82 protein-coding genes, 1 tRNA gene and 1 riboswitch are annotated in these 90,647 nt (G+C 44.3%); of the genes, 44 read left to right on the forward strand and 39 right to left on the reverse strand.

Translation table 11 applies throughout. The annotated features are described in order from the left end of the window. The first annotated feature begins 292 nt into the window (after positions 1-292). The 5 genes from ACE1CD_RS00985 (at position 293) to ACE1CD_RS01005 (ending at position 5,921) form a co-directional block, all read left to right on the forward strand. The gene (locus tag ACE1CD_RS00985; RefSeq protein WP_374820864.1) at positions 293-1,354 is read left to right on the forward strand and encodes an ABC transporter permease; all 1,062 of its coding nucleotides are present in this window, start codon (positions 293-295) and stop codon (positions 1,352-1,354) included. 115 nt (positions 1,355-1,469) lie between these two features. Next, positions 1,470-1,766 carry a hypothetical protein gene (locus ACE1CD_RS00990; RefSeq protein ID WP_374820867.1) on the forward strand — a complete coding sequence of 99 codons (297 nt, stop codon included), beginning with the start codon at positions 1,470-1,472 and terminating at the stop codon, positions 1,764-1,766. 264 nt (positions 1,767-2,030) lie between these two features. Further along, positions 2,031-2,393 carry a low temperature-induced protein gene (locus tag ACE1CD_RS00995; protein ID WP_374820870.1) on the forward strand — a complete coding sequence of 121 codons (363 nt, stop codon included), beginning with the start codon at positions 2,031-2,033 and terminating at the stop codon, positions 2,391-2,393. Positions 2,394-2,809: 416 nt separating this feature from the next. Next, the gene (locus ACE1CD_RS01000; RefSeq protein WP_374820872.1) at positions 2,810-5,143 is read left to right on the forward strand and encodes an NACHT domain-containing protein; all 2,334 of its coding nucleotides are present in this window, start codon (positions 2,810-2,812) and stop codon (positions 5,141-5,143) included. 1 nt (position 5,144) lies between these two features. Then, the gene (locus tag ACE1CD_RS01005) at positions 5,145-5,921 is read left to right on the forward strand and encodes a sterol desaturase family protein (protein ID WP_374820875.1); all 777 of its coding nucleotides are present in this window, start codon (positions 5,145-5,147) and stop codon (positions 5,919-5,921) included. Positions 5,922-5,985: 64 nt separating this feature from the next. On the opposite strand, the gene ACE1CD_RS01010 is transcribed toward ACE1CD_RS01005, so the two are convergent. Further along, entirely contained in the window at positions 5,986-7,095 is a 1,110-nt protein-coding gene (locus ACE1CD_RS01010; RefSeq protein WP_374820878.1) for a sensor histidine kinase, read from the reverse strand. A gap of 329 nt (positions 7,096-7,424) precedes the next feature. On the opposite strand from ACE1CD_RS01010, the gene ACE1CD_RS01015 reads away from it, so the two are divergent. The 4 genes from ACE1CD_RS01015 (at position 7,425) to ACE1CD_RS01030 (ending at position 10,292) form a co-directional block, all read left to right on the forward strand. Further along, the gene (locus tag ACE1CD_RS01015) at positions 7,425-7,907 is read left to right on the forward strand and encodes an allophycocyanin (RefSeq protein ID WP_374820881.1); all 483 of its coding nucleotides are present in this window, start codon (positions 7,425-7,427) and stop codon (positions 7,905-7,907) included. 853 nt (positions 7,908-8,760) lie between these two features. Beyond that, positions 8,761-9,105 carry a hypothetical protein gene (locus ACE1CD_RS01020; protein ID WP_374820884.1) on the forward strand — a complete coding sequence of 115 codons (345 nt, stop codon included), beginning with the start codon at positions 8,761-8,763 and terminating at the stop codon, positions 9,103-9,105. Between the two features lie 69 nt (positions 9,106-9,174). Continuing rightward, positions 9,175-9,504: a hypothetical protein gene (locus ACE1CD_RS01025; protein ID WP_374820887.1), complete on the forward strand. Its 330-nt coding sequence runs from the start codon at positions 9,175-9,177 to the stop codon at positions 9,502-9,504. Positions 9,505-9,755: 251 nt separating this feature from the next. Next, positions 9,756-10,292 (forward strand): two-component system response regulator, encoded by a 537-nt coding sequence (locus ACE1CD_RS01030; RefSeq protein WP_374820890.1) that lies wholly within the window; start codon positions 9,756-9,758, stop codon positions 10,290-10,292. Here ACE1CD_RS01030 and ACE1CD_RS01035 read toward each other — a convergent pair. Beyond that, on the reverse strand, positions 10,279-10,440 hold the full coding sequence (locus ACE1CD_RS01035) for a hypothetical protein (protein ID WP_374820893.1): 162 nt from the start codon (positions 10,438-10,440) through the stop codon (positions 10,279-10,281). The two genes, ACE1CD_RS01030 and ACE1CD_RS01035, sit on opposite strands and share 14 nt — an antisense overlap. Between ACE1CD_RS01035 and ACE1CD_RS01040 the strand changes: the two genes are divergently transcribed. The 10 genes from ACE1CD_RS01040 to ACE1CD_RS01085 all read left to right on the forward strand — a co-directional run bounded on the left by ACE1CD_RS01040 (position 10,439) and on the right by ACE1CD_RS01085 (position 17,998). Continuing rightward, entirely contained in the window at positions 10,439-11,197 is a 759-nt protein-coding gene (locus ACE1CD_RS01040; protein WP_374820896.1) for a sensor histidine kinase, read from the forward strand. The genes ACE1CD_RS01035 and ACE1CD_RS01040 overlap by 2 nt on opposite strands. A gap of 333 nt (positions 11,198-11,530) precedes the next feature. Next, a complete protein-coding gene (psb34, locus tag ACE1CD_RS01045) occupies positions 11,531-11,839 on the forward strand; it encodes a photosystem II assembly protein Psb34 (RefSeq protein ID WP_374820899.1) in 309 nt (102 codons plus the stop codon). A gap of 445 nt (positions 11,840-12,284) precedes the next feature. Then, on the forward strand, positions 12,285-12,839 hold the full coding sequence (locus ACE1CD_RS01050) for a pentapeptide repeat-containing protein (protein ID WP_374820901.1): 555 nt from the start codon (positions 12,285-12,287) through the stop codon (positions 12,837-12,839). Further along, a complete protein-coding gene (locus tag ACE1CD_RS01055; RefSeq protein ID WP_374820904.1) occupies positions 12,832-13,002 on the forward strand; it encodes an SRPBCC family protein in 171 nt (56 codons plus the stop codon). The genes ACE1CD_RS01050 and ACE1CD_RS01055 overlap by 8 nt, the downstream gene beginning before the upstream one ends. Before the next feature lie 586 nt (positions 13,003-13,588). Continuing rightward, entirely contained in the window at positions 13,589-13,792 is a 204-nt protein-coding gene (locus ACE1CD_RS01060; protein WP_374820906.1) for an NblA/ycf18 family protein, read from the forward strand. A gap of 69 nt (positions 13,793-13,861) precedes the next feature. Continuing rightward, positions 13,862-14,062 carry a high light inducible protein gene (locus ACE1CD_RS01065; protein ID WP_374820908.1) on the forward strand — a complete coding sequence of 67 codons (201 nt, stop codon included), beginning with the start codon at positions 13,862-13,864 and terminating at the stop codon, positions 14,060-14,062. 124 nt (positions 14,063-14,186) lie between these two features. After that, positions 14,187-14,513: a hypothetical protein gene (locus ACE1CD_RS01070; RefSeq protein ID WP_374820911.1), complete on the forward strand. Its 327-nt coding sequence runs from the start codon at positions 14,187-14,189 to the stop codon at positions 14,511-14,513. A gap of 175 nt (positions 14,514-14,688) precedes the next feature. Next, the gene (gene ftsH, locus ACE1CD_RS01075; RefSeq protein ID WP_374820915.1) at positions 14,689-16,551 is read left to right on the forward strand and encodes an ATP-dependent zinc metalloprotease FtsH; all 1,863 of its coding nucleotides are present in this window, start codon (positions 14,689-14,691) and stop codon (positions 16,549-16,551) included. 100 nt (positions 16,552-16,651) lie between these two features. After that, positions 16,652-16,951, forward strand: a complete 300-nt coding sequence (locus ACE1CD_RS01080; protein WP_374820919.1) for a DUF3240 family protein — start codon at positions 16,652-16,654, stop codon at positions 16,949-16,951. Positions 16,952-17,038: 87 nt separating this feature from the next. Next, positions 17,039-17,998 carry an orange carotenoid protein N-terminal domain-containing protein gene (locus ACE1CD_RS01085; RefSeq protein ID WP_374820922.1) on the forward strand — a complete coding sequence of 320 codons (960 nt, stop codon included), beginning with the start codon at positions 17,039-17,041 and terminating at the stop codon, positions 17,996-17,998. Between the two features lie 325 nt (positions 17,999-18,323). On the opposite strand, the gene ACE1CD_RS01090 is transcribed toward ACE1CD_RS01085, so the two are convergent. Both ACE1CD_RS01090 and ACE1CD_RS01095 read right to left on the reverse strand, forming a co-directional pair. Next, positions 18,324-18,394, reverse strand: a tRNA-Gly gene (locus ACE1CD_RS01090). A 98-nt stretch (positions 18,395-18,492) separates the two neighbouring features. Beyond that, positions 18,493-22,044 (reverse strand): response regulator, encoded by a 3,552-nt coding sequence (locus ACE1CD_RS01095; RefSeq protein WP_374820925.1) that lies wholly within the window; start codon positions 22,042-22,044, stop codon positions 18,493-18,495. Positions 22,045-22,972: 928 nt separating this feature from the next. On the opposite strand from ACE1CD_RS01095, the gene ACE1CD_RS01100 reads away from it, so the two are divergent. After that, positions 22,973-23,632 (forward strand): GNAT family N-acetyltransferase, encoded by a 660-nt coding sequence (locus tag ACE1CD_RS01100; RefSeq protein ID WP_374801128.1) that lies wholly within the window; start codon positions 22,973-22,975, stop codon positions 23,630-23,632. A gap of 90 nt (positions 23,633-23,722) precedes the next feature. Beyond that, complete coding sequence (locus ACE1CD_RS01105; RefSeq protein ID WP_374801130.1) at positions 23,723-24,166, forward strand: hypothetical protein; 444 nt, start codon at positions 23,723-23,725, stop codon at positions 24,164-24,166. Between the two features lie 112 nt (positions 24,167-24,278). Here the strand turns inward: ACE1CD_RS01105 and ACE1CD_RS01110 are convergent, their stop codons facing one another. From ACE1CD_RS01110 to ACE1CD_RS01125, 4 genes are all read right to left on the reverse strand, one after another. Beyond that, positions 24,279-25,442, reverse strand: coding sequence for a histidinol-phosphate transaminase (locus ACE1CD_RS01110; RefSeq protein WP_374801132.1), 1,164 nt, complete (start codon positions 25,440-25,442; stop codon positions 24,279-24,281). Positions 25,443-25,536: 94 nt separating this feature from the next. Further along, on the reverse strand, positions 25,537-26,178 hold the full coding sequence (locus ACE1CD_RS01115; protein WP_374801134.1) for a YqiA/YcfP family alpha/beta fold hydrolase: 642 nt from the start codon (positions 26,176-26,178) through the stop codon (positions 25,537-25,539). Positions 26,179-26,322: 144 nt separating this feature from the next. Beyond that, positions 26,323-26,820 (reverse strand): hypothetical protein, encoded by a 498-nt coding sequence (locus ACE1CD_RS01120; RefSeq protein WP_374820928.1) that lies wholly within the window; start codon positions 26,818-26,820, stop codon positions 26,323-26,325. Next, positions 26,817-27,392 (reverse strand): sigma-70 family RNA polymerase sigma factor, encoded by a 576-nt coding sequence (locus tag ACE1CD_RS01125; protein ID WP_374801138.1) that lies wholly within the window; start codon positions 27,390-27,392, stop codon positions 26,817-26,819. The genes ACE1CD_RS01120 and ACE1CD_RS01125 overlap by 4 nt, the downstream gene beginning before the upstream one ends. A 268-nt stretch (positions 27,393-27,660) precedes the next feature. On the opposite strand from ACE1CD_RS01125, the gene ACE1CD_RS01130 reads away from it, so the two are divergent. Then, on the forward strand, positions 27,661-28,878 hold the full coding sequence (locus ACE1CD_RS01130; RefSeq protein ID WP_374820931.1) for an FAD-dependent monooxygenase: 1,218 nt from the start codon (positions 27,661-27,663) through the stop codon (positions 28,876-28,878). 13 nt (positions 28,879-28,891) lie between these two features. On the opposite strand, the gene ACE1CD_RS01135 is transcribed toward ACE1CD_RS01130, so the two are convergent. After that, on the reverse strand, positions 28,892-29,140 hold the full coding sequence (locus ACE1CD_RS01135; RefSeq protein WP_374801142.1) for a DUF4058 family protein: 249 nt from the start codon (positions 29,138-29,140) through the stop codon (positions 28,892-28,894). Here ACE1CD_RS01135 and ACE1CD_RS01140 point away from each other — a divergent pair. The 6 genes from ACE1CD_RS01140 (at position 29,079) to ACE1CD_RS01165 (ending at position 31,693) form a co-directional block, all read left to right on the forward strand. Further along, entirely contained in the window at positions 29,079-29,402 is a 324-nt protein-coding gene (locus tag ACE1CD_RS01140) for a XisI protein (protein WP_374801285.1), read from the forward strand. The two genes, ACE1CD_RS01135 and ACE1CD_RS01140, sit on opposite strands and share 62 nt — an antisense overlap. 96 nt (positions 29,403-29,498) lie before the next feature. After that, positions 29,499-29,843, forward strand: coding sequence for a hypothetical protein (locus ACE1CD_RS01145; protein ID WP_374801144.1), 345 nt, complete (start codon positions 29,499-29,501; stop codon positions 29,841-29,843). Further along, on the forward strand, positions 29,840-30,037 hold the full coding sequence (locus ACE1CD_RS01150) for a hypothetical protein (RefSeq protein ID WP_374801146.1): 198 nt from the start codon (positions 29,840-29,842) through the stop codon (positions 30,035-30,037). The genes ACE1CD_RS01145 and ACE1CD_RS01150 overlap by 4 nt, the downstream gene beginning before the upstream one ends. Positions 30,038-30,325: 288 nt before the next feature. Continuing rightward, positions 30,326-30,778: a hypothetical protein gene (locus ACE1CD_RS01155; protein WP_374801148.1), complete on the forward strand. Its 453-nt coding sequence runs from the start codon at positions 30,326-30,328 to the stop codon at positions 30,776-30,778. After that, positions 30,775-31,290, forward strand: a complete 516-nt coding sequence (locus ACE1CD_RS01160; protein WP_374801150.1) for a DNA-binding protein — start codon at positions 30,775-30,777, stop codon at positions 31,288-31,290. The genes ACE1CD_RS01155 and ACE1CD_RS01160 overlap by 4 nt, the downstream gene beginning before the upstream one ends. 154 nt (positions 31,291-31,444) lie before the next feature. Continuing rightward, a complete protein-coding gene (locus ACE1CD_RS01165) occupies positions 31,445-31,693 on the forward strand; it encodes a hypothetical protein (protein WP_374820934.1) in 249 nt (82 codons plus the stop codon). Between the two features lie 132 nt (positions 31,694-31,825). Here ACE1CD_RS01165 and ACE1CD_RS01170 read toward each other — a convergent pair whose 3' ends face one another. Together ACE1CD_RS01170 and ACE1CD_RS01175 are read right to left on the reverse strand one after the other, a co-directional pair. Continuing rightward, entirely contained in the window at positions 31,826-32,218 is a 393-nt protein-coding gene (locus ACE1CD_RS01170) for a hypothetical protein (protein ID WP_374820937.1), read from the reverse strand. Between the two features lie 140 nt (positions 32,219-32,358). Beyond that, entirely contained in the window at positions 32,359-32,775 is a 417-nt protein-coding gene (locus tag ACE1CD_RS01175; protein ID WP_374820999.1) for a DUF6753 family protein, read from the reverse strand. A gap of 600 nt (positions 32,776-33,375) precedes the next feature. Here ACE1CD_RS01175 and ACE1CD_RS01180 point away from each other — a divergent pair. Beyond that, positions 33,376-33,723 carry a hypothetical protein gene (locus tag ACE1CD_RS01180; protein WP_374801154.1) on the forward strand — a complete coding sequence of 116 codons (348 nt, stop codon included), beginning with the start codon at positions 33,376-33,378 and terminating at the stop codon, positions 33,721-33,723. A gap of 69 nt (positions 33,724-33,792) precedes the next feature. Here ACE1CD_RS01180 and gor read toward each other — a convergent pair whose 3' ends face one another. Further along, on the reverse strand, positions 33,793-35,190 hold the full coding sequence (gene gor / locus ACE1CD_RS01185) for a glutathione-disulfide reductase (protein ID WP_374820940.1): 1,398 nt from the start codon (positions 35,188-35,190) through the stop codon (positions 33,793-33,795). Positions 35,191-35,263: 73 nt separating this feature from the next. Here gor and ACE1CD_RS01190 point away from each other — a divergent pair, with 73 nt between their 5' ends. Beyond that, positions 35,264-36,892, forward strand: a complete 1,629-nt coding sequence (locus ACE1CD_RS01190; RefSeq protein ID WP_374820943.1) for a mechanosensitive ion channel family protein — start codon at positions 35,264-35,266, stop codon at positions 36,890-36,892. Between the two features lie 109 nt (positions 36,893-37,001). On the opposite strand, the gene ACE1CD_RS01195 is transcribed toward ACE1CD_RS01190, so the two are convergent. The 4 genes from ACE1CD_RS01195 to ACE1CD_RS01210 all read right to left on the reverse strand — a co-directional run bounded on the left by ACE1CD_RS01195 (position 37,002) and on the right by ACE1CD_RS01210 (position 42,469). After that, a complete protein-coding gene (locus ACE1CD_RS01195; protein ID WP_374801160.1) occupies positions 37,002-37,952 on the reverse strand; it encodes a HEAT repeat domain-containing protein in 951 nt (316 codons plus the stop codon). Positions 37,953-38,045: 93 nt separating this feature from the next. Then, entirely contained in the window at positions 38,046-40,328 is a 2,283-nt protein-coding gene (locus ACE1CD_RS01200; protein WP_374820946.1) for a tetratricopeptide repeat protein, read from the reverse strand. Between the two features lie 6 nt (positions 40,329-40,334). After that, positions 40,335-41,600 carry a cation:proton antiporter gene (locus tag ACE1CD_RS01205; RefSeq protein WP_374801164.1) on the reverse strand — a complete coding sequence of 422 codons (1,266 nt, stop codon included), beginning with the start codon at positions 41,598-41,600 and terminating at the stop codon, positions 40,335-40,337. Positions 41,601-41,839: 239 nt separating this feature from the next. Next, on the reverse strand, positions 41,840-42,469 hold the full coding sequence (locus tag ACE1CD_RS01210) for a WG repeat-containing protein (protein ID WP_374801166.1): 630 nt from the start codon (positions 42,467-42,469) through the stop codon (positions 41,840-41,842). Between the two features lie 6 nt (positions 42,470-42,475). Here ACE1CD_RS01210 and ACE1CD_RS01215 point away from each other — a divergent pair, with 6 nt between their 5' ends. Then, positions 42,476-42,619, forward strand: coding sequence for a hypothetical protein (locus ACE1CD_RS01215; RefSeq protein ID WP_374801168.1), 144 nt, complete (start codon positions 42,476-42,478; stop codon positions 42,617-42,619). Positions 42,620-42,662: 43 nt separating this feature from the next. After that, complete coding sequence (locus tag ACE1CD_RS01220; RefSeq protein WP_374820950.1) at positions 42,663-42,917, forward strand: hypothetical protein; 255 nt, start codon at positions 42,663-42,665, stop codon at positions 42,915-42,917. A 64-nt stretch (positions 42,918-42,981) separates the two neighbouring features. On the opposite strand, the gene ACE1CD_RS01225 is transcribed toward ACE1CD_RS01220, so the two are convergent. The 11 genes from ACE1CD_RS01225 to ACE1CD_RS01275 form a co-directional block, all read right to left on the reverse strand. Continuing rightward, positions 42,982-43,488, reverse strand: coding sequence for a hypothetical protein (locus ACE1CD_RS01225; protein ID WP_374801172.1), 507 nt, complete (start codon positions 43,486-43,488; stop codon positions 42,982-42,984). Between the two features lie 3 nt (positions 43,489-43,491). Beyond that, positions 43,492-43,815 carry a hypothetical protein gene (locus tag ACE1CD_RS01230; protein ID WP_374801174.1) on the reverse strand — a complete coding sequence of 108 codons (324 nt, stop codon included), beginning with the start codon at positions 43,813-43,815 and terminating at the stop codon, positions 43,492-43,494. Positions 43,816-43,902: 87 nt separating this feature from the next. Next, on the reverse strand, positions 43,903-44,469 hold the full coding sequence (locus ACE1CD_RS01235) for a Uma2 family endonuclease (RefSeq protein ID WP_374820953.1): 567 nt from the start codon (positions 44,467-44,469) through the stop codon (positions 43,903-43,905). Between the two features lie 130 nt (positions 44,470-44,599). Then, complete coding sequence (locus ACE1CD_RS01240) at positions 44,600-45,523, reverse strand: Rpn family recombination-promoting nuclease/putative transposase (RefSeq protein WP_374820956.1); 924 nt, start codon at positions 45,521-45,523, stop codon at positions 44,600-44,602. A 151-nt stretch (positions 45,524-45,674) separates the two neighbouring features. After that, positions 45,675-45,887 carry a hypothetical protein gene (locus ACE1CD_RS01245; RefSeq protein WP_374820959.1) on the reverse strand — a complete coding sequence of 71 codons (213 nt, stop codon included), beginning with the start codon at positions 45,885-45,887 and terminating at the stop codon, positions 45,675-45,677. Between the two features lie 310 nt (positions 45,888-46,197). Further along, positions 46,198-47,559 (reverse strand): (Fe-S)-binding protein, encoded by a 1,362-nt coding sequence (locus tag ACE1CD_RS01250; protein ID WP_374820962.1) that lies wholly within the window; start codon positions 47,557-47,559, stop codon positions 46,198-46,200. Between the two features lie 127 nt (positions 47,560-47,686). After that, positions 47,687-49,012: an FAD-binding oxidoreductase gene (locus tag ACE1CD_RS01255; protein WP_374820965.1), complete on the reverse strand. Its 1,326-nt coding sequence runs from the start codon at positions 49,010-49,012 to the stop codon at positions 47,687-47,689. 2 nt (positions 49,013-49,014) lie between these two features. Continuing rightward, positions 49,015-49,674, reverse strand: a complete 660-nt coding sequence (locus ACE1CD_RS01260; RefSeq protein ID WP_374820968.1) for a hypothetical protein — start codon at positions 49,672-49,674, stop codon at positions 49,015-49,017. A gap of 14 nt (positions 49,675-49,688) precedes the next feature. Further along, on the reverse strand, positions 49,689-55,130 hold the full coding sequence (locus ACE1CD_RS01265; protein ID WP_374820971.1) for an AAA family ATPase: 5,442 nt from the start codon (positions 55,128-55,130) through the stop codon (positions 49,689-49,691). A 56-nt stretch (positions 55,131-55,186) separates the two neighbouring features. Then, positions 55,187-57,451 (reverse strand): filamentous hemagglutinin N-terminal domain-containing protein, encoded by a 2,265-nt coding sequence (locus ACE1CD_RS01270; protein WP_374820973.1) that lies wholly within the window; start codon positions 57,449-57,451, stop codon positions 55,187-55,189. A gap of 469 nt (positions 57,452-57,920) precedes the next feature. Then, positions 57,921-58,601, reverse strand: a complete 681-nt coding sequence (locus tag ACE1CD_RS01275; protein WP_374820976.1) for a tetratricopeptide repeat protein — start codon at positions 58,599-58,601, stop codon at positions 57,921-57,923. A gap of 348 nt (positions 58,602-58,949) precedes the next feature. On the opposite strand from ACE1CD_RS01275, the gene ACE1CD_RS01280 reads away from it, so the two are divergent. After that, complete coding sequence (locus ACE1CD_RS01280) at positions 58,950-59,282, forward strand: YnfA family protein (RefSeq protein WP_374820979.1); 333 nt, start codon at positions 58,950-58,952, stop codon at positions 59,280-59,282. 61 nt (positions 59,283-59,343) lie between these two features. Here ACE1CD_RS01280 and ACE1CD_RS01285 read toward each other — a convergent pair whose 3' ends face one another. Beyond that, positions 59,344-59,751 (reverse strand): ArsR/SmtB family transcription factor, encoded by a 408-nt coding sequence (locus ACE1CD_RS01285; RefSeq protein WP_374801200.1) that lies wholly within the window; start codon positions 59,749-59,751, stop codon positions 59,344-59,346. A 175-nt stretch (positions 59,752-59,926) separates the two neighbouring features. Between ACE1CD_RS01285 and ACE1CD_RS01290 the strand changes: the two genes are divergently transcribed. Then, on the forward strand, positions 59,927-62,083 hold the full coding sequence (locus ACE1CD_RS01290; RefSeq protein WP_374820982.1) for a heavy metal translocating P-type ATPase: 2,157 nt from the start codon (positions 59,927-59,929) through the stop codon (positions 62,081-62,083). Between the two features lie 162 nt (positions 62,084-62,245). On the opposite strand, the gene glcD is transcribed toward ACE1CD_RS01290, so the two are convergent. Together glcD and ACE1CD_RS01300 are read right to left on the reverse strand one after the other, a co-directional pair. After that, on the reverse strand, positions 62,246-63,718 hold the full coding sequence (gene glcD / locus ACE1CD_RS01295) for a glycolate oxidase subunit GlcD (RefSeq protein WP_374801204.1): 1,473 nt from the start codon (positions 63,716-63,718) through the stop codon (positions 62,246-62,248). 69 nt (positions 63,719-63,787) lie between these two features. Continuing rightward, positions 63,788-65,797: a tetratricopeptide repeat protein gene (locus ACE1CD_RS01300; protein WP_374820984.1), complete on the reverse strand. Its 2,010-nt coding sequence runs from the start codon at positions 65,795-65,797 to the stop codon at positions 63,788-63,790. 97 nt (positions 65,798-65,894) lie between these two features. Between ACE1CD_RS01300 and ACE1CD_RS01305 the strand changes: the two genes are divergently transcribed. Further along, positions 65,895-66,134: a hypothetical protein gene (locus tag ACE1CD_RS01305; protein ID WP_374801208.1), complete on the forward strand. Its 240-nt coding sequence runs from the start codon at positions 65,895-65,897 to the stop codon at positions 66,132-66,134. A gap of 184 nt (positions 66,135-66,318) precedes the next feature. On the opposite strand, the gene ACE1CD_RS01310 is transcribed toward ACE1CD_RS01305, so the two are convergent. From ACE1CD_RS01310 to ACE1CD_RS01320, 3 genes are all read right to left on the reverse strand, one after another. Further along, complete coding sequence (locus tag ACE1CD_RS01310) at positions 66,319-67,017, reverse strand: carbonic anhydrase (RefSeq protein ID WP_374801210.1); 699 nt, start codon at positions 67,015-67,017, stop codon at positions 66,319-66,321. Between the two features lie 171 nt (positions 67,018-67,188). After that, positions 67,189-69,432, reverse strand: a complete 2,244-nt coding sequence (locus tag ACE1CD_RS01315) for a tetratricopeptide repeat protein (protein ID WP_374820987.1) — start codon at positions 69,430-69,432, stop codon at positions 67,189-67,191. A 25-nt stretch (positions 69,433-69,457) separates the two neighbouring features. Continuing rightward, positions 69,458-69,673: a hypothetical protein gene (locus ACE1CD_RS01320; RefSeq protein ID WP_374801214.1), complete on the reverse strand. Its 216-nt coding sequence runs from the start codon at positions 69,671-69,673 to the stop codon at positions 69,458-69,460. A gap of 100 nt (positions 69,674-69,773) precedes the next feature. On the opposite strand from ACE1CD_RS01320, the gene ACE1CD_RS01325 reads away from it, so the two are divergent. Further along, positions 69,774-70,232 carry a hypothetical protein gene (locus tag ACE1CD_RS01325; RefSeq protein WP_374801216.1) on the forward strand — a complete coding sequence of 153 codons (459 nt, stop codon included), beginning with the start codon at positions 69,774-69,776 and terminating at the stop codon, positions 70,230-70,232. Between the two features lie 36 nt (positions 70,233-70,268). On the opposite strand, the gene miaA is transcribed toward ACE1CD_RS01325, so the two are convergent. Next, on the reverse strand, positions 70,269-71,216 hold the full coding sequence (gene miaA, locus ACE1CD_RS01330; protein ID WP_374801218.1) for a tRNA (adenosine(37)-N6)-dimethylallyltransferase MiaA: 948 nt from the start codon (positions 71,214-71,216) through the stop codon (positions 70,269-70,271). A gap of 171 nt (positions 71,217-71,387) precedes the next feature. On the opposite strand from miaA, the gene ACE1CD_RS01335 reads away from it, so the two are divergent. The 4 genes from ACE1CD_RS01335 (at position 71,388) to ACE1CD_RS01350 (ending at position 79,739) form a co-directional block, all read left to right on the forward strand. Further along, the gene (locus ACE1CD_RS01335) at positions 71,388-76,286 is read left to right on the forward strand and encodes an ATP-binding protein (RefSeq protein WP_374801220.1); all 4,899 of its coding nucleotides are present in this window, start codon (positions 71,388-71,390) and stop codon (positions 76,284-76,286) included. A 159-nt stretch (positions 76,287-76,445) separates the two neighbouring features. Further along, complete coding sequence (locus ACE1CD_RS01340) at positions 76,446-77,168, forward strand: heme oxygenase (biliverdin-producing) (protein ID WP_374801222.1); 723 nt, start codon at positions 76,446-76,448, stop codon at positions 77,166-77,168. Between the two features lie 338 nt (positions 77,169-77,506). Then, on the forward strand, positions 77,507-78,385 hold the full coding sequence (locus ACE1CD_RS01345) for a PEP-CTERM sorting domain-containing protein (protein WP_374801224.1): 879 nt from the start codon (positions 77,507-77,509) through the stop codon (positions 78,383-78,385). 511 nt (positions 78,386-78,896) lie between these two features. After that, positions 78,897-79,739, forward strand: a complete 843-nt coding sequence (locus tag ACE1CD_RS01350; RefSeq protein WP_374801226.1) for a lysophospholipid acyltransferase family protein — start codon at positions 78,897-78,899, stop codon at positions 79,737-79,739. An 83-nt stretch (positions 79,740-79,822) separates the two neighbouring features. Here ACE1CD_RS01350 and ACE1CD_RS01355 read toward each other — a convergent pair whose 3' ends face one another. The 3 genes from ACE1CD_RS01355 to ACE1CD_RS01365 form a co-directional block, all read right to left on the reverse strand. Beyond that, a complete protein-coding gene (locus tag ACE1CD_RS01355; protein ID WP_374801228.1) occupies positions 79,823-80,377 on the reverse strand; it encodes a GNAT family N-acetyltransferase in 555 nt (184 codons plus the stop codon). 110 nt (positions 80,378-80,487) lie between these two features. Then, complete coding sequence (locus tag ACE1CD_RS01360) at positions 80,488-81,543, reverse strand: alpha/beta hydrolase (RefSeq protein ID WP_374801230.1); 1,056 nt, start codon at positions 81,541-81,543, stop codon at positions 80,488-80,490. A gap of 360 nt (positions 81,544-81,903) precedes the next feature. Further along, entirely contained in the window at positions 81,904-83,097 is a 1,194-nt protein-coding gene (locus ACE1CD_RS01365) for a PP2C family protein-serine/threonine phosphatase (RefSeq protein ID WP_374801232.1), read from the reverse strand. A gap of 67 nt (positions 83,098-83,164) precedes the next feature. Between ACE1CD_RS01365 and ACE1CD_RS01370 the strand changes: the two genes are divergently transcribed. Further along, entirely contained in the window at positions 83,165-83,578 is a 414-nt protein-coding gene (locus ACE1CD_RS01370) for an ATP-binding protein (protein WP_374801234.1), read from the forward strand. Here ACE1CD_RS01370 and ACE1CD_RS01375 read toward each other — a convergent pair. Beyond that, positions 83,575-87,555 carry a response regulator gene (locus tag ACE1CD_RS01375; RefSeq protein WP_374820990.1) on the reverse strand — a complete coding sequence of 1,327 codons (3,981 nt, stop codon included), beginning with the start codon at positions 87,553-87,555 and terminating at the stop codon, positions 83,575-83,577. The genes ACE1CD_RS01370 and ACE1CD_RS01375 overlap by 4 nt on opposite strands. A 191-nt stretch (positions 87,556-87,746) precedes the next feature. After that, positions 87,747-87,891: riboswitch (guanidine-I (ykkC/yxkD leader) on the forward strand. 116 nt (positions 87,892-88,007) lie between these two features. On the opposite strand from ACE1CD_RS01375, the gene ACE1CD_RS01380 reads away from it, so the two are divergent. The 3 genes from ACE1CD_RS01380 (at position 88,008) to hypB (ending at position 90,462) form a co-directional block, all read left to right on the forward strand. Then, positions 88,008-89,201: an agmatinase family protein gene (locus tag ACE1CD_RS01380; protein ID WP_374801236.1), complete on the forward strand. Its 1,194-nt coding sequence runs from the start codon at positions 88,008-88,010 to the stop codon at positions 89,199-89,201. 189 nt (positions 89,202-89,390) lie between these two features. Then, complete coding sequence (gene hypA / locus ACE1CD_RS01385) at positions 89,391-89,771, forward strand: hydrogenase maturation nickel metallochaperone HypA (protein ID WP_374820993.1); 381 nt, start codon at positions 89,391-89,393, stop codon at positions 89,769-89,771. Continuing rightward, on the forward strand, positions 89,755-90,462 hold the full coding sequence (gene hypB, locus ACE1CD_RS01390) for a hydrogenase nickel incorporation protein HypB (RefSeq protein ID WP_374801240.1): 708 nt from the start codon (positions 89,755-89,757) through the stop codon (positions 90,460-90,462). Before hypA ends, hypB begins: the two co-directional genes overlap by 17 nt. Here hypB and ACE1CD_RS01395 read toward each other — a convergent pair. Then, the coding region (locus ACE1CD_RS01395) for a hypothetical protein (protein ID WP_374820996.1) at positions 90,445-90,647 on the reverse strand (203 nt) is incomplete at its 5' end. The genes hypB and ACE1CD_RS01395 overlap by 18 nt on opposite strands.

A 90,647-nucleotide genomic window follows, 5' to 3' on the forward strand; every position in this document is an offset into this window, starting at 1 on the left:
AATCAGTCACAAATACTGTAAATCTATTCACAAAAAGGACGGTTATTCGTATGTGGCATAGACCCTGCCCCCCGTTTCCTCCCGTCGCCAAGCTGGGTACAGCTATGGCGAGGGTCTCCACGGGGGAAGACAGATGAATAAATTCAGCCAATAATATCTTTTTTTTGATAGGGAATTCTTTTTTGCCGAGGGAGAGTCCCCTATCAATTTTAGTCAGAAAAATTTTAGGTTGAAGGATTTGGCAGCAATCCGAAATCTAAAATTGCAGTAAGCGAAATGGATTTGTATTTAGATGACTTCTACAAAAGATTCCTGGGATAACAGAAAATGGGAGTTTGCTTCGCATTGGCTGGCTCAGGTATTCACTAGCGAAACATTTGTATATGTGCTGAAGCGCTTATTGCAGGCACTCCTAACCCTGCTGTTGGCTTCGGCACTCTCGTTTTTCATTATTCAATTTGCTCCGGGGGATTACCTGGATACGCTCAGGCAAAATCCGAAAATTTCGCCGGAACGGATTGAGCAGCTCAGACAGCAGTTTGGTTTGGATAAATCTTGGCCAGAACAGTACGTGCTATGGTTGTGGCGGATTATCACGCAAGGTAATTTTGGCACGAGTTTTGTTTACGGGCGATCGGTGGGATCTTTGTTGTGGGAGCGCATTCCCAATACGCTGCTGTTGGCGATTTCTTCGCTGGTGATGACCTGGGCGATCGCCATCCCGTTAGGGATTGTCGCCGCAGTCAATCAAAATCGTTATGTCGATCGCTTCTTACAGTTAATCAGCTACACCGGGCAGGGATTTCCCAGCTTTATCACCGCCTTGCTGCTGCTAATCGTAGCCCAAAACACTTCTCCTTTGTTTCCAGTGGGAGGAATGACGAGCATCAATCACTCGGAACTAACGCTGTTCGGTCAGATATTAGATGTTGGCTGGCACATGATTTTACCCACTCTGGCGCTGAGCGTTACTAGCTTTGCCGGTTTGCAGCGAATTATGCGAGGAGAATTGTTAGATGTGCTGCGCCAAGATTACATCCAGACAGCTCGCGCCAAAGGTTTGCCAGAAAATCGGGTGATTTACGTTCACGCTCTCCGCAATGCCGTTAACCCTTTAATTACGCTACTGGGTTTTGAGTTTGCCGGTTTGTTGAGCGGTGCTTTTATTTCTGAGTACTTCTTTAACTGGCCCGGTTTGGGACGGTTGATTTTGGATGCTGTACGCGCTCAAGACCTCTACCTAGTGATGGCGAGTTTGATGATGGGTGCGGTGATGCTGATCTTGGGCAATTTATTGGCAGATTTGCTGCTCAAGGGAGTAGACCCGCGCATTCGTCTGGAAAACTTGAATTAGCTAATTGGGGAATTTCAAATTTCAGATTTCAGATTTCAAATTTGATTCTTCAATCTGCAATTTGAAATTTTCAATTTGAAATTCCCCTTTCCCATTCCCCATTCCCGATGTCATCATGTTTTCCCAAATTTATTATGTTGTTCGTTCTAGATCGGACGGTCGCTATTTAACAGCACATCCAGAAATCGCTTCAAAAGCAGCTAATTCTCCCAGCTTTCTACTTTTATTTAACGAAGATTTCGAGGCGCTGAGCTACCTCAATACCCACGGCGCGGATGTAGCCGATCGCTTTGCCGTTGAATCCGTCCCCGGCAGTCAACTGAAAAATCTGCTCAAACGTTGGGGTTTTGCTGGTGTGGGTATTATTCGCGACCCACTGTTACCCAGCATTGAATTTTTCTCCTTAGATTGAGGTTGCAACTCTATACGCCTTTTGATAGATGAAAGAAGCTTTTCAATTGCACAATACATATCTATCCACCAGAGGTAGTCAGCCATCTGATACGCCTTTTGATAGATGAAGAATGCTTTTGAAGCTATCAATACAGATCTATCCAGATACAGAGGCGACAAACTCAAAAATTTGAGCAAATAGAGGAAGGTCGCTGAAATAAAGGTTTGTTTAGCCTCTTAAAGACCAATAGCTACCAATTTCGATAAATAGGAGAATCTTTCAATGCGTTCTATTCGTTTTAACTTTTCTGCACTGTTGCGTCCGATTCGTGTTCTGCTCGCTGTTTGCGTTTGTGCTGTAATCCTGATGTCTTATGCTATGCCAGCTTACAGCGCCAGCACCAACACCAGTCGCCCTACTGACGGCGAAGCAAATCTATTAGATATTGAACGGAAGTCACAAGAAGCGGTTTTGTCAAATCCTTACGGAATGAAAAAGCAAATTAAGGAAACAAATCCCGGTTTGAATGAAGTTCAAGGAACCGCTGACATCGATAAAATGAAACGTCCTGAAAATACCAAAGGCGTTGAGTCGGTGGAAGAAATTATCGGCAAATCCCTGGAAAAAGCAGCGGGAAACAAATAGTTATACCTGGCTTTTTCTTACTTCAGCGACAGTCTGGCAAGATAATTAAGTTCGGATTGTCCCTATTTTTGAGGGTAGGCATAGATGTCTGCCCCGATTTTTTTATGATAACTAATAAGGTAATTATTTGCTGCACCCTATAGTTTGCTAAAGTTGTGTTTGATTTCTCGGATGAATTGGTGTAATCCGGTACAAAAAGTAAAAATAGGTTGACTGAATATCCTTATTTGCTTGTCATCTGAGTGCATAAATAGCGTTTGATTTGCTGTAATGGGGCAAGTGTGATATTCTCTATATTATTGGAATTGTATATCTTCAGTGGATGAAGCGAGTAAGGAGACGGCTCTAGAATAAGAGACAGACGTTCGGGTTTGAATTCTTAACACTTCGACATTTTCGACCAGGAAGTTTGTCTCATGGTCAAGCGATCGCTCCAGGCATCCCCTGCTGGAATTCAAAGGGCTAAACGAGCATTTGCCCTGAAAGGGTGGACTCAGGAAAATTTGGCAGGAGAAGTGAACTTAAAGACTCGTCAGCCAATCTGGCGGTTTTTCACGGGTCAACCTGTCGATCGTCACATTTTTTTAGCGGTTTGCTCGATTCTCGATTTAGATTGGCGAGACATTGCCGAAAATCCACCCGCAGAATTTCCTGAACTGGAAGAAATCATTGAGACTGCGCCCGTAGCTGTTGCCCCTACAGAAATTGATACGGTGGTGCAACAGGTGCGATCGCAGTATCGAAATACCATTCAAAACCAGTGCGGTATTTTGCAACTCCTCGACATCAGCCGTCCCGTCAGTATTGATGACATCTATGTCGATGTCAATATTTTGGAAGAGATTGTCAGCCAACAGTGGTTTGAAATTGCCAATTTGCAAAACCTAAACCCAACAGAGTTCGATCGAATTGGCTTAGGCACGGTTGAGCAACCGCAAATACCGGGAATGCAAGCCGTTGAAACTCACTCAAAACTGCGAGTTTTGGGGAAACCAGGGGTAGGCAAAACGACATTTCTCAAACATCTCGCCATCCAGTGTAATCGAGGTGAATTTGCCGCGCAGCAAGTCCCCATCTTTATTACGCTACGAGATTTTGCGGAAGAATTCAGAGATAGTGGCAAGTTCAGTCTTTTCAACTATATTCGTCAGGCATGGCTGATTGCCGGAGTTACCAATCCCTCTGTGCTAAAAACCTGCCTGCAAGAGGGTCGCATCTTACTGTTGTTAGATGGCATGGATGAAGTGCTGAACCAGGACAACACAAAGGTTTTGAGGGAGATTCGTAAATTCTCAGAAAAGTATCACAAAAATCAGTTCATTGTTTCCTGCCGCACAGCCGCCCAAAAGCTGCAACTGCCAGGGTTTACCGATGTTGAAATTGCCCCGTTTACCCAGGCTCAAATCACCACCTTTGCTCAAAAGTGGTTTGTCGCCCTTGCCAAACAAAATCCTCAAACCGGGCAGGCTCAATCCAGCCAATTTATGCAAAAGTTAGACTTGCCAGAAAACTGGCAGTTTCGCCAACTGGTGGTGACTCCTTTGTTTCTGCATTTGGCTTGCTGGATGTTTCAGGGTCAGGAGAAATTTCCGGCAAAACGATCGGAGTTTTATAAACAAGGGCTGGATTTGCTGCTGGGTAAATGGGATGAAGCCAAAGGGATCGATCGCGATGATGTGTATCGGGATTTTCGATTGCCCCAAAAGCTGAGGCTACTGAGCCAGCTTGCCGCCGTTACCTTTGAACAGGGACAGTACTTTTTTGAGCAACGCATCATTGAACAATACATTGAGGACTATTTACGGAATTTGCCCGGTGCCATGCTGGAACCAGAGGAAATCCAACTCGAGAGTGAAGCGATGCTAAAAGCGATCGAGGCACAACACGGCATTTTGATTGAACGAGCGCGAGGAATCTTTTCCTTTTCCTATCTCGCCTTTCAAGAATACTTTACGGCTCGTAAAATCGTCGCCAGTCACAATCTCCGGGCATTAGAGCAAGCCCTTGAGGGATTGGTCAGTCACATTACCGACCCTCACTGGCGGGAAGTTTTTCTGTTAACGGTGGCGATGTTACGCAGTGCAGATTCCTTGGTGCAGGTGATGAAGCAGGAAATTGATGCCTTGGTTGCTCACGATCCCTATCTACAAGAATTTTTGATGTGGGCAAATCAAAAATCTCAAACAATTCCATCCCAGCCTAAAGTAGCTACTACACGGGCGTTTTATCTCGCGCTTGGCCAACCCTCATCGACAGCCGCTCATTTCGCCCTAGCCAGCACCCTCGATCAAGGAATTGTTTTAGATGCGGCGTTGGAGAACTTGTTGTTAGAATTTGCTGCCGACCACAGCCCAGATTTTGTCTATGCCAATGCCTGTGGTGAGGCACTCAACAATATTCTGGTAATGGTTCTGGATGCTGGGTTTTACAAGTCTCTGCAACAATTGAAAGATCAATTACCCCCTCCCAGTCAAAGTCGGGAACGACTGCAAGACTGGTGGCAACAAAATTATGCTGCCTGGGTGGAGCAGGTCAGAGCCACGATCGCCCATTACCGCAATATTCGTCATCCCTGGCAATTTACACCTGAGCAGCAGCAAGTGTTACAACGTTACTATGATGCGAATCAACTCTTGGTCGATTGCCTGAATAGCAATTGCGAGGTGACAGCAGCCATTCGGCAAGAAATCGAAGCGACGTTGCTACTCCCTCAAAAAGAATTGGAAGATCGGGAATGGCAAGGAGATTAAATTGGTAGATCACTCATTTGGCTTTTATGGGATCGCTTTTTTTGGAATTATTCTGTTACGGTATTTTCTGGTGGCAGGGGGAATGTATTTGTGCTTCTATTCGCCAGTCAGCCAGTATTTTATTCATCCTCAGAAACCCTATCAATCACCTTCGTGGAAATTGATTCGACACGATATTAAACTTTCGTTTTTTTCTGCTGGAGTGTTTGCGTTGGCAGCGGCATTTATCCTGTCAGGATACAGTTGCGGGATTACTCGCTTATATAGCCATGCTCAACAGTACGATCTGTGGTATTTAGGAGTTAGTTATGTAATCGTGTTGGTGCTACAGGACGCTTATTTCTATTTCACCCATCGCTTGTTTCATCACCCGTTATTATTCCGTTGGGTACATCAAGGGCATCATCGATCGCGCTATCCAACTCCGTGGACCTCGTTTGCCTTTGACCCATTAGAAGCGATCGTTCAGGCGCTTTTTCTAGTTGGCATTGTTTTCGTCATTCCACTGCATTTCATCACGTTGATTGCAGTCCTCACAACAATGACCGTGTGGGCAGTGTTAAATCATTTGGGACTCGATCGCTTGCCCTCCTCCTTTCCTCACCATTGGCTGGGTCGCTGGTTTATTGGTCCGGCTCATCATTCCATTCATCACCGCAAATACACTGTGCATTACGGGTTGTATTTCACGTTTTGGGATAAACTGCTTGGCACTCAAGATCTTAATTACGATAAGCAGTTTGATGAGCGCCGGATGGGTAAGTTGGATGACGTTTAACTCATACATCTTTAATTAGGTTTTGTAACGTATTCAACCAATTCATTCAAGATGTCATTTTTGCTTAATTGGCAACGGCGGAAAAATTAGGCAACTTAACGATAAAACTGGTTCCTTCACCCTCTGCACTTTTAACTTCAATCGTTCCCCGGTGCGCCTCAACAATACTCTTGGCTAGAAATAATCCTAATCCCCATCCTGTTTGCTCTTCACTAGAGACAGTGCGACGAAATTGCTGAAATAGAATGGATTGAGCTTCGCGAGCGATCGGAGTGCCTTCATTGTGAATAGTCAGGCTAATCTGCGTTTCAGTCTGCTGTAGTGTGAGTGTAATCGGTGTATCAGGAGTACCATACTTCACAGCGTTAGTGGCTAAATTTTCAATCACCCGCCGCAGTTGTTTACGGCTGCAATTGCTTTTGATATCTGAATCAGCAGCTACAACAAAACGCTCTCCATAACTGAAGCTTAAATCCTCCACGACTTCTTGAAGCAACCGATCTAAATAGCAGTCTTGAAATTCAAACTTTAAGCTTTGTCCTGCTCGTAACCGACTGGCATCAAGCAAATTTTGAATCATCGAATCCATTCGCTCGATCGCGCCGATCATTCTTACCGCCACATCTAAGTGGGCATCTCCTCGCTCGAGCCGACGGAGAATGAGTTGAGTTCCTAGTTTCACCACATTAACGGAACCTCTAAGGTCGTGGGTTAATGTCAGCATAAATAGTTCTTGAATATCTCGCAGCGTCTGGGAAAATTGAGTCGCCGCATCATTAACGGCTTGCTCGATCGAATCAATGATGATGTCTCGTTCTCTCACATCTAAAGGGGTTTCTTCCTCTAAAACCTGAAAGATCACCTGACGCAGGATATGATACTCGAAGATCAGTTGAGTCATCGAGCAGTCAGCATACCCTGCCCGCTCATGTCCATGCTGCTTGCCGATGCGAGTTGTTTCTACCTGAGTAGCTGAGATTTTGGCAGGTGCCCTTTCAATCTGAGTTGAGAGTTCATCAACCAGTTGGTTTAAGTACAAAGGTAGAGAGTTTTGTAAGACAAGCGAGTCTTGATGCGTCGATGCACCCACTTCGTTCCGTGCCCGCACCTCCCACATTTGCACGATCTTTTCAGCATTTTGCTTAAGACGGTCTGAAACTGAGTTGGACACCATTTGCTTAGAAGTCGGGGGATAGAGCATGAGGAATACTGCCCGATTATAGGTGTTAACCCATCAAAGTTCAATCACAAAGTAATACTGCTTGAAATAGCAAAGCTATCCGATCGAGGGGTTTGGGGAGCTATAGGGCTCCGACTTTAACCCCGTAAGTCGGAGGTACATGGACTTCCCAGGGTAAGTTAATCAACTCACTCATGAAATCAAACATTAATGTGTCATGGTTGTTAGTACGTGCAAAGTGCCAGCTAAAGTCAAGCCGAGATGCTGATTTTCAATAAGTCAACTGCATTAATCCTTCATTCAAACCTTTAAGGAACTCGCTCATGAGTATTATCAAAAAATTAATTGTCAATGCCGATGCGGAATCTCGCTATCTCACTCCTGGAGAGATGGATCGGATCGAGGACTTTGTGATGAGTGCCGATCGCCGCTTGCGCCTGGTCAAAGCGTTAACCGATAGCCGCGATCGGATTGTGAAGCAAGCTGCAAGCCAATTGTTTCAACGACGACCAAGCTTGGTTTCTCCTGGTGGCAATGCCTATGGTGAGGAAATGACCGCGACCTGCCTGCGAGATATGGATTACTACCTGCGCTTGATTACCTACAGCGTAGCGGCAGGAGAAACAACACCCCTTGAGGAGATTGGACTGATTGGAGTGCGCCAAATGTATAACTCCCTGGGGACTCCCATTGATGCGGTTGCTGAAGGAGTGCGTGCGATGAAAAATCTAACCATGTCAATGATGTCAGGGGAAGATGCGAGCGAAGTAGGTGCTTATTTTGACTACTTGATTAACGCCCTTTAACACAATGTCGGCAGAAGTCCCCAACTAAAATCTCTGATTTTGTTGGGGATGAATGACGATCGACTAACTCCAGACGCGAAGCAACGACATTGCTAAGTCTATCAAAACTTGTTATTTTTATAGCTAGGGACTGGGGCGTCGGGTCAGAAGCGCGTCAAATTAAGGGTTTCAGGAATTAAGAATGTCCTAACCGACGAGAGCGGTTGCTATATTAGAGAATTTTCCTTGCTGCCATAGGTATAGCAAAAGTCAAAAGTCAAAAGTCAAAAGTGAAATCCTTACTGTGAATTGGTTCTGGCGTTTTAGGATGCCCTAACCGCCCTGGCGGTTGCTATAAATATCCATAAAGGATTTTATACATATCTAAGCTTTTTGTTAGCGCAAATTAATTTTTATATCGAAATCAATCAATTTATGCGGCAAATGAAGCGTTAACCACTCAGAGTGGCAAATAGAAAAACTATCTGTTCCATTCGGATTTAAAAATGGGCGATCGACTAGCTTCTCCAACCGCCTTACCAAAACAATTATCAGAAAACCTCTTCGCAACGAAGAGTGGGCAATTCAGCTCTATGCCTAGCAGACATCAATGCCCATGTTGTTCAACAGTTTTACCCCGTCATGTTTGTTCGGGTCGGCTTTACTGGTACTGTATGTACTGTCGTGAAGATATGCCTGCTTTATCAGTCAAAGATTAGTGTAGTCAGGCAAAATTCGGAAGGTAGAAGGTAAAAGGGAACCCATTGATGATTTCTGCCTTCTTTAATCAGCTCGAAGGTTATTTCTGGCCTGCTGGGCTAGTCGCTTTAAAGGTCGGTGCTTTAGTCATTAACAGTCTAAATTAGAGGTAAAAATGCCCTACGAATTGGTTAATCTTACCTTGCCAATAGTCATTCAAGAAATTGAAAATGTCTTAGAGGGCTATCCTGAATATCCTTATCAAGCAGCTTTTTCGATGCCTGAATTGCGCCAAACATTGATTGCCCACGTTCTTAGTCAGATTCCTAACTACTACGAAGTTAAAGGAGTACCGAAAGCATCTAACAACTCTAAAGTTCGTCACTTCTCCCTGCAACAGGAAAAGCTACGGGTGGAAATGGTCATCTGTGACAGTATTTCGTACATCCTGCGCGAAAATGCAAGTTGGCAGAGCCGCAATCTTTCTAATATTCAAGGGCAATTGGCACAGGAATTTTGAAATCATAATTTTTTCAATTTGCTGTGGCAATTTCAACCTTTAGCTACAAAAAGGAGTTTGATGATTGCTATGTTATCCACAGAAATGACCTTTGACGATATAATGCGACTAGAGCAGTTTCGTAATGAACGCTTGCGTAGCTTCTTTGCTCAAAATTTATTGCATTGCGTCTTCCGCCGTGGTCGCCACAAAACGTTGATCGTTCATTGTCCAGAGGCTTGGATGGTGGATAGTTTACTAACTGACTTAGAAGAATTATGCGATTACGCATGGCTGATCTTGGGAGTTGAGGCGATCGCACTCTATTTCGCTCAAGAGGAAATTTGTCGCGTCGAACATTATCGAGTTCATCGTGCTTCGTCCGGTATTCGTCACCGCATCCTCAAGAAGAGTAGGTAACCTCAGCAAGCTTACAGCAACCGTCAGTAGACCAAAAAGTTTTTCATAAGCTTTGCACCATAAGGAATTCAGTCTCCTAGCTTTGATTGACCAACCCCTTAAGGAAACAGCATTTCAGACTATGCCAAATGAATTTGCCATCGGTGCGATCGCTTGCTTTGGATGAGAGACATCGGCTGAAACACCTATTCTCTCGTAAATTTTCGGTCTACTGACCGTTTTTTCCACTTGAAATCCTCATAGGTATCAATATGTCGATCGCAAATGAATTCCTTTTGAATCCTAGAATACTCGAAGATGCTCAAATCCTTCTAGTAGACAACGATCGCGATACCAGAGATCTGTATGCTTTTCTGATGGAAGACCAGGGTGCAAGGGTGACAGCATCGAGATCTATCCAAGACGCATTAGATTTTCTGGATGGGTACATCCCCAATCTTTTGATTTGTGAAATGAGATTCCTGGGCGAAAGTGTTTTGCCACTGATTCAACGAGTCAGATCCCTGGCATTCAGCAGTGGCAGACCGATCCCCATTCTGGTCACTTCAACTTGCGATCCAATCAGTCTGGCTCAAGAGTTGAAGGTAAAAGTTGAAGAGTATTTACTCAAGCCCGTTGACATTGGCGATTTCGTCGATCGAGCCTGGAACCTGACAAGCTTGTCAAATACTATCTACCCACCTAGCATTCAAGCTTGGGCGATCGATCCGAATCCAGTCAAACCGTTACTTTGTGATGCTGGAGTGATATCAATCTATGCTGCAAGACCTCTCCTCATTTTGGCATGAGCGGTTCCAATCCTTGCCGATGGAGTTTCTTTCGGTGCTGGCAGCCATTGTCAAACTCTATATCCTTTTGGCAGAAACCGTTAAGCGATTGTTCTATCAACACATTCGGGCTTAACTCGATCGCACCCTCACACTCCAGCCATCTCATGGAAGAAATATCCGATCGCCAAATAGAAGAACTAGAACATCTCAACCAACTCAAAGATGATTTTTTGAGTACAGTGTCCCATGAGTTGCGATCGCCCATCACGAATATCAAGATGGCAATTCAGATGCTAAAGTTGCTGGTTCACAAAGATGAGAGCAGGGAGAAAGCGAAAGTCGATCGCTACCTGCTGATTCTGGAGGAGGAGTGCGATCGAGAAATCAATCTACTGAATAACCTCCTAAATCTACAGCAACTGGATGCCGGAAACTATTGTGTGAACCAAACACCAGTTCACCTGCAAGAGGCGATTCCGCAGATTATCAAGCCGTTTTTGCAACGTATAGCCAACCAGCAGCAAACGCTTCAGCTAGAAATTGCAGCAAACTTATCTGTCCTGACAGTAGACCGGATCGGCCTAGAGCGGATTTTGACTGAACTGCTCACCAATGCCTGTAAGTTCACTCCAATCGGAGGAACCATCGCAGTCATGCTTTCCTGGAACTTGCAATCTACTCAATCCCTAAAAATCTTCCAACTAAAAGTGACCAATTCAGGAGTAGACATTCCCGTGAGAGAATGGGATCGAATTTTCGATCGGTTCTATCGTATTGTCAATGGCGATCGCTGGAAATATGATGGAACTGGGTTAGGACTGACATTAGTCAAAAAGCTAACAGAGCATTTGGGGGGTTCTATTTGGGTAGAAAGTGGGACTGGGCAAACGTGTTTTACTGTTGAAATTCCTGTTAATGACTGAGTATTCATCAATGCCTGATGCTGGGTAAAAATTTAATACCTTTTATAGTTGACCCAACTGAATAAGTATGATAGGTTTTTTAAACTTTTATTCTCTATTTTCTGAGTTGACGATCGACTGACCGATTAAAAAGCATCTGAATGAGTAGCAAATTGCTCAATCTCTAAAAATACATTTTGTCGCTCTATCAACCTCAGCCGTTCAATTAATTTTATTTTGAATAACTACAACTCAAGGGGCGTAATACTTTCAGCGATTGTCAGCCTGCTTTGGCAACACATTCCTTGTTTAATAGACTATGATAGTAAGTATAAAGTCTAAATGAGGCATCCCATGAGCGACACCAAGACCCAAGGGAAAACCCTCAACCTTAATGAAAAGCATTACAGCGACGGTAGTGAACTCATCCCTGCTGAAGTTCAAGCGCATATCCGCTATGATGAAGCTCAGTTGGCTGATACTGCTTCTGGAGTTGGCTATACCATCGATGATGAAGGACTGATCAATAACTTTGCAGTTGAGCCTGATATGTACCCATCAGAGTATCCTTCACCACGACAACAGCGACAATATATTGTTCTAGGTGTAAGCGCCATCCTGTTTGTTGCCATGTTAATGCTGGTTGCATTTTCTGTTAGCTAAGCATTAGTTGGGCGGATGAGATGTTCTAGTCAATTGAGAGCAAGTTAGCTTCACTGTTTGCGATCGCGACACTCTAAGAATCAGCAATTAAGTTTTCCATTGATGTGACTGGATCTCTGGCGGAACAGTCGCATCATTTCATTATTCATGAGTAATTCAGCACATCAAAATTGTTCCGATCTGGCTCACTTTTTCGATCCTCGGTGTGCTAATGCTGTTCCAAAAATGTTATTTCAAAAATAATCGAACAATTCGATTCAATCAAAGCAAAAGCCCAATGGTTCTCTTGTAAAAGGATTCTAATGTTCGATCGTTACTTATCTATTTATAGTCAAATGGTTGGTTTATAGTCAACCACTTTACATCTCTTCAAATAGTGGAATGTGGAAAGAACATTATTCAATCCAATTTGTTTCAATAAAAACGTAAGTTGAAGGACAAAAATATGGATGCTCAAGAGATTTTGAAACTCTACGCAACAGGACACCGAGACTTTAGCCATGTCAGTCTAGTTCAAGTTTGTTTGATGAATGCAAAGCTAGTTGGTATCAACCTCATGGGTGCTGAATTGGTTGGAGCCGACTTACGGGGGGTGGATTTAACTGAAGCACACCTCAATCAAGCAAATCTGAACCAAACCAATTTAGCCCATGCAGCAATGATTCAAGCTTGTCTAACTCATGCAGATTTGAGTGGTGCAGACCTCAGTGGAGCCAATTTAACCCATGCAGATTTGAGCGGCGCAGACCTCAGCGGAGCTAAATTAGGGGGTAGCGACTTAAGGAAAGCGAACCTCAGCAAAGCAGATTTGACTGGTGCTGACTTGCGGGGAGCAGATTTGAGTGGAGCGAATTTGAAGGAAACTAATCTCAGTGATGCGGATTTGACTGGAGCAGATTTAGGTTATGCAGATTTGACTGGAGCAGATATTGAGGCAGCCAAGATTGATGAGTCAGGACTCCGTGGAACCATGATGCCTGATGGGGTTGTTCATGCCTAACTCAATAGAGCATTCTAAGCGGATGCTGCAACGTAGTGTCGAAGTGGAAGTGGACTGCTCTGTGCAGCAAGTTTACGATTTCTGGGAAGACTTGGAGAATGTACCGCGTTGGATGCCACTTGGGCTGTTATTGAATCTCATTTCTTTTCAATGGATGCGATAAGCAATGCTAAACAAAAAAAGATCCCAAAAGGCATGATGGAACCATCTCTGGGCTATTTGGGAATTCAAAGTAAGTTCACTTATTGCTGAGGTTGTTTAATTTTGCTCTTTTCCCACAAATTGAGATCGCTTCATCACTTTGAGTTCCCACCTCTTACTTTACCTTGAGCAGGTGGGAACTTTTTTAATCAACCAAATAACCCCTTATATGAAACATCGCATTGCCATAGTGGAAGGGTAACCTTCGATATTCGGAGGGCATCAGATATAAGAAGGCCAAACGTTTACTCTTATTTGCCAATCAATCGGCTGGTTTTAGTTGCTCGCGTTGATGCGATCGCTTTACATCTCTCCCTTCAGAAATACCTTGGACTGAATTGGAGATCTGATGTAATTTATCTAAATATTTTGTTATACTAATTTACATAACGCAACAAATTTCCTGATAGTACTCCCATTAATAACTGACACATCTGGAATTTGCATAGCAAGCGCAGCAGGTCGATCTGCTTTAGAGAAAGATTTCAAGACAGCTAGTTTACTATCAAACTCACGATTTTACCCCACTTAGGGGATAGGAGTCAGATATGGATATGGATCGGGCGATCGAACTTACTCTGGAGCAGGAATTTAGCCTCAGAAACTTTGCAGATATGGTTCAGCAAATGTCCCGCGAACAGGCGCAAGCGTTTCTAGTTGAGCAGCATCGACTCATGATGCTTCAGAAAACGATGTATCAAGAGATTTTGAAGCAGGAATGGAAATTAGACTCAAATTTTGCTGCTCGCTAATTTGGGAAGCAATTCTAATTTTTCATGTTTGAATCAGTTCTGACAATCACAAAATTTGGAGTAATTATCATGACAAATTCCACAAAAGTAACATCTTCTACAGGCATTGGCGGAACCTCTCTGAAAGAAAAGCGCAATGCTTGGCTTTGGGGATTTACACCTCAAGCTGAGAGTTGGAATGGTCGTCTGGCAATGATTGGATTTGTGTCTGCCCTTCTCATTGAAATGTTTTCCAGGCAGGGTGTTCTTCACTTCTGGAATTTAATGTAAGTTGGCACTTTGATTTATTGTTTGACCGATCTAATAACCAAATCAACCCAGAAATGAAACAGTTGTTTGGCAACTTATAACTTTGGCAAATCTATCTATAGTTTCATTTTGATGAGGGTGAAATATGAATTTACTGTTTGAATTTTCATTCAGCCATTGCATTGCAATTTGCGCCTTTTTAGTTCCAGCAAATTTGCTGTTAACCCTGTGGACAATATTACTGGTAGGACGGAAGGATTCTCCTGCCCAGATGTACCTGGCAATGCTTGCTGCTAGCCTTAGCGCTTTAATCCTGCTGCTGCACGATTTCACATGGTTTGCCATTGGCGTGGTCATGGCTCCAACCTATATCCTGCTGGTTCTCGCCTGTGTCTGTTTGAGTCTCAATCTGTGGGCGATCGCATATCCAAATAGCGTAAAGCAGCTATTGAACGGATTACCCACTCCTTAATTGGTCGATAGCTACCGATATAGCACTGTCTAAGCAACTCACACTCAGTAGAGAACGTCAGATGTTCAAATTTTTGAAGCAAGTTGGCAATTATGCCAAAGCAACGGTGCAAGCAGATCGGCACATCGGTCAGGGCTTCGTCCAGAAGAAATTTTAGAACAAATGGGTAATAGTAATGCCGATTAAAGATGAACCAACTCCTCCACGTTCCCGCCTATTCAGCAACATTTTTCTGATAGCAGGAGCCTTATTTCTGGTTGCCAATTTTATCTTGCCGGTTGTTTTAGGTCCCCAGATTCCCGGAGTGCCCTATAGCTTGTTTATCCATCAGGTGCAAGAAGGAGAAGTCCAGCGGGTGCAACTGGGACAAAATCAAATTCAATTTCAATTGAAAACGGGAGATGGGCAGGCTGTGCAAGTGTTCTCAACCACTCCTATCTTCGATTTAGGCTTACCCAACTTGCTGGAAGAGAAAGGTGTTGAATTTGCTGCCGCGCCGCCCCCCAAAAATGGCTGGATTGGCAACATTTTGGGCTGGGTGATTCCACCGCTCATCTTTGTGGGTATCTGGCAGTTTTTTGTTCGGCGCGGCGGGGGTGGTGCTCAGGGAATGCTCTCGATCGGTAAAAGCAAAGCCAAAGTATACGTTGAAGGCGAAGCTGCTAAGACGACCTTTGCTGACGTGGCAGGGGTTGAGGAAGCCAAGGCTGAGTTAGTCGAAATTGTCGATTTCCTCAAAACGCCCGAACGTTACAGCCAGATTGGGGCGCGAATTCCCAAGGGGGTGCTGCTGGTGGGGCCACCGGGCACGGGTAAAACGCTGCTAGCGAAAGCTGTGGCTGGGGAAGCAGGCGTGCCATTCTTCAGTATTTCTGGCTCTGAGTTTGTGGAAATGTTTGTTGGTGTGGGGTCTTCGCGAGTACGGGATTTGTTTGAACAGGCGAAGAAACAGGCTCCCTGCATTGTGTTTATCGATGAACTGGATGCGATCGGCAAGTCGCGCAGCAGCAACGGGTTCTATGGCGGCAATGATGAGCGAGAACAGACGCTAAACCAGTTGTTGTCTGAGATGGACGGATTTTCGGCAGAAGGTGCGACAGTGATTGTGTTAGCCGCCACCAATCGCCCTGAAATCCTCGATCCTGCCCTTTTGCGCCCCGGTCGGTTTGACCGTCAAGTGTTGGTCGATCGCCCTGCTTTAGCGGGACGAGAAGCCATTCTCAAGATCCATTCTCAGAAAGTGAAGTTGGGAGAGGATGTGGATCTAAGAGCGATCGCCACCCGTACTCCTGGTTTTGCAGGAGCAGACCTAGCTAACCTAGTAAATGAAGCCGCACTGTTAGCGGCTCGGAATGGACGGCAAGCCGTCGCACAGACAGACTTTGCCGAAGCGATCGAACGGATTGTCGCTGGACTGGAAAAGAAAAGTCGTGTCCTGAACGACAAAGAGAAGAAAATCGTTGCCTATCATGAAGTCGGTCATGCCCTGGTCGGTCAATTGATGCCGGGGAGTGGTCGGATTGAAAAAATCTCGATTGTCTCTCGCGGCATGGCAGCCCTGGGTTATACACTGCAACTGCCAACCGAAGATCGGTTCTTGATGGATGAAGCGGAACTGCGGGGGCAGATCGCGACCTTACTGGGTGGGCGATCGGCAGAAGAGATTGTGTTTAACAGCATCACGACTGGCGCATCCAATGATTTGCAACGGGCAACCGATTTAGCCGAGCAAATGGTGACCACCTTTGGGATGAGCAAAGTCCTGGGACCGCTGGCTTATCAGCAAGGTTCCCGACCGATGTTCCTGGATAATGGGATGCCCAATGCCCGCCGTTCCATGAGTGAAGAAACGGCTCAGGCGATCGATCGCGAGGTGAAAGAAATCGTCGAAACCGCTCATCAACAAGCTTTGGAAACGATTAAGCACAACCGCGATTTGCTGGAAACCATCACCATGCAACTTTTAGAAACAGAGGCGATCGAAGGTGAGAAACTGCATCAGTTGTTAAATCAAGTTCAACTTGCACCAGTCAACTGAGACATTTGTTTGAGACATTGGATGCTGGCAAAACTCTCTAGTCCAAGATCGAGAACCACAGATCTTTAAATTTCTCCACACAACCATTTTTGGAGGTTTTATGTCCTCTCCTCTAGCAAAAGGTATTCTCGTCACAATTATTGGTGAAGCTGTCCTACAGGATAGGTTGATCCAATTGCTAACAAAACTTGGGGTCTCTGGCTATACGATCGTTCCAGCCCAAGGCGCAGGCAGTCATGGGAGACGCATGGGAGATATGGCTGGCTATAACACCAATATTGAAATCAAAACGATCGTTACCTCGGAAGCATCCGATCAATTATTGGAAGACCTGAAACCCTTGCAATCTAAGCACGCTTTAATTGCTTTTCGACAAACTGTAGATGGTTTGTTTGATTAAACTTTCACTGTCTTCGATGTATTTCCAGTTTGATTTTTTGGGTAATGCCAATTTTCAAACTTTCTTGTCCTTTTTGAGGTTTTAATTATGTCTTTTACTATCGATTCAGCCCGTTCTATTTTCCCTAGCACTCAAGTTGCTGATGCTGTTCCAGCGATCGTTCAATCATTCAACCAGCTTAGTGCTGAGAATCAGTTAGCGTTACTTTGGTTTGCTTACACTGAAATGGGAATGACCATTATTCCCGCTGCAATGCAGGTCGTCAATATGGTATTTGCCGAAGCAACCCTGACTCAAATTAAGCAGATGTCAGCTGTGCAGCAAACGCAAGTGATGTGTGACCTGGTTAACCACACGGATACGCCTATTTGCCAGACCTATTCGTCGTTTGGCACTAATGTTAAGTTGGGCTTCTGGTATCAGTTAAGCGAGTGGATGAAGCAGAAAATTGTGGCTCCCATTCCCAAAGGCTATAGATTGTCTGCAAAGGCAACCGATTTGCTCCAAACCATCCGTCAACTGGAAGGAGGACAACAACTCACCGTATTCCAGGATATCGTTGTCAACATGGGGTATGCCCCAACGGGCGGTACTGCAAAGGTTCAAGAACCTGTAAGTGCCCCTAAAGAGTCTGCACCTCGAACCAAAGTCAGCATTAAGGGCATCAACAATGCCACTGTCCTCAGTTATATGGACAATATGAATGCCTTTGATTTTCAGGCGGCTGTGGCTTTATTTGCGGCAGAGGGTGCCCTGAAACCTCCTTTTCAGGAACCGATCGCAGGTCAAGAGAACATTCTCGCGTATATGCGAGAAGAATGCTACGGACTCAAGCTGTTGCCAGAACAAGGGGTTTCTGAGCCAGCCGAAGCAGGATTCACCCAGATTAAAGTGACGGGAAAAGTGCAAACTCCCTGGTTTGGCGACAAGGCCGGTATCAACCTGGCATGGCGGTTCTTGCTCAATCCTGAAGGTCAGATTTTCTTTGTGGGAATTGATGTGTTGGCATCGCCACAAGAATTGCTGAATTTAGGTTTAGTTCGATAGAAAAGCTAATACAGTCCGGCTATAATATCAAGCAGGGCAGGCGATCGCCGCCCTTTCTTTTAAGCAATTAGTTTACTCCTGCACAACTTACAAATATCTATTCAAGCAACAATTCAAACACGAACTTAAACATGGGAGTGTCATAGTAATCAGTGTTAACCAATCATCATTAACAAATGAGAAAGTTAACAGATGACACATACTAATAATTTATATATACAGATTAAACGCTATCGTTCAATTCGTAGCGATATCCAACCCAAAATCATACCCAAACACTTATGGCTCATAGCTCAAGGGCTTGGTATTACTTGGTTTTACTCAAAGCGGGTGGCGGGAATCGAACCCGCATTATTAGCTTGGAAGGCTAAAGTTTTACCACTAAACTACACCCGCAAGGTTTTGGGACGATGCGATCGACTAACTCTCAACATCACTCAAACTAGGATAACACAACTTTTTGCGATCGCACAACACTTCCCACCTTTCCTCCTTCATTCCTGGGACTTTTTGGTATTGGGGTTGACGATGAACGTCAGAACCGTTTCATCCACTCCTTTGAGCTGAAGGGGACTGCCTTTAGTAATTTCAGACTCATCCAGATAATCGGCGACAGCAGCCGAAACGAGGATACAGTCAGGTGTTGCGGCTTGTTGAAGTCGAGAAGCGATGTTGACCGTGGGGCCAATTGCTGTATAGTCAGCTCGTTCTGCACTGCCAAACATACCGACTACAGCCGTTCCCTGATGAATACCGCAGCGGAACTGAACGCGGGGAATGCCCTGATCTTGCCAGCGCAGGTTGAGGTCATCTAAATATTGACGCATTTGCCGAGCGGTTGCGATCGCTCGCCTGACTTGTTCGTTGGGAGTCAGTTCCTCCGGTGCGCCAAACATCGCCAGCACCGCATCTCCCATAAACTTATCCACCGTACCGCCGTTGTCGAACACCGCCCTAGTCATATACTCGAAATATTCATTCAACAATTCCGCCACCCGACGACTCCGCAAAGTGTTGGATAGTTGTGTAAAACCGACAATATCGCTAAACAGAATTGTTACTAAACGAGGTTCCGGCTTCAAATCCAGAGACAGCCCGCCAGTGGCTGCTTTTTGTACCATTGTCGGTGGTAGGAAGCGCTTCAGCACAGATTCTGTGAGATATTTATTCAGTTCCGTAACGCGGCGTTCGTTTTGCTTGAGTTCCAGCAGATTCCGCACAGCCGCCAGCAATTCGCGATCGTTAAATGGCTTAGCCAAATAGATATCCGCACCCAATTCCGTACCTTCAATGCGAGTATCCTCATCCACCTTAGCCGTGAGCAGGATAATCGGCGTACCCTTCAAATCCTGCTGTTCGCGGATCATACGAATCATTTCCAAACCGGACACCATCGGCATCATCAAATCCGTCACAATTAAGTCGGGATGGTTAGCTTTCGCCACGCCGAAACCCTCAGCTCCATCGCGGGCTGTCAAAACTTCAAAGCCAGATGCCTGTAAAACTCTAGATACATAAGAGCGCAGATCCGGGTTATCATCTACCACCAAAATCCGATTGCGAGCCTGTACCGAGTTTTCCGTTGGGGAATCTACTTTTAACTCAGTATTTTCTCCTACTGTGGCGATCAGTTCCAGATCTGCCAATTCCACGGCGGCGCGGTTAGGCTGTAGTTGCGTCGGCACTTCCAGCACCTGATCTAGCGGCAGATGAGATATCCCCGTTTGCAACCAAACGGTGAAAGTACTTCCCGCTTGATAAATCGACTCCACGGAGATTTGACCGCCGTGGAGTTCTACCAATTCTTTTACCAGCGCCAGACCCAAACCCGAACCTTCATAAGAGCGATTGACAGACCCTTCTGCTTGCCGGAAGCGCTGAAACAGATGGGGAATTTGTTCGGTACGAATACCGATGCCGGTGTCTTTGACTTGGATGCGAACGTGGTCTCCCGCTCTTTCCACCTTAACGGCTATGCTGCCACCGGAGTCGGTAAACTTCATGGCATTTGAGAGGAGATTGTATAGTACTTTGTCAAATTTTTCCGGATCTAGATAGACCATCGGACAGGAGTTGAGATCGGCGATCAGACGCAGACCCTTTTTTTCGCAGTAGGGTCGGAAGGCTTCCATAATTTGGCTGACCATAATCACTAAATCGCAAGGACGGAAACTGGCTTGCATCCGTCTGGCGTCGAGTCGCTGCAAATCCAGCAATTGATTTACTAATCGCAGCAATCGACGACAATTGCGGAGGGCTATCACCGCTTGGTCGTGAGGCAAATCTTGCTGTCGATCGACTGCCGATTCTAATGGGCCCATCATTAGGGTGAGGGGCGTGCGGAATTCGTGGGAAATATTTTGGAAGAATTCGGTTTTTTGCTTGTCTAGTTCCTGCAAGCGCTCTGCCTGCTGTCGCGTTTTCTGATATAGGCGGGCGTGTTCTACGGCGATCGCAGCTTGAGCTGCCACAGCTTGGGCCAAGTCAATATCTGCGTGTTGCCAGGAACGAGGGTTTGTGGCAACACGCAAAGTAATGCTGCCGATGATTCTGCCTTCGGCGATTAAGGGTACTACCATCAGAGCGCGTGCGGAAGAGCGCAAGGGCAAATCGAAGCCTTGCATATCTGGATTTGCTTCCAGGTCGTCGATCGCCACCGGTTGCTGGGTACTGAGCAATTGCTGCAAAACGGGATTGCCTGCGATCGGCGCTACAGACTGAGGCAACTGGGAAGAATTTGGGATTTTAGCTCGTTCTCTGCTTCCTAGCGGGGAATTGGTATTTTGGATCGCACCTTGTACTGACGAGTTTGAGGAAAATGTTTTTTCTGGGAAAGTTACTTCTGTTAAAGCGGTGCCTACACTTATGGAAGAATCTAAACTTTTGTCGTATAATCCGACGCATTGAACAAATTCATCGGATTCTGTCCACAGAGAAAGAGTGCAGCCATCTACCTTGAGCGCTTGACCGAGTTGTTGGGTAATCGCGGCAAAGATATCTTGGGGATCGAGACTGGAGCGAATTGCGGAAGTGATCGTGTTAATCAAAGCTTCCCGTTTCGCCATTGCCAGGGAGCGATCGTAAGCGCGTGCTTGAGATAGAGCGAGGGCAGCTTGATCGGCAACCATGAATACCAACTGCACCTCATCATCTTGCCAGCGACGTGGCTCTCCGCACTGATGCAGTGCCAGTACTGCCATCAGTTCCAACTGGCAAATCAAGGGTACTACCAAACTGGAGCGGATGTCAGCGGTAGTGTATGCGATCGCACGTTGTTTTTGTGCCGGTGTGTCGCCTTGGATGCGATCGTCGGTTGTAATATCGTCGAACACCAGTACATCGTGGGTTTCCCACACCGTCTCCGCTAAAAGCGCAATTTGAGAAGCCTGTGCTTCCTTGGGTGCTTCTTCGGTAACTTCCGACGGGTATGATAAAGCAATCTTTTGTCTTTGATAAACAAAGCATTCGTCTCCCATACGATCGTCTTGGAAAGGACGGAGAATACAGATGTCCGCTTCCAGCATATGACCGACCGTGTTGACGATCGTCTGGAGAATCTGTCGATAATCGGTGCGGGAGCGAATGGTATTGGTAACTGTATTGAGCAGAGATTCCTGACGCAGGGTGCGGCACAGTTCCTGAGTGCGAGTTTTGAGGACGTTGTGCGTATCCAGCGCTTGCCGCACTACTGCTTGCAGGTGTTCTGCTTCCCACGGCTTCGTGACGTACTTGAATACCTTACCGCTGTTGATTGCTTCTACCAGGTCTTCCACATCCGTGTAGCCAGTCAAGATAATCCGAATGATATCTGGATACTGAGTGGCGGTGAGACTCAAAAATTCTGTGCCGCTCATCAGTGGCATACGCTGATCCGAGATAATTACTGCGATATCCCTCTCGGATGCCAAAATCTCTAGGGCCGCCAGTCCCGATTCTGCCCTCAAAACTTTATATTCTCGATAGAAAGTGCGATACAGCAGGTCGAGATTATCTGGTTCATCATCAACAACCAGAATTTTCGGCTTATTCATATATTGAGATTTCATAAACCGCTCTCCTGCCTAAGGTACTCTTGGAGGAAAAACCGTCTCATCAGACTACCAAAGCCCAGTAAAATCGATGGTTTGTTTCGCCAAACGCAGATGCAAAAAACGCCAAACACAGGCAAATGGTAAACTGTTGAAATGGGAGCGGTTGGAAAGCAGGCTAAAGTACTTTTGCCCTTTACCAAGAGCCGCTGTATTAAAATTTTCAGCCCTAAGAGCGGTTGTGGCAACTTTGTCCCCAGGCGTAGGATCGATTCCATATAGCGGCAAGGTCAACCAGCACAACGAGCTTTTGATATTGCAGCTACCTCTGGGCCTGTATAAAGTTTGGCAGGCGATCGACGCTGCCTCCCTCTTGGGCCATTCCAATGAAAGTTCATTTCCGAGTTCCTTTGTGTGAGTAAAATTTCTTCTCTGTGTTCCTCGCTTAGGAGGAAGGGATCTGGTGTAAAAATTTGCAACGCCAATTTTTTGGCTTAAACCGAGAAGCCAACAGAGCCCTTGGTAACAATTTTTAAAGATTGACTGACTTAGCACTGGATTTAACTTTTCAGCGTAAAACAAAGTAGATGACATTTATCGTGCCAGCAGCTTTGAAGGTAGGACGGTTGGCACACACTAGCGTTAGGCTGTAAGAGAAATACCAGTTTAGCATTGCTAATCAAGACACGCTCTTAAGCTAGCTTTCGTTGCGGCCTGACAAACCAGTATGGGCGAAACTTTTGTATAGATAGCCTTTGGCTGCCAATCCAAATTTTTCGTTACAAATGCTTTGCCCGTAATAAGGTTTATACACCCTCTCTCACAATCCTAATGCAGTGGGAGAAGGATGCTTGCACTTCTTAGCTTGAGGTCGGTCTTGGCAATTGTCTGGTTAAATTTAGAATACCCGGCATCCGCCGTGACGAGTGTCAAATAGTAAACAGTTGTGAAACCCTTGTTCTCGTCCTCAAAACACTGCCAGGAAAATAACTTTGTTTCGCCAACCGCAGGCGAAACAGACGCTAGCATACGGCAAAGGGCCGAATTAGCCAGCTTGAACCACTTTCTCATCCGTGCAGCTAAAGCTAGGGATTTGACTGCTCTTGCAGAAATCCTTGCTGATAGCTTTCATTCTCGTGTCGGTATCGGTGGCTGGATTTATCCATTGTTGCGTCTGGGGATTTACGAAGATTTACGTACTAGGCTGCAATCAACTTCTCCTCGTTACATTTGTCTTGTAGCGGTAGAACCTGTCACCACTCGCCCCACCGACTGCGATTATTTGGCAGGAACGGTAGAAATGGCCTTGCGCTCAACTCATCCTTGGTTGCCGATCGGTTTGCCGCAGTACCCTTATGTATCTAATTTGGCAGTACGAACCGAATGTCGTCGGCAGGGAGCGGCTCAACAATTGTTGCTTACTTGCGAACGAATCGCTCTGGGATGGGGTTTTCACGATATCTACCTTCACGTATTAGAAAATAATCATCAAGCACGGCGACTTTATTTCAAGTTAGGTTATCGCTTACACCAAGTCGATTCGAGTTGGAGTTCTTTGCTGCTGGGGCGACCGAGGCGTTTGTTGTTGCATAAGCGCTTGGTCTAGGTTAATAGTTAGTAGCAAGTAGTTAGTCGTAAATTCTACTTACTACTTACTACTAATTTTTGACAAATAATTTTTCAGAAATAACGCGATATGAAACATGAAAATGAGGATCGTAACAAATCGGAAATTGTGGCACAATTGCACAGCGGTGAAGTGTTAGTAGTGAATAGGAACAAGCGTAATGGGCTGATCCTTTACAAATCTTACCATGCAGAGTTTGCTGGGCCGGGATCTGCTGTTGGCGGCACATTTGATAATGATTGCCAGCGGGCTATTCCTGTGGGAAATTTTTCTTTAGTTGTGCCAGATTCTTATGAGGCGCGGCAGACTGCTTATAAGACTCGACGACAGTGGATTATGTTAACAAAACAGTTAGCTGATAAGCCAGATCCGCTAGAGCGTGCGGAAAAGTTGTTGCTTCAGTTTGAAGCTTTTTTTGATGCGGAAATGGTGGCGCAATTGCCGGATGATGTGCTGGGATCTTTGGTTGGTGTTTTGCCTCAGACGATGGCATTGGCGCGACAAAAGGATTAAAAATCACTGAAAATTTCAGATCGCAGATTTGAAATTTCAAATTTTTGGTTGATGTTTCGCCACCTCAACCAAGGAACATCTAGATAAGTGTGGAGGATGGGGAATGTGGCTATTAACTCTTGAGTGCAGCTGCTAAGCGTTGGAGAGTTCGCTGATTCTCATCGGTGCTGCCGACTGTAATTCGCAATCCGTCGTTGATGTGGCGAACTAGAGTGCCTTTGGCTTTCAGTTGTTGCACCAAACGCTTCAATTTGTCTGGTGTAGAATTATCTTCAGTGTCAGTAAGACGCAAGAAGATAAAGTTAGCAGCGCTCGGCCAAACTTTTAAGGCGGGATTCTGGGCTAAGCTGTTAATTAATTCGTCTCGATCGCTTAAAATTTGACTTATCGATGCCAGCAAAATTTGTCTGTGCGTAAGGGCGACTAAAGCAGCAGCTTGGGTGAAGCTGGGCAGGTTATATGGCAAGCGAACTTTTTCTAGGGCGGCTATTAATTCGGGATGAGCGACACCATAACCAACTCGATGTGCTGCTAATCGAAACGCTTTTGAGAATGTCCGCAGCACTATCCAATTGGGATGTTGTGGCAATTCACCGACAATTGTTGTTTGACTAAATTCAAAATAAGCTTCGTCAATTACTACGAGGATTTGTTGTGGCAAATTTCGCAACCAATCTAACTCTTTGGCGGTTAATGCGTTGGCGGTAGGAGAGTTGGGATGAACGACAAATACTACGCGAATGGGGGGATTTTGTGTTTGTTCGATCGCATTTTGGGCTGCTTCTAAATCGATTTCAAAATTAGTTTCGTTGCGACTTACTTTTACTACTGGAATACCCAAGGTTTCTGCCAGAATACCATACATAGAGAAGGTAGGATTGGCAACGAGGATAGACCCTTCTCCGCGCAGGCAGGTGGCGATTAGAATAGAGCGAATGAGTTCGTCGGAACCGTTGCCTACGGATATATTTGAACTGGTAAAGTTGGGAGCGATCCCTTGGGATTGCGCGTACAGATTGGCAGATTCGTTGACGTAATCCGCGATCGCTTGCTTTAATGCTGTATGACCGCCATCGGGATAGCGGTTGCTCTCTATGACTTGCTGAAAAGTCCAATTGAGTTTTTCTTTTAACTCAGTTGGCAAATCGAAGGGACATTCGTTGGTATCGAGGCGATCGATCGCCATATCAGATTTGACTGCTTCCCCAGATTCACCACCGGGATGCGGTGTGTAGGCGGTGAGTTGGGCTAGGTCTGAGCGAATGAAGGGGAGCATAGCAATGATAATTTTAGATTTTAGATTTTAGATTTTAGATTGAATTTTCATCTTAAATCCACTTTTTCAAATTGGCAATTGGTAGATTCTATGTTCACAGGTGGCAAAATGCTTGTATTTCTTGCCAAATTTCGGGGAGGACGTTTGCGAGGGAGTGGTCGCTGTCGAGTTCGATCAGTTTGACCCAAGGACGAGAAGCGGCAAAGTTTCGCGATGCTTGAATAGGGATGGTTTCGTCGTAAATGCCGTGCAGTATGAGGGTGGGTATGGGGCGCTGCAATTGTTCGTCACGATACTGATTGGCGTCTCGGACAAATTGGTAGCTGAGGGGGAGCGATCGCTTTTCTCCGTAATGATACACGGACAAGTATCCTTCTGTCTGCCAGCGCTGTAAAGTTTCTTCACCTAATTTGGGCAACCAATGAGAGAGAAATTGAAAAGCTGGGGCTAAGAGTACCAGTTTTTGACATTGTAGCTGCTGCTGTCCCAACCAAGCAGAGGCCAAACCGCCAAAACTGGAACCGATCAGAGTTACTGGTGTGGGTGGGGGTGGAAATTCGGCGGCGACTTGATGCAGTTGTCGGGACATAGTGAGGTGGGAAAAGTCGCCTTGATTGAGATCGGGTGTTTTCAGGGGTATTTGCAAGGAGGAGAAGCGATCGAGTAAATCAATGGCTTTGGCAGATTGGGGACTGGAAGCAAAGCCATGTAGGTAAATGTAGGAGGATTTGGGCATTGGGAAACAGATTGTTGACAAAATCAGGACTTAGGCAGCGACTTTGCCAAAATACTATTATCTAGTATAGCAAATTCATGAATTGACCTGGATTTACACAATATTAAAGCTGCCCCAAAAGCGCACATTGGCAACATTATGAGATTATCTTCCTGCTGGTTGATTAAGATTTTTTTTACTGCTATTCTGAGATTTGGCATTGGTGACTTGCGAGCGTTCCACAGATATATTTTTGATATTTTTTTGCATCGGGATAGTTCTGACTAAACCATTCCAGTTATTTTGTAAAAATATTTCGATGCTGACAATTTCGTCATTATTATTTGGAATAGTGTTTATTGAAGTGCGATCGTCTCTTATTCCGAAAGAAAACGCAGAGGGTAAGATATTACTTCGCCATCGCAGTGGATCGCTTGCCCAAACCAACATTACTCCGGCAGCAATAGCAGGAGTAACTAACCACAACCGCTTACATTTGGCCGGGTGATGTTGACAGAATCGGTTTAAATTTAATGCAGGTTCTGAATCCAACTCTTGCCAAATCCGTTCTTCTAAATCGGGTGCTGCTGGGGGAACATCCGGACGGTTAGATTTGAGGAATTCTAGTAATTCTTTATCATCATCTGCGGGAAGTTTTTTCATAGCTGAACTCCTTGTTGCTGGAGAAATTGCCGCATAGCAGCACGGGCATTAAATAGGCGAGATTTGACAGTTCCTACCGGAATACCCAATATTTCAGCAACTTCTTTTTGAGGGACTTCTTCGAGATCGTGCAGGACTATGACGGCGCGATGCTCTAAACTGAGTTGAGCTAATCCACGCTGTACCAAATCTTGATAATGCAGCTGCATCAGGTCGGGCGCGGGTACTTGGTCTGAGCTTTTTGTGTTTAGTTTGGAATCAAAAGTGCGCTGCTGGGCATATTTCCGCCGTTGGTCGCAGGCTACGTTCCAACAGATACGATATAACCAAGTGGAAAATTGGGATGTCTGTCGCAGTTGGGGCAATCCTTTCCACGCTCGTAAAAATACTTCTTGCACCAAGTCGTCGAGGGTTGAAGGGCCACAAAGTTGATACAGCGTTGACCTGACTTTCTGATGATAGCGGTGATATAGTTGCCGAAAACGTTGCTGGTCGCCTAGTATGCTTTGTTCGGCTAGGTAGGAATCTGACAGCTGGCTGTCTTGCACATTTACCCCTGGGACAAGATACACCTCTCGTTCTCCCTCAATGGCTTTGTTCGTTTTGTTTAGACTGGGGTAGTCGGCGAAAGGTTCATCGTCAGTGCTAACTCAGTAGGGTGGGAAGTGCGACAGCGTAATACACCAGAATACATCAGACCTCTCCAACAAAGAATCTCTCTCGGCAGGCAGGATGCCTGCCCCACAAGAATTTTTGGAGAGGTCTATTGCGGAGTTTGAGCATTTTGGATAACGATCGAGTGCGATCGCTCAGTAAAATACGCTAACCAAGGAAAAAGCTATGGCGTTAAAGGCAATTATCATCGGTGGTGGAATTGGGGGACTAACTTGTGCGCGTGCTTTTCTCGACGCGGGAATGCAGGTAGAACTCTACGAAAAGCGCGACCTTGATTCTATGTTATCTGGGCCTGGAGGCATTTTCATTCAACGGAATGCGATGCGCGTTTACGAATTGCTGTGGCAAGGAAAAATTCAAGAGCAGTTATATCAACAAGGAGCTAAGATTCTCTCAGGTGGGTTTTTCAGCAAACAGGCAAAGCCTCTATATATTAATGTGCCCGAATTTGTGAAATTGGCAGATTTGGGTATTTGCATTTTGCGTCCAGAATTACAACGCATTCTCTACAATGCGTTACCGGAAGGAACTGTTAAGAATCAGGCAGCTTTTACTAATTTTTCCGAAACATCAGATGGGATTCGCGTTTCGTTTGCAGATGGAAGAGAAGCTTGGGGCGATGTTTTGATTGGCGCGGATGGACTTTACTCGCAAGTAAGGGCGCGTTTAAACGGAAATGAAAAAATGGCAGCGCCAGTTTACAGTGGAATGTGTTGCTGGCGGGGTTGGTTTTACAAAAATAATTTGCCTTTGGATGAGCGTTACAGTTGGGGAGAGTTTTGGGGACGCGGTAATCGTTTTGGCTACTTTGATGTAGGTGGGGGTCGGTTGGCTTTTTATGGATTTAGTAACACTCCAGGAGGTGGTAACGATCGAGCGATGGGCGGTGCTAAGAAGGCGATGCAAGCAATTTTTTCATCTTATGCTCAGCCAATACCAGCTATTATCGAAACATTGCAGGAAGAGGGGATTTATCGGGATGATATTTTCGATCGCGAACCGTTGGGTATGCAATGGGGGCGGGGTCGGGTAACTTTAATTGGAGATGCTGCCCATCCAGTGCAACCAAATTTAGGTCAAGGCGGTTGTATGGCGATCGAAGATGCTTTTGAGTTAGTTAAACTGTTAAGGATTAGAGCAGAAAAAGGAGGAGATATTCCGGCGCTATTGCGGCAATTTGAGGCAAGTAGAAGTAAGCGAGTCGCTCAGGTTTTTACTACTTCCAGACAGGTAGGAAGTTTAGGGCAAACAGATTCAGCGTTTGGTTGTTTTCTGCGAGATTCGATCTATTGGCTGACGCCTACTTGGTTGGGTGATTTACAGTTTAAATGGCTGTTTGATTATCAGCCAACATGGGGTTTAGAAGATGGTAAGAAAAGCTGAAGAAAGTTTATTATTATGCTTGCTCTCTTAATAACACTTCCATCCACTGGGTATCTTGTTCGGATAGTGGCGGTTGCGGTGGTTTGGTGTAATCAATTGCTAAGTAATAACGCCCTTTTTGGTAAACGCGATCGAGCAAAGGTTGTAAATTTAGGATTGGTTCTGCTTCACCTGGCATCAGCGGAATTGGTACTGGGGGAATAGACTGTCGTAAGCTATATAAGTCGATTGTCGAGAAACATTCTGAGTGCGATAGTGACAATCGCGAAGTGGAGACTCAAATTGCTTTCGATGTCGATCGCAATCGCTATCTGATCTTTCATGTCGGGTGGCGTGGAGAAAGACGAGTGTTTGGATGTGTTATTCACATTGAGATCGGGGACGGAAAAATTTGGATTCAGCGAGATGGAACTGAGGTGGGGATAGCTAACGAGTTAATTGCGGCTGGAGTGCCTAAGTCTGATATCGTGTTAGGATACAGCTCGCCTTATATGCGTAAGTTTACAGAGTTAGCGGTGGGGTAGTGATGAAGTTAGAAAGGCGATCGCGTTTCTTCTGGTAGTTGCAGCTTTCTTGGGTATGATGTGATCTTGTCTTCTTTTCTCTATATCTGGGGCATAATGGCCAAATTACCAGACCAAACTTTAGGAACTATCTTTTACTTGCAGCGACGGTTAGTAGAACTGATTGATGAAGCCAAAGCTACTGAGTTTGCCATATTTGAACAATTTGGGGAGAATGAGGAAACCTTACCAGAATTAGATCAAATGCAAAGCAGTGTTGAGAGATTGAGAATGCCTTATTCGCGTCTGCATACCTTGGCGCTGGGAATAGCTGAATACCAGCCGATCGCTCCTGATGCTATGCTGAACTTATTGGCTCAAACCATTCAGCAAACTGAGGCATTAATCGGTGCTGTAGAGGCAAGCATTTCTGAAACTAAACAAAACTGGAATCTGCCATGAATCAACAAGCCCAAATACCAGACCCCCAGACGAGAGCGCGAAGTGTTGCTAGGTGGCGCGAAGTTAACCAACAAATCGACTTAGTTACACTACAGCTTGATGAATTAATTGCGATGGTAGATACTGGTTTGCGAGAACAACGTCTGGCTAGACTTCAAGGTAAAGGTAAAGCAGCAGAGACTATTAATGGGTAAGAGAGGGTGTGGGCGATCGCTACCTCTGCAAGCATCGCTCTCCCTGGTATACTCAGGAAAAGTGTCCTCCTTCTCCGTTTCTCTGCACCTATATGGGTCGTCAGGATACTGGTAGAGGTAGACCGTTTCGATTTATCCTGAATCATTCAATGGGAAGGCTACCAATGTTTATTTGATGTTGTATCCTAAACCTGCTCTTGCCAAAGTGCTTTTGGAGAAGCCAGAATTAAGGATAATTGTGATACGCTAAAAAGCTGGATAATCAATTTGTGGTGTGGGTGTGAGGAAGTGATTCCAGAATTTGATGAAAACGGCAATCTACCACCAGGAGTTCATTTTTGCGAATGGGAGGAGTTTAAAGATAGATTTGGTACGAATTTGACCAGACAGCGCATGATAAATGGTTTAGAACTGGCAATGACCCAATTAAAAATGGCAGGTTGTAGAACTATTTATATTGACGGTAGTTTTGTCACCAGTAAAGAAAAACCTGGAGACTTCGATGCTTGTTGGGAAGATAATGGGGTTGATATAGATTACCTGAAATCCATTGCTCCTACTTTATATAATTTCGCACTGCGACGTGCCGAACAAAAAACCAAGTATAAAGGTGAAATTTTTCCATCTAATTACCCAGCTAATGATTCGGGAACAGCCTACATAGACTTTTTCCAATTTGATACAAGAACAAATACGCGCAAAGGAATTCTTGCTATAGAGTTACAAAGGTGGAAACCATGATAAAAAACGAGCAACAATATCGGAACTCCTTAGATTGGTTACGGCGATTTGAACAGTCTGTAGCTGAATTAGATAATAATGAAACCTTGAAAGCTGACCAAACGCGCTGGCAACTTCATAGAGACTCATATCAAAGTCAAGTTGACGAATTAAAATCAGAAATTGCTGAATATGAAAGACTTATTAATTGGGAGAAAAGCCAGCCGATTCAAATTAAAGTTGAGAGCATAAATAAGCTACCCGATGCTTTAATTAAAGCTAGGATAGCAGCCAAAATCAGTCAGCAAGAATTAGCTCAGATACTAGAAATTAATGAACAGCGAGTTAGGCAGTATGAGGACACAGATTATCAATGTGCTAGTTTTGTAGAAATCCTCGAAGTTAGCACAGTTTTGGGCGTGGAATTTATAACGGCTGTGATGCGGGTAGATTTCGAGGAAATAGAAGCTGTTAAAAAAAGTGCGGAAAAATGGCAAAAAGAAAAAGTGAGTATGACTGCTAAAACTTCATAAATGTTAGTGAGTTGCCCTAAAAGTGGATTGTTATTGTTAGGGGGTGCATCGCTATCTCTGCAAGCATCGCTCTCTCTGGTATACTCAGGAAAAGCGTCCTCCTTCGCCGTTTCTCTAAATTATTTAAACGAGTAACGCGATTGGAGGTAAAGTAGTGCCAGTTAATGCGGATAAACCACACTTGTGGAAGTCAGATATTGCCCAGTCGGTTGATTTCTACAACAATTGGTTTATCCAGTTCGCTCCTCAAGCTTACCGCGACACTCGTTTAGTTACCACTCAACAAGTTGGTATAGATTTTATAAGTTTCATTCCATTGCTTGTTTCGAGTGTCTTACTCTGGCAAAGAACTAACACTTTGGATTTCCCAACTTTGTCGTTTCACACCGAGCGTTTTAGTTAAAGTTCGCTGCAACGAAGTGTTAGTTTGTAACAGCAAATAAACCTTTCTTTGGTTTTGTACCTCAACCTATCTTATAGTGATAGTGAACTTGCTGGCACTACAACGTTTTTAATCGTAACAATTTTAAGCACCCTAGTGTTTCTCAATTTTTTTTTTAAGGAAATCAGGAAAACTATAACCACGACAGAAGAACTCTTTATCGTATGAGTGCAAGTTATTTACTATCTCCTGAACTATTCCAGAGTGCCACTTCCCAGGTGGAATACTTACACAAGTACGATAAGTAGGAGTGCGTATACTTATTCTTAACTCTCCTGAGTCAATGTAATAAATATCGTCACCAATCCTTACAAAGCGGTCTGAATAATGTCCACCCAACGTAAATATTTTTGGAGTAATTCCATATATTGTATGATAGCCATAATTTTCCCAATCTTCGTGCGGGTCTTGGTTTTTCTCACCAGCTACTCTTTCTCCTATTTTCTTTCCAACCCCCTGTAGAAAACCGCTTAAAAAATCGTTCATACAACCCTCTCTTAGCGATCTAAAAGTCAATAATTCTACACGAAAAAGTTACTAAAGGTTATCACGATGATAGTGATAATTGTTCAATAACTCTGAACACCCATCTGAACTTTCCTAACTATTAATTGTGCCACAATTATTTAATCTCTAAACTTACGCTTTTCCACAGATTCCACCCATATAGTGCAAAATCCTTCTGTAGCTGGCCGCCCCGCCACCTCCAAAGTCACCCCCAAACGCAAGACATCGTTCTTACATTCCAAATTAGTTAGACTATCCGAATTCCACTTCATCAACTTCCGAGCAAACTTCCTCTCAGCGCTAATCGCCCACCGCAAAGCCTCCGCCTGCTCCTGAGTCAGATGAACTGGTTCCCCCGGCGCAAACCCTCCTTGCGATCGAAGCAAACCTATCCATCCCATCAAAGCACCCACAACCAAGGTCGTCAATAGGATACCCGCCGCCACCACCAAAGAACGTGCAGAAGTCGCCACTTTTGTCAATTCCGTCTGACCCACCAGAGAATTAACAGCAGAGGCAATATTTATGTTTGCGATCTAAATAGCAGTTACCTCACAGAAAGTAAAGTTTGGTTTCATTCGCTTGTCTCTCTGAAAAACCGTGCTAAATTAAAAACATGAAGCAAACAAGCTTCTCCGACAGATACCACAGCGAAGTTAACGTTTGTAATAAAGAGGTAAAAGCCGCTGTTTCATATAGCATCTGTCTCATCGAAAAACAGTAACACCCAACCAAAAGTCTGATATTTCCTCATGTATTGCCAAGGGAGATAGGGAACTGGATTTTATATCTCAGTGCAACTCCAGGCTGAAAAACAATGAGAGGAGATTCCTCAGAGAATATGGCTTGGGTGTTGCTGTTTGAAAGATTTAGAAAAATTAAATATTAGCATTAAGAATATCGGAGCGATCGAAATTGCGACTAGACAAACAAAACCTGCCGATGCGGGTTTTTATAAGTCTATTCTGAGGAGGAATTGTATAGCCCAAGATTTCTAAGCTGTCGGGGTTTTTGTGGCGTTAAAAAAGAGCGATCGCAGCTTTAGCTTTAAACTACAAAAATAATCATCTTCACCTCTGATTCCGTTTTTACCCGTACTGAAGGGTGGTGCATCGGAGTCTACAATAAGGCGAGGTTTGCAAGTTTTACGCGCCGATGAGCAATTGAGCCAGTTTGAAACGGTCATGGCCTTTTTTGCTACTTTTGTATTGGAAAGTCGTTTAGTTCAGCAAATCATGAGGTGGGATATGGCAGTGTTAAGCGAGTCTCCGTGGTATCAAGAAATTTTGCAACAAGGAATACGCCAAGAACGACTGTCATCAATTGAACTGATTTTAGAGATGAAATTCGGTAGCGAGGGAGTACAGCTGATGCCGGAAATATCTCAAATTTCTGATTTGGAGCGATTGAAGACAATTCAACTGGGACTCAAGAGGGCGAATACTCTAGATGAATTGCAGCAAATCATCTCAAGTATTGATTAAATCGGAAATCTTAGACTTGCACTTGTCAGAAACCGGGTTTCTGACAAAGAAACCCGATTTTTCAGATATTTATCGCAAAGTAACAAACTCCTCAGCGGTAGAAGGATGAATTCCCACTGTAGCGTCGAAGTCTTTTTTGGTAGCGCCCATTTTGACGGCTATGGCGATGCCTTGAATAATTTCGGCGGCATTTTCTCCTACCATATGAGCGCCCAATACTCGCTCGGTATTGCCATCAATAACTAACTTGACCGTAACTTTTTCATCAGCGCCAGTCAAACTGTGGAACATGGGACGGAAACGAGCGCGATATATTTTTACGGCGTCGCCATATTTTTGTCGTGCTTCGGCTTCGCTCAATCCGACTGTGCCGGCTTCGGGTTGAGAAAATACGGCAGATGCGACATCGTGGTGACTGAAAACGCGGGGATTGTTGCCAAATTCGGTATCGGCAAAAGCGCGACCTTCACCGATAGCAACGGGTGTTAAATTGATGCGGTTGGTGCAATCGCCGACAGCGAAAATATTGGGTTGGCTGGTGCGGCTGTACTCATCAACTCGGATGGCGCAGTTGACGCTGTAACCGTGCAATCTCGGCAAATCTTCATCTTCGCAGTTGACAGTTGCAACATCGGCTGTTTCCAAACCTAGTCTGGCTAAATTGGGTGCGCGACCGATCGCAAATAAAACCGCATCTGCCGTTATAGTGGATTCTGTGTCTTTGCCTTTTTCAGCATAGGTAATTTTAATTCCTTCTGATGTCTGTTCAAATTTTTTGGCTAGGCTATTGCAAATAAAGTTGATGCCGTGTTTGCTCATGCCATCTTGAACGCTGCTGCTAATATCTTCATCGAAGTCTTTTAAAATGCGATCGCCTCGGATCATCACACTTACCTGAGAGCCCAATCCGTGCATGATACAGGCAAATTCTACGGCGATATAGCCAGCACCGATAACTAGCAGACGCTTGGGTTGTTCTTTAAGGTGAAACATCTCGCGAGAAGTAACCGTATGTTCCACGCCAGGTAAATCCGGTTTGATAGCTTCGCCTCCGACAGCAATTAAAATTTTGTCGGCTGTGATTTTGCGTCCATTTACTTCTACAGTATGAGGATCTAACAAAGTGGCGCGACTTTGAAATAACTCGACGCCAGCTTTTGCCAAAAAGTCAATATGCAGCTGATTCAGACGCATGACTTCATTATTGACGGCGGTAACGAGTTTTTGCCAATCAAAGCTGGGTTCGACTTTACTCCAACCGTAGCCAACTGCGTCTTCGTATAGATGCGAGAACTTAGAGGCATATACCATTAATTTTTTAGGAACGCAGCCGCGAATTACACAGGTGCCGCCGACGAGATCCCCTTCTGCGATCGCTACTTTAGCACCGTAGGAAGCCGCTCGTTTGGAAGCCGCCAGCCCCCCGGAACCCGCACCTATCACAAAAAGGTCGTAATCGTATGCCATGACTTGCTATGCTCCCGTGGTGAACATCTCTACAATTTCGATCCTAATGATTTGCCTGAATCTGCTTGGGTTTATGAAAAATAAATCTCTCCGGACGCTCGTGGGGCGGCTTAAAAATATTTTCCACCCACGCGCAAACTTTATCGTTGTCCTCAGCTTTATTTTGGGCTGCGTCCTCAGCTTGACCCCAGTTTGGGCGCAAGCAAATCCCTCGGCGGCGATTGCGCTGGATGGACGCCAGCTGTTTAAAGTCAGCCAGCTGGAGGGTTTTGACGCTCAACCGCGAGCTGATTATGCCAATGGGATTCTCAATCGAGCGGTGGAATCTGACGAAACGGTGCAGGTGCAGGTGGTAAAGGTGAAAGATTTGCCTGTGATTCGGGTGAATGGGGTGAATTTGCTGACTGTCACCGAGAAAGATGCAGTAGATGGGATGACGAAGGAGGAACAGGCTCAACGGTGGCGCGATCGCATTGATGTTGCCATTAAGCTAGCACAGGAACAAAGGCGTCCTGAGTATATCCGCAAAGCTTTGTTGATTTCGGCTGGCTGTGTGCTGGTGGCGATCGGCTTTAATTCTGTTTTAGGCTCAATTTGGCAGAAATTGCAGCGCCGATTGATTTCCCATCGGGAAACGGTTCCGGAAACTGCTGCGCCAACTCAAAGTATTGACTTATTCCTTAAGTTTACGCTTGTGCTGCTGCGTGCGGCGATGTGGTTGGGTGCGCTACTCTACATTACCAACCAGTTTCCCCAAACGCGGGTGTGGAGCCAAAAAATAGTTGATGTGATTGTTTACAGTCTGACTGCGCCAATTATCCCGCTGGGAGACAAATCTTACTCGGTTATTCAGGTAATTATCCTGATTGCGCTGTTTTACGGTCTTTTAATTGTAACTAGAACCGTCAAGAATGTGCTGCGATCGCGCATCTTGGGTTTGACGGGTATGAATCGAGGCGCTCAAGAAGCGATCGCCACGATCGCCTTCTACGGGTTGATTTTCATCGGTACTGTAGTACTGCTGCAACTGTGGGGATTAGACCTCAGTTCCCTCACTATTTTTGCTGGTGTTTTGGGTGTAGGAATTGGTTTGGGATTGCAGGGAATTGCTAAGGAATTTGTCAGCGGTTTGGTGATTATTTTTGAGCGTCCGATTCAAGTTGGTGATTTTGTCAATGTGGGCGATTTTATGGGAACTGTAGAACGCATCAGCGTCCGCAGTACGGAAATTCGCACGCTCGATCGAGTTTCCATAATTGTGCCTAATTCTCGATTTTTGGAAAACGAGGTTGTCAACTGGAGTCACAGCGGTTTTGTCACGCGGCTGAGATTGCCTATTGGTGTAGCCTACGGTTCCGATTTGAGTAAGGTGCGCGATGCGTTGATTGATGCTACAAAAGATTATCCCGATGTGGTATCCGACCCACCTCCTAATGTGATTTTTAGGGGATTTGGGGATTATTCTTTACAGTTAGAGTTGCTGGTTTGGATTAAAGAACCGCGCCAACAGGTGATCGTGAAGAGCGATTTGTATTTTCGGATTGATACTATTTTGCGCGATCGCAATATTGAAATCCCTTTTCCTCAACGAGATTTTCACGTTCGTTCTGGTGCTTTGCCTTTAGAACTTTCGCCCCAACTGTCAGCTACTCTGGCGAAGTTGTTAGAAAGCTATAACAATGGAGGTAATAATAGGGAGTAAGCAAGTCAAAAGTCACTCATTCAAAAGTCAAAAAGAAGAGATAAGAGGGGAAGAGAAAAATATTAATTGTCCCACTCAGCCAGCCAGACTCTCTGTTTCCCCAGTTTCTTCAGATAATACTTTTTGGTGATGGAGTTGGGGTAGGAGTTGGACGAGGAATACAGGGATTAGGAGTAGGTTTAACAGGAGTTGGATTAACAGTTGGGCGAACAGTTGGACTGAGAGTTGGGCTGGGAGTTGGACGAATGGCAGAGGGATTGATGCGAGATTGGGTAGGATTGGTAGAAAGGGGATTACGAGGAGGGGGAGGTACGCAAACCGCCACGTTAGTAGGATTGCTGATTGGTTGATTTTCGCTAGGTAATGCTTTACCGATCGAAGGAATATTAGGTAAACTAATTTTTCCTAAAGCTATAGCTGCACCTCTGCGAACTTGCTCATTTTTATCTTGCAATGCTTTAGTAAGATCGGGTATTGCAGCCGAACCGATTCCGCGCAAAGCTATGGCTGCATTTAAGCGAATTTCCTCATCATTATCTTTCAACATTTTTATTAAAATGGGAATGGTTGGTTTCGCTTCTGCACCGATTCCTGCTAAAGCAAAGGTAGCATTTATGCGAATCTGTTTATGGGTTTCTTGCAATGCTTCAGCTAGTGCAGGAACAGCTGGGGAACCAATTCTCCGCAATGCTACAGCAGCATCTAAACGAACTCGATCGTCGGGATCTTTTAACATGGCAATCAGTTGAGGAATTGCTGTTTTCGCTTCTGCACCTATTGCACCCAAAGCAAAGGCAGCACCCCCACGAATTCGAGTTTCCTCGTCTTGCAAAGCTGCTGTCAGCGCAGGTATGGCTGGGGAACCAATTTCCCGCAATTTTCTAACAGCTTCTAAACGCTCTAGTTTATCGTTATCTTTTAATTTTTCGATATGAGAGACGATCTCTAGGTTAGTAGAAGACTGTGCCTGTATGTCGCCTAGCAATGGTAATATCGCTGTCAGGCATAGCAGAGCAATTTTAGGTGCCAGAATGAATTTTTGTTGACTGCGCTTATCCATGTAAAATCCTCCCTCTTTTGTATGATAGACGAAAAAGATGGAAAAATGTTCGGATTGGAAGTTGGGGAATTATCTCTCTTAAGTTTTATCTAACTAATTTCCTTGGATTATGCGATGATAAAATGCTTGTAGTACGGCTACGCAAGTTTTGTCTTCATAGAGAGAATTTTGGCAATGTTTGATTTGCTCTACGATTTTATATCTCCACTCTCGCTCTAAACTTAACCTAACAGCAATTTCGATATATTCTGTTTCATTATTAGCGATTGTTTCGGTGACGCCAAGCATTTTTAAAATGCCGTAGGATTGACGCGATCGCATAAATTCACCCGGACAAGTTACCACTGGTAAATTGCAAGCAATACTTTCTAGCGTTGTCAGAAATCCCGTGAATCCAAATGTATCTAAAAAAATGTCTGAAACTAAGTTCAGATTCCAGTAGTCTAGCTGATTTTGTCGGGGTAAAATTACGCAATATTCTTCACTTTCCAAGTGAAACTTTGCGAAAGCACGCTGTAAGCGTTGCCGAAATTGTTCTATGATTGGTGCTGCTAAATGGGAGACGAAGACAAATTGCGCTTGCGGAACTTGTTGAGCTATTTCACCAAAAATATAATCGTATTGAGGTAAATATTTAAACAGAGATTGGCAAGATAAATAGACTACCGCATCCGATCGCAAATGAAAATCCGATCGACTTTTGCTGAGTTCCGGAATGATAGGTTTGGGGTAGGATATGCCAATATTAGGTAAACGAATTAGTGTTTCTGAATAATGCTCTTTTGCATTTGAAGGTTCCATCAAATCGCTAGAGATAAAGTAATCAATTGTTGGCAAACCTGTAGTGACTGGATGTCCCCATGCTGCACATTGTATTGGTGCAAGACGCAGTGCTGCTAGTTGCGTCATTTGTGGGGTCATGCCAATATCTAGAAACACGAGTATATGTAACTTATCGGCAATAATTTGTTGGCTGATTGCTTCTAGATTATCCGGGATATGATGAAAGCGATCGCTGTATATTTGGAATTGCTGAGTTAATTCGTCTGTGATGCTATTAATATAGTAAGAAGATATATCAAAATGCTGGCGATCGCAATTTTTCAGCCATCCCATAAATACTATGCCAACTGTATGCCAATGAAAGCAATCAGAGATATAGCCAATGCGAATTTTTTCATCCCTATTTAGAGGCGATAGAGGCAGTTTTCCTAGCCATTGAGGATATTTTTTTGCCATCACTTTATGGACAAACTGCCCATACTGTTTTTGCAATTCTAAATCATTATAACCTTGATATTGCAAATAAAAGTTTGTGCGCCAACCTATACCTTTCAAAGCGCTCTCTTTTGCTTCAGGATGATTTAGAAATGTTGGTTGGATAAGATTTGCCAAACCTTGTGTAAATCGCTCTCGGTAAAATGCAATTTCATCTATATCGTTATAGATAATTGGGAAGATTCGCAGATGTTCTAATTTGAGAGATATATCATCAGGAAACAATAATAAGGCATCATCGATCAGTTCGATCGCTGCTTGAGTTTGTCCGCAATCTTGCAGGATAATTGCCAACCGTAAGTAAAGCTCTATTTCCTGGGGATATAGTTGCAGACTTTCTCGATAAGTTTGGATCGCTTGTGCGTATTCATGCAAATGTTGATAACAGTCAGCTAAACTGATGTAAAGTTCAACATCTCCCGTTTCGATTTGGAGAAAGTTTTGATAATTGCTAATCGCTTCTAGATATTGTCCTTGATAATATGCTGCATAACCAAAGTAAAGGTATGCTTGTACAGGTTCATTTTTAGCTAGGAATGCAATCGCCAGACTATGGAAAATTAAAGGATCGCCAGGGTTTAACTGGAGTGCGGTTTTATAAGATGCGATCGCTTCATTAATTTGCTGCCGCATCATTAAAATATTTGCTAAATTAAGATAATTAATATAGTAGTTATCCCGCACAGCAATTGCCCGCACAAAAGTTGTTTCTGCTTGTTCGAGCAAGCCCATTTCCGAAAAAACTTTGCCCAAGTTATGATACGCTTCAATGTAGTAGGGATTGAGTGCGATCGCTTTCTCATAGTACCGAACTGCTTTGGCAAGATAACCTATTTTTTCTTTAACTAAACCTAAATTATAATATACAATAGCGTTTGAGGAATCGAGTTTTAAGGATTTATACAACATTTCTAGCGCATCTTGATATTGCTCCTGCACATAGTATATTGTTCCTAAACCGCGCCACGCTTCTGCATTATTAATATCCAAATCCAAGATTTCCTTGTATTTTATTTCTGCTGCTGCCAAATATCCAGCTTCATACAGCGATAATGCTTCAGCTTGGAGAGAATCTATTTTAATTTTGTTCTCTTCCATAATTAATCAATACTTGTCAACAGACGTTTCTATGGGTTTAACATTCTGACGGCGGCTTTTAATATTATCCTCATACCAGTTCATTAGTGGTGTGGCACTAATGCCGTGCAAAACTACGGAAATGACAATCGTAATATAGGTAATCCAAGCAATTTGCTCGCCCAATTCATCTTTTAACCCATTACCGAAAGCATAGCACAGATAATAGATGGAACCGACACCGCGAATGCCAAACCAACCGTAAAGCCAACGGGTTGTGGAAAGCAAACCTTCTCCTATTGTACAGATCCAAGCGCCGATCGGTCGAATCACAAAAATTAACAATCCTGCTACTAATAATCCTTGTCCCCCAAACTGCTGGATTTGCGGTAGCCGCAAAAGGGAACCCAGTAGCAAAATTGTGCCGACTTCCATCAGTTTTTCAATGCGCTCTATGAATTCTAACTGAGAAAGTCGCTTTTGTGGATTGCGATAACTGCGCTGGGCTACAATTCCGGCCACAAAAACAGCCAAAAATCCATAACCGTTGACAATTTCTGTCAGGCAATAGGTAAGCAAAATAATACTGATGGCAACGAAATCTTCCATTAATTCATCAACTTGGCGGTGTTTTTGCAGTTGTTTATCAATCCAAACAACTGCCTTAGTTACCGCAATTCCCATGACGATACCAGCCGCAACAGCCCAAATTAAATCAACGGCGACCCATTCCTTAAACCAACTTTGCCAGTCGCTACCTTTTTGCAACCAATAGATACCGAAAAAAACAAACGGAAAAGCTAGGGCATCGTTCAAACCGCCTTCCGAGGTTAAACCAAAACGCAATTCATCTTTGTCTTCTATATGAGATAGCTGCACTTCTGAAGCCAATACCGGATCTGTTGGCGCAAGAATTGCTCCGAGTAAAATTGCTGGCCCCCATTCTATTTTGAGGAACCAATGACCGACAGCAGCAATGGCAAAAATTGAAATTGGCATTAAAAAACCAATCAGCCGCACTGTGGAACTCCAAGACCAAAAATTGAGACGGCGATTCATTTTCAGTCCGCAACTGAATAAAGAAACGATCACGACAAATTCCGTCAGTCTTTCCAGAAACTCGGCGTCTGGTCGCAGTTTAATCAAATGTATCCCGTAGGGGCCAAGGAGAATACCAACGATTAGATAGATGAGGGCAAAAGAGAGGGGTAATCTGGCAATCCAACCCGATCCTAATGTGACGATGAGCAGGAGCAAGCCAATAACAAGCAGATCGAGAATGTAAATATCCATCTATATTAATAGAGGTTTAATTGACAGCAATCTTTTAGATCTTTACTGAGGTTGCTGTTTTATCCAAGTTATCTTTGGGTAGATTGTTGGATGTTTCTCTATCCGCCTGTTGGTTGAGGTTTTTGGAGGGAGAGGGAAGAGGGAAGAGGGAAAAGGTAGAGGGAGAGGGAAGAGGAAGAAATTTTTGACTTTTGACTTTTGACTTTTGACTTTTGACTCCCCCTTTCCCCTAGCCCCTATTATTTGGTGGGATTCCAAACAAACTTCCCTGTTTTGTCGATGTAGCCCCACTTGTCACCCAGCTTTACCCCTGCGAGTCCTTGAGAGAAGTTTTCCGTATCGTCAAACTGAGGCGAGATGACAGTTTCTCCTGCTTTGTCGATATAGCCCCACTGGTCTTGAATCATTACAGCTGCGAGTCCTTCGGAAAATTCATCGGCATCATCAAACTGCGGTGCGATGATCATTTTCCCCGTTTTGTCAATAAAACCCAACTTTTTGTCAACTTCAACTGCTGCTAATCCTTCGGAGAAGTCATCAGCATCATCGAACTGGGGCTCAACGACGATTTTGCCGGTCTGGTCAATGTAGCCGTACTGTTCGCCAACTTTTACCCGTGCTAGCCCTTCCGAAAATTCGCTAACTTCATCAAATTTTGGTGCGATGACTATTTTCCCCGTCTTGTCGATATAGCCGAGCTTACCATTCTGCCTGACGGCAAATAGTTCGCTTGACTGTTGGCTTGATTGTTGATTTGCCTCTGGTGAAGCAGTTGACGCCTGCGTCTGTTCTAGCGGGCGACAGGATACCAAACCCAAAAGAGTAAGGCAGAGAAAAAAAGGAATGGATCTGTTGACTTTTAGTTTCATCTGTGAATGGTGTGCGCGATCCCGCAGTTTACCGAATATAATTTAGCCCAAGCTTTGAGCGACGATCGCTACTTTCACGGGGAAAAGCACGATCGATCTGCCGTTTGCCTAGCGATGCAACAATCTGCTTACACCAGTTCTGAGCTTTAGCCCGGACTTTTGGCGGATTTATGGTAAAAAAAGACGATCTCAGATGCAAGACGCGAGCAGAGAAGCGCTTCCTTACGAAGTCATCAGTCAATTTGCACAAGCGGCTGGGGCAGTTGAATGCCACTGGAGAATAAGCGATCGCTCTTTTTCCGGCTACGTTGCGGAAGTTTGGTTTGACGACCTGAAAACGGCGGCAGAATTTGCTAGGGTGTGTAGCGATCGTATGGGCGTGATTTGCAAAATTCGCGCCACCTCCGATGGGCCAGCAAAATTTTATGTATCGGTTCCTTGCCTTTGAACTGAAAATAGGGGCAGGCAAGATGCCCACCCCACAAGAAACTGGCTTTTCTTGTAGGGTGCGATTACCTCCCGCATAAATCCTGAATATAAGCGATAATTTCATCTTTAGTCCGCAAAAACTCACCAGGAACATGGTAGGAAGGGTAAACAAAGTGAGTTTCCCCAGTTAAGCGACTTTTCCTGTCATCAATTTCCACGCCATGTTTATGTGGGAAAATTGACCATTCAGTACTTAGACGTTTAGGAGTAATTGCACCCCAATGAAACTTTGAACTAACCCAAATAATCATTGCAGGAGGATAAACCCACTGCTTGCTTTCGACTTCTCCACACATCCAACCTCTTTTGTAGAATTTTCTCGCTTGCTCTAATGTCAAAATATTTTTGCCAACACTTTTAACAGATATCCAGAATATTTTTTGACCGGAGTTATCGTAAATTGGGATGTCTTCATCAGTATTAAATTGTGTTTTTATCGCTTGTCCGGCATTAAAACCTCTTCTGAGTAAACCGTTTCTCACCTTTTCTTCTGCTGACTTTCCTTCTCTCAAGAAGTCTTCCCAGTTCATCGATTAGAAATCCTCTATTTCATCAAAGTCTAAATCCTTATCCTCAATCTCTTTTTGTTGTTTATCAAAAATCATCAAGGAAATTTCATTGCAGTAACTACTCACTTCCTCAAAAGTTCCCGCAACCCAACCTATGGGAGTAATTGCATCGGAATTGGCAACGTATACACCATTATCAATTAGCTCTATGGTTTCTCTCATTGCCTTTATGAGGATTTCTTTGAGATAGGGAAACTTAGAACTAGCTTCATTAATGATATCCCAATATTCTTGGTAGGATTCATCTGATAATTTGGTTTGATTTTCAACAAAATTAGTTTCCAACATACTTTTCCTTAACGCGAATAACTTTTTACTGAATCTGCTGCTATGATATTAACTGCATTTTAACACAACTTCTGCATCGCATTTTTATCATCCCAGCTTCAACCATCCAAACAAATCCCCCACTGTTAACTGTAATTCTGCTAACAAATCTGGCACGGGTAGCACATCTTCTGCTTTTTCCAAAAACTCCGGTTGCTTTCCTGCGGGATAAACTAACACCGATTTTTGATCCGGATCGAGCAACCAACCTAATTTGCTACCATATTTGAGACAATGCAGAATATTTCCAGTTACTTTAGTTTGATTTTGGTCGGGAGATAAAATTTCAATTGTCCAATCTGGATAAGTCTCAAAAACATTCGCCACATCGCCATTCTCATCAACAGGTATCCTTTCCCAAGCTAATACCGCCACATCTGGGACAATTGAACGTCCGCCAAATGTACAACGCAATTCTGGAAATGCCAAGGCAATTTGCTTATCTTCTACTATCTGATTAATACGAGTGACTAACTTTCCTTGTAACTTGCTGTGTTTTCCTTGTGGCATGGGTTTTTGGATAATTTGACCGTTAATGTATTCGCTGGCTGGCTTGGTTTCTGGTAATTTGATAAATTCTGCCAAAGTTAGAGGTTTTGTAGGTGTTTGTAGCATAATTTAGCACTTGGTTGATATACAAATATATTATCACTAAATTAGTATAAACAAAGATAAGTTTTGGAATGCGATCGCACTTTAGCTGGGGATGAATAAGACAGATTGCCTACTCATCCCTTAACACTTCCTAAATACGCCTTTCCAACCATCTTTCCAAATCTGACAGACTGTTAAAGTCTAAGAAATCTTCTCCTAAACTTTCCAAATTTTGAATAGATAAACTTTCAATTTGGCTATTTATTGCCTCTGTTATTTCTCCAAAACGCTTTTTCATTTGACGGATGATTAATTGCGATTTTCCCTGCTGTTCGCCTTCTTTTCTACCTTCTTCTCTGCCTTCTTCTCTGGCATAAGTTAACCGTCCTTTTTCATCTTGTAACATCATCGCTCGACGTTCTACTACTTCTAATTCTTCTACTGTCAAGTTCGCTTGATTGGCAATATTTAAGGCCAGTTCGATTTCACTGACTTCTCCTAAAGTTTGGGGAATTTCATCTAAGGTAGCGGCTTCTTTAATAAAATAAATCCACCGCTCGCTTAAACTTGTTAACTCTGACAATTTTTTCTTAAATTTCGGCAATTCTATAAATATCATCTGCAATTCGGGATCGGGATAGGTAAATTTTTTCGTTTTTTCTTGAAAGACAAATTCAGTGATGACATCGGAAGTTTCGTTAAACAGAATAAAATCGGTGATTGTCACGCCAATTACAGGGGTAAGACTGAGGTAGTTTTCGCCTATTCCTAGTTGATTTGTATAAGCTTTTCCCAGGTTATAAATTATCCTTTTGCTGAAAGCACTCACTCGCGCTATTTGCATTTCGATGAGGACAATTGAACCATCAGCTAAAACAGCTTTGACATCTAAATAAGTTTCTTTTAAGCTGAGGACTTGACCGGGGTTATAGGGGTTGACAATGGTTAAGGATTGAATGACTTTCTCGCCTGCATAAATAATCGCATTGAGAAAGCTGATTAAGATTTCTTGGCTTTGGGAAGAACCGAAGATTTTTTTAAAGGCATAATCGACTTTGGGACTGATAAATCTCATATTTTTTCTCCTTTGAACGACTTGAAATAATCTTATATACTGCACTAATTATACCATTTTATTGAGCGCTCAATACATCAACACCTCTCAATTGCAAACCAATTTTAATGGCTCGATGAACGGGAGCATAAACTCGGTTTCTGAGTTTATTTTAGAAGCAGGAAGCAAGTGCTTGTTGGAGGGGTTCAGATAACTCAATCGGCATAAAGTAACTGCTAGGGTATAAATAATCTTCTCCCGATTCATCAATGACGCGAATCATTTGATGATTGTTGGTTTGAGGGTCGGGTAAAACTTGATAAATTTTGCGAACTTCTAAGGAAGCTGAGTAATTTGTGTTATTAATGCAAACAGCGAATTCCATATAGTTTACTCCAGAATATATTTAATCTTAAATTCTTTTTGGCCGATGCCGTGTGCCAGGATGAGGCGTTCTGTGCAGTAGTCGAGGAAGCGGGTGATGTTCCAAGGCATTTGACTGTACCAACGGTTAATTTAACAAGCGATCGCGTAAGACCCATACGCACCCGATCCTGGCATTATTTGATTTCTAGGATAAGCGATCGATAGAACGATCGCCTAAAAAGTAAAGCTTAAGTTAATTTTTGGCTTTAAGAAACTTTTTACCTCGCTTTTCAAGGTGGTGCGTTACACTGCGTTAACGCACCCTACACCTACAATTCTATTTTCACACCTCGAATCGAATAATCCAACAATTCGATCGGATGCACCACCGGAACATCCTTTCCTTGCAATTGCAAATGCTTAATAATTTGCAAACTGCAACCAGGATTAGCCGAAGCAATTAACTGCGCCCCTGTATTCAACAAATTAGTAACTTTTTGCTGCCCCAATTCTTCCGCAACTTCCGGTTGCAGCATATTATAAACGCCAGCACTACCGCAACATAAAGCCGCATCAATTGGTTCTCGCAACTTCACTCCTGGAATTTGGCGCAATAACTGACGCGGTTGCACGCTAATTTTTTGTCCGTGCAACAAATGACAGGCATCTTGATAAACCATCACCAATTCGCCATCAGTCAAAGGTGATAATTTCGCCGTCAAACCAACTTCAGCTAAAAACTCTTGGGCGTCTTTTACCTTGGCAGCAAATGCTTTCGCTTTTTCCCGATATTTCGGGTCATCTTCTAATATATGACCGTACTCTTTCAAAGTATGACCGCAACCAGCCGCATTGATAATAACGAAATCAACATTAGTGCCTTCAAAACTATCAATCATTTGGCGTGCGAGTGCTTGGGCTTGTTCTTTTTGCCCTTGGTGTTCCGGCAATGCCGCACAACAACCTTGAGATTTGGGAATCACAACTTCGCAACCATTTGCTGTTAAAACGCGCACTGTTGCTTCATTCACTTTCGTGAAGAATAGTCGCTGCACGCAACCCAAAATTACACCCACTCGATAGCGTTTTTTTCCTTGGGCTGGAATAACTTCTGGTAGAGTATCTACAAAAGATTTCAACTTTACATCTGGCAACAGAGATTCCATCGCCCCCAGTCGCGGAGATATCTGCTTGAGTAATCCTGTAGCGCGAAAGAATTTGGGAAATCCCAATTTCTGATAGATTAGCAAAGGTGCCAGTAAAATTCGCAATCGATTCGGATAGGGAAACAAGTTAAAGATGAGTTTTCTATACAGTTGGTCTGGCAAACTGCGCGGATAATTGCGTTCGATTTGGGGACGAGTTGCGGCAATCAATTTGTCATATTGTACGCCTGACGGACAAGTGGTTACACAGGCGAGACAGCCCAAACAACTATCAAAATGTTGTACTGTACCTTCAGCAAGGGCAGCTTCACCTTCGTTGATGGCATCCATCATATAAATCCGGCCTCTAGGCGAATCCATCTCTTTACCAATTACGCGATAACTGGGACAAGTGGAAAGACAAAATCCGCAGTGAACGCAGGTATCGATTAGTTTTGGATCGGGGGGATGTTTGGCATCAAAACCATTCAAATTTTTTGTAGCTGAATCTGCTGGAATTGATAAGGGAACTTCTGAAGTTTGCATGGGTAGTTTTGATTTGTGTCTGTTTACTATTCTGTTGTGGGGCAGGCTTGCCACCCTTGCTTGTGGGGCAAGCGTCTCGCCTGCCACCCCGATCGGGCGGGCAGGATGCCCACCCCACAAGAGAGTTTTAAATACCGCCGACGAAACGATGTGGACTGAAGATATTTTTCGGGTCAAATTGCTGTTTAATTCGTTGCATTAAATCTAGGGCGTTGCCGGAGTAACCCCAGACATCCAGTTTTTGTTTGAAAGAGATTGGTGCTTCTAAAACAGTGAGAAAACCGCTGTGAGATTGACAGTGCGATCGCATTTTTTTCACATCATCAATTGCATTTTCACTTTCAAACCGCAATACCCCCAAACCGCTACCAGCGTGAATCAAACCCATTCCCTGCCCAGAGGCAATCTTATCCAATTGGAAAAGAGTAGCGACAGCAGCAGTGGGTAACACTCCTATTTTGCAAGCGATCGCAGACTCTGTGGCCGACGCCTGCATTGATTGTTGTAATTGTTGCCATAGATTAGCCTCATCATTTCCCGCGTAGCTGCTGCATTGCAAACTCAGCTTTTCCCCGACTTCCAGCAGTCGGTTTGATTGTTCTCGGACGCTTTCGGTGACGCTTTGGAAGCGAGAAACTAATCCCATGCCTTTACCAAGCCCCAGGTTAGCTACCAACTGAGTCGATAGTAAGTCAACGGCGGTGGGTGTCAAGGCGGAGGCGAGAAGGGTTTTGGTAGCTTGTGCGATCGCATCTGGTGTACCAGTAAGCACAACGGTTTGCGATGCCTCCGGCAAAGGATAAAGTCGAAACGTAACTTGTGAAATAATGCCGAGAGTTCCAAACGACCCTGTAAACAATTTCATCAAGTCGTATCCGGCTACATTTTTTACTACGCGCCCACCGGCTTTGGCAATTTCACCATCGTAACGGACAAAGGAAATTCCCAGCAGCATATCTCGAACGCCGCCATATCGTTGCCGCAAGGAACCGGCATCAGCAGTAGCGACAATGCCGCCAATAGTAGCTGTTTGGGGATAAGTTGGGTCGATGGCGATAAATTGGCCTGCTTTTGCCAAAATTGGCTGAATATCGGCGAATTTTGCGCCTGCTTCGAGGGTGATGGTTAAATCGCCTACTGCGTGTTCGATGACGCGGTTGAGGCGCTCGGTGCTAATTACTACATCTATCCCTTTAGCTAGGCCGCCCCAACTCAGTTTACTGCCGTTGCCGCAAGGTAAGACGCGCCAACGCTGCTGGTGGGCGCAGGCGATGATTTGGGCTAGTTCTGCCTGGGTGTTGGGATAAACTATGCAGGTGGGAGTGGTGTCGGCTGATACTGATTTGCTTAAGTGTTTTTGCTGAAAAATTTCAATGTTTTCCCACTCGCAGACTGCGGCTGGGCTGAGGATGGATTGGAGTGTTTGGGCGATCGCTTTTGTTTGTGGAATCACTATTACATTTTATTTATGTTTCCTTGTGATAAATATTCTATTTCTTCTTGCATATTCTGTCTAGCCTTCACTTCCAAGGCGGCAAACATTTGCTCGGTAAAATATATCCTTTCTCGTTGCAAAAATTTCTCTAAAACTTGTTTTCTCCCCAATCGATATTCGGTATCTGAAAGCCAGGAATATTCTTGTCTGATTGCTTGGGCGTAATTTCGATATTCTGTCTCAGAATAACCTAATATGGATAAGTCTGCATCCAGAAAAATTTGACTATCAATACTGTTAGCTATGGGATGATGGTTTTTCGTTGCTAATATTAGGTTGACAGCAGTATCGATCGTCTCTCGTGGAATTGCCAAACTGCTCAAAACATCTGCTGTATAGGTAGCACTTTTCTCTTCGTTGTCTTTTGCTTTGGGGTCGTAGATGACATCGTGAAACCAGGCGGCAAATTCTACGGCGGCGAAGTTTTGGGTTTGCGATCGCATCATTTCAATTTTTTCGATAACTTGCAGGATATGTGCCAAGTTATGATAAAATCTATCCGTGCTGGTATAAGCAGCAGTCAAGTTTTGAAATACTGTTTGACTAACCGTTGACTCCACCTCAAACGGGAGTAGCAACAATTGCCATTTGGAATTAGCGATCGCGATCGTGCTTAGCATATTAACTCAAGTTGCTAGTTATTCTGGCAGCGTTCTAAATAGATTTTAGCGACGCGATCGCCCGGATTTTGCTGCCAACAATCGGCAAACAGCCGTCCTGCTTCAGCGAACTTCCCTTCACCGTACAGTGACAAAGCTTCTGCAAACAATGACAAAGTAGTTAATTTCCCCTCTTTAATTTCCGGTAAATCGGCATCGAAAACTTCATAAACCGTCACCCTTTGAGATTTCCCCTTGACCTTCACCGTATCGATCGTGCGAATTCCATACTTAGCCGGATTTGTCAATCGCGAATAAGTTTGCTCGGTGATTAACAGCGACACTCCATAATTTTTCGTTAAACCTTCCACGCGAGAAGCCAAATTAACTGCATCGCTAATTACCGTACCATCCATCCGATTTTGTCCGCCGACAGTTCCCAACATTAAAGAACCTGTATTGATACCAATCCCAATTTGAATCGGCACGTAGCCACAATTAGCGCGATACTGATTGTATTGTGGCAGTTGGTTTAGCATAGCGATGCCAGCTTTCACTGCATTATCAGCTTCGCCACTAAATAAAGCCATGATTGCATCGCCAATATATTTATCAATAAAACCGTGATTTTCAGTAATTACAGGTTCCATGCGAGAAAGATAGGAATTGATAAACTTGAAATTTTCCTCTGGTGTCATACTTTCCGACAAAGTAGTGAAGTCGCGAATATCGGAAAATAGCACTGACATTTCTAACTGAACTTGGTCACCTAATTGCACATCGACAATACTGGATTTATCTAAAAATTGGAGAAATTGACTGGGTACAAAACGCTCGTAAGCTCGGTTCAGTTTCGTCATATTATTGTAGAGTTGAGCGTTCTCTATAGAAATCGCCGCCTGAGATGAGAGCAGATTTAAAACTTCCTGTCTTTCCGGTGCAAAAGCCCCAATCGTGCGGTTATTTTCCAAGTAAACTATACTGATTAGTCTGCCTTGATTAATCAGAGGTAGGCATAAAATTGACTTAGGCTGACGCTCCTTGATATAAGAATCGTTGGTAAATTTACCTTCACGGGTAGCATCATTTAGCACCACAGTTTCTTTAGTTCGTGCTACATAATTGACGATCGTTTCAGAAATGGTTTGACATTGGGAAACGGGAATCGATCGCAACACTTTCACCTGTTCTTCGTCTATTGTTCCTGACGCTTCAATTAGTAGTTTTCCCCGCTCTGACAAAATCAGGTAGCCCGTTTGGGCTCCGGCATTCTCGATGAGAATTTTCATCAAGCTAGAAAGTAATTTATCCAGCACGATTTCGCCAGAAATTGCTTGCGATGCTTTCATTACTGTGGCAATATCGAGATTGTTACTGGAACCTGTAGTCGTTGCTCCTGTGGAAGTTTTAATGTCTTTAATTTGGGCTTGAGTTGCACCCAGTAATTTGGAGTATTGTTTCTCTAAATGTTTGACTTTAGCTGTTGCACCCCAGAGTTGATAGTGGTAGCGAGCTTCTTGCATATAGGCTTTTGCTATCAGTTCTTTACCTCTGGATAGGTAAAACTTGGCGGCGAGTTCGTAAGCGATCGCAACTTCGTGAACGTAGTCATTTTCTTTGGCTTTGGCAATGGCTTTGTCGTAATAATCCGTTGCTAGACTATCTTTACCTTGAACTCGATAAAGTTCAGCCTCTACCAGCAGATATTTCTGCAAATAGTTCATCGGAGCATAATGGGCACATTTTCGCAATTCTTTCTGATTTTGTCGCACCTTGTGCAGCAGTTGTTTTCGGGGAAAGTTCCTAGTGACTTCGCTAACAGAGTCTTTAGAATTAATTGCTGATAGACACGCTAGAGACTCATAAAAATAAAAATCCAAAATTAGGGTACTGCCTCTCATACTATCTCGGTAATGTCTGGCCTCTTTAGCATTGTTCACCGCCAAGGTTGCCTCACCAAAGAGAAAGCAAAGAATTAATTTACTAAAGTACATCGTGAAGAGACTAAGATAATCATTTCTGCTTTGAAATCGGGGTGTCATTGCCTGTTCGTCAAAGACATTGCCTATCAAATCACAGGAATTTTCTGCTTGTCCTAATAAGTTGAGCGCTGTCTGATGATATATACTATGATACTCACTAATAGTTTTTTGTCCTTTTTCCCAAAACACCAAACTGTAGATACTCATTTCTGACTCCATTTGCTTCAATTCACAGCCGTTCAGAAAAGCAACCCAGCAGTAGATAGTAGCAGCCCAACAAGCATATTCTAATTCTCCGGTTTCCACTCCATCCACATACATTTCTCGCAAGGGATTCAATATTGCTTTAACTGGTTCTATCCAGTGTTTGATAAAGAAATATATCATCACCCTAGCTTTAATCCCTGTAACATTGAGAGCGACTTGCAAATTGAGAGCGAGTTGACCAAATTGAGCGCCATTGTCAATATCCTTCAAAATGTTACAGAGAATCTGGCCATAGCAACTATAAGCAAAAGTAGATTCAGCAGCATTACCCCATTTGATCGATAAGTTGACCATCTTAAACACCATCAACAAGTACAACATAGGCACAGACAGGTAGCCAGAAGCAGCAATTGCAGCGAGGATACGCATCGCTGCTTTAGGGTAAGGATTAGACATCACTGGCAGGTTAATTAAGCTGGCAATTGGTCGGAATCCTAAGCTTGTTTTTACCTGAAGCAGTCCCCATAAAATATCGAGTTGGCTAGGGTTTTTTGGCAATCTTACTCCCAGCAATTTCAGAATTTCTAATACGAAATCAATCGCTGAAAGGAAATTTCCCTGAGCCATATATGCCAGAATCTTTACCTCATACACTTTCACTTTGTCTAGCACTGTTTTGGCTTCAGCTAGTACCAGTTTAATAAATCCCTCCATCAAGTCAAAATTGGCATTGAGATATGCCACTTCCGCAGTTTCTTCATACAGTGAAAGGGTAAGATGATACTGTTGCTGCCAGCTATCAGTTGCTAACAGTTCTATTCCTACTTGCAAATAATTCAAAGCAGGCTGATACGCTGCCGAAAGTTTGGCTTTCTTACCTGCTATGAGATTTAACCCGGCCAGTTCATCTCTCTCTGATTGCTCGGTAATTAACGATAGGCAAAAATTCAATTGATTGACAATATCAAAAATTTTTTCTTCCCGGTTTTTCGAGGAAGTATTCTTCAGCAAAACTTGCCCGATTTGTCGGTGAACTATTTTCCTATTATTATCGGGAATCAGAGAATAGGCAGCTTGTTGAATGCGGTCATGGACAAATTTGTATTCTACCGCTTGAGATAAGGCGGTTGATAATTGAGGTGAGGCAAATTCTCTGGCAGCAATGGCTAATTCTACATCTCCCATATTGCCAAGAGGAACTACTAAACTTTCGGCTACTGCTGAAAGTAAATTACTGGCTGCTTCTTTCAAAGATTTTTCCGCTATCAAACCTAATGTTTCTAAGTCAAACTGATTGCCAATACAAGCCGCTAATTTTAATATTTCTTGCGTTGTTTCTGGCAATCTTTCAATTTTTCCTGCCATCAATTCAACTACGTTATCAGTAAATCCTCGCCCTTGAATTTCCGGCAAATTCCATTGCCAGCAGCGAGCAGTCAAATCAAACTCTAACAGCCCTTCTGTATAAAGCGATTTTAGAAATTCATTCAGAAAGAAGGGATTTCCCCCGGTTTTCACAACCACTAACTCGGCAAGATGCTTGGCTCTTGACTCGGAACACTTTAGAGTATCTGCAACGATTTGAGTAACGGTTCTTAGTTGTAAAGGTGAGAGAGCAACTTGTTCGATTTTTGCTCCAGTTTTAGCAATTTCCTCAACGGTTAGCATTAATGGATGAACCGAGGAAACTTCGTTATCTCGATAGGCGCTTATTAAAAATAATCCAGTTGACGCGCCGCTCATTAGCAGTTGGATTAGTTTTAAAGATGCTCCATCTGCCCACTGCAAATCGTCGATAAATATTGCTAAAGGATGTTCGGTTTTTGTAAATACTTTGATGAAATTTTGAAAGACTAAATTAAAGCGATTCTGAGATTCGTTGGGGCCAACTTCTGGCACGGCAGGCTGTTTGCCAATTATTAATTCTACTTCCGGAATGGCTTCGATAATTACTTGCCCGTTGTTCCCTAAAGCTGCTTGCAGTTTCTCTCGCCACTGGTTGAGTTTTGTTTCAGTTTCGCTTAAGAGTTGCTTGATTAATTCTCGAAATGCGGCGGCGATCGCACTATAAGGAATGTTGCGCTGGTACTGGTCAAATTTACCAGAAATAAAATAACCCCGCTTCTCGGTAATTGGTTTGTAGAGTTCTTGTACCAAAGCTGTCTTACCAATGCCGGAATATCCACCAATCAGAATCATTTCGCTTTGGGAGGTAACTCGCTCAAAAGCAGTTAGTAAAGTTTCAATTTCGCGCTCTCTGCCGTAAAGTTTCTGCGGTAGTTGAAATTTATCGGAAATATCTTGTTGAGCTATAGAAAAATGTGATATAATGCCATTCTGCTCTAATTGATAAAGGCATTCTTCTAAATCTGCTTTGATTCCAAAAGCACTTTGATATCGATCTTCAGCAGTTTTTGCCATCAGTTTCATTACAATATCTGCAATGATTTGGGGAATTTCTGAGGGGAAGGACGAAGCATTCGGGAATAAATCTGTCGGATTTCCCGATAATCGATCTGAGGGGAAGGGCGAAGCATTCGGGAATAAATCTGTCCGATTTCCTGATAATCGATCTCCCGAATGCTTCGCCCCTACTAAATGGGGGGGTAATGGCTGTTTAGCAATGTGACAGTGTACCAATTCTAGTGCATCAATTGTCTCGAAAGGCAGTTTTCCTGTTAGCAGTTCGTAAAAAGTGATGCCGAGGGAATAAAAGTCAGTGCGATAATCTAAACTGCGGTTCATTCGTCCCGTTTGTTCGGGCGACATATAGGCGAGAGTTCCTTCTAAAACGTTGGGATTTTTGATAGTTGGATTTTCTCTCGTCAACTTAGTAGAAATGCCGAAATCGATAATTTTTAGCTGTCCGGTAGCTGGATTGTAAACGATATTCGAGGGATTAATGTCTTTGTGGATGATATTGGCGGCGTGAATTTGACCTAAAGTTTCAGTAATTGCGATCGCAATTTTCAGAAATTCTTCTAATGTAAAGGAACGCTGCTGCATCCAAACTCTCAATGATTCCCCGCCAAAGTCTTCCAGAAACATGACCAGGGTATTTTGATATTTCTGCAAATCATAGACTTTGACAACGCCCGTCAGATTAAGGGACTTAGTAATTTCATATTCGGTGCGGTAGCGAGCGAGTTCTTGGGGAGTGGGATAATTTTCTTTAAGGATTTTCAGGATAATAGGTTGGTTGTCTGACTCCCGGATACCTCGGTAAACTAGAGAGTTGGCGCTTTCATAGATTTGGGTTTGTACGGAAATGTCGGAAATGTTAAGCATATTTTAGTTTTTGTTCGGAAATTTATCGATCGAAAAGATTAAATGGTCGCTTTCGCTCACTCAGTTGCCTGACAAGTAGATGCAGATGTCGAATTTCCAGACATAATATTAGAAGGGTTAGCGGTGAGGATAACCTTACCATCGGAAGCGATCGTCCAACCAGAAGCCTCGACCAACTCAGGACTCAGTTCCAATGTAGAATTTTTCCGAACCGACTGCACTGGTGTTGCTGCGGGTAGCGATCGCACACTTACTAGATCGTACCGACTGCTTAATTCATCATAAGGAGTAGGAGGCAAACCACCTCTACCTGTCACCAAAAATTGAGTCCTATCTGACCCCCGACGGTAACAGGAAAACACAACCAGAGAAGAGTCATCAAAAAGTCTTAGCGATACTAGATGCAATCCCGGATTAGGGTTAACAGCCGGAGTGTCGATTTCCACTACACCACTTAGTTCCGGCGTTCCCCCAGTGGCGGTGATATCACTGCCTGAAGTAGGTGCCATTTGAGGCACAGAACCAAAAATACCTTGGCTATTTATTCTCACCTGACCGCCTCGGAAGTTTTTGGAATTGGCGCTGATATCGCTATCCCCCGAAGCAAGTATGACATCCGTATTAATGTTGATATTGCCCCCGATCGCATTTTTTCCCTCTGCATTGGTACTCAGTCGGCTGTTTTGGCGCAAAATCAAATTTCCAGATCGCAAAACGATTGTTGCTTGTTCTCGATTCGGGTCAGCCTTGAGACTCTGACTGTCAGTAGAAATAAAGCCTTGGTTATCTAACAAGATAGAGCGAGCGTTAATAGTAACGATGCCTGCATTTCCTTCTCCCAATCCCCTCGCACCTACTCTCGCGCGATCGCGCACGATCAAAGTCCCCGTGTTAATCGTCAAGTTTCCCGCATCTCCGGTAGAGCCTGGAGCAGCTCTAGGGCCTATGGCGCTGGGAAACCCAGGTCGAGCAGAAATTCCGCTCACCTGCACTTGTTCGGAGGCATTTACAGTTAAATTTCCACCTCTTCCAGACCCAAAAGTGCCCGCCCCCACTTGTCCCCCATCTTGCACCAGCAAAGTCGCCGTGTTGATAGTCAAATCTGCCGCATCTCCGGTAGAACCTGGATTAGCCCTAGCTAATAAATAGGCAATATCCAGACCGCCAATCAATTGCACTAAATCGGAAGCATTCACCGTCAAATTGCCTGCTTTCCCTGCGCCGTAAGTGCTAGCGCTGATAGCTGCCCCACTTCGCACCAGCAAAGTCCGAGTGTTAATCGTCAGGTTTCCCCCCTGACCTGTGGAGTAGGTATCGGCAAACAAGCCGGTGCGAATTTTACCATCGGCAGAAGTGCCAATTAGTTCCACCGTTTCTGATGCGTTGACAACTAAGTTTCCTCCCGATCGCGATCCTAAAGTGTTGGCTGCTATCACCGAACCATCGCTGAGGGTCACGCGCCGTCCTCGCACCCGAATGTCCCCTCCTCTGCTACCAACGGCATCTAGGGAAGCTGCGCCGATTAGACGGATATCTTGAAAGTTTTGCACGTTTTCATAACTCAACTTGAAGCCTGGATCGATCGGGATCAGAGTGACCGAACTGTCTCCCGCGACGCTTCCTAACTCTATGCGTCCGGTATTTGCGGTCAAGTTGCCTCCTGCCAGAGTAATTTCCCCACCCACTAAGGCTAAAGTGCGATCGAGAACTTGAAGTCCCACGGGGCGATTATCCCGAATGAATGCTTCTGTTTTTGGGTCGGTTCTGAGATTGTGACCTGGGCCATTGATGGTAATTTGTCGTGGATTTGAGCCAAATTGCAAGCCAATTGGTACGTTGATAGTTAGCAGGGGTGAGGTATTTGGGTTGCTGGCGCTGAACTCTATGCCATCAGTAAATCTGATGCTGCTGGCTGTACTCGCGACAAACGATCCGCCGACGTTCAATCGCGCATTAGGGCCAAAAATAATGCCATTGGGATTAATCAGAAATAAGTTCGCAACACCGTTAGCTTTTATCGACCCATCGATATGAGAAACAGAACTACCCGTTACCCTGGTGAAGATGTTTTGAATATCGACTGTGTTGTGGAAATATGCTTCCGTACCAGTGGGAAGGGAAAATTCCCGAAAGCTGTGGAACAAGTTGCCACCCTTTGTAGTTCCTCCCTCGATCGAGATGGTGTTTCCCTGCGGTGTAGCGATCGAATTCACCGGCAGGCTGGCATCGGGGACAATCTGTGCTGCCGTTGGATTCGCACTCAACAGACACGCCCAAGCACTTCCTAGCGCAGTCGAAACAAGGGATCTGTATTTTTTCATATTCACTAACGTGAAGCTTTTTATATTCTCGATCGAGCAAAAATGTTGCTTATCTTACAAATTTGTAACTTAAGGAAGATAGCCAAATTTACTATACACATATAATAAAGCAAAATACCCGGCAGGGGTCACCCTCAAAATTTATTCAAATCTTCTACCAGAACTAGAATAAGTTGCTTTCAAGTCAAAAAAATACCTTCTGTGCATCGGTAGTCTAAGACTGATGGTAAAGATTGTCTGTGGGAGATCGGGGGTTAAATTTTTACCGCAGATGTAGGCAGATAAACGCAGATGAACGCAGATAATAAATCAGATAAGAACACATTTTTTTATGCAACCGATGCTACCGGACACGATATTACGATCGACGGTGATGAAAACATCTTCTAGCAACTTCGAGCAGTGGTATTATTTGCTCTGTGCTTACAGTTACAAATCCGTCTAAAAAATCATCTCAACTAATGTCTTCCTATCGCTTCACCGATTCGATCAAATTTAGTGTTTCTTGATAACCAGCCACATCACCCCGATCGCGAAACAGTTGGGCAGCTTTCTGTAAATCTGCCATTGCTGCTTGTTTGTCTCCTAATGCTTGACGGGCTAGCCCCCGGTTGCCATAAGCTGCGGCTAGCGTGGGATCGAGTCGCAGTGCCTGAGTGTAGTCAGCGATCGCACCCCGTTTGTCTCCCAGTGTGTAGCGGGTAAGACCTCGGTTGTAGTAAGCATCGACAAAATTGGGGTCGATTCGTACTGCCGAGTCAAAATTTTCCATTGCTTTTTGGAAGTTTTCTAGGGCAACGTAAGTATTACCTAACTTATTGTAAGCATCGGCATGGTTAGGATCGATACGCAATGCGTGTCGAAAATCTTCAATTCCTCCCTGATAGTCTTCTAACCAAACGCGGGCCAGACCTCGGTTACAGTAAGCTTCGACAAACTTAGGATTAATCTTCAATACCTGGTTAAAATCCTCGATCGCTTCCTGGTAGTGTCCTTCTTCAATCTTGTCTACCCCTTGTTTGAACAAGTCCTCAGCGTTTACCCGGTTTAGGATGGAAAACCTCTGTTGTTCTGCAAAGGCAGTCAGAGGCATTCCAGCCAGTAGCGTGGCTATCCCTACAATGGTAACACTTCTGTGAATGAAGTTCATAATTCTCCTCCATACTTGCTTTCATTGTATTGAGCCACGACCGGATTTGGCTCACTGCATTAATAATTTTACTGTCAATTTTGAAACTAATAAACCATCTATCAGTCTGTCTACTAATAGTTACGTTTTTAATTTTGTCTAATTGAGGTAATCTCTCATAGGTTTGAACTACTCCTATTACTGGGATTTGAATTTTATTACTACCCAGTAACTTGATTGAGCCATCTAAGGTAAAAGAATCGTTCTTACCTTTCTTTTTAAAGTTAGGTTTAAATTTTCATAATACTTTCATAATTTACCCTAGCACTTTCAGTAGACTTCAGAAAAAGAAAGATTTTGGAGGATTCGATGCGATCGCTTATCTTCTTCCTAGTGGCAGCTTTGGGAGAAATTTCTGGCTGCTATGCCTTTTGGGTATGGCTGCGCCTGGAAAAAAGTATCCTCTGGTTAATTCCCGGTTTGATGGCACTGATTATTTTCGCTTCGGCTCTCACCAGGGTTGATGCTGCTTACGCTGGCAGAACCTACGCTGCTTACGGTGGGATTTATATTCTTTCATCTATTTTTTGGCTATGGCTCGCTGAGGGAGTCAAACCCGATCGATGGGACTTACTGGGAGCGACTATTTGCCTGGTTGGTGCAGTGGTGATTCTGTTCGCTCCCCATCGGACTACTTTTTAGGTGATGAGACACTTACATTGAGCATCGACAGAAACTTTTTTGACTGTGACTTAGGAAGGAGCTAAAACTTGGTTTCTGGTTCCTTCAAATGTTCTGCCACCTCACGATACAGATTGATAACGTGGCTATCTGCCAAGCTGTAATAGACGTTACGACCCTCTTTGCGATGCTTCACCAAGCGCAATGTTCGCAGGAGGCGCAGCTGGTGGGAAACGGCAGATTCACTGATCTTTAAGCTAGCTGCTAAGTCACATACACATAACTCCTGTTTTGTCAAGCAAGAGAGGAGGCGCAAACGGCTCGGATCGGCGAGTACGCCAAAAAATTCCGCCATGCGCTGCGCTTCCTCAATTGGCAAGATTTCTGGCTGTAAGGAGCGCACGTTATCCAGATTAACTAGACGAGACTCGCAATTGGGCGCGTCGGACTCGTGGGATGGGGACTTTTGTGAAGGGTTAGGTTCGTTCATTATGAAAGGTCGATCTTGAGGCTCAATGCGGTCAATCTTCTTTAAGCAATAGCCTGTACACACCTTCAGTATAAGCCTAGAATGATAATCGTTTTAATAAATGAACAACTGCTCAGATATTTCACGAATTGGATTACAATGCTGGTAATCGTGTGATGTGTTTGGTAAAGCGGTTATGACTCAGACTCCTTCCCTCAAAACCCAACAGATGCAGGTCGGCGGCATGGATTGCGGTGGCTGTGCAGCCAAGATCGAAGCAGGCGTACAGAAAATACCGGGTGTAGCAGAAACCAGTGTCAGTTTTGCGACGGGACGCTTGAGCGTGACGTATGACTCAAAGCAGGTGAAGGAAGAGGAAATCCGCGATCGCATCCTCTCTCTGGGCTACACCATCATCAGCCCAAAATCTCATTTAGAGGCTGACGACCATGACCATGACCATGACCATGACCACGGGCACAGTCACGGTTCAGGCGAGTTTAACCTGAAACGGGAACTTCCCTCAGTGTTGGGAACGATCGCACTCTTGGCTGTGGGAATGATTTTTGAGCAACCCTTGCATAACACGCCCTACAGTTTGGGTGAGTATGCTGTATTCATTCCCGCCTATTTACTCAGTGGTTGGTCGGTGTTAAAAACTGCCGGACGCAACATTATCAGGGGACAGGTGTTTGATGAAAACTTCTTAATGACAATTGCGACTATAGGAGCGATCGCCATTCATCAACTCCCGGAAGCAGTTACCGTCATGCTATTTTTCCGTGTCGGAGAATTGTTTCAAGAATACTCTGTAGGTCGTTCTCGCCGCTCCATCAAATCTTTGCTGGAAATTCGCCCCGACACTGCTAATTTGAAAGCCAATGGAACGGTGAAAAAAGTCTCCCCAGAAACCGTTAACGTGGGAGACATCATTTTAGTCAAACCAGGCGAAAAGATGCCATTAGATGGTGAAATTTTGGAAGGGAATTCTCAGATTGATACTTCAGCATTAACCGGAGAATCTGTTCCGCGCACGGTGAAAGTTGGAGAAGTCGTCCTGGCAGGTACGATTAACCAGAGTGGTGTTCTAACGATTCGAGTCACCAAACGATTTGAAGAATCTTCGATCGCTAAAATCCTCGACCTAGTTGAAAACGCCACCAGCAAGAAAGCAGAAACCGAGAAATTTATCACCCAATTCGCCCGTTATTACACCCCCGTTGTCGTTGTTCTGTCACTCGCTGTAGCCGTTCTACCACCTCTGTTCGTTCCCGGTGCAACTCACGCAGAATGGGTTTACCGCGCCTTGATTCTGCTGGTGATTTCCTGCCCTTGCGGACTCGTAATTAGTATTCCTTTGGGCTACTTCGGTGGTGTTGGCGGTGCTGCCAAACGAGGCATTCTGGTCAAAGGATCGACATTTTTGGATACCCTGACGGCAGTTAAAACTGTTGTTTTTGATAAAACAGGAACTTTGACCAAAGGAGTATTTAAGGTAGCGAAAATTGTAACTAAAAATGGTTTTTCTGAATCTGAATTACTTAACTTGGCAGCTTTAGCTGAATCTCATTCTAGCCACCCAGTAGCGCAGTCGATTCGAGAAGCATACGGTAAGCCAATTGATGACGCAGATGTAACAGATTATCAAGAAATTGCGGGTCATGGGATTCGGGCAAAAGTGAAAAACCAGGTCGTTTTAGCGGGGAACGATCGCCTTTTACATCGAGAAAATATTGACCGCGATTCCTGTAATGTAGAGGGTACTGTCGTTCATCTTGCCGTTGATGGACGTTATGCGGGATACATTTTAATTGCCGATGAAATTAAGGACGATGCAATTACAGCAATTCGAGATATTAAACGGGTGGGAGTCGAGCAAACTGTCATGCTGACAGGTGACAACCGGATGGTTGCTAAAAGTGTAGCAGAGCGACTGGGTTTAGATTCCTATCTTGCTGAATTGTTACCGGAAGGAAAAGTAGAGGCGATCGAGAAACTGCTAAGTCGATCTGGGAAAAGCAAAGTTGCATTTGTGGGCGATGGTATCAATGATGCTCCGGTAATTGCGAGAGCTGATGTAGGTATGGCAATGGGCGGCTTGGGATCGGATGCGGCAATTGAAACGGCTGATGTAGTGATTATGACGGATGCTCCTTCTAAAGTGGCAGAGGCGATTCAAGTTGCCAAGAAGACGCGCCAGATTGTCGTGCAAAATATTGTACTGGCGATGGCAATTAAAGGATTGTTTATTGCTTTGGGTGCGATCGGAATTGCCACGTTATGGGAGGCAGTATTTGCCGATGTGGGAGTGGCGCTACTGGCAATTTTCAATGCTACAAGAGTCCTCAAGTAGCAATTCGATCTGAATTCTGGATCGGTAAGTAGGTATAATCACATCTTGCACTTGGGCAAGAAATCGGGTTTCTTGCCAATAACTAAATCTGAAACCCAAGATTTTTCGTTAATAAACCCGGTTTTTCAGGTCTTGTTGAGAATGATGCAAGATGTGAATCAATTAAAAACGTTCGATCGCTTCAAACTTTTTCTCAGCTTGAGCGCGTGCTGCTTCTCCACAAGTGCGAGGTGTGGGGAACATTTTCCCAGGATTTGCCAAACCTTTGGGATTAAAAACTTGCCGCACCCATTGCATTGTTTCTAAATCTGTCTCGGTAAACATTTCTGGCATATAGCATTTTTTATCTGCACCGATGCCGTGTTCTCCAGAAAGACTGCCGCCAACTTTAACGCAGAGTTTGAGAATGTCTCCGCCTAATTCTTCTACTTTTTCCAAAGCTCCTGGAACAGAGTTGTCGTAAAGAATCAGTGGGTGCAAGTTGCCATCTCCTGCGTGAAATACATTGGCAATGTGATAGCCGTATTTTTTACTTAAATTTTCAATCTCTTGCAGGACAAAAGGTAACTGGGTGCGGGGAATTACGCCATCTTGCACGTAATAATCGGGACTCATATGTCCGGCTGCGGCGAATGCGGCTTTGCGACCTTTCCATAATTTTAACCGTGTTTCGGGGTCGTTAGCTGTAGTGATACTGCGAGCGCCGTTTTTGGTACAAATTTCGGCAATGCGCTTTTTATTGGCAGCAACTTCTACTTCTAATCCGTCTACTTCTACTAATAGAATAGCAGCTGCATCGCGGGGGTAACATCCTGTAGCTACAACATCTTCAACTGCGTTGATGCTGAGGTTATCCATTATTTCCATACCAGCGGGAATAATGCCAGCGCTGATGATATCAGAAACGGATGCGCCGCAAGCTTCCATGTTAGTAAAATCTGCCAGGAGAACGCAAATTGATTCGGCGGTTTTGAGAATTCTCAGGGTAATTTCTGTGGCGATACCAAGGGTGCCTTCGGAACCGACGAATAAACCTGTGAGGTCGTAACCGGGCATTTCTTGAACTGGGCTACCAACATCAACAATTGAGCCATCGGGAAGGACTAATTTTAATCCTAATACGTGGTTGGTGGTGACTCCATATTTGAGGCAATGAACGCCGCCGGAATTTTCGGCAACGTTTCCGCCGATGGAACAAACGATTTGGCTGGAGGGGTCGGGTGCGTAGTAAAATCCTGCACCGCTGACGGCTTGGGTTACCCAGTTATTAATTACTCCTGGTTGAACTACAACTCGCTGATTTTCTAAATCAATTTGCAGGATTTGTTTCATCAATGCGGTGACAATTAAAACGCAATTTTTGACTGGTAATGCACCACCAGAAAGTCCTGTTCCAGCACCTCTCGCTACCCAAGGGATTTGATGGCGATCGCATATTTTCACTACTTCGGCTACTTGTTCTGTTGTGCGCGGTAGCACTACTACTGCCGGTCGTTCTCGGTAGCTGGTCAGTCCGTCGCATTCGTAGGTGAGCAATTCTTCCCGACGCTGCACAACACCATTTTTTCCTAATACAGCTTCAAATTCTTTGACGATTGGTTGCCAGTTGCGTTGTTCTTTTTCTTGGATTATCATAGTTGCTTTCCTAAAGGTGACAATGTATATTTACGATAGTACACTAATATGGGTAAGGCTAAACTTAGTTTACCGCCCCAGTTTAGTGAGCAATTGCTTTCTATTTTCTATTGCTGGTTGATTGGCAGGCCATATTTGAATAGCTTTATCGTAAGCGGCGAGCGCTTCGTCGTGCTTTTGCAATTTCTCTAGGACAATGCCTTTCTGATACCAAGCTTCGGAGTAATCTGGCTTTAGTTGTGCGGCTCTATCGTAGGAAGCGATCGCTAAATCATATTTGTTTAATTTCTCTAAAACAATGCCTCGATTATACCAAGCTTCGGCGTAATCTTGTTTAATTTGAACGGCTTTTTCCAAGCAGGCGAGTGCTTCTTCGTAGAGCATCAATTTTGCCAGTACGTCACCTCTGCCATACCAAGCTTCCGCAGAATTAGGATTGAGAGCTAAAGCTTTGTCAAAAGAATCGATCGCATCGTTATATTTTTGCAATTTCTCCAAAGTCGAGCCGCGTTCTACCCACGCTTCCGGATAAGCTGGCTGAATTTGGACGGCTTTTTCCAAAGCTGATAGCGCTTCTTTATAGCGCTGCAATTTATTTAGAACAATGCCTCGTATATACCAAGCTTCTACATAATTTGGCTGAAATTTTACAGCTTTATCAAAAGATTTGATTGCTTCTTGATAGCGTTGTAACTTATATAATATTTCCCCTCGTATATACCAAGCTTCGGGATAATTTTGCTCAATTTCTACAGCTTTATCTAAAGATGCGAGAGCTTCTGTGCTACGATTCAATTTCTCTAGCACTATGCTTCGACAATACCAAGCTGGCGCATAATCCGACTTCAATTTCACCGCTTCGTCAAAAGAACGTAGCGCTTCTTCAAATTTTTGCAATTCTAAGAGCGCTTTACCGCGCTCCAGCCATATTTCCGGATAAGTTGGCTCGCTTTGAATTGCTTTGTCTAAAGTAGCGATCGCTTCATCGTAGCGACGCAATTCTATTAGCGTTTTGCCTTGATTTAAAAGCTCGACAACTTCCGGTTTTTGAGCCGAAAGCGTCGCCAGAACTTTGGGAGAGTTCTGATTATTTATTGTCGCGGCTTCTTGAAATAATCTAGTCAGAAAAATAGTTGTTACCGCTGTGATTATGACCAAATATATTTCATAGTATTTAATGATCGATTTTTGACTGAAGGCAGGTAGCATAAGGTAGTGAGTATAACCAACAAGAGTACTTTGTAACTTTCGGAGATCTTGTAGTACTTCGTTAGCTGATTGGTAGCGTTCTCGAAAATGCGATCGCACCATCTTGTCTAAAATCGCTGCCAACTGCTTGCTTACCCGTGCTTGTTCGCGCCAGATAACTTCGCCGGTTTCTGCTTCTGACTGCAATTCGTCTGGCGAGATTCCGGTTAATGCTTGAATTGCTGTCATTCCCAAAGCATAAATATCGCTATTAAAGCGCGGCTTTCCGCCCAATTGTTCGTTTGGCATATAGCCGCTGGAACCAATGAGAATGGTTCCGCCTGTCTGTCCCTGAGTGGTAATTACCAAACTGGTGATTTCTTTGACCGCTCCAAAGTCAATTAAAACAAATTTGCCATCCTGCCGTCGTCTGATTATATTTGAAGGTTTAATATCGCGGTGGATGACATTTTGGTGATGAACAAACACCAATGTTTCTAAAACGTCTTGTAAAAAAGCTATAACCTCAGCTTCGTTCATTTGTTTGCCTGAAGTGATCTCTTGGCTGAGATCTTCGCCTTCAATGAATTCTTGAACTAAATAAAATTCTTGGTTTTCCTCAAAGTGGGCGAGTAGCTGGGGGATGCGATCGTGCTTTCCCAGGCGGTACAGAACTTGTGCTTCCGTCTCAAACAAGCGCCTTGCCGTTTGCAACAGCGAGGGATCTACATCTTTAGACTTAAGTTGCTTGACAACGCACTGGGGTTTGCCTGGGAGGTCTCGATCTTCCGCCACAAAGGTAGCACCAAAACCTCCGCTTCCCAGCAAGCGAATGATTTGGTAACGCCCACGCAGTGTCTTTCCAAGCATCCGGTTCGTGTCTTGTAGCATTGCTGGTACTGATTGTTACATGGATTTTGGCACAGAAGACACATAAAAAAAAACAACTGTCTGTGAGACGATTTTTATATATCGAGAGAAGTCTGACTTGTTTTGTGAAACACGCCTAGAGGAAGAAGCTAGGTTAATTGATGTTTTCCTAACATTTATGGCGTTACTAGCTACAGATGGAAAGATTCCCATACGCGAACTTCATAAAATCTTCAATTTACTGCGCCGCAGACTTTTCATAGTGCTGCTGGCCGATCTGATGTCCCTGATTAGTTTGCCTACTCTGTGGGCTCAAGCTTTCCCTTCATGGATAATGCCAGCCAACCAGAAAACATGAACAGAGTGGGAAACCGTCCCTACGATGAACGGGGTAACGCAACAGTTTTGTCGCCTACTCTGCGTGGCAAAAACGATATTTAATTAGCCGATAAAACAGGCGAAATTGTTAATAATACCGCCTGTTTAACTGTGCGATATCAGGTTTAGACTTTCCATTTTTTTTGGCGATCGCTACAGGCATTTTATCCTAACAATGAAGCTATCCCGTTGACATTCAGATCGGGCAGCATTTCGGGAATTTCCTCCTCTAAAAATTCGCCATCATCATGTTTGGCTTGGATGTTGCACCGCTCCATACTGTAAACATTAACCCCTCCAGTTTCAATTTTATAGACCCAGCCATAGATCCTGAGTTCGCCTTTGTGGAGTTTGGAGTGAATAACTGGGTAAGTTCGCAGGTTTTCGATCTGAGTGAGGACGTTCTCTTCAATTGTGGCACTCAAAAGTTCCTCTCCCTCATACCCTTGATAGTTTTCCTTAATCAGCCGACGGGTAGCTTCGGCGTGCTTTAACCATTCGTAAACCAATGGCATTTCTTCTGATAGTTCATTCATATGCAGGAGTCCTTTCATCGCTCCACAGTTGGAATGACCGCAGACAATAATCTGCTTAATACCCAAAGCTACGACGGAATATTCTATTGCAGCTCCTTCACCCCCATTGGCTGCACCGTAGGGTGGAATGATGTTGCCCGCATTGCGAATAATAAATAACTCACCCGGTTCGGTATGGGTGAGTAGATTCGGATCGATCCGGGAGTCGGAGCAAGTGATGAACAACGCTCTGGGGTGCTGTTCGTGAGAAAGCTTCTCGAACATCTCCCGATGGCTGTTGAAGTAGGTGGTTTGGAATTCCCGCAGACCTTTAATGAGTTTTCGCATGGCGTTGATTTTGTAAACTTGTCTTAAACTACTAGGCCGGAGCAATTAATGAACGGCTATCTTTTTCCCTATCAACTTTCAAATAAGATAACAGATATGGGTAGACAGCAAAAAGTATTTTATAAGACTTTTTGCTAAATATTATGAAATAATTAAATTAGGCTAGCATTGCTAGGAATGCTGTACAATTTTTTGGTAAAATTCTTCCAGCCCTTTTACACAAGTTCGGTCTTCATAAAGATAATCCTGGCGAGCCTTAATGCTTTCTTTAATGTTGCTTCGCCAAACTGGGTCTAAACCTAATTTGGCAGCGATGTAAATATATTCGGCTTCGTTTTGAGCGATCGTATCTGTTACTCCCAGCATTTTGAGAAAGCTATCGGCGTGACGACCTCGCATAAATTCGCCTGCACAAGTAACAATGGGTAAATGGCAAGCGATCGCTTCTAGCGCCGTATTCCCACCCGACCAACTTAAAGTATCGAGAAATACATCACAAAGTAAATTAATTGTCAAATAATCAGGTCGAGTGGGAATGGTGAGAAATATGCAGTAATCTTCGCTATTCAAACCTACTATTGCAAAGGCGCGATCGAGCCGTTTTTTCAGCAATCCACCCCGCAAAAAAACAAACTTAGCTTCAGGTACTTCTCGCGCAATTTCTGCGAAAATATAATCGTGTTGCGGCAAATATTTAAAAGGAGCTTGACAGCATAAATATAGAACTGCATCATCCGGCAATCCCAAATCAGAGCGAGTCTTTGTTAGCGCAGGAATATCTTCTGGTTTTGGGTAAGCAACGCCAATATTTGGTAAACGAATTACTCTTTCAGAATAATGTGATTCGCCATTTTCTGGTTCCATCAAGTCGCTGGATAAAAAGTAATCAATAGTTGGAATACCAGAAGTAACCGGATGTCCCCAAGCGGTACATTGCACTGGCGCAAGACGCAATCCAGCCATTTTGACTGTTTGTGAGTCCATACCGATTTCTGGGTAGACAAGAATGTGCAGTCGATCGTCTAGTATCTGCTGACAAGCTGCTTCTAAATTTTCAGGAATATGATGAAAAACGTCGCTGTAATTCTGGAATTGTTTCGTGATATAATCTGGGTCGTTACCTGTGTAGTAACAGTAAACCTCGAAATTCTGTCTATTGCAGTAACGTAACCAGCCAACTAGCCATAATGTGCCGCTATAAGAGTGCAGATAATTTGAAATATACCCAATGCGAATTTTATTATTAATTTTCAACGGGGGCATTGGCAATGGCTGAACCCAATTCGGGTAGTTAGCTGCCATAATTTGATGTATTAAACTTCCCCACTGACGCTGCAAATCTACAACGTTCAGCCCTTGATGTCCTAAATAAAAAGTGGTGACACAAACTAAACCTGCCAGAGCATTTTTTTGATCTTCAACTGTTGCAAGAGATGTTTTTTCAATTAAATCTTGCAGACCTTGTTCGTAGCGCTGACGATAAAATTTTATTTCATCTTCACTATTGTAGACGAGAGGCAGCATTAATTTATCGAGAATCTGGAAAGTATAATCGTTAGGCAAAAGGCGCGATGCAGATTCAGCGCTGGCGATCGCTTCTTTTGTCTTTCCTTTTGTTTGAAAGAAAGTTATCAGTGCAAAATGCAGTTGACCTGCTGTAGGATAAAGGCGGATACCTTCTTGCAATGTGCGGATAATGTCTTCTTCTCGATTGAGATTTTTAAAACATTCGCTGAGGTAAAAATAAACTTGTGGGTCTCTAATGCGAGTTTTAAGAAATTGCTGATATTTGTCTATCGCAGTTTCATATCTTCCCTGTTTGTATAATTTATGAGCAGATTCTAGAATATAAGCGGGACTTTTTTCTATATTTAAGGCAACTTCCAGGTTATTTAATAAATCTGGATTATCCGGATTTAACTTTAGGGCTGTTTGATATACTTCGATCGCTTGCTCGATCTGGTTCTGTCTCATTAAAAGATTTCCTAAATTGATATAGCTACCGAAGTGTTCGGGATTGGCAGCAATTGCCTGACGGTAAACTGCTTCGGCTTCGTTGATTTCGCTTATTTGTGCGAGGAGATTGCCTAAGTTGTTATAAGCATCGAGTAAGGTGGGATCGAGTGCGATCGCATCTTGATAAGCTGATATTGCTTTATTAATATTATTCATTCTTTCCAAACAACAACCCATCACATAACATCCCATTGCATTTACTGCATCAATCTCCAGAGATTTTGCAATAGCTGCTTGTGCATCAGCATAACTTTCGATTTGATAATAAAGTATGCCTAAGTTCAGCCAAGCTTCGGCGTTATTGCTGTGAACGGTTAAATATTCTCGATATTTTGACTCGGCGGCGGCGAATTGCTGTTGGTGGTGTAAGTTTAAAGCTTGTTGATATAGAGTATTCACGGGATTTTCTCTTGGCTGAAGTTACTTAAATATATTTACAGTTTACCTTGTGGATGGGGTAGGCGATGGGACAGCTTACGGCAATAGCAGCACCCAGCGTCGTTGAAGAACTGGAAATGCCGCGCAAATCAGCTTGAAAATTCTGACTATTACACCATTCTAACTCCCCTACAGGAAGTTGTAAAAAGCGATCGCTCCTTAAACCATCACTGCCGCAGCCCGACCACATTAAAAATTCCAAAATATTGATACAGCTTGTCAAGTACAATCGACGTTTAACTTTTTAAAGAATAGATTAGAAAAAGAAAGCTGATTAACTCCTCAAAGCGAGGAAAAATTTGATGAACGAAAACAATTTTCTACTTTCCCCTCAAGGGAGTTTCAAGATAAAATCGCTGTTGCTTTCTGCAACTGCTCTCTGCCTAGTAGCGATAGGAGCAAAAGCCCAAGAAACGCCATTGCCAAGGGCCGATCGCAACGGGAATTATCCCCTGGTAATGAGCGAGCGGTGGGTAGTAGTAGACCCCGATCCTAACGGACTCAACTGCCGTTGGTCTTCGCGAATGCCGAGAGAATGGATGGACCCCGGTGCGACTTTCCCCAGAATGAATATCAGTGAGTGGCCGGTAGTGCGTCGTTTTCGCAAAAACACCAGGATCGGCGTTAACCTCGGCCCAGCCGGATCGGGAACCTTTGAGGATGAAAATGGCTTACCTTGGCTGAAAGTCAGTATTGACGATGACGATCGCATCTGTTTAGTGCGAGCTAATTCTAGATTTGTACGGCCTGTTAGATTTTAGTCGCTCTGACTAAAGGAAGATGATTGCATATATATTTTAGTCGCTTTTTTGCGGACATTCTGCGATAAATTCCTGCACTCTTCGCCACACTTTTTCTAACAAATCGGGGTGTTCTACATCAAACCATTCTATCTCAGGATATTTGCGAAACCAAGTGCGCTGTCGCTTAGCAAATTGTCGGGTGTGCAAAACAGTTAAATCTTTCGCTTCAGTCAGGCTTATTTCCCCAGCTAAATATTGTTTCATTTCAGCATATCCCAAGGTATCCAGCAAAGGCAAATCGGCACCATATTTTTGGCAGAGAATTTCTACCTCCTTTACCAAACCATCTGCTATCATTATTTCGGTACGCTGTTCGATGCGACGCTTCAGGTGAGAAGAATCGCAATCCAAGCCAATCTGCAAAATCGGATAATCGGGTGGATTTTCTCCCTGCTGCTCGGAAATCGGTTTGCCGGTGACGTAAAATACTTCTAAGGCTCGTAACGTTCGCACTGGGTCGTTGGGGTGAATTTTTTGGGCAGCAGCGGGATCGACTTGTTGGAGGAATGCGTAAAGTTGAGTTTGTCCGTAAGTTTGTCTGAGAGATTCCAGTTGCGATCGCAATTCTTTCTGCGGTGCCACTCTGGGAATTTTCATCCCCTGCGCGATCGAACGGATGTATAAACCCGTACCGCCAACGAGTAAGAGCGGGGGAGCGGGGGAGCGGGGGAGTGGGGGAGAAGCAATTATGGCTTGAGCTTTTTGTTGATAATCGGCAACCGTAAAATTTTCCGTAGGATCGCAGATATCAATCAAATAATGCGGCACCAGATTTTGCTCAGCTATAGAAGGCTTAGCCGTGCCGATGTCGAACTCGCGGTACACTTGACGGGAATCAGCACTGAGGATAACACAACCCAGCCGCTGAGCCAATTCCAAAGCCAGCCCCGACTTACCCGTCGCCGTGGGGCCACAGATCGCGATCAGTTTTGTAGCAGTCAATCTAAAATCCAAAATCTCAAATCGAAAATATTCAATGGGTTCATCCCCTTAAAAAATTTCCCATCAAATTGACCTACAGCCGCCTCCAACCCTTTTGTGTTACAATTTTGGAGTGTTTTTTCCTTTTGGGGCCATTATACGGCTCAAAGCCTTTATTGGAGAACTCCTTTTATGACGAGCAGTTACAGCGCCGATCAGATCCAAGTTCTGGAAGGTCTGGAGCCGGTCCGCAAAAGACCGGGTATGTACATCGGTTCGACGGGTCCGAGGGGACTTCATCATTTAGTTTACGAGGTGGTGGACAACTCCATCGATGAGGCGCTGGCTGGCTACTGCACTCACATTGAAGTTGACCTCAATGCCGATGGTTCGGTGACGGTGACGGACGACGGGCGAGGCATCCCCACAGATATCCATCCTCGCACAGGCAAATCCGCACTGGAAACGGTGATGACAGTTCTCCACGCTGGGGGTAAGTTTGGCGGTGGCGGTTACAAGGTTTCTGGCGGACTCCACGGTGTCGGTATTTCCGTCGTAAACGCTTTGTCCGAGTGGGTGGAAGTGACCGTGTGGCGCGACAAGCGAGTTCACAAGCAGCGCTTTGAACGCGGTATCCCGATCGGCGAATTGGAGTCCAAACCCAGCAAAGAAACTCGCACAGGCACTTCCGTGACATTTAACCCTGACACGGAAATATTTACCACTGGCGTTGAGTTTGATTACACGACTCTGGCAGGACGTTTGCGGGAGTTAGCATATCTGAATGCAGGGGTAAAAATTACCTTTAGCGATAACCGCCTGGAATTACTTAAAAGTAATGCTCCTAAAGTAGAAACCTACGAATATAAGGGTGGCATTCGCGAGTATATCGCTTACATGAACCGCGATAAGCAACCTTTGCACGAAGAAATTATATACGTGCAAGGAGAGCGCAATGACGTTCACGTAGAAGTAGCGTTGCAGTGGTGTACTGACGCTTACACAGATAATGTGTTGGGCTTTGCGAATAATATCCGCACCGTTGATGGCGGTACCCACATGGAGGGACTGAAGGCGGTGCTGACGCGCACGCTGAATGCGATCGCCCGCAAGCGCAACAAACTCAAAGAAAATGAACCTAACCTCGCCGGAGAAAACATCCGCGAAGGATTGACTGCCGTTATTTCCGTCAAAGTACCAAATCCGGAATTTGAAGGTCAAACCAAAACCAAGTTAGGAAACCCCGAAGTGCGGGGAATAGTTGATTCCCTGGTAGGCGAAACATTAACCGAGTATTTAGAATTTCGTCTCCCTATTGCTGATGCCATTTTAGAAAAAGCAATTCAAGCATTTAAAGCGGCAGAAGCAGCCCGTCGCGCTCGCGATTTAGTCCGCCGAAAATCAGTTTTGGAGTCTTCTCCTTTACCCGGAAAATTAGCAGATTGCAGCACCAGAGATCCCTCAGAATCAGAGATATACCTGGTCGAAGGAGATTCCGCGGGCGGCTGTTGGGTTGGAGATACACTTATTTTATTAGCTGATGGACGCTCTATTAGCTTTAAACAAATTGTTGCCGAACAATTGGAAGGAAAAGAGCATTTTTGTTACACCATCTGCCAAGACGGAAACATCGGCATAGAGCGCATTATCAACCCCAGGATGACAAAAGAAAATGCAGAAGTTATCAAGCTAAAATTAGATAATGGGCAAACTCTTATATGCACGCCAGATCACCTTTTTATGTTGCGGGATGGTAGCTATAAAGCAGCAGCTTTGTTAACACCTGAAGATTCCCTGATGCCACTTTATCGAAAGATTTCAGAAAAGGATGAACGAGGCAATGGACTTGACGGTTATGAAATGACTTGGAATGGCAAGCATGATAAATGGATTTATACCCATATTCTGGCGGATATTTATAACCTCCAGAATGGAGTTTATGAATCCAAAGATGGCAATCATCGCCATCATGTAGATTTCAAGAAACTCAACAATAATCCGACCAATATCAAGCGGCTTCCTGCTGAAGAACATCTAGCCTTACACCGCGCCCATATCGAAAAAACGTTGCATCGACCGGATGTAATTGAAAAGAGCCGTCAAGTTCATATGAGCGAAGAATATCGTGCCATGATGAGCGATCGGATGTCACAGATAAAAACGAGTTACATTCTTTCACAACAAGCTAAGGCTCAGTGGGAAGATGAAGAGTACAAAGCATACATGATGCAAAAATGGCGAGACTTTTATGATAACAACGAAGAATATCGCCAACAAAATCGGGCCCAATTGAACAAAGCACAGCAAGAATATTGGAGTGATGAACTGAATCGTTTAGTGCAGGCAGAAAGAGTTCGAGAATATTTTGAAAAAAATCCGGAAATGCGGCAGCTTCATTCAGAAGTTGCCAAACAAAAATGGCAAGATGAGGATTTGTTAGAATGGCGGCGTCAAAAAACAAAAGAACAATGGACAAGCGAATTTCGAGCTAAGCGAAAAGCGGCACTTCACCAAACTTACTATCGCAAGACTATTGAGGCTTTGAAGGATGTAGAAATTCAACTGGGCTTTTTGGATTTGGAAGCTTACGATCTTTACCGTCGCCGACTGAAAGACAAGTCGATCTTGAAATTTCAGACTTTCTGCGATCGCTACTTTGACGGTAGTCGGGTACAAGCGCGTCAAGCGATCGCCAACTACAACCACCGCATTGTCTCGATCGAACGCCTAGAGGAACGATACGATGTTTACGATATCGAAGTTCCCAATACGCATAACTTCGCTTTAGCAAGCGGGATATTTGTGCATAACAGCGCCAAACAAGGAAGAGATAGACGCTTCCAAGCCATCCTACCTTTACGAGGTAAAATCCTCAACATCGAGAAAACCGACGACGCCAAAATCTACAAGAATAACGAAATTCAATCTTTGATAACCGCTTTGGGTTTAGGCGTCAAAGGTGAAGAATTTGACCCTTCCGGACTGCGTTATCACCGCATTGTGATTATGAGCGTAGCAGGCGATGAACCAACCCTTGTCATGCACAATTCGGGACGTACAGAGTTTGTACAAATCGGTCGTTTTATTGATGATTGCATTGAAGGGCGTCGCAGTCACACTGAATATCAAGTGATTTCCTTCGATCCTGCCACCAACGCTACCCGATTCCGCCCCTTGAAAGCTGTGATTCGTCACGGTCACGAGGAGCCGATGTACAAAATCACGACGCGCTACAATCGCTCGGTAAAAGTAACATCATCTCACAGCGTATTTGTGTTTGAAAATGGGCAAGTCATTCTCAAAAAAGGCAACGAAATTAAACCGGGTGACTTATTAGTTGCCAGTCGCCGTTTGCCTCGCCCATCTAATAGCGCAACACGCATAGATCTCTTGGAAACTTTCTACAACGCTGAATTAACCAAGGCACTTTACCTCAAAGGTGACGATGTGCGGCGAATTGCCGGAGAGCGTGTGTTGGCGAAACTAGCACAACCAAATCAGTGGAGTGAAGCGCGAGTCAAGCTCGATGCTGAGGGATGGAAAAAGTTGATTGCCCAACGTCAAGCATCTGGACTAACCCAGAAGCAGTTAGCAGCATCAGTGGGTGTAAAGCAAGCGATTACTATTAGCCAATGGGAACGCGGTATCAATCGCCCAATTTTATCTCATTTCTTGAGTTATCTTGAGGCTATTGGTGGGAACGAAAATATTGTTTATCAGCAATTACCGCCAAAAATCGCACAACTACAGGCACAAGACGATCGCAGCAATAATGCTCTCTGGCGCGAGGTCAGTTGCTACAAGCCGTTAGATGAATTCACTCTCAGTGAAATCGCGCAGTTGGGCGATGATGTGCAAATAGTCCCGCAGGCGCACGGCGAAAAAGCGTTTGGACGCTATCTGCCGATCTCTCGCGAGCTGATGTGGTTCTTGGGTTGGTACGTTGCGGAAGGAACGCTGAGCCAACATCAGGTCAGCCTCAATTTAGGTAAAAAAGATGAGCGATTCATCCCCGAACTTGTGGCGGCAATTGAAGCGGTGTTCGGCGAGACACCACGCTGTTATAATGACCCGGAAAGTGATGGCATTAAGCTGTATTTTCACAGCGTTGCAGCAGCGCGTTTATTGCAAGCTTGGAGTTTAGCTAAACAGGCACACCAGAAGCAGTTACCCGATCTCGTATTCAGCTTGTCTGAAGAACTTCAGTTGGCGTTCCTGGAGGGTTATTTCTTGGGTGATGGCACTACAGACGGCAACCATTTGTCATTCACGACAAACTCCACGCAACTCAAGGATGGGCTTTTATATCTGTTAGGACAACTGGGAATTCTTGCAAGTACAAGTCATCATCAGCCGTCTTGTCATCCAGATGCACCGATTCAAACTCGTCACGCCTATTACACGATCGCCATATGTGGTAAAGAGCAGATTGAAGGTTGTCGCCAAATTTGGCAACGCCATGCTAATGCTCATAAGCTGGAGGAGTGTCTAGCACGCCCCCATCGCAAAGCTTTGGATTGTGTAACGATCTCGGAAGATTTGATCGGGTTAAAAGTGATTTCTGCTGAGGAAGTGGAACTGGTCGGTGATTATGTTTACGACTTCTCAGTTCATGATGATGAAAACTTCATCTGCGGTACTGGTGGTTTGGCGGCGCATAATACGGATGCTGACGTTGATGGGGCGCATATACGCACGCTTTTGCTAACATTTTTCTATCGCTATCAACGGGCACTGATCGAGCAAGGTTACATTTACATTGCTTGTCCTCCGCTGTACAAAGTGGAACGGGGTCGCAATCATTACTATTGCTATAGCGATCGCGAACTGCAAAACCTCATTCAACACGAATTCCCCGCCAACGCTAACTACACCATCCAGCGGTTCAAAGGTTTGGGTGAAATGATGCCGGAACAACTCTGGAGTACCACTATGAATCCAGAAACGCGCACCCTCAAACTGGTGGAAATTGAAGACGCCGCCGAAGCCGATCGCATCTTTACCATCCTCATGGGCGATCGCGTTGCCCCCCGCCGCGAATTCATCGAAACCTACGGCCCCAAACTGAATCTCACCGATTTGGATATCTAAACCCTTATGGGCGGGCACAAGGCCCGCCCTTACAGGCCGTTTTGTAAGAAATCTTAATAAAAATTCTCATCAAATCAGTCTAATGTTACGAAATAGACGGTTTAAAACCGTTAGTAAAATAAACAAGCTCCGACCTAGACATAGGGACACAAATTTAGCATGAGCAGTAATTTAGCGACCAAGTTGCGTGAAGGCACCAAAAAAGCCCACACGATGGCAGAAAACGTCGGTTTTGTCAAGTGCTTTTTAAAAGGAGTAGTAGAAAAGAACTCCTATCGTAAGCTGGTAGCCAACCTGTACTTCGTGTACTCGGCGATCGAAGAAGAGATGGAACGGCACCGCGAACACCCCATCCTCTCCAAAATTTATTTCAAAGAGCTGAATCGCAAGAAAAGCTTGGAGCAAGATCTCAGCTACTACTTCGGCCCCAACTGGCGCGAGCAAGTCGCTCCCTCTCCTGCCGCCCAAGCCTACGTGCAGCGGATTAAAGAAGTATCTGCCACAGCACCGGAACTTTTAATTGCCCAATCCTACACTCGCTACCTGGGTGACTTATCTGGCGGTCAAATCCTCAAAGGGATTGCCGAAAGAGGCATGAACCTAACCGACGGTCAAGGCGTTGCTTTCTACCATTTCAAAGATATTTCTGACGAAAAAGCATTTAAAGCCACCTATCGGCAAGCCTTGAACGAACTGCCCATTGACGAAGCTACAGCCTTACGCATCGTGGACGAAGCCAATGCTGCCTTTGGTATGAATATGAATATGTTCAAGGAACTGGAAGGCAACTTGATCAAGGCTATTGGTTTGATGCTCTACAACACTCTGACCCGCAAACGCACTCGCGGCAGCACCGACGCAGAATTGGCAACGGCAGAGTAAATTAGAGCTGGTTTAAATTAAATACCGATTCTTCAGACAACATTACATTTTTTCTCACAATCCTGGAGGCTGGGTGGCTGTTTTGAGTAGCTGTCATCAAGTCCCCAGGATTGTCAGCTTTTGGACATTTGATATGAATAGGCTTTTCTCAGAAGAATTGCGTATTTAACGTATATAGAAATTTATATTTTTGTAAAGCTTACGTATTAATACTGGCAGGTTTGAGGAAAAATTTGCCAAGATGCCTTCACCATGTCTGGATTTATTGAAAAACGACTCTCAGACAATGGTGAATTTACTGAAATAAGTCTTACAAATATTTGTAGGTTAGGCGAAAAATGAAAGCAAAGAAAGCCCCGATTGGTTTAGTTCGTTCAGCTGCCGTTGCAGCCACCGTCGCTTTTTCTGTAGCTACCGCAATGCCCAGCTGGGCTGTATCTATTTTTCTGACCGGTCATGACCCAGACTTCCATGCTTTTTTGGGTGGAAACACCGCAGGTGCGCGGAAAATCAATAATGTGGCGATCGACTATGTAATGGACCCAGCCTTCAACACATTTGTCGCTGGCGGAATCAACAAATTCCTGTTTGTGGAGTCTCAGATTACTCCCCCAGGAGGTCATGTCAACGGCGTCAATGGTATTATTGCCAGCGGTTACACCCTTGGTACTGACTTCGATCGTATTGATGCCAGTGGATTGAATGCAGCTTTAGACCAGCTGGGTACTACCTACAGCGCGATCGTCGTTGCTTCGGACTTCGGCGGTGTCCTAACACAGGCAGAACTGGACATTTTGAATGCCCGTTCTGGTGACATCATAGACTTCCTTAACGATGGAGGAGGTTTGTATGCTATGGCAGAAGGCAACAACGGTGCTCATCTTACCCCTAATGGCGGCTGGTTTGGGTACCTACCTTTTATCACGACAAGTACCGCTTTGAATCAGTCAGAACAAGGCTTTACAGTTACACCTTTTGGAGCGAGTTTAGGTCTGACAAACAACGATATCAACGGAAACGCCTCTCACAACATCTTCGATGGAACTTTTGGACTCAATATTGTGGATGTTGATGCCAACGGGAATATTATGTCTCTGGCAGGCAGAAATCTTCCCACGCCCAACTCCGTTCCCGAACCTACTTCTGCCTTGGGTTTATTGGCGTTTGGCGCTACAAGCGGAGTACTGCTAAAGCGCAAACAGCAACATAAAGCCTAAATTAACTTTACAGAAGCGATCGCAAAGTAGACTGAAAAACTGGTGCATCTTTCATCCAAAGAAATGGCAGTTTTTTTGTGCAATTAGTTGGGATACTCTATAAGTTATTAAATTTTGTGTCAATTTGCGCGGAAACCCGGATAAGTTGGACAACATAGCTTATTGCCATACGGCATATCCGCGATGACGATCGCAACCGTAAATCCCGCGTTAGGCTTTCTGCAACAAATTCACCCTCGTCAAACCACCCCAGATTTAAGAACCTGGGGCAGTAGAGATTATTCGGGTTGGATCTGCGTCTTACTTACTTATGCGATTTGGCTATCCGGGAGTTTGAGCGCGTCGCGACCTCTCGCAACAACGACTTGGAGTAGATCGCTGCGATCGACAATGTACTCGCCGCCTTGGAGGCGATCGAACATCCGCTGACGGCACAAGACAAGGAACTGTTGCGGGATATCTTCTACCGCAACGGGTTTAACTGGACTGGGGATTCTGCTAAGATGCCCTGATGCACGAGAAAAATCGCACTCAACCTAAATCCGGATGGTCTTTAGACCAACGAGATCCAAAAGTCATTCAAGCCATGATGCCAATATGGGGGTGGCTGTACGAGAACTATTTCCGGGTGCAAACGAGCGGTTGGCATCATATTCCCGACGAGGGAAAAGTCTTGTTCGTTGGTTCCCACAACGGGGGAATTGCTGCGCCGGATATGTTCATGATGATGTATGACTGGTTTCGGCGCTTTGGCTACGAACGCCGGATTTATGGGTTGATGCACCATCTCACATGGCAAGTAGCGCCTTCGTTAGCCGAACTGGCGGTAAAATGCGGCGCGATCGAGGCCCATCCTAAAATGGCGATCGCAGCTTTGCGCCAAAATGCCAGCGTGTTGGTTTATCCCGGTGGCCCGCAAGATTTGTTCCGACCCTACCATATGCGTCATCAAATCTACTTTGCCGATCGCAAAGGATTTATCAAAGTAGCGCTGCGAGAGGAAGTGCCGATTATTCCCGTGATTTCCAATGGCGCACACGATACGCTGATTGTACTTGCAGACATCCACGAGCAAATGCAGCAGCTAAATTCGTGGGGAATACCTTGGCTTTTTGGTATCGACCCGGAAGTTTTTCCGATTTATCTCGGTTTACCTTGGGGATTGGCGATTGGGCCGTTGCCTCACATTCCATTACCGGTGCGTATCTATACTCGCGTTTGTCCTCCGATTGTGTTTGAACGGTATGGCGATGAAGCATCACGCGATCGCGAATATGTTAATGCTTGTTATGAAATGGTTCGTACTAAAATGCAGCAGGAATTAGATTGGTTGGTTAAGCACAGCCAAGATTAGTCTTCTAACATTACAATTCGCTAGGAAGGTTGGCAAGTAAATCTGGCAACTTTGTATTGTTTTTTAACACCGAAAGGAAATGTTTAAATCAAATCCAATTTCATTTCGTTAGTAGGTGAAAAGCCCAAACTGGAATAAACAGGTAAGCCAGATGGAGAAGCGTGTAAAATTGCTTTCGTACATCCTTGGGATTTGAGATAATTTACTGCTGTGGTGGTGAGTTGTTTGGCAATTCCTTGTCGGCGATGATTCGGTTCGACATAAACTCCCCAAATATATCCATACTGGCGATATTCTGCGGTGAGGATATGGGGATAAAGGCCAGCAAAAAGCTGACAGCTTACGGAACCTACAACTCGACGATCGACTTCTGCCACAAAAGCTTGATAGCAAAGTTGTTTGCGAGCGCGATCGATAAATTCAAGTGTAATATTAAACCAATCTGTTTGGATACTATTTGGTGGAACATCATTATCCAGCCACATTTGATAAAAGTGTTCTGCAATGAGAGAATCTTCTTTAGAAAAAGCTGCTCTGACATGGATATCGAGTGTCATTACAATTATTGGTTTGCGTGAGTGAGATCGTACCTGTTTTGTTAAAAGTAATTGCAGTAATTGTAGGTTGGGTTGAGCCATAGCGAATTTCTAGATCCGTCCGCTCATTGTGGAGCCAATCCAAAATCCAAAATCCAAAATCCAAAATCGAATGACTTCAACCCAACCTACAAATTGATGATAACTAGCTATCAAACATGGCGATTGAACCATGCAGCAATGTTGATTGCAGCTTTATCGATCGTTTCCGGTTCTTCATAAAACTGAAACTGAATTTTATCCCCTAACCAAACAAGCTCTTTGTCTTTGGCGGGAATCGATTCAAATATTTTTTTAGGAATCACCGGCCCGGTTGCCGCCTTGTCAGCGTGTACCATCAAAGTCGGCTTGTTGAGATTTTTGATGGTTTCATCCACACGATAAGTCCACAATTCTGCTTCGCTCATCGCAGTAATGCGGTTTTCCCAAAGCCCTTGAAAATTCCAAGCTGGGCCGCGATTTGCCCAACGGATGTACCACTCATATATCGGTTTTGGTAATAGCAAAGCGTGAGGATCTTCGAGACTTACAATGGGAATATACTCCATTTCACCCGTTTCTTCGTATTTAGCCTTTGCTTGCTTTGCTCGTTCAATGCGAGCGAGAGTCTTTTCTTCGCCGCCATTGTATTCATCTGCGGTTTGTTTGGTCAGATAGTGACCTGCTACTAGCGCTAATGCTTTTACTCTGCTGTCTTCCGTGGTTGCCTGAATTGCCCAATTAGTACCTTGACATACACCAAGAATGTAAATTCTATCTTGATCTACTTCTGGGCGGGTGAGCAAATAACTAACTGCGGCTTTCAAGTCAGAAACCTTTGCTTGTGGGCTTTCATAACGGCGCGGTTCCCCACCGCTTTCGCCATGAAAACGCGGGTCAAATGCTAAGGATATAAAACCTTCTTTTGCCATTCGCGTAGCATATTGAACAGGCGATTGCTCTTTGACAAATGCTACAGGGCCGAGAATCGGCAGGGCGGGTGCTGGTTGGGTTAAGCCGTCAGGGATGTATAAATTCCCCACCAGTTCCACGCCGTCGTTTGTGAAGGTGACTCGCTCCATTGTGTAGGAGCCTTTGGATTGCGTCTCCGTATTCTGCATTTTTGCCTCCGCACTGTTACTTACTCCAGCTAGACCCTGGCTGAGTAAAAAACTGCCTGCCCCGATTGCGCTGGCTTTCACGAAGGTTCTCCGCGATTGGTCAGACATTTTTAGTTTCTCCGCTAGTTGGCTCGTGCAGTAGCTTAAAAATATTGTTGCTTCACGAGCAGGTTAACTGTCTGAATGTTATTAATATCATTAAAAGTGTAGATTGTGCAAATATGCAATATTAGTATAAAAATTTCATTCGATCGTATGTACAGCTTCAATCGCAAATGATTCTGATGGTAATTATTTGTACATTGGGTGGAGGTGAGTTACAGGCCGCAACGTTTATTGTTTATTGCAACATTGGCGATTGTAGATTGCTATGCGAGCTATGAACAACAGACATTTCCTCCAAAAGAATCTCTCTCGGCAGGCAGAATGCCTACACCACAATAATTTTTGGAGATGTCTAATGAACAACTAATTAAAGTTAATTTTTAGCAAAGACAAATCATCCTCAAAACTTTGCCCATGATTTAGATTGCGGATATGTTGTAAAATTTCATTCAGATTAGAGGTATTTTTCTGACGGCAGTTTGTTAGTAAACTAATGAAAGCATCGATTCCCCATATTTTGCCATCTGGCTGATGAATTTCATAAGCACCATCGCTGAAAATATATAGACTGCTGTTTTCTTCGATATTGAGATAGCAATTGTCAAATTCGGAATCGGGTAAAAAACCGATTGGCAGTCCGGAAGATACCAGTCGCTTAACCTGGATGTTTTCCGGTGTGCCAGATAAAATTACAGCTGGTGGATGTCCGGCACTCGCGTATACAAGCTGACGCGAGTATTGGTCATACACTCCATACCAAATAGTGAAATACTTATCGTTGTGATTATCCATTTGAAAATTATCGTTCAGCGCCTTCAAAACTTGGCTGGGCTGAAGAAAATTAACTTCCGAGATGGGTTGCGATCGCAAAAAATTTAGTACGGCAACTGATAGCAGCGCCGCACCAACTCCGTGTCCGGATACATCAAGCAAATAAATACCTAAAATCCCATCGTATAGCCAGTAAAAATCAAAACAATCGCCGCCCAGCCGAGCAGAAGGAATAAACACCGCCTCACTGGAGACAGTTCCTTTTAAAGGTGAGGGGAGCAGCGATAGCACATATGCAGCCGCTTCATCCAATTCTGCCTGTAATTTGTGGTTCGCTTTTTCCATCGCTTGCTTTTGGGTTTGCAAATCTTGGTTGAGCGTTTGCAACTTTTGATTCAATTCATACAACCGCAGCCCAGCTCGCACCCGCGCTTTCACTTCTTCCATTTCCACCGGCTTGGACAAAAACTCGTCTGCTCCTGCATCAAGTCCCTTAACACGTTCCTCAACTGCTTCCTTCTCAATACCCTTTCCCTTCGCAGTCAGCAGAATAAAGAATGCAGTTGATAACTCCGGATCGGCTTTAATACGGCGACACACTTCCAGTCCGTCCATCTCCGACATCATCCAATCACAAATTATGAGAGCGGGAGGATGCAGTTGTGCTTGCGCGATACCTTCTTCACCATTGCTTGCTAAGATTACATCATAACCCTGATTTTGGAGTGTTCTTTTTAAGAGCAGCCGCAGCGTAGGGTCATCATCAACGATAAGAATTTTAAACATAGGACTTCAAGTAAACTTACATCTATTACAGTTTATTATTGCATTAGAAAGGGAAGGTTAGTCACAAGTGCTTAAAAAAATTCATCTTCAAGTTAATACAAATCTGACAGCTTCTGGCCAAGTTTTATCATGGTTTGAGCAGTTAAACGATCCTCCCATCAATAAGAAAATTTGGTGGCAGTGTCAAACCCTACTTCAAGAAGGCTTTGCTAATATTGTCGAACACGCCCATAAAGATCTGCCGCCTGACACACCGATCGATATAGAAGCTGTACGGTTTGACGAACATATAGAGATTCGTATTTACGGTTATGGCCCATATTTTGACTTAGAAGCTCAATTGGCGCAAATCCCCGAACTTGAAGATAATTTTGAGGGACGGGGGCGCGGGTTGAAAATTATATCATTACTTGCGGACTGCTTTTCTTACAAGATCGCAGACGATCGTCGGAATTGTCTGTCGCTCAGCAAACAGTATTAAATTTTTATTGATTGGATTTCCCATTTTTTTAACAAGTCTTGTATCCTGTTAAGAGATGCTTGAAATTCTGTCAGCAATTCCGCCGTTCCTTCTAGCTGTTGAGAACGAGCGAGTTTTTCAAGTTGGGATGCGGCTGCGTTCATAGCAGTAGCTCCGATATTGGCACTGGCACCTTTAAGGTGATGACAGCCCCGCTGAATTTGATTAAAGTTACGATTGGCGATCGCATCTTTAGTTAGCTCCAGATGAGCTTGGGCATCTTCTACAAACATCTGCAATAATTCCAATTCAAATTCTTCATTGTTTTCGGAAATTTTATGCAAATGTTCCCAATCAAAATCTGGTAAAGTCGCCGCTTCCCTAGCAACAGCTTGCACGGGCAAAACGACTTCTTCACTTGTAACTATTACACTACTCCAACGCTCCAGTACCACTGCTAATTTTTCCTTGGATACGGGCTTACTCAGATAATCATCCATCCCGGCATCTAAACATCTTTCTCGATCTTCTTTCATGGCATTTGCCGTCATCGCAACTACCACAGGGCGATGTCCGACCAAACGAGATAGTTCCTGCCTGCGCCGAATTTCTCGCGTTGTTTCAAAACCATCGAGAATGGGCATTTGGCAGTCCATTAAAATCAAATGATAGGAAACTTTTTCTAATAGCTGTAATACTTCTTCTCCATTGGCGGCAACATCAGCGTTGTAACCCAAATTATCCAGCTGCTTGAGAGCTACTTTCTGGTTCACTAAATTATCCTCAGCTAGCAGAATTTTTAACTTGTTTTTAACAGCAGTTTCGGGCTGTTGAGACTGGGAGTTATCGGAAATATTATCAACGCCACAGGTTTTTAACTCGTCTGAATTTAAATGACTGCCTAAAATTGGAATAATCGTATCCAGCAACCGGGATGGCTTAACAGGTTTGAGTAAATAATCGATAAATCCTATCTTTAGTGCTTGCTGAACTTCATCTCTTTTATTAGTACAAGTTAGCATAACCAGCGGTATTTCAGCTAGAGCCGGATGACGCTTAATTTGTTCTGTCAAAGTTATGCCATCTATCTGAGACATTTGCCGATCGATCAAAACGATATTATAAGGCATTCCGCGATCGCAAGCCGCCTGTAGAGCTTGCAGCGCCGCTGCCGCACTATCAGCCTCATCTACCTGGATTCCCCAATGGGTAGCTTGATAAAAAATTACTTTTCGGTTGGTAGCATTTTCATCCACAACTAACAACCGACACTCCTTGAGATAGCCAAGATCTTTAACTGGGGAAATCGGCTGAATTTGCTTACAAAAAGGTATGCTAACCCAAAACTGAGAACCTTTACCATCCTGACTTTCAACTCCTATTTCACCTCCCATTAAAGCCACCAACTGCTTGCAGATAGCTAAACCCAAACCAGTGCCGCCATACTTGCGGGTGGTGGAAGCATCCACCTGGGAAAACGGTGCAAAAAGTTTGTCTCGATATTCTGGAGCAATACCGATGCCGGTATCGATTACAGCTAAGTTAATAGTAGCTGTAGTAGCGGTTTCTGACTCCAATTCTGCCCGCACTACTACCTCTCCAGAGTTAGTAAATTTAATCGCATTACCAATCAAGTTCATCAGAATTTGTCGCAGGCGACTGACATCTCCTTTGATTTCGGTAGGAACATTGCGAAAAATTAAAGCAGCAATTTCCAATCCTTTAGCATGAGCTTGAGGAGCCAGCAAATCGACCACTTCTTCAATGCAGACAGACAAATCGAAATCTAAAATTTCTAGTTGCATTTCCCCAGCTTCAAGTTTGGATAAATCTAAAATCTCGTTGATTAGGCTTAAGAGAGCGTCTCCACTGATGCGTATTGTTTCGACAAAATCTCGCTGTTCCGGATTTAAGTCTGTTTCTAATAATAAGCCAGTCATCCCTAAAACTGCATTCATAGGTGTGCGGATTTCGTGACTCATATTCGCAAGAAATAGTGATTTAAAACGGGAGGCTTCCAGAGCAGCTTCTCGCGCTTCTACCAATGCTTCTTGCGCCAGTTTGCGATCGGTGATGTCGGTGTCTGTTCCAGTCATACGATACATATTGCCTTCCGCATCTTGGAAAGCTGTACCTTGAGAAAGGAACCAACGGATGCTCTTATTTTTATGCAGCCGACGATGTTCAATTTCATACAGAGGTGTTTTTCCTTCTAGATGTGCTTTGGTGGCATTCAACACTTGTTGCAAATCGTCTGGATGAACTAAAGAAAGCCAACTTGATAAAGTGTTGGGGATATCGAGTTCTGTATAACCAAGTGCAGCTTTAATGGTGGGATCGATATAGATTTCGTTTTTTTGAATATCCCAATCCCAAACGCCTACATTGCCGGCGCTAATTGCTAGCTCATATCTTTCCTGACTTAACCTTAGCGCTTCTTCTGTGCGCTTGGCTTCGGTGCGATCGATCCCCGTACTGATGATATATTCAACCTCTCCCTCATTACCTAAAAGCACAGTATTCGACCATGCAATTAAGCGACGGCTTCCGTTTTTTGTCACCCAATAATTTTCGCACTCGTTTTGGTTGTTGCCACTTTGCAGTTGTCTAAAAACTGCTTTGACGGTTTCTACTTCTTCTGGAATCGAGCATAAATCCCAAAAATACCTGCCCCTCACTTCATCCAAGGAATAACCCGTTGTTTTTTCGCACGCTTGGTTAAAGCGAACAATTTTTCCTTGCAGATCGAAAACTATTACGAAGGCGCTAGCTGTATCAACAATGGCAGAAATAAAGTTGCGCTCTTGCTTAAGCCATTCCTCTACCTGCTTGCGTTCGCTAATCTCGCGATAGATTAGGTAGAAGACCGAAGCGAGAATAAAAAAACACACAAATATGCCTATTAAAAATGTCAATATTGCCTTTTTTGCGTTGGCTTTTGCTGCCGCTTGACGCTGACGCAATAACGTCTTTTCGTTTTTTTGTATAGTCTCTATTATTTGGCGAATCTCATTTGTTTGCTGTCGGTTTTGATGCGTATTAAAAAAATCTAAGGCTGACTGCAATCCCCTCTGCCTACGCAATTGAACTATTTCACTTAGGAGGTCGATTTTACTGGCAATGATAGGTTCTAATGTCGGTAAATATTGTTGTATATAGTTATCTGAAGTTAATGTTTTGAGTTGTTTAATGTTTTCTTTGAGAGTGGGAATAGCTGTGTTGTAAACTTCTAAATAAGACTCGTCTCCAGTCAGTATGTATCCTCTTTGTCCGGCTTCGAGATACCTCAAGTTGGAGAGAACATCTTCAAGATTGCCCAGTACTTCGTAACTGTGTTCTACCCACTTAGAAGTTTTGACGAGTTCATCGATACTGCGGTACGAAACTACCCCAATTAACACTAGAATTGCTGACGCTAATCCAAACCCTGCCGCAATTCGCTTGAAGAACGTCCTGCGCTTCTTGTGTGCTTGTTTGCGATCGCTATTGACGAGTAATAAATTTGCTAAATTGCGCCGCAGTTCCATCAGCTTGACTGCTTGACGACCCAGCATTCGCAATGCGTCTACCTGTTCTGGATTGAGATTTCGCGGTATGCGATCGACCGCGCAAAGTGTTCCCAATGCGTGACCCTCTGGGCTAATCAGCGGCACACCTGCATAAAAACGCACATGAGGGTCGGAAGTTACAAAGGGGTTTGTGGCAAAACGTTCGTCAGTTGTAGCATCGGGAACAATAAAAACTTCTCTTTGCAGGATAGTATGGGCGCAGAACGCCACATTGCGGGGTGTTTCCAGCGCCGACAAACCCACTTTTGACTTGAACCACTGGCGGTTAGAGTCAACTAGAGTGATTAAGGCGATCGGGGTTCGGCAAATATATGACGCTAAACGTGTGAGGTCGTCAAAAGCTGCTTCCGCAGGAGTGTCGAGAATCTTATATTGCTTAAGCGCTTCGATTCTCTCGGCTTCATTATCGGGTAAGGGTGCTTCGATCATCAAAAGACAAAATAGAGTAATTTACTAATCTTTTGTAACTTAAGATACATTTTTTAGCTTAACTGATTGCTAAGTTAAGCAGGTAAGACAAAGAATAACTTATCAATAAAATTCAATCTTTCTACCCTCTGTAGTATTTAGCGTCAAAGCTGAAAGTTTTTTGAGGCAACTGGCAGAATCAGAGAGAAGAATTTGATAGCTTCTAGGGTTCCGGTTTGGATAGAGCGACACAGGCGATACTCCAAATGCTGGTCCGAGAGAAGCAGCTGGCTCTTGTAGAATATTTATATTTATAAGGATGAGCTAGCCACACGGCGGGAGAAAAGCCCGGGAGAAACGCACAAGTCGCGATCGACTAAACTTGTTCTCCTGGGCTTTCTGCTTTGGAACTCAGGAGACAAGCAAGTGAATCAACAGCAGAATGTTGTTTTGTAAATCTCCAGAGTGTTCAAATGACTGAAAATCCTTTGTTTCAAAGTCCAGAGTCAAATAACGGCCATACTCCCAGCCAAGCACAACGCGCCTTGGAACTGGAAGCGAGATTGCCGTTGACAGGCTGGCAGCAGGAAGTGTCAAAAGGTCTGGAATATGGATTAGAAGCAGCAGAAAGTATTCGCGATCGCACCATTCCCACCTTCTCTCGCGGCGAACTTCCCCACTACGCAGGCATCAACACCTTCATGAAAGCGCCTTATGTGGAAGATGTGCGTAGAGTTGGCGAATACGATGTGGCGATTGTCGGCGTTCCCCACGACTCCGGAACTACCTATCGTCCCGGTACTCGCTTCGGCCCGCAGGGGATTCGGCGCATTTCTGCATTGTACACCCCCTACAACTTTGAGTTGGGAGTTGACCTGCGCGAACAAATCACCCTTTGCGATGTCGGCGATATCTTCACCATTCCCGCCAACAACGAAAAATCATTTGACCAAATTTCTAAAGGCGTTGCCCACATTTTTAGTTCCGGCGCATTTCCGATTATTTTAGGCGGCGACCATTCGATCGGTTTCCCAACAGTACGAGGCATTTGCCGTCACTTAGGCGATAAGAAAGTTGGTATCATTCACTTCGATCGCCACGCCGACACCCAAGAAACCGACCTCGACGAACGGATGCACACCTGTCCTTGGTTTCACGCCACCAACATGAAAAACGCCCCAGCCAAAAACCTCGTACAGCTGGGAATTGGCGGTTGGCAAGTTCCCCGTCAAGGCGTGAAAGTTTGTCGAGAACGTTCTACTAACATTCTCACCGTTACCGACATCGTAGAAAAAGGAATTGATGCAGCCGTTGATTTTGCCTTAGAACGCGCACTAGATGGTACCGACTGCGTATATATCAGCTTCGATATCGACTGCATCGATGCCGGATTTGTTCCCGGCACCGGTTGGCCAGAACCGGGCGGTTTATTACCCCGCGAAGCGCTATCTTTACTCGGCAAAATAGTGCAAAAAGCACCCATTTGCGGCTTAGAAGTAGTAGAAGTTTCTCCACCTTATGACATCAGCGATATGACCTCACTCATGGCAACTCGCGTCATTTGCGACACGATGGCGCATTTAGTCATATCCGGTCAACTACCCCGCAAACAAAAACCCGCTTACATTTTCCCAGAATCGCAACCCGAACTCGTAGCCTGGACTTAAAAACTCAAAGCAGAGGAGAACAGGGAACAGTAGACCTCTGGCAAAAGCCGAAAAACCTCATATTATTCATCTGCGTTTATCTGCTTTCATCTGCGGTAAAAAGAGCGGGAATTCCCATTTCGCAAGAAGCCTATTCTTCTCCTGTCTCCCTCTCCCTCTTCCCTCTCCCCTTTTTTTCAGGAGAAATCCATGCACGAAACTGACATGACAAAAGCGTTAATTGTAACGGTGAAGAAATGGTGGTTAGAACAACCAGAAAAACCGAAAATTTCCCACGTTCATCTCACAGTCGGTCAGTTCACCTGCGTCGAACCTGTGAGTTTGCAATTCGCCTTTGAAGTCCAGACCCGCAACACCTTTTTAGAAGGAGCAAAGCTAGTCATTCAGGAAACGCCATTAATTGCGTTTTGCCATCACTGCCAACAAGAATATCGCCCAGAGATTGGCATTCAGTACGCTTGTCCGACTTGCCACTCGCCAATGGAAGATATTCGATCGGGCCGAGAACTGAAGATCGATCGCATTGAATATAGTTCTGATTCTGCGGAAACTTATGCACCAAACGTTTGACGCCGCTTTAGGAATTAACTTGCTCCATGCCAATCAAGCCGGAGCAGACCACAACCGCGAACATTTTGATGAATGGGGAATTACTTGTTTCAATGTGATGAGCAGTCCTGGCGCGGGCAAAACGGCGCTGCTAGAAAAAACCCTAGCCGGACTCACCAACGAGTACAAAATCGCCGTCATTGAAGGCGATATGACCACCGAATTAGATGCCGATCGCCTGCGGAAATACAACGTTCCCGTGATTGCGATCAACACAGGTCGTTCCTGTCATTTAGATGCCAAAATGGTGTCAGGGGGAATTCATCGTTTAGCCCACGAATACAACCCTTCCGAATTCGATTTAGTACTGGTAGAAAACGTTGGCAATCTCGTTTGTCCGGCAGAATTTGAAGTAGGCGAACACGCCAAAGTTGCGCTCTTGAGTTTGACCGAAGGAGAAGACAAACCCCTCAAATATCCGGTGATGTTTCAAGAAGCAGATTGTTTGTTAATCACCAAAATGGACTTAGCACCCCATCTTGATGTTGACGTGAATCAAATTGTGGCAAATGTGCGCCAAATGAATTCCCACGTCACCATCATTCCCGTGTCTGCCAAAACAGGAGAGGGATTGGAAACTTGGTTTGATTGGGTACGCTCTCAAATCGATCGATTCTCAGCCACCAAACATCAACTATCGACTGTTCATTAACACAGGTACGTAGTTGCGCTTCAGCGCTCTTCTCAAAAGTACGTAGTTGCGCTTCAGCGCTCCGATCGAAAGTACGTAGTTGCGCTTCAGCGCTCTTCTCAAAAGTACGTAGTTGCGCTTCAGCGCTCTTCTCAAAAGTACGTAGTTGCGCTTCAGCGCTGAAGAGCAACAACAAAACAAAAAAA

It is taken from the genome of Aerosakkonema sp. BLCC-F183, assembly GCF_041929145.1.
GTDB lineage: Bacteria > Cyanobacteriota > Cyanobacteriia > Cyanobacteriales > Aerosakkonemataceae > Aerosakkonema.

What these genes read in the sequence shown, in the direction of transcription:
- ACE1CD_RS00985 (WP_374820864.1), top strand. Translation starts at nt 293, where the DNA reads ATGACTTCTACAAAAGATTCCTGGGATAACAGAAAATGGGAGTTTGCT.
- ACE1CD_RS00990 (WP_374820867.1), top strand. Translation starts at nt 1,470, where the DNA reads ATGTTTTCCCAAATTTATTATGTTGTTCGTTCTAGATCGGACGGTCGC.
- ACE1CD_RS00995 (WP_374820870.1), top strand. Translation starts at nt 2,031, where the DNA reads ATGCGTTCTATTCGTTTTAACTTTTCTGCACTGTTGCGTCCGATTCGT.
- ACE1CD_RS01000 (WP_374820872.1), top strand. Translation starts at nt 2,810, where the DNA reads ATGGTCAAGCGATCGCTCCAGGCATCCCCTGCTGGAATTCAAAGGGCT.
- ACE1CD_RS01010 (WP_374820878.1), bottom strand. Translation starts at nt 7,095, where the DNA reads ATGGTGTCCAACTCAGTTTCAGACCGTCTTAAGCAAAATGCTGAAAAG.
- ACE1CD_RS01015 (WP_374820881.1), top strand. Translation starts at nt 7,425, where the DNA reads ATGAGTATTATCAAAAAATTAATTGTCAATGCCGATGCGGAATCTCGC.
- ACE1CD_RS01020 (WP_374820884.1), top strand. Translation starts at nt 8,761, where the DNA reads ATGCCCTACGAATTGGTTAATCTTACCTTGCCAATAGTCATTCAAGAA.
- ACE1CD_RS01025 (WP_374820887.1), top strand. Translation starts at nt 9,175, where the DNA reads ATGTTATCCACAGAAATGACCTTTGACGATATAATGCGACTAGAGCAG.
- ACE1CD_RS01030 (WP_374820890.1), top strand. Translation starts at nt 9,756, where the DNA reads ATGTCGATCGCAAATGAATTCCTTTTGAATCCTAGAATACTCGAAGAT.
- ACE1CD_RS01040 (WP_374820896.1), top strand. Translation starts at nt 10,439, where the DNA reads ATGGAAGAAATATCCGATCGCCAAATAGAAGAACTAGAACATCTCAAC.
- ACE1CD_RS01035 (WP_374820893.1), bottom strand. Translation starts at nt 10,440, where the DNA reads ATGAGATGGCTGGAGTGTGAGGGTGCGATCGAGTTAAGCCCGAATGTG.
- psb34 (WP_374820899.1), top strand. Translation starts at nt 11,531, where the DNA reads ATGAGCGACACCAAGACCCAAGGGAAAACCCTCAACCTTAATGAAAAG.
- ACE1CD_RS01050 (WP_374820901.1), top strand. Translation starts at nt 12,285, where the DNA reads ATGGATGCTCAAGAGATTTTGAAACTCTACGCAACAGGACACCGAGAC.
- ACE1CD_RS01055 (WP_374820904.1), top strand. Translation starts at nt 12,832, where the DNA reads ATGCCTAACTCAATAGAGCATTCTAAGCGGATGCTGCAACGTAGTGTC.
- ACE1CD_RS01060 (WP_374820906.1), top strand. Translation starts at nt 13,589, where the DNA reads ATGGATATGGATCGGGCGATCGAACTTACTCTGGAGCAGGAATTTAGC.
- ACE1CD_RS01065 (WP_374820908.1), top strand. Translation starts at nt 13,862, where the DNA reads ATGACAAATTCCACAAAAGTAACATCTTCTACAGGCATTGGCGGAACC.
- ACE1CD_RS01070 (WP_374820911.1), top strand. Translation starts at nt 14,187, where the DNA reads ATGAATTTACTGTTTGAATTTTCATTCAGCCATTGCATTGCAATTTGC.
- ftsH (WP_374820915.1), top strand. Translation starts at nt 14,689, where the DNA reads ATGCCGATTAAAGATGAACCAACTCCTCCACGTTCCCGCCTATTCAGC.
- ACE1CD_RS01080 (WP_374820919.1), top strand. Translation starts at nt 16,652, where the DNA reads ATGTCCTCTCCTCTAGCAAAAGGTATTCTCGTCACAATTATTGGTGAA.
- ACE1CD_RS01085 (WP_374820922.1), top strand. Translation starts at nt 17,039, where the DNA reads ATGTCTTTTACTATCGATTCAGCCCGTTCTATTTTCCCTAGCACTCAA.
- ACE1CD_RS01095 (WP_374820925.1), bottom strand. Translation starts at nt 22,044, where the DNA reads ATGAAATCTCAATATATGAATAAGCCGAAAATTCTGGTTGTTGATGAT.
- ACE1CD_RS01105 (WP_374801130.1), top strand. Translation starts at nt 23,723, where the DNA reads ATGAAACATGAAAATGAGGATCGTAACAAATCGGAAATTGTGGCACAA.
- ACE1CD_RS01110 (WP_374801132.1), bottom strand. Translation starts at nt 25,442, where the DNA reads ATGCTCCCCTTCATTCGCTCAGACCTAGCCCAACTCACCGCCTACACA.
- ACE1CD_RS01115 (WP_374801134.1), bottom strand. Translation starts at nt 26,178, where the DNA reads ATGCCCAAATCCTCCTACATTTACCTACATGGCTTTGCTTCCAGTCCC.
- ACE1CD_RS01120 (WP_374820928.1), bottom strand. Translation starts at nt 26,820, where the DNA reads ATGAAAAAACTTCCCGCAGATGATGATAAAGAATTACTAGAATTCCTC.
- ACE1CD_RS01130 (WP_374820931.1), top strand. Translation starts at nt 27,661, where the DNA reads ATGGCGTTAAAGGCAATTATCATCGGTGGTGGAATTGGGGGACTAACT.
- ACE1CD_RS01145 (WP_374801144.1), top strand. Translation starts at nt 29,499, where the DNA reads ATGGCCAAATTACCAGACCAAACTTTAGGAACTATCTTTTACTTGCAG.
- ACE1CD_RS01150 (WP_374801146.1), top strand. Translation starts at nt 29,840, where the DNA reads ATGAATCAACAAGCCCAAATACCAGACCCCCAGACGAGAGCGCGAAGT.
- ACE1CD_RS01160 (WP_374801150.1), top strand. Translation starts at nt 30,775, where the DNA reads ATGATAAAAAACGAGCAACAATATCGGAACTCCTTAGATTGGTTACGG.
- ACE1CD_RS01170 (WP_374820937.1), bottom strand. Translation starts at nt 32,218, where the DNA reads ATGAACGATTTTTTAAGCGGTTTTCTACAGGGGGTTGGAAAGAAAATA.
- gor (WP_374820940.1), bottom strand. Translation starts at nt 35,190, where the DNA reads ATGGCATACGATTACGACCTTTTTGTGATAGGTGCGGGTTCCGGGGGG.
- ACE1CD_RS01190 (WP_374820943.1), top strand. Translation starts at nt 35,264, where the DNA reads ATGAAAAATAAATCTCTCCGGACGCTCGTGGGGCGGCTTAAAAATATT.
- ACE1CD_RS01195 (WP_374801160.1), bottom strand. Translation starts at nt 37,952, where the DNA reads ATGGATAAGCGCAGTCAACAAAAATTCATTCTGGCACCTAAAATTGCT.
- ACE1CD_RS01200 (WP_374820946.1), bottom strand. Translation starts at nt 40,328, where the DNA reads ATGGAAGAGAACAAAATTAAAATAGATTCTCTCCAAGCTGAAGCATTA.
- ACE1CD_RS01205 (WP_374801164.1), bottom strand. Translation starts at nt 41,600, where the DNA reads ATGGATATTTACATTCTCGATCTGCTTGTTATTGGCTTGCTCCTGCTC.
- ACE1CD_RS01210 (WP_374801166.1), bottom strand. Translation starts at nt 42,469, where the DNA reads ATGAAACTAAAAGTCAACAGATCCATTCCTTTTTTTCTCTGCCTTACT.
- ACE1CD_RS01215 (WP_374801168.1), top strand. Translation starts at nt 42,476, where the DNA reads ATGGTGTGCGCGATCCCGCAGTTTACCGAATATAATTTAGCCCAAGCT.
- ACE1CD_RS01220 (WP_374820950.1), top strand. Translation starts at nt 42,663, where the DNA reads ATGCAAGACGCGAGCAGAGAAGCGCTTCCTTACGAAGTCATCAGTCAA.
- ACE1CD_RS01225 (WP_374801172.1), bottom strand. Translation starts at nt 43,488, where the DNA reads ATGAACTGGGAAGACTTCTTGAGAGAAGGAAAGTCAGCAGAAGAAAAG.
- ACE1CD_RS01230 (WP_374801174.1), bottom strand. Translation starts at nt 43,815, where the DNA reads ATGTTGGAAACTAATTTTGTTGAAAATCAAACCAAATTATCAGATGAA.
- ACE1CD_RS01235 (WP_374820953.1), bottom strand. Translation starts at nt 44,469, where the DNA reads ATGCTACAAACACCTACAAAACCTCTAACTTTGGCAGAATTTATCAAA.
- ACE1CD_RS01240 (WP_374820956.1), bottom strand. Translation starts at nt 45,523, where the DNA reads ATGAGATTTATCAGTCCCAAAGTCGATTATGCCTTTAAAAAAATCTTC.
- ACE1CD_RS01245 (WP_374820959.1), bottom strand. Translation starts at nt 45,887, where the DNA reads ATGGAATTCGCTGTTTGCATTAATAACACAAATTACTCAGCTTCCTTA.
- ACE1CD_RS01250 (WP_374820962.1), bottom strand. Translation starts at nt 47,559, where the DNA reads ATGCAAACTTCAGAAGTTCCCTTATCAATTCCAGCAGATTCAGCTACA.
- ACE1CD_RS01260 (WP_374820968.1), bottom strand. Translation starts at nt 49,674, where the DNA reads ATGCTAAGCACGATCGCGATCGCTAATTCCAAATGGCAATTGTTGCTA.
- ACE1CD_RS01265 (WP_374820971.1), bottom strand. Translation starts at nt 55,130, where the DNA reads ATGCTTAACATTTCCGACATTTCCGTACAAACCCAAATCTATGAAAGC.
- ACE1CD_RS01270 (WP_374820973.1), bottom strand. Translation starts at nt 57,451, where the DNA reads ATGAAAAAATACAGATCCCTTGTTTCGACTGCGCTAGGAAGTGCTTGG.
- ACE1CD_RS01275 (WP_374820976.1), bottom strand. Translation starts at nt 58,601, where the DNA reads ATGAACTTCATTCACAGAAGTGTTACCATTGTAGGGATAGCCACGCTA.
- ACE1CD_RS01280 (WP_374820979.1), top strand. Translation starts at nt 58,950, where the DNA reads ATGCGATCGCTTATCTTCTTCCTAGTGGCAGCTTTGGGAGAAATTTCT.
- ACE1CD_RS01285 (WP_374801200.1), bottom strand. Translation starts at nt 59,751, where the DNA reads ATGAACGAACCTAACCCTTCACAAAAGTCCCCATCCCACGAGTCCGAC.
- ACE1CD_RS01290 (WP_374820982.1), top strand. Translation starts at nt 59,927, where the DNA reads ATGACTCAGACTCCTTCCCTCAAAACCCAACAGATGCAGGTCGGCGGC.
- glcD (WP_374801204.1), bottom strand. Translation starts at nt 63,718, where the DNA reads ATGATAATCCAAGAAAAAGAACAACGCAACTGGCAACCAATCGTCAAA.
- ACE1CD_RS01300 (WP_374820984.1), bottom strand. Translation starts at nt 65,797, where the DNA reads ATGCTACAAGACACGAACCGGATGCTTGGAAAGACACTGCGTGGGCGT.
- ACE1CD_RS01310 (WP_374801210.1), bottom strand. Translation starts at nt 67,017, where the DNA reads ATGCGAAAACTCATTAAAGGTCTGCGGGAATTCCAAACCACCTACTTC.
- ACE1CD_RS01325 (WP_374801216.1), top strand. Translation starts at nt 69,774, where the DNA reads ATGAACGAAAACAATTTTCTACTTTCCCCTCAAGGGAGTTTCAAGATA.
- ACE1CD_RS01335 (WP_374801220.1), top strand. Translation starts at nt 71,388, where the DNA reads ATGACGAGCAGTTACAGCGCCGATCAGATCCAAGTTCTGGAAGGTCTG.
- ACE1CD_RS01340 (WP_374801222.1), top strand. Translation starts at nt 76,446, where the DNA reads ATGAGCAGTAATTTAGCGACCAAGTTGCGTGAAGGCACCAAAAAAGCC.
- ACE1CD_RS01345 (WP_374801224.1), top strand. Translation starts at nt 77,507, where the DNA reads ATGAAAGCAAAGAAAGCCCCGATTGGTTTAGTTCGTTCAGCTGCCGTT.
- ACE1CD_RS01350 (WP_374801226.1), top strand. Translation starts at nt 78,897, where the DNA reads ATGCACGAGAAAAATCGCACTCAACCTAAATCCGGATGGTCTTTAGAC.
- ACE1CD_RS01355 (WP_374801228.1), bottom strand. Translation starts at nt 80,377, where the DNA reads ATGGCTCAACCCAACCTACAATTACTGCAATTACTTTTAACAAAACAG.
- ACE1CD_RS01360 (WP_374801230.1), bottom strand. Translation starts at nt 81,543, where the DNA reads ATGTCTGACCAATCGCGGAGAACCTTCGTGAAAGCCAGCGCAATCGGG.
- ACE1CD_RS01365 (WP_374801232.1), bottom strand. Translation starts at nt 83,097, where the DNA reads ATGTTTAAAATTCTTATCGTTGATGATGACCCTACGCTGCGGCTGCTC.
- ACE1CD_RS01375 (WP_374820990.1), bottom strand. Translation starts at nt 87,555, where the DNA reads ATGATCGAAGCACCCTTACCCGATAATGAAGCCGAGAGAATCGAAGCG.
- ACE1CD_RS01380 (WP_374801236.1), top strand. Translation starts at nt 88,008, where the DNA reads ATGACTGAAAATCCTTTGTTTCAAAGTCCAGAGTCAAATAACGGCCAT.
- hypA (WP_374820993.1), top strand. Translation starts at nt 89,391, where the DNA reads ATGCACGAAACTGACATGACAAAAGCGTTAATTGTAACGGTGAAGAAA.
- hypB (WP_374801240.1), top strand. Translation starts at nt 89,755, where the DNA reads ATGCACCAAACGTTTGACGCCGCTTTAGGAATTAACTTGCTCCATGCC.